This is a genomic window from Streptomyces sp. NPDC047981, from assembly GCF_040653315.1.
Classification (GTDB): domain Bacteria; phylum Actinomycetota; class Actinomycetes; order Streptomycetales; family Streptomycetaceae; genus Streptomyces.
On the sequence record NZ_JBEZNQ010000035.1, the window covers coordinates 222 to 90483 of the forward strand.

Consider the following 90262-nt stretch of genomic DNA (forward strand, 5'->3'; position numbering starts at 1 on the left):
ATCGACCGCTTCGTCGTCACCATGGGCAACCGCATCATCGTCATCACCCACGACGGCCGCGTCTTCGGCCACGACATCAACGGCAACACCGTCGGCCAAGGCTTCGCCTTCGCCGGATCCAAAGTCGCCTTCAACGGACCCATCGACCGCTTCGTCGTCACCATGGGCAACCGCATCATCGTCATCACCCACGACGGCCGCGTCTTCGGCCACGACATCAACGGCAACACCGTCGGACCCGGCTTCGCCTTCAGCGGATCCAAAGTCGCCTTCAACGGGGCGTTCGACCGCTTCGTCGTCACCGCGGGCAACCGCATCATCGTGACGACCCAGGACGGTGGCGTCTGGGCCCACGACATCAACGGCACCACGGTGGGGCCGGGGTTCCCGATGAACTTCTCCCTCGGGCACTTCACCTTCGCCGGGGACATCTCCGCGGCGAACCGGCAGCGCACCCTCGACCGGCACAGGTTCGCGCTGACGCGCATCGCGGCGTGCGGCAACCTGTCGGCGGACGAGCGGACGAGGCTCCACCAGGCCTACGACCGGGCCATTCACCACACGACCCTCAACCAGGCCGGCGTGAACGCGAGCGCGACGGTCGGCGGCTCACAACTGAACGTCAACTTCGGGGTCCTCTTCCCGCAGGGCGACGAGGAGATCTCCCAGACCCTCATCCACGAGATGGTGCACTGCGCGGGGTTCACCCACCCCAAGCGACGAGACCCTCCGGCCGGCAGCAGCTGCGCCGCACCCAACCCGGCCGTCTTCGACTGCCCGGGCGACAACGGCGTCTACTTCGGCACGGCCCCGCTGCGGGCGGAGTTCTGCATCGCGGGCGACCAGAGCGACGTCCGCTCCCGACTCAGGGCGAAGGCGGCCTCGGAGAGCTGCGTCATCGACGAACACGGAGAGGCCGTCCTGCACACCGAGGCGGCACGCCAGCCGCTCGGTGCGCCGTAGGACCGCACACGGGTGAGTTCAGGTCCGGCGGTAGAGGTCGACCGTCCCCTCTCTCCCGACGGCGATGAGCCGCCCGTCGGGACTGAGGGCGACCGTGTCGGCTCTGGCGGACTCCGTGATCGTCTGCCGCTCGGTCCGGGTCGTGGGGTCCCACAGCTGGAGCCGGTCGCCGGCCGTGACGACGGTCTTCCCGTCCTTGCCGAAGGCGACGTCCCTGGCGCCCAGGGCGAAGCCCGTGAAGGCGGTGCGCCTGCGCGTGGTGACGTCCCACTCCTCGAGGTCTTCGGCGAGAGTGTGAAGCTTCGTGCCGTCAGGGCTGAACGCCAGCCCGTACATCCATCCGTTCCTGTCCTCCGGGGCATCGCGCAGGACGACAGGGGGCTTGCCCGGCGTCAGGTCGGACAGCATCACGCCTTCGTCGTGCGTGCCGACGGCCAGCGTCCTGCCGTCGCGGGAGAAGGCCAGCGCCGAGGGGGTGGCGACGAACCGGTCGAGGGTCGCGACGAGCCTTCGGGTACGGACGTCCCAGAGCCACACGGTGCCCGTGGCGCCTCCGCCCACGGCGAGCAGCTTTCCGTCGGGGCTGAACGCGAGGGTGGACACATACTGATCGATGTCCTTCGTGTTCGGCTTCGCCGGCGGGCAGGTGAGCGTCGCGCGCGCCTGCCGGACGGCCGTGTCCCAGAGCCGGACGGTGCGGCCGTTGCCGGCGGTGGCGAGGAGCGCCCCATCGGGGCTGAAGGCGATCTCCTGTGCGCCGAACTCGTCCGTGGTGATCTCCTGCGGGACCGGAGCGATCGCGAAGTCCGCGCTGGTCCAGAAATGGACGGAACTCTCCCTCGTCCCGGCCGCGATCGTCCTGCCATCGGGGCTGAACTCCAGCGAGGTGACCTCTTCCGCGGAGCTCGGCAGGTACAAGGCCCGTTCCGTCGGGAAAGGCCCCGGGCCGTCCTCGCCGTTCCGCCCGGAACCGTCCCCCGTCCTCCGGCCGCCGAGTCGGACGGCCGCGATCGACGCCCCGCCGGCACCGAGGACCGCCGCGGCGCCGCCGATCAGCAGCTTCCGACGGCTCGGGCCGGGCACCGGGCCGGCGGGTGCGGGGGCCGCCGTCACCGTCTCCTGGGCTTCCACCGGCAGGTCGAGCACGGTCGGCACCCGGGGGACACGCGGGACACCCGGATCCCTGGGGGTCCGGTCCTCCGTGGGCAGACTCGCCAGCCACTCCCCCGTCGCCGCCGCGTCCGGCCGGTCCGCCGCCGCCTTCGACATCAGCGCCGACAGCAGTTCGGCCAGCGGCCCGGCATGCCGGGGCTCCGGGAGGGGACGGGTGAGGACGGCCACGATGATCGCGGTCAGCGACGGGCCGTCGAAGGGCGGACGGCCCTCCAGCGCCGCGTACAACGTGGCGCCCAGTGCCCACATGTCCGCCGCCGCGTCGACCGGCCGGCCCTCCAGCTGCTCCGGGGGCATGAACTGCGGGGTGCCGATGACCGTGTTCGTACGGGTCAGCTGCTGCGTGGAGTCCAGGACCCGGGCGATCCCGAAGTCCGTGACGACCGGCCGCCCGTCGTCGGCCAGCAGCACGTTGTCCGGCTTCAGGTCCCGGTGGACCACGCCCGCCGCGTGCGCGTGTGCGAGGGCGGCGGCAAGGGCGGCGGCGATCGCGGCCGTACGCTCCCACGACAGCCGGCCCTCACGGGCCACGAGCGCCCCCAGCGACGGGCCCTCGACGAACTCCATGACGATCCAGGGCGCGCCCTCGAACTCCGTCACGTCGTGCACGGTCACGATCCCCGGATGCCGCAGCCGCGCCGCGGTCCGGGCCTCCCGCTCCGTACGGGCGATCAACTCCGCGCGCAGCTCCGGCGGTACGGCCTCGAAGAGCACCTCCTTGACCGCCACCACGCGGTCGAGCACCTCGTCATGGGCCCGCCACACGCGCCCCATGCCCCCGCGCCCGACCGCCTCGACCAGTCGATAGCGCCCGCCGACCAGCTGCCCGACAGCCCCCGCCACGCCAACTCCCCCGTCCCTACAAGGATATGGAAGCTATCCTGTCAGGGATCCGGTCAGCTCACGAGGTGCACCGCGAGGACCGTGATCAGGGCGCTCGACACCAGGGCCGTCGCGAGGCGTCCCCTCGGGCCCGTCAGGCCGCGGCCGAGGAGCGCGCCGCCGGAGGCCAGGAAGAGCTGCCAGCTGGCCGACGCCGCCAGGGCCGCGAGGACGAAGACCGTGCGGTCCAGCGGCGTCGAGGGGCCGTCCGGTCCGGTCGCGAGGACCAGGGCCGCGAAGTAGATCACGGTCATCGGGTTGAGGATCGTGATGCCCAGGAAGGTGGCGTACGCCCGCGGAGGAGTCAGGCGCCGCTCCTGGGCGTCGGCCCGCGCGGGCCGCTCCCGCGCACGGTACGCGCGGATCGCCGTCCAGGCCGCGTGCGTCGCCAGGGCGACCAGGACCACCGCCGAGGCCCAGCGCAGCGGGGTCGTCACCGGGGCGAGCAGCGGGACGAGGGCCGAGCCGCCGAGGACGGCCACCAGGGCGTACACCCCGTCCGCCGTCGCGACCCCGAGGGCCGCGCCCGCACCCGTACGCCAGCCCGCTCGGGCGGTGACCGCCACCAGATAGGCGCCCACCGCGCCGACCGGGATCGCGATGCCGTAACCGGCCAGCAGGCCAGCCACCAGCGCCGCGCTCACGCGACGGCGGGGATCGCGCCTCCGGGGGAGCCGGGCTGCTGCTGGTGGGCGGTACGGGCACGTCGGTAGGCGGCGCCGTCCCGCGTACGGGAGAGTTCGCCGCCGGTCACGAGGTAGCGGCGCAGCGCCGGGAAGTCCTCGTGGACGGTGAGCAGCGCTTCGTTCACCTCGCGCTCGCTGTACGAGCGCGACGGCTCGAAGAGGGTCTCGGCCAGGTGCGCGAGGAGCTGCGCCCGGCGCGGGGCCCTGCGGGGGATCGCCTTCAGGCGGCCTTCGGCGGAGAACAGGTCCGCGACCGGGTGCGTCGGGGAGAGAGGATGGGAAGTCATGCGCCGAGGGTGGCCTCCGGCGTGTCGCCCCGGCAACGCATTTTCCCGGGCGCGGTGGCCTACCGGGTGATGACGTTCACCGCGTCCTGGACCTTCGGGATCATCGACGGCATCCCGCTCGACTGGAAGATCGACGCCGCCTTCTCGGTGAACGCGACGAACGCCTCCCGGGACTCCCAGAAGTCCACGACCCGCCAGCCACCGCTCCCGTCGGGCCCCGCGGCATGGGCGATGAACCCCTCGGGCGGCCACCAGGGCGCGGCGTTGATCTGGTCGTTGACCCGCTCGTACATCTCCTGTGTGGCGCCCGGAATCTCGACGGTGACGATGACCGGCATGCTGTTGCTCCCGTACGTAGGGGATGGCATCCCCACCAGCTCACCAGCCGCCCGCCCCGCCCGCACGACGGGACGGCCGAACGGGCGCCCGCGCCGGGTCAGCGGTAGATGAGGAGGTCCTGCTCCGTCGCGCCCGTCAGCTCGTAGCGCGTCCCCACCAGGGGGCGACCCGAGTAGAGGCGGACCAGCGTCGCCGCGGCACCGGTGTAGTGGGCCGGTGGCCTGCCGTCCGTCTCGTTGCCGAGGGACAGCGGACGGCCGCCGCCCTCCGGGAAGACGGCGAGGAGCTCCGGGGTGTCCCTGCGGCGGCTCGTGGCCGCCAGGAGCGGGAGGGCCAGGGCGAGGGAGTCCGTGCCGCCGTACGCGCCCGGCTCCCCGAACGCCTCCCGTACGTCGCCGGCGTGCACCCACTCCCCCAGCGCGACGGCGTCGAGCGTGCCGTCGTCCGTCGCCGCGATCACCGGGCCCGCCTCCGTGAAGCCGCGCTCCAGTTCGTCGAGGATCCGGGCGAGCGGCCACGGCTCCCGCTCGGCGACGTCGGCCGCGTTGGCCGCCGGGAGGAAGACGCCCTCCTCCAGGCGGCCTTCGACGATCCGGACCAGGGCCGCCGCGCAGTGCGCGAGCACCTGCCGGACGGTCCAGCCCGGGCAGGCGGTGCGCAGCGCGAACCGGTCCTCAGGCGTCCGTCGCAGCAGCGGCATCAGCGCGTCCCGTTCCGTCCGCAGCAGCCGGTCGGGGAGCCAGGGGTCGCGCCCGTGCGTACGGCCGGCCATCAGTAGCGGTAGTGGTCGGGCTTGTACGGGCCCTCGGCCTGGACGCCGAGGTAGGCGGCCTGCTCCGGGCGCAGCTCGGTCAGCTTCACGCCGAGCGCGTCCAGGTGGAGGCGGGCGACCTTCTCGTCCAGATGCTTGGGGAGCACGTACACGCCGGTCGGATACTGCTCCGGCTTCGTGAACAGCTCGATCTGGGCCAGCGTCTGGTCCGCGAACGAGTTCGACATCACGAAGGAGGGGTGACCTGTCGCGTTGCCCAGGTTCAGCAGGCGCCCCTCGGAGAGGACGATGACGACCTTGCCGTCCGGGAAGGTCCAGGTGTGGACCTGCGGCTTGACCTCGTCCTTGACGATCCCGGGGATCCGCGCGAGCCCCGCCATGTCGATCTCGTTGTCGAAGTGACCGATGTTGCCGACGATCGCCTGGTGCTTCATGCGGGCGATGTCGGACGCCATCACCACGTCCTTATTTCCCGTGGTCGTGACGAAGATGTCGGCCGTCTCCACCACCTCCTCCAGGGTGGTCACCTGATAGCCGTCCATCGCCGCCTGCAGCGCGCAGATCGGGTCGATCTCCGTGACGATCACCCGGGCGCCCTGGCCGCGCAGCGACTCGGCGCAGCCCTTGCCGACGTCGCCGTAACCGCAGACGACGGCGGTCTTGCCGCCGATCAGGACGTCGGTGGCGCGGTTGATGCCGTCGATGAGGGAGTGGCGGCAGCCGTACTTGTTGTCGAACTTCGACTTCGTCACCGCGTCGTTCACGTTGATCGCCGGGAAGAGCAGCGCGCCCTCCCGGTGCATCTCGTACAGCCGGTGGACACCCGTCGTGGTCTCCTCGGTGACTCCGCGGATGCCGGCCGCCAGGGCCGTCCAGTCCAGCTCCGAGTTCCCCAACAGCTCCAGCACGACCCGCAGTTCGTCGTTCTCGGCCGTCGACGGGTCCGGGACCTCGCCCGCCTTCTGGTACTCCACACCCTTGTGGACGAGGAGCGTCGCGTCACCGCCGTCGTCCAGGATCGTGTTCGGGCCGCCGGTCGGCGAGTCGGCCCAGGTCAGGGCCTGCTCCGTGCACCACCAGTACTCCTGGAGGGTCTCGCCCTTCCAGGCGAAGACCGGGATGCCGGCCGCGGCGATCGCGGCCGCCGCGTGGTCCTGGGTCGAGTAGATGTTGCAGGACACCCAGCGGACCCGGGCCCCGAGCGCGACCAGCGTCTCGATCAGGACGGCCGTCTGCACGGTCATGTGCAGCGAGCCCGTGATCCGCGCCCCGGCCAGCGGCTGCGCTGCGGCGAACTCCCGGCGGATCGCCATCAGACCGGGCATCTCGTGCTCGGCGAGGGTGATCTCCTTGCGGCCGAACTCCGCGAGCGACAGATCGGCGACCTTGAAATCGGGCATGGGCAGGACTCCTTGACGTGAGAAGGAAGAAGGGTGGGAGGTACGGGGGGCGGCGGGCTCGTCAGCGCCGTCCGCCCGCGTTGAAGTAGCTCGCCTCCGGGTGGTGCACCACGAACGCGTCCGTCGACTGCTCGGGGTGCAGCTGGTACTCCTCCGAGAGGTGGACGCCGATCCGCTCCGGCCGGAGCAGGTCGGCGATCTTCGCCCGGTCCTCCAGGTCGGGGCAGGCGGGGTAGCCGAGGGAGTAGCGGCACCCCTGGTACTCCGTACGGAACATGCCGGCCATCGCTTTCGGGTCCGCGCCCCCGATGCCCCACTCGGCGCGCACCCGCGCGTGCCAGTGCTCGGCCAGGGCCTCCGCCAACTGCACGGACAGGCCGTGCAGTTCGAGGTAGTCGCGGTAGGCGTCGGCCTCGAACAGCCCGGCCGTCGCCGCGCCGATCCGGGAGCCGACGGTGACGAGCTGGAGCGCGACCACGTCCACCTCCCCGGAGTCCTCGGCGCGGAAGAAGTCGGCCAGGCAGAGGCGGCGGCCCCGCTGCTGGCGGGGGAAGGAGAAGCGGGTCCGCTCGCCTCCGTCCTCGTCCAGGACGATCAGGTCGTCGCCCTTGGACACACAGGGGAAGTAGCCGTACACGACGGCCGCCTCGGTCAGGTCCTCCCGCTCGACCCGGTCCAGCCAGCCGCGCAGCCGCGCCCGGCCCTCCGACTCGATCGTCGCGGGATCCTTCAGCCCCCACTGGCCCTTGAACAGGGCGCCCTCGTCCAGCCAGGGCGCGTACGCGGCGAGCGGGATGCCGGTGACGACCCGGGTGCCGAGGAACGGCGGCTCCGGTACGGGGTTGTCCGCGGCGATGTCCGAGCGGCCGGCGGGCTCGGGCTCACCGACCCCGACGACCGGCACCCCGACCGACGGCACCCCGGCAGGCGTGGTGACCTCCCGCTTCGGCACCCGGCGCTGCTTCAGGGCCGGCAGGACGGCCCCGGGCACACCCCGCTTGACCGCCATCAGCGCGTCCATCAGCCGCAGGCCCTCGAAGGCGTCCCGGGCGTAGCGCACCTCGCCCTCGTACAGCTCGTGCAGGTCCTGCTCGACGTACGCCCTGGTCAGCGCCGCGCCACCCAGGATCACGGGGTACGTGCCCGCGAGCCCGCGGCCGTTCAACTCCTCCAGGTTCTCCTTCATGATCACCGTGGACTTCACCAGCAGGCCGGACATGCCGATGACGTCGGCGGAGTGCTCCTCCGCGGCCTCCAGGATCGCCGAGACCGGCTGCTTGATGCCGAGGTTGACGACCTCGTAGCCGTTGTTGGACAGGATGATGTCGACCAGGTTCTTCCCGATGTCGTGGACGTCGCCGCGCACGGTCGCGAGGACGATGGTGCCCTTGCCCGCCGCGTCCGAGCGCTCCATGTGCGGTTCGAGATACGCCACCGCCGTCTTCATGACCTCCGCCGACTGGAGGACGAACGGCAGCTGCATCTGACCCGAGCCGAAGAGCTCGCCGACCGTCCGCATCCCGTCGAGCAGCACCTCGTTGACGATCTCCAGGGCCGACCGGCGCGCGAGGGCGGCGTCGAGATCGGCCTCCAGGCCCTTCTTCTCGCCGTCCACGATCCGGCGCTTCAGGCGCTCCTCCAGCGGCAGGGCGAGCAGTTCCTCGGCCTTCCCGGCCTTCAGGGACTGCGCCGTCGCGCCCTCGAAGAGTTCGAGGAAGCGCTGCAGCGGGTCGTAGCCCTCGCGCCGCCGGTCGTGGATCAGATCGAGCGCCACCTCCACCTGCTCGGGTTCCAGGCGGGCGATCGGCAGGATCTTCGAGGCGTGCACGATCGCCGAGTCGAGGCCCGCCTTCACGCACTCGTCGAGGAAGACCGAGTTGAGCACGATCCGGGCCGCCGGGTTGAGGCCGAAGGAGATGTTGGAGAGCCCCAGGGTCGTCTGGACGTCCGGGTGGCGGCGCTTGAGTTCGCGGATCGCCTCGATGGTGGCGACACCGTCGCGCCGGGACTCCTCCTGGCCGGTGCAGATCGTGAACGTCAGACAGTCGATGAGCAGGTCCGACTCCCGGAACCCCCACGTCCGCGTCAGGTCCGTGATGATCCGCTCGGCGATCGCGACCTTCGCCCCGGCCGTCCTCGCCTGCCCCGTCTCGTCGATGGTCAGCGCCATCAGCGCCGCCCCGTGCTCCGTGGCGAGCGCCGCGACCTTCGCGAACCGCGACTCGGGCCCGTCGCCGTCCTCGTAGTTGACCGAGTTGATGACGGCCCGGCCGCCGAGCTTCTCAAGGCCCGCGCGCAGGACGTCGACCTCGGTGGAGTCGAGCACGATCGGCAAGGTGGAGGCGGTGGCGAAGCGGCCGGCCAGCTCGGCCATGTCGGCCACGCCGTCCCGGCCTACGTAGTCCACGCACAGATCGAGCATGTGCGCGCCCTCGCGGACCTGGTCGCGGGCCATCTCCACGCAGTCGTCCCAACGGCCGTCCAGCATCGCCTCACGGAACTTCTTCGACCCGTTGGCGTTGGTCCGCTCCCCGATCGCCAGGTACGCGGTGTCCTGGCGGAACGGGACATGGCCGTAGAGCGAGGAGGCGCCCGGATCCGCGACCGGGGTACGGGCCGGGACGGCCGCGCCCCGGACCCGCTCCACGATCGCGCGCAGGTGCTCCGGGGTCGTACCGCAGCAGCCGCCGACGAGCACGGCGCCGTACTCCCGCACGAACCGCTCCTGCGCTTCGGCCAGTTCGGCGGGCGAGAGCGGATAGTGGGCGCCGTCGGAGGTGAGGACGGGCAGCCCCGCGTTCGGCATCACCGAGACGGGGACGCCCGCGTGCCGGGCCAGATACCGCAGGTGCTCGGTCATCTCGGCGGGCCCGGTGGCGCAGTTGAGGCCGATCATGTCGATGCCGAGCGGTTCCAGGGCGGTCAGCGCCGCCCCGATCTCGGAGCCGAGCAGCATCGTCCCGGTGGTCTCCACCGTGACCTGCACGATCAGCGGCAGGTCGAGCGCGCACCAGTCCAGGGCCCGGCGGGCGCCGACGACAGCCGCCTTCGTCTGGAGCAGGTCCTGGGAGGTCTCGATCAGCAGGGCGTCGGCGCCGCCCCTGATCAGCCCCTCGGCGTTCTGCTGGTACGCCTCGCGCAGCGGCTCGTACGCGATGTGGCCCAGCGTCGGCAGCTTCGTCCCCGGCCCCATGGAACCGAGCACCCAGCGCGGCCGGCCGTCGGCCGCCGTGTGGGCGTCGGCGGCGGTACGGGCGATCCTGGCGCCGGCCTCGGACAGTTCGTAGACCCGCTCCTCGACGCCGTACTCCGCGAGCGCCGCCAGGTTCGCCCCGAAGGTGTTGGTCTCCACGCAGTCGACGCCGACGGCGAAGTACGCGTCGTGGACGGCGGCGACGATGTCGGGCCTTGTCACGTTCAGGACCTCGTTGCAGCCCTCAAGGCCCGTGAAGTCGTCCAGTGTCGGATCGGCGGCCTGGAGCATGGTGCCCATCGCGCCGTCGGCGACGACGACGCGGCGCCCGAACTCCTCCCGCAGGGCCGGTCTCATGACAACCCCCGCAGATGGCCGAGGAGTTCGGCCGTGCAGCCGAGCCCGTACGTCGTCCTGATCCGGTCGAGGAGCGGCTCCCGGTGCAGCCGGTACTCCTGCGTCCCCACGTAGTCGAGGACGGTCGCGGCCACCGCGCAGCCCAGCTGCGCCGCGCACCGCTCGGGCACGCCCCAGGCCGTCCCGGCGAGGAACCCGGCCCGGAAGGCGTCGCCGACCCCCGTCGGGTCGACCACCCCGGGCACCTGGACCGCCGGTACGGACAGGGTGTCCCCGTCCGCGCGGCGGATCCGGACGCCGGAGGCGCCGTGGGTGGTGACCCAGGCCCCGACCCGGCGCAGGATCTCCCGCTCCGACCAGCCCGACCGCTCACCGAGCAGGGCCGACTCGTACTCGTTGCTGAAGAGCCACCGCGCGCCCTCCACCAGGCCCCGCACCTCCTCCCGGCCCAGCCGCGCCAGCTGCTGCGACGGGTCGGCGGCGAACGGGATGCCCAGCTCCCGGCAGGTCCGGGTGTGCCGGAGCATGGCCTCGGGGTCGTCCGGGGAGACCAGGACAAGATCGAGCCGTCCGGTCCTGGCGACGACCTCCCGCAGCTCGATCTCGCGGGCCTCGGCCATCGCACCGGCGTAGAAGGTGGCGATCTGGTTCTGCGCCCGGTCGGTCGTGCAGACGAAGCGCGCGGTGTGCAGCGAGGAGCTGACCCGCACCGAGTCGGTGTCGACCCCGTGCTCCTTCAGCCACACCCGGTACGGCTCGAAGTCCGCGCCGACCGCGCCCACCAGGACCGGGCGGAGCCCCAGGACCCCGAGCCCGAAGGCGATGTTCGCTGCCACACCGCCGCGTCTGACCTCCAGGTTGTCGGCGAGGAACGACAGGGAGACCCGGTCGAGCCGGTCGGCGAGCAGCTGCTCGCTGAACCAGCCGGGGAAGGTCATCAGATGGTCGGTCGCGATGGACCCCGTGACAGCGATCCGCATGTCCTACACCCCTTCGCCCGTGAGCCCCGCGGCCTTCTTCAGCGCGTCCACCCGGTCGGTGCGCTCCCAGGTGAACTCGGGGAGCTCACGGCCGAAGTGGCCGTACGCCGACGTCGTCGCGTAGATCGGGCGCTTCAGCTCCAGGTCGCGGATGATCGCGGCCGGCCGCAGGTCGAAGACCTCGCCGATCGCGTCCTGGATCGCCGCGTCCGGGAGGGTTCCCGTGCCGAAGGTCTCCACGAAGAGGCCGACCGGCTCCGCCCGGCCGATGGCGTACGCGACCTGCACCTCGCAGCGGCGCGCGAGTCCGGCCGCCACGACGTTCTTGGCGACCCAGCGCATCGCGTACGCGGCGCTGCGGTCCACCTTCGACGGGTCCTTGCCGGAGAACGCGCCACCGCCGTGCCGGGCCATCCCGCCGTACGTGTCGATGATGATCTTGCGCCCGGTGAGTCCCGCGTCGCCCATCGGGCCGCCGACCTCGAACCGGCCGGTCGGGTTCACCAGCAGCCGGTAGCCGTCGGACTCCAGGTTGACGCCCTCCTCGGCGAGCGCCTTCAGCTCGGCCTCGACGACGAACTCCCGGACGTCCGGGGTCAGCAGCCCCTCCACGCTGATGTCGGCCGCGTGCTGGGAGGAGACGACGACGGTGTCGAGCCGGACCGGCCGGTCCCCGTCGTACTCGATGGTGACCTGCGTCTTGCCGTCCGGCCGCAGGTACGGCACGGTCCCGTCCTTGCGGACCGCCGTCAGCCGGCGCGCGAGGCGGTGCGCGAGGGCGATCGGCAGCGGCATCAGCTCCGCCGTGTCGTCGCAGGCGTAGCCGAACATCAGGCCCTGGTCGCCGGCGCCGCCGGTGTCCACGCCCTGCGCGATGTCCGGGGACTGGGCGCCGATGGAGACCGAGACCCCGCAGGAGGCGCCGTCGAAGCCCTTCATCGAGGAGTCGTAGCCGATGTCGAGGATCGCCTCGCGCACCAGCTTCGCGATGGGGGCGTACGCGGTGGTCGTCACCTCGCCCGCGACGTGCACGAGACCTGTCGTGAGCAGGGTCTCCACGGCGACCCGGGCGTCCGGGTCGTCGGTGAGGAGCGCGTCGAGGATCGTGTCGCTGATCCGGTCGGCGATCTTGTCCGGGTGGCCCTCGGTCACCGACTCCGAGGTGAACAGCCGCCGGCTGCTCACGCTTCCACCTGGGCCTTGAAGAAGTGCGCGTCGATCGCGGCGAGGGTGCGGATGGAGTCGACCTCCAGGGTCTCCATCTCGATCGCCCGCCCGCACTGCTGCTCCAGGAGGAAGACGAACTCGACGAAGGACAGCGAGTCGATGAGCCGGTTCTCGATCAGGTCGAGGTCGTCGGCGATGTCGGACCGCTCGGGGTGCCGGTCCAGGATCCAGTTCTTCACCTGCTGCAGGCCGTCGGCCATGGTGCTTCTCCTTCTAAGAGGTAGGGGGAACGGTGATGATCGGGGCGGCGACCGCCACCGCGTAGTCGACGTCGTGGCTGATGGACACCGTGATCTCGGTGATGCCGGTCGCGGCGGCCATCTCGGCGGCACTCCGCCGCAGCTCCACCAGCGGCCAGCCGCCTTCGGAGCGCCGCACGACGATGTCCGTCCAGGGCAGGAACCTGCCCCGGACCCGGAGGGTCTTGAAGGCCGCCTCCTTGGCCGCGATCCGCCCGCACAGGCTCAGCAGATCGAGACCGGTGGAGGTGCGGCAGTCGGCGAGTTCGCCGGGGGTGAGCATCCGCTCGAAGAACGTCTCGCCGTACTCGGCGAGCAGCCGGCGGACCCGGGTGACGGACACGATGTCCATGCCGAGGCCGGGCAGGGTCGGGCCGCCCGCCGGCGGGGCGACGGGACGGGCCGGCACGTCAGCTCACCGGCCCGACCGCGGTACGTGCCTCCGTCACGGCCCGGGTGGCCGTGGCCCAGTCGCCGTGGCGGCGGGTCAGCGCGGACAGCCAGCGTTCGAGGCCGAAGGCGACGCAGCTGGTGAACGCCGGGCCTCCGGTCGACTCCAGGGTGATGGCGCACCGGTCGCCGAAGAAGTTGCGGTGCGTGTTGACGGAGGCGATCGCCAGGTCCTCGTACAGGAACTCGTGCTTCACGGGGGTGAGGCGCTGGAGCACCGCCTTGGAGCCGCCCTTGTCGAAGAACGGGTCGCAGGCTGCCTCCTTGCGCAGCGGCAGGTCGAGCGCCGCCGCGAAGGACTGGATGCGCGCGGTGAAGTCGCACAGGTGCGCCTCGGCGTGCTCGCGGCTGCCGATGGCGACGATCTCCCGCATCCGGAAGCCGAGTTGGCGCCGCATGCCCTCGTAGTGGGTCTCCTTGCGGAAGCACCAGGAGCAGACGGTCACCAGCGTGTCGTCGGCGACCTGCCGGCCCTGGTGGTCGAGGTAGACGGCGTAACAGGAGGCCGAGGGCAGGCCGAGCGCGGCGGGCTGGAGCGCGTCGCACGGGAAGCAGCCGTTGTCGTCGCAGTGGAACCCCGCGCTCTCGCGGCGCTCCAGGGAGAGGGGGGCGGCGACGACGGCCTGGTGGGGGAAGTTGTCGTAGTAGTCGAGCCGGGCCAGGTCGGCGACCGGCAGCAGCGGGGGCATGGTCATCGGGCGGGCGCCCGCGGTCACACCCCAGCTCTCGAAGGTGTCGTCGAGGAGCCGCAGCAGCGCGGTCGCCTCGGGGCCGAGGGAGGGGAGTCCCCTGGTCTCCCCGGCGGTCGCGGGGGTGGTCACGGTCATGGTCGGTGCACCTCTCGGGTGGGAGGGCCTGGGGTCGGGAAGGCTGGGATCGGGAAGGCCTCGGGCGGGAGGGCCCGGGATCGGGCAGGCCTCGGGCGGGAGGGCCCGGGATCGGGCAGGCCTCGGGCGGAAGGGCCCGGGATCGGGAGGGCCCGGGACCGCCTCAGACGACGGGCAGGGTGTCGTCGGAGAAGATCCCGGTCTTCAGGAAGAAGGCGAGCGGCTTGCGGATGGCCTTGCGCTCGTAGGGGCGGCGGCGCTCGTCGGCGACCAGCGCGTTGCGCAGGGCGAGCGGGTCGGCGATGCCGGCGTCGCGGTAGACGTGCGGGTTGTAGAGGGAGTTGACGCTGTAGACGACGTACCGCTTGAGGTACGCCTCGACCTCCGCGACCCGCGCCGCCGGGACCGCCTCGCACATCCGGGTGAAGAGCAGCGAGACGAGCTCGCGGCCGAAGGCGATGTGGCGGGACTCGTCCTGGTGGTGGATGCGGTTGACCTCGCGGATGGTGTGGCAGAGGGACTCGTCCTGCGCCATCCGGGTGTTGTAGTGGTCGACCAGCTCCTCGAAGAACAGGATGCGGGCGAAAACGAGGAAGTTCTCGACCTCCGGCTCCCACGCGGAGTCGGCGCGCATGGCGGTGGAGCCGTAGATCTTGTGTCCGTAGCGCCGGCAGAACTCGGCGAAGAACCACATGTGCTCGTTCTCCTCACCGATGAAGTGGTGGAAGAAGTCCGAGGGAACCTCGAAACCGGGCATGTGGATCCGGCCGACGACCTCGATGAGCAGCTCACGGATGCCGTGCACGTTGAGGCTGTAGAAGTTGATCGACTCCCACTTCGACAGCCGCCGGATCGTCTCCTCGCCGAGCGCGTCGAAGTGCGGGGTGCCGTGGACGGTGAGCAGCTCGGGGGTCATCCACAGCTGGTCGTCGGCCAGCCGGTCCGGCCAGTCGAACTGCTGGTAGGGGTTGTAGTACTCCTCGATGGAGCGGGAGCTGAGCCGCTCCAGGACGTCGATGAACCGGTCGGTGACGGGCAGGGGGGCACTGACGCCCATGGCGACTCCTTGGCAGGGGGTGGGAGCGGTTACGGCCGGACCTCGTAGACCGCGTTGACCGGGGTCTCCGTGGCGCGCCGCCAGCGGGTGAAGCCCGCCTCCTCGGCGATGGCGCGGAAGGCCGGCTCGCCCGAGTGGTTGCCGAGCGCGTGCGGGCCGCGCTGGGCGACGGCCACGGGCAGGCACATCACGGCGGACAGGGCCATGAACATGCGCGCGGCCGGGGTGCGGGTGTCGATGTCGGCGGGCGAGACGTTCGACTCGACGAGCATCCAGGTGCCGTCCGGGTCCAGGGACTTGTGGACGTGCTGCGCGGCGGCGACCGGGTCCCCCATGTCGTGCAGGGCGTTGAAGAAGGTCACCAGGTCGTAGCCGGAGCCCGGGTAGTCGTCGGCGGCGGCCACCTCGAAGACGACCCGGTCGGAGAGGCCCGCCTCCTCGGCGAGCTGCCGGGCGATCGAGACGGCCTCCTCGGAGTAGTCGAAGCCGTGGACGGTCGCCGCGGGGAACGCCCTGGCGATGAGGAGGGTGGTGTGGCCGACGCCGCAGCCCACGTCGGCGACGGTCCCGCCGCCCGCGAGCTTCTCGGTGACCCCGTGCAGCGCGGGCAGCCAGTCGGCGACGAGCTTGTGCTCGTACGTGGGCTGGAAGAAGGAGCCCATGCCGGTGTCGAGGGCCGCGTCGTGCTCGGCCCAGCCGACGCCGTCGCCGGTGCGGTACGCGTCGACGAGGAGGTCCTCGGTGGCGTACAGCGCCTTGAGGGCGGTGAAGAACCCGGCGGCGAAGGTGGCAGCCTCCGGGTCGGCGAGCACGGCGACGTGGTCGGCGGGGAGGGTGTACGTACCGGCGCTCGGGTGGCGCTCGACGTAGCCGGCGGAGAGCTGGGCGTGCAGCCACTCCTCGACGTAGCGCTCGTTCGTGCCGGTCCTGGCCGCGAGCTCGGCGGCGGTCGTCGGGCCGTGCGCGGCCAGCGCCTTGTAGAGGCCGAGGCGTTCGCCGAGGGCGACGGTCAGCCCGCGGACGGCGGCGCCGGCGTCGGTGATGACCTGCTGGTGGAAGTCGTGGACGCTCATCCGGCCCGCTCCTCGGTGTGGGTGGGGAGGTCACAGGTGAAGAGGAACGAGCGGGGCACGCGCGGGATGTCGCGCGCCGGGACCCGGTAGGGCCAGCGGCCGAAGTCGGCGCCCTCCTCGCCGGGCTGCCTGACCTCCCGTACGTCCCAGCCGCAGTCGGTGAGCAGCGCCTCGGGCTCCTCGGTGCCGAAGAGCCACGGATTGCCGTCCTCCTTCAGGGCGTTGAGGAAGGGGCGGGAGAGCGGGTTGTCCAGGGCGGCCCGCGAGATGACGTCGCCGAGCAGCACGGAGCCGTGCGCGGAGTGCGCGGAGAGCGTCGAGATGAGGGTCCGTACGGCCTGCTCGGGCAGGAAGAACAGCAGCCCCTCGACCACCCACAGGACGGGTTCGTCGCTGCGCCAGCCGGCCTCCTTCAGTGGCCCCGTCCAGTCCTGGGTCAGGTCGACGGGGACGGTGACGCGGGTGCGTCCGGCCGGCAGCGGCTCGTCGGCGAGCATGGCCGCCTTGGCGTCGAGGAGGGCGGGTCGGTCGAGTTCGTAGACGGTGACGCCGTCCGGCCAGGGCAGCCGGAAGAAGCGGGTGTCCATGCCGGCGGCGAGGAAGACGACCTGGCGGATGCCGCGCTCCTCGACCGCCTTGACGACGGCCCGGTCGAGGTAGGTGGTGCGGATGGCGAGGAACGGCACGGTGCCCGCTCCGGCGTAACGTTCCAGCAGCTCGAAGCCGATCCGGTCGGCGACGGTGCGCGCGTAGGGATCGGCGAAGAGCCGGTCCTCGCGTTCGGTCTCCAGGGCGCGCGCTGCGGCGGTCCACTGGGCGGTGCGGGATACGGCCTCCACAGGAGGTCCCCCTTCACTGGGCGGTTGGGAGAGTTGCGGACGGCCGTGCTCAGGCGGTGATCCGGGCACAGGCGACGGGGTCCTCGGCCGCGGGCAACGACGACGGACGCGCGGCCCGGGCACCCGCACCGGATCCGGCGGGACGGCGCCGGAAGATGCTGTGCAGGATCATGCTGAACACGGCCGTCCCGTCGGCGGCCACGAGCGTGCACCGCGGCTTGACGGTGCCGGTGGCGGGGTTGAACGGCGACGGGGTGGAGCCAAGGATCTCCACGCGGGCGGTGAGCACGTCGCCCGGGCGGACGGGCCGCAGATAGCGGACCTCGTCGATGCCGGGCGAGCCCAGGCAGTCGCTGTAGGCGAGCAGTCCGTCCACGTAGCGGCGCATGAAGAGCGCCTGGGTGTGGAAGCCGCTGGCGATCAGCCCGCCGAACGAGGAGCGCGCGGCGAGCTCCTCGTCGGTGTGGAAGGGCTGCGGGTCGAAGCGCCGCCCGAACTCCAGCACCTCGTCCGTCGTGACGGTGACGGTCCCCAGTTCGTGGATGTCGCCGGGCCGGAAGTCCTCGAAGTAGCGCATCGCGCTTCCCCCTTGACCTAGGAGAGATCATTCCCTGGCAACACCCAATTTACGAATCACTCGTTCTTTTTGTCAACCCAAAAGAACTACCCGAGAGCGTCGGCGAAGTCCCCCCACAGGTCGTCGACGTCCTCGATCCCCACGGAGAGCCGTACGAGCCCCGGCGCTATCCCGGCCGCCGCCAACGCCCCTGCGTCCAGCTCGCGATGGGAGGTGGAGGCCGGGTGGGCGACGAGGCTCTCGACACCGCCCAGGGAGAGCGCGAGCCGGGCGATGCGCACCCCCTCGATGAAGGCCCGGCCCGCCTCCCGCCCGCCGGCCAGCTCGACGGACAGCAGCCCGCCCCCGCCCCCGGAGAGCACCTTCCGGGCGGTGTCGTACGAGGGACGGCCGGGCAGCCACGGATAGTGGACGGCCGCGACCGACGGATGCGCGGCGAACCGCTCGGCGAGCACGGCCGCGCTGGCGCAGGTCTCGCGCATCCGCAGCGGCAGCGTCTGGATCCCGCGCAGGGTCAGCCAGGCGGCGAACGGGTCGGCGCACGCGCCGAGTTCGACGGTCCGGGGCCAGATCCGGCGCCGCAGCCCGTCGTCGGCGAAGACGGCGGCGCCACCGAGCACGTCGGAGTGCCCGGCCAGGTACTTGGTCGTCGAGTGGACGACGACGTCGGCGCCGAGCTCCAGGGGCCGGCACAGGACCGGCGAGGCGAGGGAGTTGTCGACGACGGAGATGATCCCGAGCCGGCGCGCGACGGCGAGGAGGGCGGGCAGGTCGGGGACCTGCCCGGTCGGGTTGGCGATGGTCTCCAGGAGGAGGAGCGCGGGCCGCTCACCGGCGGCCGTGGCGGCGGCCTCGACGTCCGCCGGTTCCGGGTCGACGTACGTGACCTCGATCCCGTACCGCGCGGAGAGGTCGGCGAGAACGGCGTACGTACCCCCGTACAGGCACCGCTGCGCGAGCACCCGGTCGCCGGTCCGCAGCAGGCCGAGGAGCACCCCGCTGACGGCCCCCATCCCGGACGCGAAGGCGAGGGCTCCCGCCCCGCCCTCGAGCCCGGCGAGGGTCTGCTCCAGGGCCCGTACGGTCGGATTGCCACGCCTGCTGTACGCGTAGGGCCCGTCGGGCCCGGCCATGGCCTCGGCGAGCGCGTCGGCGGAGTCGAAGGCGAAGGCCGAGGACTGGACGAGCGGCACGGACAGCGGCCGACTCCCGGGCGGGGGCGGGTCGTTGACGACATGGACGGCGCGGGTGCTGATGTGGTGGGGCACGGCGACTGCTTCCTTCCGGTACGGGAAAGGGGCCGCCCGACGAGTCGGACGGCCCCTGGGATTGGCGTACGGGGGGACGATCAGGCGGAGACCTTGTCGCCCGCGGGGGCGGACTCGGCGGGCGCACCGGCGGCGAGCGCCTTGTCGCTCTTCATGACGAGGAGGGTCACGACACCGCCGACGGCGGCGATGACGGCAGCCCCGATGAAGGCGGCCGAGAAGCCCTCGGTCAGCGCGGGGAGGTCGCCGAGCCGGTCGGCGCCCTGGGACATGGCGAGCGCGGTGAGCGCGGCGAGGCCGAGGGCGGAGCCCACGTTGTAGGTGGTGTTGACGATGCCGGAGGCGAGACCGGCCTGCTCCTGCGGGGCGCCGGACATCGCGGCGATCATTGCCGGGATGTAGGCGAGGGACATGCCGAGCGCGGCGACCAGCGAGGCGGGCAGCACGTCGACGAGGAAGGTGCCGGTCGGCGGGACGGCGGCGAGCCAGACGAGCCCGGCCGCGAGGACCAGCAGACCGCCGGCGATCAGCGGCTTGGCGCCGTAACGGCCCATGAGGCGGGCGGTGATGGCCGTCATGAAGATCATCAGCAGCACGGTCATGGGGAGCAGGGCGGCGCCGGAGGCGAAGGCGCCGTAGCCGAGGACCTGCTGGAGGTAGAGGTTGAGGAAGTACCACATCGGGATCCACGCGGCGCCGAGCAGCGTCATGGCCAGGTTGGCGGAGCCCAGGCGCGGCACGCGCCACACGGAGAGCGGCATGAGCGGCTCGCGCACGCCCTTCTGGACGAGGAAGAACAGCACGAGCAGGGCGGCGGCGCCGACGAGCTGCAGCACGGTCCCGGTGGAGCCCCAGCCGACCTCGGGGGCGCGGACGACGGCGAAGACGGCGAGGGCGAGCCCGGCGGTGACGGCGACGGCGCCGAGGATGTCGACGGAGCCGCGGCGGGACCGGACGTCCGGCAGGAGCTTGGTGGCGGCGAGGGTGGCGAGGCCGATCGGGATGTAGATGATGAAGACCCACTGCCAGCTCATCCACTCGGTGAAGACACCGCCGAGGAACACTCCGGCGGTACCGCCGGCCGGGGCGGCCGCGCCGTAGAGCGCCATGGCCTTGCCGAGTTCCTTCGGGTCGTGCATGAAGAGCATCATCAGCAGGGTCATGGCGGAGGGCGCGATGAGCGCACCGCCGACGCCCTGGACGGCGCGGCCGACGATCTCGACCCAGGCGGTCTGCGCGGCCGCGGCGACGACGGATCCGGCGATCATCACGGCCCAGCCGGTGACGAAGATCTTCCGTGCCCCGACGAGGTCGGAGAGGCGCCCGCCGAGCAGCAGCAGCCCGCCGAACACGATGACGTAGGCGTTGAAGATCCACGAGAGCTCGCTCTGCGTGAAGCCGAGATCCTTCTGCATCTCGGGCAGCGCGACGCCGATGATCGAGGTGTCCATGATCACCATGAACTGGGCGGCAGCGAGCACGACAAGTGCCCACCAGCGCCGGGGATTGACGGTTGACATTGCCCTGCTCCTTCGCTCGACGTATACCCCTAGGGGGTACCTTCGCGGAGCACCGTAGCATACCCATGGGGGGTATGTAAGGCTGAGTGGACGGCCAGGATCCGAGGGAAGATGGCGGGCATGACCGCAGACGTGGACCAGGCCGCACACGACGCACTGCTCGCCCGCTGGACGTCGACCCTGCTGACCGCGAGGGCGGGCGGCGAGGGCCCGCCCCCGGAGCCGTACGGGAGGAACCTGCTGGCGCGCTGGTCGGAACCGCAGCGCCGCTACCACACGGTGGACCACCTGAAAGCGGTCCTGGACCGCATCGACGAACTGCCGCACGAGGGCGGCGACATGGAGCTGATCAGGCTGGCGGCCTGGTTCCACGACGCGGTCTACCGCCCGGACCGCTCCGAGAACGAGGAACGCTCGGCGGTCCTGGCCGAGAAGGCTCTGACGGAGGCCGGCCTGACACCGCGCCGGGTGACGGAGGTGGCCCGCCTGGTCCGCCTGACGGTGACGCACGACCCGGCGGACGGCGACACCGACGGCGAGATCCTGTGCGACGCGGACCTGGCGATCCTGGCGACGGACGAGGAGACGTACGGGGGGTATGTGCGCACGGTCCGCGAGGAGTTCGGCTTCGTCCCGGACGACGCGTTCCGCCAGGGCCGCGCGGCGGTCCTGCGCCAACTCCTCGCCCTGCCACGCCTGTTCCGCACCCCGTACGGCGCGGCGCACTGGGAGGCGCGGGCGCGGGCGAACATGGAGAGGGAGCTGGCGGGCCTGGAGGGCTGACGAGAACGCTGCCGATCTTCGTACAACTTTCCGCCGTTTCGTGAGTCTCCTCAGGTGGCGCCCGGTGCGCCCGCACACTTCTGTTTCACCTGAGGGGGAACCTCACGTGCCTCACGCACGCTCGACCCGGCGTCGGCTCCTGGCCGCCGCCACCACCGTCCTGGCCGTCACGCTCGGGGCGGGCACCCTGACCACCCTGCCCGCGAGCGCCGCGACCGCCGCCGACCCGGCGACCGGCGGGACGGCTTCACGGACGGACGCCACGGACGCCACGAACGCCGCGGCGCCGATCCCGTTCCCGAAGGACGCCAAGCTGACGGAGGCCGGGCTGACCGGCTTCCTCTCGCGCGCCAAGGGGACGTCCGACCAGCTCTGGACGCGCTACGCGGACGGTTCCTCGCGAGCCCTCGGATGGTGGGACCACCTGCGCTCCTCGCGGACCACGGACTACCTGGTCTCCGACGAGCAGAGGATGCTCACGCTCAAGAACCTGAGCACCGACGCCACGCTCAGGATCCGCGTGGGGCTCGAAGCCGACGGCATCATGTACGCCGGCTCGGCCGGGCACGCGGCCTTCACCAAGTCCGCGAAGGGCACGGACCTCCGGATGCACCGGTTCGACACGGAGGGCGGCGCGGTGGACGTGACCGGCCTCCCGGCCGGCGCGACCAGCATCTACGTCGCCCCCGGTACGCCCGAGGACGCCCTCGTCACCTTCACCGACGGCACGGCGAAGAAGTGGGGCCTGCTCGACCTCGCCACCGGCGCCGTCGACGAGATCCACGACCGCACGGAGGGCTCGGCGGGCGGCGACATCGCCGTCTCCGAGACGCACGTCGCCTGGACCGAGGGCGACAACAGCGGGCAGCCCATGCTGCTCCTCCTCGACCGGGCCACGGACAAGGTCAAGGTGATCCCGACCGACACCGGCTGGACGAGCGACCTCCAGATCGGCCTGGTCGGCGGCTGGGTGGTGTACGGCGAGGCGGGCGGAATCTCCCACGGCGACGTCAACCCGCTGTACGCCCTGACCGCGTACGACCCGGCGACCGGCACGAAGGTCAAGCTCCTCGACCACCTCACCTCCTCGGCCGCCGCCCCCGACGCCCTGTACGTCCGCGGTGGCACCCTCGCCCAGGGCGAGGGCCTGTACAAGCTCGCGCCCGGCGCGAACGGCGCGGCCCCGGTCGTCACCCTGGTCGCGACCACCGGCGAGCCCACGCACGTCGTCATCGGCGCGAACGACGTCCCGGCCGCGGTCGACCTCGACCAGAACGCCGGAAAGGCGAGCTTCACCTGGCAGCTCTCCCGGCACAGCGTGGACGTCACCCTGACCCTGCGGCACGTCCGTACCGGGCTGGCCCGCGAGTTCTCCGTGTCCTACCCGGAATCCTCTGCGGTGACGTTCACCTGGGACGGCACCATCGGCGGGGACTTCACCAACGCCTACAACGGCGACTACACCTGGCAGATGACGGCGGAGCCGACCAACGGCATCGGCCCGGCCACCTCCGCCTCCGGCACCTTCAAGGTCGTCCGCAAGACCGCGCCGCACGACTTCGACGACAACGGCAGCGCCGATGTCCTCGACCGCGACCCCTCCGGCCGGCTGTGGACGAGCGACACCGCCTACTACAAGCAGTGGGGCCAGCTCACGGCCCAGTCGCGCCGGCTGATCGGCGGCGGCTGGAACGCCTACGACCGGATCGAGGCCACGGGCAACCTCGGCGGCTCGGCCGTCGGCGACCTCGTGGCGCGGGACAAGGCCGGCGTGCTCTGGCTCTACCAGGGCAACGGCCGCGGCGGCTTCGCCCCCCGCGTGAAGGTCGGCGCGGGCTGGCAGACCTACGACAAGATCGCGGCCGGAAGCGACCTGACCGGGGACGGCCGGCCCGACCTGGTCGCCACGGACAAGGCGGGCGCGCTCTGGCTCTACAAGGGCACGGGCTCCGCGACCACCCCGTTCTCCGGGCGGACGAAGATCGGCAGCGGCTGGGGGGTCTACAACGACCTCGTGGCCGTCGGCGACATCGCGGGCGGGGCGGCGGGCGACCTGCTCGCCCGCGACAAGACCGGTGTCCTGTGGCTGTACACGGGCCGGGGTGACGGCACGTTCACGCCGCGTACGAAGGTCGGCGCCGGCTGGAACACGTACCAGCAGCTCGTCGCCATCGGTGACGGCGACCGGGACGGCCGCCCGGACCTCGTGGCGACCAGCCCGACGGGCGGCCAGTACTTCTACGGCGGCACCGGCAGCTGGAAGGCTCCGCTGCGCGGCAAGCAGCCGGCCTCCCTGCCGTACGTCGGCGCCGCGGGCGACCACATCGCCTGACGGCACCGGACGCCGGCCCGCCCCTGCCTCCGGGTGGGGCGGGCCGACGTCGCTTCCTGGCGGGGCGGCCGGCGTCCGTATGGCGAGACACTCCGGCACCGGGGAATGACAGGGGTGACTCGCGGGTTGACGCATGTCATGCCGTCAACCCCCGCCGAGACCGCTCCCCCGTCCGCCCCCAGCCCCACCCCCGCCTCCACCCGCATGCCGCTGGCCGTCTACATCCTCGGCCTCTCGGTCTTCGCGCTCGGTACGAGCGAGTTCATGCTGTCCGGGCTCCTGGAGTCCATCGCCGACGACATGAACGTCTCCATACCCCGGGCGGGCCTCCTCATCTCGGCCTTCGCGATCGGCATGGTCGTCGGCGCCCCGCTGCTCGCGGTCGCGACCCTCCGCCTCCCCCGCAAGACGACCCTGGTCACCCTGATCACCGTCTTCGGCCTCGGCCAGATCGCGGGCGCGCTCGCCCCGAACTACGCGGTCCTCTTCGCCTCCCGCGTCCTGAGCGCGCTCGCGTGCGCCGGCTTCTGGGCGGTCGGGGCGGCCGTCGCCATCGCGATGGTGCCGGTGAGCTCGCGGGCCCGCGCGATGGCGGTCATGATCGGCGGCCTCTCGATCGCCAACGTCCTCGGTGTCCCGGCGGGCGCCTTCCTCGGCGAGCACCTCGGCTGGCGCGCCGCGTTCTGGGCGGTCGGCGCCGCCTCCGCGATCGCGCTGGTCGGCGTGGTCACCCGGATCCCGCACATCCCGCTCCCTGAGACGAAGCCGCGCCTGAAGGGCGAGCTGGCGATCTACGGGGACCGCCAGGTGCTGCTGTCGATCGTGATCACGGCGCTCGCGGCGGGCGGCGTCTTCTGCGCGTTCTCCTACCTCTCGCCGGTCATCACGAGCGTGGCCGGGATCGACGCGCGCTGGGTCTCGGCGATCCTCGGCCTCTTCGGCATCGGCGCCCTGATCGGTACGACGATCGGCGGCCGGGTCGCGGACGGCCGCCTCTTCGGGGTCCTGCTCAGCGGCATCACGGCCTCGACGGTCTTCCTGGTCGCCCTGGCCCTCTTCGCCTCCAGCCCGGTCGCCGTGATCGCCCTCTCGTTCCTCCTCGGCGTCTCGGCCTTCTACACGGCCCCCGCCCTCAACGCCCGGATGTTCAACGTGGCCGGCGCCGCCCCGACCCTCGCGGGCGCCACGACGACGGCCGCCTTCAACCTGGGCAACACAGCGGGCCCCTGGCTCGGCGGCACCACGATCGACGCGGGCCTCGGCTTCGCCTCGACGGCCTGGGCGGGCGCGGCGATGACGGTGGTGGCCCTGGGCACGGTCGGGCTTTCGCTCCACCTGCACAAGTCGCGCTCGCGGGTGGTGGCCGGATCCGACACCGTTCGGGAGCCTTCGCGGAGCCGCGTACCGGCGCCCTGACGTACCCCGGCACGGAGCGGCCCGTCCCGGCGACTCCCCGTCACGCCGAGGTCGTGTCCTTGAGGAGACGGGTCATGAGCGGAGAGGGCTCGACCTCCAATTCCCTTCGCAGCAAACGGCGGTACTCCCGATAGCGTTTGACCGCGCACGCCCTGTTGCCCTCCGCGAGATGGATCTCGACGAGGATGCGCTGGGCCGTCTCCCGTATCGGATCGATCTGGGTGGCGGTCAACGCGGTCTGGTAGGCGTCCAGATATGCCCCCTCGGCCCGGAGCCGCTCCGCGAGACCCTCGAGGGCGTGCAGGCGCAGCTGGTCCCAGCGTTCGCGCTCCACGACCAGCCACTCGTCGGGCCAGCGAGGCAGTAGTTCCTCCTGGAGCCGGCCGACCAGCGCGTCGCGCTCCACGGGCGACACGCCGTCCGTGGCCGTGCGCTGGGCCAGTTCCCGCACGGTCTGCAGATCCACTTCGACGACAGGCGCGAGCCGCAGTCGCTGGTCCACACACTCGACCGTGGCGACCGGGCCGGCGCGGCGTCCGTGGCACAACGCGGTCCTGAGGTTCGCGGAAGCCCTCCGCGGGATGCAGTCGGGCCAGAGCAGCTCGGCTGCCGCACCCCGGTACACGCCTGCCGTGTGCAGGGCGAGCAGCGCCAACAGGCGCTGTGCCCCTAGGGGGAGGGGGATGCGGCATCCGGCGTACGAGAGCTCGAAGGCACCGAGCAGTTCGAGGAATACGCCGTTCGATGACACATCCCTCACTGTGCAACCGGCCGGTGGATCACGCATCCGCGCCCGGGCGCCGTCCTTCCGGTCCGATCCCCCGTTCCACGCCCTCCCCACCGCCGCCCCGACTTTTTCGGCACACGATCCCGCTCTCCCGCACAGCGGTCTGACCGGCGGCCAAATGCCCCGGCAACGGTCCGGAAACGCCTTCGAGCACGCGGTGCGCACGCCGCTTGGACATTACGGGTGACGGACGGCGAACGGGGCTCCCCGACGCTCATTCCGAAACCACGTCCGCACGCGGTGCCCATGGGCACGGAAGGCAGGCTCAGATGAAGCCTCGGGCGATCCTCGAAGGGCTCCGCGCCAGGCCCGGTGAACCGTTCGGCGATCCGCGCGTATGCGTGGCGCTGCTCGACGGCCCCGTCGACCTCTCGCACCCCTGTTTCGCGGGCGCGGATCTCACCCGCCTGGACACCCTCGTGCAGGAGCCGGCGGGCCGTGGGCCCATGTCCGTCCACGGCACCCATGTCGCCGGCATCCTCTTCGGCGGTCCGGGCACTCCCGCGCCCGGACTCGCCCCGCGCTGCCGCGGGCTGATCCTGCCGGTCTTCCGGGACGACGGCGACGGGCGGGTGCCCCAGTTGGACCTGGCCCGCGCGATCGAGCAGGCGGTCGAGGCAGGCGCCCATGTCATCAACATCAGCGGCGGCGAACGAGCCGCCGACGGGCAGGCCGACCCCTTGCTCGACCGTGCCCTGAGGCTCTGCGCGGAGCGCGGCGTCCTGGTCGTGTCCGCGGTCGGGAACGACGGAGCCGACACCCTCCAGGTGCCGGCCGCCGTCCCCTCCGTCCTGGCCGTGGGCGCCGCCGCGGCCGACGGCAGGCCGCTCGACATCAGCAACTGGGGCGCCGCCTACCGCACCCACGGGATCCTCGCCCCCGGGCAGGACATCGAAAGCGCCGCACCCGGTGGGGGGCTCGTCTCCCTGACGGGAAGCAGTTTCGCCACCCCTCTCGTGGCCGGGACCGCGGCGCTCCTCGTCGCTGCCCAGCTGGCCGCGGGCGCGGCCGCGGACCCCGAGGCCGCCGGGCAGGCGCTGCTCACGACGGCCACCACACCCGACTGCACCGACCCGGACGCCCCCGGCTGCCGCCGCGGGCTCGGCGGCAGCCTGGACGCCGTCCGGGCGCTCGCCCTCATCACCACCAGGAAAGAGGAGACAGCCGTGACCACTCCCGCAGCCGCCCCCACGCCGTCCGAGGCCCCGGCGCCGAACGGGTACGTGCAATCCGCAGCGCACGCGACGCCCGCGCCGGCACAGCCCGTAGAGCCGGTACAGGCCGCACAGCCGGTACAGGCCGCAGAGCCGGCCCAGCCCGCACCCGTGGACCCTCCCTTGCCGACGGCCCCGCAGACACCCGTGGGCGTCACCGCCGACGGAGGGACGCCTCCCCCGCAGCCCACGCCCCCGGCGCACCCCGCGCCGGCACAGATCCAGGCGCCCGGGCCGACGCCCGTACAAGATCCGGCCCCGGCGCCTGTCCACGCACCGGCCGTGACCGCGGCTCCCGCACCGGCCCCGGTCGCAGCACCGGCCGCAGCACCGGCCCCCACCGCTCTCGCGGCACAGGCGGCAGCCCCGGTTCAGGCCGCTCCGGCCCAACCGGCCCCCTCCGCGCCCCCTGTTCACACCGCGTACGCCACCACAAGCACCGGCGTACGCCCCTCCTGCGGCTGCGGCGGCGATCCGGCCGCGTGCAGCTGTGGCGGCGGATCGAACGCGACCCCACGTCAGCTGATCTACGCCATCGGCACGATCGGCTTCGACTACCCCACGGAGGCACGCCGGGACAGCTTCCGGCAGCAGATGCCCTTCTTCGTCACGGAGGTGGACGGCAAGGAGGTCGAGCAGACGCCCGACCCGTACAGCCCTCGCCAGCTCCGCGACTACCTCGCGAGCGCCCCCTGGGTCTCCGACAAGGTCACCTGGACCCTCACCATGGACGGTGCCACGGTGTACGCGCTGGAGGCCGAGCCCTCCGCCGGCATGGACTGGAGCGAGCCGCTCGTTCCGCCGGTGGAGGTGCAGCGCAAGGGGAAGACACCCGCCCGGATCGCCACCGAGCAGGGCAGGACGGACGCCGACCTGTTCAGGATGTTCGCCAACCCTCCGGTGTCCACGGTCTACCGGGTGTTCCGCGACGCCATCGCGGGCCAGGCCCTCGACCCGGAGAAGTCGGGTGAACGCGACGGGTACATCTCCCGTGTCTCCGTGCCCGGCGTCCTCACCAACCGCACGACACGTCTCTACTCCGGCCAGATCGTGCCGGTCGTCGAGGTGAAGAGCCGAGGGCTGTACACGTGGAACGAGTCGGCGCTCGTCGACTTCGTCTTCGACCAGGTCCAGAAGGACACCAAGGTCCAGAAGCCGGGCGGCAAGAAGGAGCTCCAGGTCGACGTCCGCAGCGACGAGGAACTGAAGCTCACGATCCGTGCCTTCCTCGACAAGATCTACTACCAGTTCCGCAACCTCGGCCAGACCTCCGCCGACCGCGCGCTCAACTACATGGGCACCAACGCCTTCCTGTTCGGCGACAAGATCGCGGAAGGCCTGCTCTCCGCGAGCAAGGTGCCCGGCTCCACCAGGAACCTGTACGCGCTCGACACGATCACCGTCGCCAAGAGCCCCTACTGCCGCATCGGTTCGGACTGCCAGGACGTGACCGTGACCTTCTACGACCCGGAGGACGAACGCAGGTCCCGGCTCTCGTACCTGTTCACCATCGACGTGAGCGACGAGCTGCCGGTCACCCTCGCCCCGGTCCACACCTTCCTCGGCTCCTTCTGAAACCCCCGTCGACCACCGAGAGGAGAGCCGTCATGCACACCCGCCGCGACCACCCCGGCGGCCTGCCGATCCAGGCCCGCCCCGTCCGCCGCGACGTCCCCGACGCCGGCGCCAGGGACACCCGTACCGGCGTCGAGGCCTCCCTGTCCTCCTGCGCCACCATGACCGGCCCCGCGCGGCAGATGTGCTACGCGAGCCACGGCGTGCGCATCTGACCCGCGACACCCAGGAGAGGAAAGGAAACCGTCATGTTCGACGAGACCCACGCCACGAGCACCGGAACCCCCCGCCGGTCCGCTCCCGGACAGCTCCGGCTCCAACTGCCTCACCAGTCCGAGCCCGTGCGACGCGACCACCGGCCCGAGGGGTACGACGCCACCGCCGGCGGTGCCCGGGCCAACGGGCTCTTCAACATCATCGGCAACCTGGCCGACAGCGTCCTGCCGTTCTGAGGGCACAAGGCCCGAAGGCAGGAAGAAAAGGGAAAGGAGACCGCAATGTTCGACGAGACCCACGAGACGAGCACCGACACGGGAACCCCCCGCCGGTCCGCTCCCGGACAGCTCCGACTGCAGCTGCCCCACCAGTCCGAACCCGTCCGGCGCGGCCGGCACGTCGAAGGATCCGGAGCCACCGAAGGCGGCGCCGGGGCCAGCGGACTGCTGAGCATGCTGGGCCAGGGCATCGACGACCTGTTCCCGTTCTGACGCACCCGGCCGGGCCGTCGCCGGGCATCAGCCCGGTGCCGGCCCGGCACCCGATCTGAGGAAGCGTCATGCGACTCGATCTGCCGATCCAGGCACCGGCGGTGAACCGGCGGGAGCAGTACGTTCCGTACCGCGTCGTCGTCCGGTTCCTGGACTCCGAGGGGCAGGAGCAATTCGTGCACCAGCAGCCGAGGGGCGACTACGGGACGCTGCCGGCGGACCCCGCCCCCCTGCTGCACGCCTACGGCCGCGGCTGGCACTGCGCGCCGCCGACGGGATGCCGGTGGACCGGCGTCCTGTGAGGGAAAAGGGAAGGGAAGGAGGCGGACCGAGCGACCGGCGGCCCGCCTCCGCAGACTAAGGAGCCGACACCATGGCCGGCCTCAGAGCGGCCGTCTCCTGGCCGAACGACAAGACGTACCTCTTCTTCGACGACGACACCTACACCCGCTACGACTCCGTCTCCGGAGCCCGTGAGGACTCCGGGTTGCCGCTGTCCAACTGGCCCCGGCTGCCCCGCTCCCCGGACGCCTTCGTCTGGTGGGGCGCGGGCAAGGCCTACGCCTTCACGGGGCACACCTACGTGCGGTACGACGACCCCTCCGACGGGGTCGAGGTGCTGTATCTGCCGCCGAACCCGCCGTTCACGGTCGAGGCCGGCTGGCCCGGTCTGCCCACCGGACCGGGCGGCGGGGCCGACTGGCGCACCGGCATCGACGCGGCCGTGAACTGGGGCAACGGCAAGCTCTACCTCTTCAAGGGCGACTCCTACGTGCGGTACGACATCACCGCCGACCGGGTCGATCCCGGCTATCCCCGCACCATCGCGGGCAACTGGACCGGGGTGTTCAGCACGGGCCTGGACGCCGTGGCGTATCCGGGCGGACGGTTCGCCTACTTCTTCCGCGGAGGGGAGTTCCAGCGCTTCGACGTGGACACCGACAGGGTCGACTCCAGCGGCACGCTGGACGCATCCTTCCGCCTCGCTCCCACCCCTCCCGGGGCGGTGACCGCGGCGCGGCTGCTCACCCTCGCCCAGGCGAACCAGCTGATGGCCGACCTCATCAGGCGCGGCAGACTCACCCTCAAGAGCCCGCCGTTCGTGGACGGCCCCGCCGGAATCGTGGCACCGACACCGGCACAGCGGGTCGCCGTCGGCCCGCCCACGCTCGACGGCATCCGCTTCACCAACCAGATCAACCCGGCGGCGGGCTTCTTCGACAACGTCGACCAGCGCATGCTCATAGCCCTCCACCGGCTGACCCGCTGGATCAACGCATCGGCTCCCGACGTCACCGAACTGCTCCACCTGGGCATCGGGCACGGCGGGCCGGATCCGAAGGACTGCCACAACCAGGGTCGGGCGATCGACCTCTCGGGCATCGTCGGCGAACTGAACGGGGTCGCGTTCACACGGTCGGTGCAGAAGCACTGGGGCGACCTGCCGCCCGTGCCGGGGACGAAGGTCCGCATCAGCCCGACGGCCGACGCGCTCGGGTGGGGCCTGTTCACGACAGCCTTCCGGTTCGGCACCTACGAGTGCGAAGGGAACGCCATCGGAGCCCAGAACAAGTGGCCCATGCCTGATCTCGGCGGAGGCGGTTTCGTGGTCTACCCGGACCACAAGGACCCGGGGCTGGCAGCGCAGCACCAGAACCACTTCCACCTGCAGCTCGGGGTCACCCGGCTGCCCTGACGGGCGGACGACCCGGCTGCCCTGACGGCGGGGAGACGGCTCAGGCCTCCGGCGGCCACTCCCCCGGGCGTCCCTTGGGCCGCCGTAGCCCCGCATCCGTGATGAGCCGGACCAGCTCCTTCGAGCCGACCTCGACCGCGCCCGCCGCCACCGCGTCCGCGTAGCGGTCGGAGGGGATGTCGTAGTGGTCGCGCTCGAAGGCGCGGGGCGGGGCGCCGATCGTCGCGGCGAAGGCGTGGAGCTCGTCGTGGGAGACGTCGCTGACCAGGTGGGACCACATGCGGCCGTGGCCGGGCCAGGTCGGCGGGTCGATGTAGAGGGTCACGTCAGGCCGCCCACGGGGGCGACGACCACGCCCGCCTTGCCGCAGACCCAGTGCGGGTCGGGGCCGAGTTCGGGTTCGACGTCCAGGGCGTGCGGGTCGCCCGTGGAGCAGACCGGGCAGAGGGGCCAGCGGCCGTACCGTTCGAGGAGGGCGTCCTGGACGTCCTGGGCGACGAGACCGGAGACGTACGCGATGCCGTCGGGCCACTGCTCGACCCACCAGCGCCGGTGCGTGACGGCGTCCTCGACCATCGACACCACCTCCGCCGCGGCCACGTCGCGCGCCGCGAGATCGGCGAGGACCAGGGCGCGAGCGGCGTGCAGGGCCTGCTCCAGGGGGTCGATGTCGTCCATGCGCACATTGTCACCCGACAAGCCTCGGGGGCGAAGGTCCCTTCCGCATCCGGGACCGTGCCGGGACTTCACGGGACGCTTCACGGGACTTCACGGGACTCATGGGGTCTTGACGCTTCCCGTCGCCGAAAATATCTTTCAGGTGTGACCAATGACGTGAAGGAAAGTTTCAGCGGCCAGGTCGGGTCCGTGCCCTCGCCCGGCACCCCGCCCTCCGCCGCGTCCCCCTCCACTCCCGCCCCGGCGCCTGCCGCCACCCCCGGGACCGGGCAGGAAGCCGCGCCGCCCGCGCCCGCCGCGCTCGCGGCCAAGGTGCGGACGCTCGCGCCGTCCATGACCCGGTCCATGCAGCGCGTGGCCGAGGCCGTCGCGGGCGACCCGGCCGGCTGCGCCGCCCTCACCGTCACCGGCCTCGCCGAGCTCACCGGCACCAGCGAGGCGACCGTCGTCCGCACCGCCCGCCTCCTCGGCTACCCCGGCTACCGCGACCTGCGCCTCGCCCTCGCCGGCCTCGCCGCCCAGCAGCAGTCCGGCCGGGCGCCCGCCGTCACCGCCGACATCGCCGTGGACGACCCCGTCGCCGACGTCGTCGCCAAGCTCGCCTACGACGAGCAGCAGACCCTCGCCGACACCGCCGCCGGCCTGGACACCGTCCAGCTCGGCGCCGCCGTCGCCGCCCTCGCCGGAGCCCGTCGCATCGACGTCTACGGCGTCGGCGCCTCCGGCCTCGTCGCCCAGGACCTCGTCCAGAAACTGCTGCGCATCGGCCTCCTCGCGCACGCGCACAGCGACCCGCACCTCGCCGTGACCAACGCCGTGCAGCTCCGCTCAGGCGACGTCGCCATCGCGATCACCCACTCCGGCTCGACCGGCGACGTCATAGAGCCGCTGCGCGTCGCCTTCGACCACGGCGCGACGACCGTCGCGATCACCGGCCGCCCGGACGGGCCCGTGTCGCAGTACGCCGACCACATCCTCACCACCTCCACCGCCCGCGAGAGCGAACTGCGCCCCGCGGCCATGTCGTCCCGGACCAGCCAACTCCTGGTCGTGGACTGTCTGTTCACCTGCGTCACCCAACGTACGTACGAGACGGCGGCCCCTGCCCTCGCGGCCTCGTACGAAGCCCTGGCCCACCGCCACTCACCCCGCACCCGGTAACCCTGAACCCGGAAACGCGAAAGAGCCGCACGTGTCTTCTGCTTCTTCCACCTCCTCCTCCGCCTCCTCCGCTGCCTCGGCTCCCTCCGCCACGTACTCGGAACTCCGCGCCCAGCTGGCCACCCTCACCACCGAGGCGTTCCGTCCCGACCTCGCGGAGATCGACCAGCTCCCGACCCTCACCATCGCCCGGACGATGAACAAGGAGGACCAGACCGTCCCGGCGGCCGTCGCCGAGCAGCTGCCGCTGATCGCGGCCGCGATCGACGCCACCGCCGCCCGCATGGCGCGCGGCGGCCGGCTGATCTACGCGGGCGCGGGCACCGCGGGCCGACTCGGCGTCCTCGACGCCAGCGAGTGCCCGCCCACCTTCAACACCGACCCCTCGGAGGTCGTCGGCCTGATCGCGGGCGGCCCGTCGGCGATGGTGAAGGCGGTGGAGGGCGCGGAGGACTCCAAGGACCTCGCTGCGGCCGACCTGGACGCGCTCGACCTCACCGCGGACGACACGGTGGTCGGTATCTCCGCCTCCGGCCGCACCCCCTACGCCATCGGCGCGGTCGAACACGCCCGCGCGAAGGGCGCGTTGACGATCGGCCTGTCCTGCAACGCGGACAGCGGACTCGCCGCGGCCGCCGAGCACGGCATCGAGGTCGTCACGGGCCCCGAACTCCTCACCGGCTCCACCCGGTTGAAGGCGGGCACGGCCCAGAAGCTGGTCCTCAACATGATCTCGACGATCACCATGATCCGGCTGGGCAAGACCTACGGAAACCTGATGGTCGACGTCCGCGCCTCCAACGACAAGCTGCAGGCCCGCTCGCGCCGGATCGTCTCCCTCGCCACGGGCGCGCCGGACGAGCAGATCGAGACCGCGCTCGCCGAGGCGGACGGCGAGGTGAAGACCGCGATCCTGATGATCCTGGCCGACATCGATGCCAAGACCGCCGACCAGCGACTGCGCGACACCCAGGGCCACCTCCGCGCCGCCCTGACCGCGCCCTGACCCCCGGCTCCCCCTGAAGCTCCCCTCCTCCGAACGTCCCCACCCCTGAACGTCCCCACCCCCCGCACAGCAAGGCACCACCGCACATGAGCACAGACGACAAGAACCGCGCCATCGCCGCCGCGATCCTCCCGCTCGTCGGCGGCCCCGAGAACATCGACTCGGTGGCTCACTGCATGACCCGGCTCCGGCTGGGTCTGCGGGACCGCTCCCTGGTCCAGGACGAGGCCCTCAAGGCCCTGCCGTCCGTGATGGGTGTGGTGGAGGACGACACGTACCAGATCGTGCTCGGCCCCGGCACGGTCGCCCGCGTGACACCGGAGTTCGAGGCGCTGGTGGCGGCGGCCCCGAAGCCGTCGGCGGACGACCTGGCGGCGCAGGGTGCGGCGATCAAGGCGGCGCAGAAGGCGAAGAACCAGACCCCCTTCAAGCTCTTCCTCCGCAAGATCGCGAACATCTTCGTCCCGCTGATCCCGGCGCTCATCGGCTGCGGCATCATCGCGGGCCTGAACGGCCTCCTGATCAACCTGGGCTGGCTACCGTCCGTGACTCCCGCTCTCGCGGCCATGGCGAGCGGCTTCATGGCCCTGATCGCGGTGTTCGTGGGCTTCAACACGGCGAAGGAGTTCGGCGGTACGCCGATCCTGGGCGGTGCGGTGGCGGCGATCATCGTCTTCCCTGGCGTCGCCAAGATCGACGCGTTCGGCCAGACGCTCTCGCCGGGCCAGGGCGGTGTGCTGGGCGCGCTCGGCGCGGCGGTCCTCGCGGTGTACGTGGAGAAGTGGTGCCGCCGCTGGGTCCCGGAGTCCCTGGACGTCCTGGTGACGCCGACCCTGACGGTCCTGGTCTCGGGCCTGGTCACCATCTTCGGCCTGATGTTCGTGGCCGGTGAGATCTCGACCGCGATCGGCGACTTCGCCAACTGGCTGCTGGCCAACGCGGGCGCGGGCGCCGGCTTCGTGCTCGGTGGCCTGTTCCTCCCGCTCGTGATGCTGGGCCTGCACCAGGCGCTGATCCCGATCCACACGACCCTGATCGAGCAGCAGGGCTTCACGGTCCTGCTCCCGATCCTGGCGATGGCGGGCGCGGGCCAGGTCGGCGCGGCGATGGCGGTCTACCTCAAGCTCCCGCGCAACGGCTCCATCCGCCGCACCATCAAGTCCGCCCTCCCGGCCGGCTTCCTGGGCGTGGGCGAGCCCCTGATCTACGGCGTCTCCCTCCCCCTGGGCCGCCCGTTCGTCACGGCCTGCGTGGGCGGCGCCTTCGGCGGCGGCTTCATCGGCCTCTTCAACATGCTGGGCGACAAGGTCGGCTCCACCGCCATCGGCCCCTCGGGCTGGGCCCTCTTCCCGCTCCTCGACGGCAACAAGGGCCTCGGCGAGACGATCGCGATCTACGCGGGCGGCCTCCTGGTCGGCTACGCGGTGGGCTTCGTGGCGACGTACGTCTGGGGCTTCAGCGCCCGCCTCCTGGAGGAGTTCAACGTCGACACGGACCCGGTCGAGGTCCCGGTCGCCTCGGGCGGCCCGACGCCCACGACCCCGGCCCAGGAACCGGCGAAGGTCTGACGTCCGACGCCACGAGGTCGACACGAAGGACGACACCAAGGCTGAGGGCCGCCCCGGCACGAACCGGAGGCGGCCCTCTGCCGTTCCCCAACGCCAACCCCAACCCCACAAGAACTCCGTGGCGCCCCACCCAGGACGCCCCTACGCTGCCCCCATGGGTTACTGCAAGACCTCCTACGTCTGCCTGCCGTGCCGCGCCTCGTACAAGCAGCCGTACGACGAGGCGCGTGAGCGCCGGTGTCCGCGCTGCGCGCGCGTGATGATCCACGCCGGCTCCGCCTTCGCCCCTCCGCCCCGCCGCGACAAGGCGGCCTGGCGGACGCTCACCCTGCTCCTGAACGCCGGCGTCGGCTTCCACAAGTCCTGCTGCGGCGGCCCCGGCTACCGGCCCCGCGAACTGCGCGAGGCCCGCACCTGGCTGGCGGAGCGCCGCCCGTCCTACTCCCTCTGACGTCCTACCCGCAGTACGCGTCCTCCGCAGGCCGCTCCCCCGTCTTCAGGAACGTCGTCACCGCAGCGTTGCCGCAGGCGTTGCCGTTGCCCAGGTACATGCCGTGGCCGCCCTGGTCGACGGTGACCAGGCGGGCGCGGGAGCCCAGGGCCTCGCGCATCTTCAGGCCGCTCGCGTACGGGGTCGACGGGTCGCGGAGGCTCTGGATCATGAGGATGTTGGAGGGGCCCCGGTCGGTGATCCGGGTGGGCTTCTCGGCCGGAGGCTGCCAGAAGGAGCAGGGCGTGATGTTGACCGGCATGCCCGCCGTCAGCGGGTGGCGGGCGCGGTCGGCGGCCACGGCGCGCTCATGGACGCGGACCGACGCCGGCCACTTCACGTCGTTGCAGATCACGGCGACGCTGAGCGCCGCGTCCGAGTCCGGCATGGCGGCGGAGGACTGGGCGGGCAGGACGGGCGTGACCTTCGGGTCCTGGGCCGCCTTGACGAGCTGAGCGAAGGACGCGAACGCGCCGTCCGAGTAGAGCGCGTTCTGCAGCGCCTGACGGAGGATGTTCCCCGTCAGCGGGACACCCGGCGTGGTCGACTCCTTCGGCTCGCGGTCCAGACGGGCCGCCAGATCCAGGATCGACGGCCGTACGTCCCCGGCCCGCTCGGCGAGCCGCAGCTCCCCCCGCGCCGGGTCCGCCGCCCAGTTCGCGAAGTCCGGGAAACGGTCCTCCGCACCCTTCGCCATGTCCGCGAGCCAGCCCCGTGCGACCCGCCGCGAGTCGGGGTCGGCGCTGCTGTCCAGGACCCAACGGTCCGTACGGTGCGGGAACTTCGTCGCGTACACCGCCCCCACGTACGTCCCGTACGACACCCCCCACGCGGAGAGCTTCTCCTCCCCGAGCGCCTGCCGGAACCGGTCCAGGTCCCGGGCCTGGTTCACCGTGGTGAAGCTGCGCAGCCGCTCGCCTCCGTTGGCCAGACAGGCCTCGGCGGTCCGCCGGGACCGCGCGACGTTCTCGTCGATCGACCCGTCGGCGGCCGGCCACGACCGCAGGGTCACCATCCGCCGATCCTCCGGATCGAGCCCGCAGTTCGCCGTCGAACTCCCGCCGACCCCGCGCGGGTCGAACGCCACCAGGTCGTACGCCCCGCCCAGCTCCGCCTTCAGCGCCGCCCCCTTCTGCGAGAGCCGCTGCACCCCCGAACTGCCCGGCCCGCCCGGGATGACGACCAGCGTCCCGCGCCGCGCCTCGGGCCGCTCGCTGCAGATCCGCGAGACCGCGAGGGAGAGCCGCGGCCCGTCCGGTTCGGCGTAGTCCTGCGGCACGGAGAGCGTGGCGCACTCCTGCCCGAGACCGACGGGCCCGCACGGCGACCAGTCGAGCCCGGGCGCGGCGGACGCCGAGGCGGTAGCGCCGGGTGCGGCGATGAGGGTGGCCGCGACGGTGGCGGCGGAGAGGGCGAGAACCAGGCTGGTGCGTCCGTAAGTCGTCATGGATGCAGCCTCTTCGATCAGCCGCCTACGCCCCATCCGGCCGGCAGGCGGATCGCGGGTGGGGTCAACCCCACCTGCCGACTGGGGACTTCAGGGCAGTCTCCCGTCACGGTTGACCGCCCGCACCCGGGCCCGGAGCACGTCCCCGTGCGGTGCGGGACTGAGCATCTCGGCCGGACAGTCCCACTCCCGCCCACCACCGGGCGGCCTCAGCTGCACACAGGGCCCCACGAACCCCATGACCCGACCGATCCGCCCGTCACGGGCATCCACGACGTACGCCCCGGCGTTCACCTCGGCGTTCACCGGCGGACCTCGTTCAGGACGGCCGCGAGCCGCAACGCGGTGTCGAGATTGCACCGCCCCAGCTCGACCAGCGGATACGCCTCCCCCGTCCCAGCCATCGTGAGCGGGTCGACCCCGAGGGAGGGCAGGGCGACGCCGAGGGCGTCGAACTCACCCTTGAGCTGACGGACGACTTCCTGAACGGCGTGGAGACGCTCAAGCGAAGTGGGCATCTTACGGGCCTTTCCACTCTGTGTATCGGTTTCGACTACACCGAGTGTCCGGATGGAGAAGACTGGGGAACAGTGGTGCAGCCCCAACAACCCCATATGTGCAAGCGGGAGTTGATGACCATGGCCATGGCCGGACCGAGGAAGCCAGACCCGTCGACCTCACCCAGAGCGATAATCGGCGCGGAACTGCGCCACGCGCGGGACCGAAAGGGCCTGAGCCAGGAAACACTGGGCGAGGCGCTCTTCGTGAGCGGCTCGTACATCGGCCAGATGGAGGCGGGTACGAGACGGATCCGCCCGGAGATCGCGTCCCAACTGGACGAGGTGTTGGGAACGGGAGGCTTCTTCACGCGGAACTGCGGGGCGGCGAACAAGTCGAAGTACCCGGACCACTTCGCGGAGGCGGCGGAGGCGGAAGCGGTGGCGGAGACGATCAAGGAGTTCGCACCCTTGCTGATCCCGGGCCTGATGCAGACACCGGCGTACGCGAGGGAGGTCTTCCGCGCGTATCAGCCGACGGCCCTCGACGAGACGATCGACGAGTTGGTCGCGGCAAGGCTCGACCGTGGCCGCCTACTGGGCGACCCAACAAAGCCGTTGTTGTGGGTGGTGCTGGGAGAGGCGGTACTGAGACAGGAGGTGGGCGGCCCGGCGGTGATGGCGGAGGCGTTACGGCACGTGGTGGGCCTGGCGAGGAAGCACAGGGTGATCGTGCAGGTGCTGCCGTTCGGGGCGGGGGCGTATGGGTCGATGGGCGGCGGGCTGAAGCTGATGTCCTTCGAGGACGCCCCACCACTGGTCTACCTGGAGGGCCATGGAACAGGCCAGTTGGAGGACGACCCGGCCACGGTCACGCGCCACACACTCACCTACGATCTGCTCGGGGCCGCAGCGCTACCACCTCGCGAATCCCTGGCCCTGATCGAGTCCGTGGCGGAGGATTACGCCCATGAAGATCGACATCTCTGACTACGACCTGAGTGCGGCGGTCTGGTTCAAGTCCAGCTTTAGCGGGGGCAGCGGAGGAGACTGTGTCGAGGTCGCCACCTGGCGCAAGTCCTCGTACAGCGACGGCAGCGGCGGCAACTGCCTAGAGGTCTCCGATGACCACCCCGGCATCGTCCCCGTACGTGACTCCAAGAACCCCGACGGCCCGAAGCTCGCGTTTCGGGCCGCCGCGTGGGCCACGTTCATCGAGGGCGTCACGGGATCCTGCTGACTGAGCCGAGTCGGGGACCAGCCGGTCGGGCGCTCGCACAGCCACTACCGCGCCCACCAGCTGGTCTCCACCGGCCCCGAGCTGACCGCCCCCGCGAGCCTCTGGTGGGGCCGCCCTCTCTCCGAGTGTGGCGGGTTCCACCGGCGCCTCAAGGGCGCTCCCTACGGTCGCGTCGCTCCGCGATGGCCTACGGCCACCCTTGACCCACCGCCTCCACCCGCCCTTTCACACTCGGAGGGCGGCCCGGGGGCGTGGCCACGCGAGCAGGCCGGGTATCGCTCCGGCGCCAGGGCGGCCTGCGGCCCGGTGGGGTGGGGGCCGGGCATCGCTCCGGCAAGGGGACTCCTCGCCTCGGTGGGTGGGGGCTAGGTTCGCGGCCGAGGCGAGGAAGCACGTACCGGTCGGCTCGGGGTGCGCGGCAGTGGAATGGGGCGGTGGCGGCACCGGCTCAGCGGCGGACGGTCGGAGTCGGGCCGGGACTCATGCCCCGCTGACAGCCGCCCGGTGGGGGTGCGCCACACTCACGTGACCCGACCGCCCCATCAGCAAGGATCACAGTGGAAACGACGGCACAGCGCCCCCGGAAGCGAGCACGCAACCTCGTGCTGGCGGCGGTACTCGTCTGCTTCGCCGAGTTGGCCGGCTGGTGGTGCAGCCAGGACGGCGGACTGGTTGTGGTGGCGAAGCTGTTCCACCACCCGTTGCTGTTCGGCGTGCTGGTCGTGGGATTGCTGACGGCGGCCGTGTTCGTCGGGGTGCGCAACCTGGCCGTCCGCATCCTCACCGGCATCGCGGCCGCGCTCGCGGCGTTCGCGGCGGTGCCCTTCTTCCTCCTCGCTTCCATCCCTTCGGAGACGTCGGACAGAACGGCCCCCGGTAGGCCGGACCGACACCTCGTGATCGAGGAGGGATCGGCGATGATCGACCCGCTCTGGTGGGTCTACGTCGACGAGGGCTGGGGCCCGACCCAACGCCGCTGGAAGGTCGGGTACTTCAACGGCGACGACTTCACCAACGGCCTGCACGAGGCGTCCTGGGTAGGCCCCGACCGGATACGCATCGTCACCGGCGACCCGACAGAAGAGGCTCAGGTCCACCTCATCGACCTCGACCCCGAGACCGGCAAACCTCTACGCACTCTGACGCTGGGATAGCCGCCGGACGCCCCTAACCGCACCCAACTCCCGCCCCAGGCACCGAATCAGCCCTCCGTGCCCGGCATATCCAGAGCGTCACCGCGAATACGTTGCACTTAGGGCCACGAGACGAGCCCAGGCGACCCCACCACCCACCGGACAGTCACCGGCGGGGCATGAGTCCCGGCCCGGCACCGACTGTCCGCCGCCGAGCCGGTGCCGCCACCGCCCCATCCCACTGCCGCGCACCACACCCAACCCCACACCGACTCCCCCACCCCGGCCGCGAACCGAGCCCCCACCCACCGGCCGCAATCCGCACCCCGGCCGGAGCGATACCCGGCCCCCACCCCACCGGCCCACAGCCCGGCCCCGCCACCGCAGCGATCCCCGCCCTCCCCCGTGGCCACGCCCCCCGGCCGCCCCCCGAGTAGAAACCGGCGACCGGAGGTGGTGGGTCAAGGGTGTAATCGGCGCAGCCGACGCGACCGCAGGGAGCGCCCTTGACGCACCGCCGGAGGTCGCCACACTCAGGACGAGGGCGGCCGGCGCCAGAGGCTCGCGAAGACCCCTGGCCACGAGCCCCTCAGAGACCCGAAGCTCAAGCTCCGAGCTTCGAGCCCTGTTCTACGGAAGGGGTACGGGACAGGGGTTCAACCCACCCACCCACCCCCGAAGTTGACTCTCCGCGAGCAACTTGCCACTGACTGTCATATGCCTCTACGGTGAGCGAAGACGCCCATAAGACATAAGAACGGCCCCCGCCGGTGCTACCAACACCTGCGAGGGCCTCACCAACCAGATCGAAAGCGACGTTCGATCCATGGCTGACGCCGAGCTTAGTGCTGAGCCCCACCCCCTCGCCAACCCCGGCTATGGCAAGCGTTGCGCGCCGTACGAACAACCCCGCACCGACGCCGACTTTGCGCACCTCCGACCCCGCGAAGCCGCCATCGCCGCCTACATCGACCGACTGGCCGACGGCAGCGACATCTCGGTGAAGACGCTGGCCAAGCACCTCCCCTACGGCCAGTGCGCGATGCGCACCGCCCTCACCCGCATCACTCGCGCCGGCCACCTTCGCCGTGGACGCGAGTGCCTCGACGGCCTCTGGATCACCCGAACGTGGTGGTCCCGTACGGCCCGTGACGACGCGTGGTGGTCGGCCTTCCAACGCGGCGACGTCCCGAAGCAGCAGCCCACCCGCTCCCGCGCCTACATCCTCCTCGCCGCCCTCGGCCGTACGAACTCCGCGATGTCGCTCTCCCACGCCGAGTGTCAGGCCCTCGCGCCCCTGGTCAACGACTGGTTCGCCCGGGACGCCACCGAGGACGACGTCACGCGCGCGCTCACCACCGGCCTCCCGACCCCTGTCCACCACCCGGCGGCCCTCGCCAGCACCCGCCTGACGTCGAAACTCCCACCGGAACCGATCCGCCGCCGCGACCACCGCGACCGACCACCCCTCCGCCTCCTGGAGTGCGCCAAGTGCGGTGCGCCGGCCTACGCCGACCTCCTCAGGGACGGCGAATGCGGCCCCTGCCGCGGGGAACCCGCGCCCGCCCGCCGCACCGCCCTCCTCCCCGCCGCCCGCGTCCGCGCCCACGCGGCCGCCATCCGCGCCCGCGAAGGGACTCACACATGACGGTTCAGCTCGTCCGCACCGACAACGGGGCACGATGGAGGGGAGGAGGCGACGCCATGACCCCCAGCCCCGCCGATGACCGCCCGGACGACATGTCGATCGAGGACTTCGAGGAGTTCGCCAGCAGGGCATACAAGACCGCCAAGCTCGAATTCATCAACGGCCGGCTCGTCGTCAAGGAGGGACCGCCCAACGTCGAGGACTTCGAGGAACTCGCCCTCCTGGCGCCGGAGGGCGTGAAGCTCGAATTCATCAAGGGGAAGCTGAAGGTCAAGCCGTTGCCGGACCAGTACCACAAGGCCATCGTCATGTGGCTCCTGCGGGTGTGTATGCAGCAGCGGCCCGAGCTCGTCTTCTATCCGGAGCAAGAGCTGAGGGTGGACACCTACCGCAAAGGCAGGGCCATCGCTGACGGCGCTCTCGCTCCGCTCGACCACTTCGTCGCGAAGCCCGAGATGTGGGGAGACCCCGAAGGCGTTCTCATGGTTGTCGAAGTCACGTCCCACGGGCCCAACGCACTGTCCCGCGACCGTATCGAGAAGCGCGACGGCTATGCCGCCGCCGAGATCCCCGTCTATCTCCTCGTCGACCGCGACGCCGGCTCCGTCGTCGTCTTCAGCGAACCCCGCCACGGCGTCTACCAGCACCGCGCCGCCCACCCCTTCGGCGCCGGCGTCCCACTCCCCAGCCCTGTCGACATCACCCTCGACACCGAGAAGCTCAAGGACTACACCCCCTGAGGCGCCTCGTCCCCAGTCCGCTCAGCCCAACTCCGCCCCCGACGCCACCACCACCCCGTACAGATCGCCGATCGTCGCCAGCGCGCTGTCGTGGAGCTGCTCGGCGGCGACCGTGGGGGCGGCCCCTGCGACCCCCGTACGCAGGGGCCGGGTCGCGCAGGCGGCCGCGACGACGGTGGGGCGGTTTCCGCGCAGGAACGCCCCTTCGGCGGTGAACGTCACGCACATGTGGGTCATGAACCCGGCGATGACGACGTCCTTGTAACCGGCCGCGTCGACGTGCGTGCCCAGGTCGGTGTTCACGAAGGCGTTCGGGACCTGCTTCACGACGACCGCCTCGCCCTCGACGGGCGCCACGCTCGGGTGGATCGCGCCGATCTCGGCCCGGATGTCGTACGGGGTGCCCTCGCCGCCGTCGTTGACGACATGGATCACCGTCGCGCCCGCCTCGCGCGCCCCCCCGAGCAGCTCGGCGGCGGCTTCGAGCGCGGGCTGCCAGCCGTGCAACTCCATCACGCCGCGCGTGTAGGTGTTCTGGTAGTCGACGAGGATCAGCGTCGCGTCGGCCAGCGACGCGGGCGAGTCGTCGAAGCCGTTCAGCTCACGCAGCGTCGTGGACGCAGCTGCGGCCGTGGTCGTACTCATCGAAGTAGCCCCTCTTTCAGCGGTGTTCGCTCCGTCTGAAACGCTATGGCCGACCGCGACACGTCGGCAATGTCAACCAACTTGCAGATACGGACATTGCCCCAGGGCATCGAGAAGGAGCCCGATGGAACGCCTGATCGTCATCGTCCTCTTCGACGGCGTCGACCTCCTCGACGTCACCGGACCCCCCGAGGTCTTCGCGCTGCTGCGCCGCGAGACGGACGACGCGGCCGGCTACCGCGTGCTCCTGGCCGCCGAGACCATGGACCCGGTCACGACGTCCGCCGGCGTGCGGATCCTTCCGGACGTCACCTTCGACGAGGCGGCCACCCGCCCTGCGGACACGATCCTCGTCCCCGGTTCGGTCGAGGTCCGGACCGACGCGGACGGGCAGCGCCGCGTCCACGCCCTCGCCGACCCGGCCGTGGTCGACCGGGTCCGCGCCCTCGCCGCCCGGGCCCGCCGGGTCACCTCCGTCTGCGTCGGGGCGCACATCCTCGCCGCCGCCGGGCTGCTCGACGGCAAGCGCGCCACCACCCACTGGTCCACCGCCCGGCAGCTCGCGGCCGAGCACCCGCTGGTCGAGGTCGACGCCGACCCGATCTTCATCCGCGAGGGCGACGTCTGGACCGGCGCCGGGATCAGCGCCTGCCTCGACCTGTCCCTCGCCCTCGTCGCCGAGGACTTCGGCGAGAACGTCGCCCTGCGCGTCGCCCGCCAGCTGGTCATGTACCTCAAGCGCCCCAGCGGTCAGAGCCAGTTCAGCGTCCCGCTCGAACCGGTGTCGACGACCCGGCGCGTGGAGGACCTGCGCCACCACATCACCCGCCACCTCACCGACCCGCTCACGGTCGACGACCTCGCCGCGTACGCGAACGTCAGCAGCCGCCAGCTCACCCGGATCTTCAAGGACGAACTCGGCATGACCCCGGGCGTCTACGTCGAGGCCGCCCGCGTCGAACGCGCCCGCGCCACCCTCGAAACGACGGACGACACCCTCGAACGGATCGCGTCCACCTGCGGTTTCGGCACGACCGACACCCTGATCCGGGCCTTCCGCCGCCGCCTCGACACCACCCCGACCGAATACCGCCACCGCTTCCGCACAGCGGCTACGGGTGCATCCGGGCGCCCTTGAGCGCCTTGTCGACCGCGTTGCGCGGGCCGTACACGGCGAGGCCGACGACGTCGAGGGTGGCCGTCGGGACCGCTCGTACCGCGGCCCGGTTGTCGCGGTCGTTGCCGGTGGCGAAGAGGTCGGCGGTGAAGACCGCGCGGGGCAGGGCGCGCGCCAGGACGCGGCCGTGCGCGGCGGTCAGGGTCTCCTTGGACCCCTCGAAGACGAGGACCGGCTGCCGGAACATCGGCAGGTACGGGACGCCGTCGGCGTCGGCGTACGGCTCGCCGATCACCTCGGGGAGCTCCGCGCCGAGGCCGCTGACCAGGAAGGCCGTGACGTTCAGCCGCTGCCAGGTCTCCAGGTCCTCCCGCAGCAGCACGGCGATCTTGGTGTCGAACCGGACGGGCGCGTCGAGGTCGTTGTTCACGGGCTGAGAGTTCATGGACCGAGACTGCCGCGCACCGCCCTGCCCGTTCTTGTACGTTCCTGGCATGGTGGCGCGTGAATCGGTGGCGGCGTGGCGCCCGCGGATCCCGGGCGTCGTCGAGGTCTTCCATGCCCACTTCACCGAGCACGCGTACCCGATGCACGTCCACGACGCGTGGACGCTCCTGATCGTCGACGACGGCGCCGTCCGCTACGACCTCGACCGGCGCGAGCACGGCACCCCGCACGACACGGTGTCGCTGCTGCCGCCCCAGGTCCCGCACAACGGCTCCCCCGCCACCGACCACGGCTTCCACAAGCGGGTCGTCTACCTGGACCTGACCCAGCTGGACGAGAGCTTCATCGGCCCGGCCGTGGACGGCCCCGACCTCGCCGACCCGCTGCTGCGCGCCCGGGTCGGGCGGCTGCACACGGCGCTGGCCCACCCGGGCGACGCCCTGGAGGCGGAGAGCCGGCTGGCCCTGATCGCCGAGCGCCTCCGCGGCCATCTGCGGCCCCGCCTCGCCCGCCCGGACGCGCCCCGGCCGCCGGCCCGGGGCGTGGCGCACACCCTGCGGGAGCTGCTCGACGCCCGGCTCGACGACGGCGTGACCCTGGAGGAGGCCGCGCGGCTCCTGCACGCCCACCCCACCCATCTGGTACGGGCCTTCACCGCGGCCTTCGGCATCGCCCCGCACCAGTACGTGACGTCCCGCCGCGTCGCCCGGGCGCGCCGGCTCCTCCTCGCCGGCCGTCCCGTCGCCGAGGTGGCCACGGCGACGGGCTTCTACGACCAGTCGCACCTGACCCGCCACTTCAAGCGCCACGTCGGCACGACCCCGGGGCGCTTCGCTCAGAACCCGCCCACGCAGCTGAAGCCGCTGTAGCCGCTGCCGTAGCCGCCCGAGCCGCTCGTCCCGCTGCCGCCCGTGCTCCCGCGCGAGGGGGAAGAGGGCGGGGGCTGCGTGAGCGTGCGGTAGTTCTCGTGGAACAGCTCCTGCCACCAGACGGCGAACGCCGTGCCCGTCTCCCGTTCCGACTCCCGGAGCGCGGCGCGGTCCCACACCACGTCCGGCAGGTGCAGTTTCACCAGCGACTGCCGGAGGGCCGCCAGGCCGAGTCGCGGGATCCGCTCCGACAGCGCCGGGGCCGCCGGCACGTCCTCCCCGGGGACGTCGTGACGGAAGACGTACACCGTGCGCCCGGGCGTCCCGGGCTCGCCCAGCACGCGCCGGCCCCACACCGCCCGTTCCGCGAGCCGCGCCCGCCGCTCGCGCTCCTGCGCCCGCAGCCGGTCCTGCTCGCGGATCGCGGCCGCCGCCCTCTCCTGCTCGGCCCGGACCGCCGCGCGGATCTCCTCGCCGACCGGCGCGTACGCCGCGAAGGCCTCCCGGAGCGCCCGCTCGTACCGCACGCGGGTCTCCTCCCAGGTCCTCAGGGCGCGCCGCAGGGCCAGGTGCCTCCACAGCGGGAGAAGCACGGCCCGGGCGTGGGCGGCGCGGAGTTCGGCGCTGATCCGGTCCACGGTGCGGACGTGGGCGACCGCGGCGTTCACCCAGCGGTGGCACTCCTGCGGAGTGCACGGCACGAGCGCCCCGGTGGCGTCATGGAGGCCCGGGGTGCGCACGGAGAAGAAGGGGCCCTCGTACCGCGCGGCCAGCAGGTAGTCGGGGAAATGCTCGAAGACCCGGACCTTCCCCTCGACCCGTGCGACCTGCTCCTCGCCGCCCTGGCGGCCTGACAGCTCCCAGTAGTGGGAGAGGTGCGGTAATTCCGAGCGACGCATCGGCTCCACCCCCGCGGGTCGGGTCCCGGTCCCCTACCCCTTACCCCGCAGCAGCCCGCCCGCACCACCGACACGGACGGCCCGACCACCCGGACCCGCCCGCCCGCACCCGCCGAGCGGACTACCCGGACCCGCCCGCCCGCACCCGCCCGTACATCCACATGTCCCGCCGCTCGCCGCCCACTTCCTGCCAGGAGCGCAGCAGGCCCTCCCGTACGAAGCCGGCCCGTTCGGCCGTCTTCGCCGAGGCCTCGTTCCAGGGTTCGACCAGCAACTGCAGCCGGGGGATGCCCAGTTCGCCGAGTGCCCAGGCGCTCACCGCCGTCAGCGCGGCCGTGGCCGCGCCCTCGCCCCGGCAGGCGGGGACGATCCAGTAGCCGAGGGTGGCGCGGCCCTCGGGGAGGTCGCGGAGCCAGAGGCCGATCATGCCCGCCGGGCGGATGTCACGGCGGCGGACGACCACGAAGGAGTAGCCGGCGCCCGTCTCCGCGCGGCTCCACTGGCGGCGGACGAACGCCTCGCCCTCGCCTTCCGAGTACACCGGCGGGACCGTGTTCGTCAGCGGGATGTACGGGTCGGCCGACGCCTCCTCCACGAGCGGCAGGTCCGCCCGCTCCCAGGCCCGCAGCTCGTACGGTCCCGCGGCGAGCCGCGGCACGTCGAGGCTCACATCATCTCCAGGTATACCGCGAGCCGGTCGTACTCCTCCTTGACCCCGGCCTCCATGCCCGTCGCGAGGGCCTGGTCGCGGATCTCCGTCGACGGCCAGATCGACATGCTCGTGAGCGCCGTGCCGCCGTCGGGGGTGTCGTCGAAGGTGAGGGTGACGTGGACCGGCGGGCCCGGCATGAGCTCGAAGACCTCGGTGTAGACGAGGCGCTCGTTCGGCAGGATCTCCTCGTACGTGCCGGAGAAGACGATCTCGCGCCCGTCGGGCGCCTTCTGGCCCCAGCGCCACGCGCCGCCGGGCCTGAGGTCGATCTCGCAGACGGTCGTGGGCATGGCGGCCACGCCGTACCACTGACGGACGTGCTCGGGCCTGGTCCAGGCCTCCCAGACGCGGGCGGGCGGGGCGTCGAAGGTGCGGGTGATGACCAGCTCGCGGTCGGTCGGTGTCGTCAGCAGCGTGATCATGGCTCGCTCCCGCCTTCCCTGGCCCGTGGCCGTGCCACCCCTCCCCACCAGCATCACCCCGAACGCCCGAGGGCGGCACCCCCAGCAGGGAGTGCCGCCCTCGGTCGCGTACAGCTGTACAGCGAGGAGCTACCGAGCCGAGGCTCAGAAGTCCATGTCACCGCCCGGCATGCCGCCCGGAGCGGCCGCAGCGGCCTTCTCCGGCTTGTCGGCGATGACGGCCTCGGTGGTCAGGAACAGCGCGGCGATGGAGGCCGCGTTCTGCAGCGCGGAACGCGTCACCTTCGCCGGGTCGATGATGCCCTCGGCGATGAGGTCCACGTACTCGTTGGTCGCGGCGTTCAGGCCGTGGCCGACGGGCAGGTTGCGGACCTTCTCCGCCACGACGCCGCCCTCGAGGCCGGCGTTGACGGCGATCTGCTTCAGCGGGGCCTCCAGGGCCAGCTTCACGATCGCGGCACCGGTGGCCTCGTCGCCGGACAGGTCCGCCTCGAGCTTCTCGAAGACGTTGGAGGCCTGCAGCAGGGCCACGCCGCCACCGGCGACGATGCCCTCCTCGACGGCCGCCTTCGCGTTGCGAACGGCGTCCTCGATGCGGTGCTTGCGCTCCTTGAGCTCGACCTCGGTCGCGGCACCGGCCTTGATGACCGCCACGCCACCGGCGAGCTTCGCCAGGCGCTCCTGGAGCTTCTCGCGGTCGTAGTCCGAGTCGGAGTTCTCGATCTCGGCGCGGATCTGGTTGACGCGACCGGCGACCTGGTCGCTGTCACCGGCACCGTCGACGATCGTGGTCTCGTCCTTGGTGATGACGACCTTGCGGGCGCGGCCGAGCAGGTCCAGGCCCGCGTTCTCGAGCTTGAGGCCGACCTCCTCGGAGATGACCGTGCCGCCCGTGAGGATGGCGATGTCGTTCAGCATGGCCTTGCGGCGGTCGCCGAAGCCCGGGGCCTTGACCGCGACGGACTTGAAGGTGCCGCGGATCTTGTTGACGACCAGGGTCGACAGGGCCTCGCCCTCGACGTCCTCGGCGATGATCAGCAGGGGCTTGCCCGACTGCATGACCTTCTCCAGGAGCGGGAGCAGGTCCTTGACCGAGGAGATCTTGGAGTTGACGATCAGGAGGTACGGGTCGTCCAGGGACGCCTCCATACGCTCCATGTCGGTGGCGAAGTACGCCGAGATGTAGCCCTTGTCGAAGCGCATACCCTCGGTGAGCTCCAGCTCCAGACCGAAGGTCTGGGACTCCTCGACGGTGATGACGCCTTCCTTGCCGACCTTGTCCATCGCCTCGGCGATGAGCTCGCCGATCTGGGTGTCGGCGGCGGAGATGGAGGCCGTGGAAGCGATCTGCTCCTTGGTCTCGACATCCTTCGCCTGCTCGAGCAGGGCGCCGGAGACGGCCTCGACGGCCTTCTCGATGCCGCGCTTGAGGGCCATCGGGTTGGCGCCGGCCGCCACGTTGCGCAGGCCCTCGCGGACGAGCGCCTGGGCGAGGACGGTCGCGGTGGTCGTACCGTCACCGGCGACGTCGTCCGTCTTCTTGGCGACTTCCTTGACCAGCTCGGCGCCGATCTTCTCGTACGGGTCCTCGAGCTCGATCTCCTTGGCGATGGAGACACCATCGTTGGTGATCGTGGGGGCGCCCCACTTCTTCTCGAGGACGACGTTCCGGCCCTTGGGGCCAAGGGTGACCTTGACGGCGTCGGCGAGCTGGTTCATCCCGCGCTCGAGACCGCGCCGTGCCTCCTCGTCGAACGCGATGATCTTGGCCATGTGAAGTGGTCCTCCCGGACATGGGGTGGATAACGCTCCAGGACCGCGCCGACGCCCGCGACGGACGGCCTGCGTGCCCGGTGGTTCCTTGCCCCACCTGGCCGCGGACCTCGCCTGCCCGATCCTCGTAAGCACTCTCACCTTCAGAGTGCTAACGCCAATGATTAGCACTCGCCCCATGCGAGTGCAAGCGACTCCCATAGATCGGGCGACGGTCCTGACACCGACCGGGCGACGCCCCCGGGACACCGCGGCGCGGGCCGCGCACGCACGAGGGGTCCGCATCCTGGTCAGGATGCGGACCCCTCGGCGTGAGAACGCGTGAGATCGCCTGCGAAAGCGTGGCGACGCGTGCGTGCGTACGTGGTGGCCGATCGCGCCGTGCTCAGACGGCGAGCTTGACCATGTCCGCCTGCGGACCCTTCTGGCCCTGCGAGATCTCGAACTCGACCCGCTGACCCTCTTCAAGGGTGCGGTAACCGTCCATCTGGATCGCGCTGTAGTGGACGAATACATCCGCACCACCGTCGACCGCGATGAAGCCGTAGCCCTTCTCCGCGTTGAACCACTTGACGGTGCCCTGAGCCATGCCTAACTCCCCTATTACTGGCCCTTGCGCGGGGCCGCACTTCACGGACCCGGGTCAGACCCTGCGCCGGAACGCGTCGACCGCGGCTGAATGTATCTGCCCAACTGCCCTCTGCAACAGGTCATTCGGGCGAGAATTCTGGGCACGCCGTAAAGGAGAATTCCGGAGGATTTATTGAATTCCGGGGCAAGTCGGGCCCGGCAAAGTGCGCAGAAGGTACAGATCGCGCGCGCACTTTGGCTGCTTCTTGTCACGTGGGGACGCATTCTCATATGCGCCTGGCACGGAGCAGCGGGGTGAAGCCGGGGGGACTTCCCCAACTCTACCGCGCTCAACCATGCAGAATTGCCCCCTCCGCTTCTCTCGCGGAGGGGGCAATTCGGTTACGCCGGGTAACTACACGGCGATCGGTGGTCGGCGATCAGCAGCCGCCGGCGACCGCCGGGATGATCGAGACGCCCGCGCCGTCCGGCGTCGCCGTCTCCAGGCCCTGCTCGAAGCGCACGTCGTCGTCGTTCACGTAGACGTTCACGAAGCGGCGCAGCTTGCCCTGGTCGTCCAGGACGCGCGCGGCGATGCCCGCGTGGTTCTTCTCCAGGTCCGAGATGACCTCGGACAGGGTCGCGCCCTCCGCCGGAACCTCGGCCTGGCCGCCCGTGTAGGTACGGAGGATGGTGGGGATACGGACCTTGACGCTCATGTGCTGCTGCCTTCCGTGAACGGACGAGTGGGGGTCAGTGGGCCAGGCCGGCGGCGCGGAACGCGTCCAGGCTCGGCTTGATGGTGGCGGTCGCCTGGGAGGTGTCGGCCACCGCGTCCAGGGTCTTGAGGCCGTCACCCGTGTTGAGCACGACCGTGGTGAGGGTCGGGTCGATGAGGCCGGCCTCGACCAGCTTCTTCGTCACGCCGACCGTCACGCCGCCCGCCGTCTCGGCGAAGATGCCCTCGGTCCTGGCCAGGATCTTGATGGCGTCGACGACCTGCTCGTCGTTCACGTCCTCCACGGCGCCGCCGGTGCGGCGGGCGATGTCGAGGACGTACGGGCCGTCGGCCGGGTTGCCGATGGCCAGCGACTTGGCGATGGTGTTCGGCTTCTGGGGGCGTACGACGTCGTGACCGGCCTTGAAGGCGGCGGACACCGGCGAGCAGCCCTCGGCCTGGGCGCCGAAGATCTTGTACGGCTTGTCCTCGACCAGGCCCAGCTTGATGAGCTCCTGGAGGCCCTTGTCGATCTTGGTGAGCTGCGAGCCGGAGGCGATCGGGATGACGAGCTGGTCCGGGATGACCCAGCCGAGCTGCTCGCAGATCTCGTACGCGAGCGTCTTGGAGCCCTCGCCGTAGTACGGACGCAGGTTGACGTTGACGAAGCCCCAGCCCTCGCCCAGCGGGTCGCCGATGAGCTCGGAGCAGAAGCGGTTGACGTCGTCGTAGTTGCCCTCGATGCCGACCAGCTCGCCGCCGTAGACGGCGGCCATGACGACCTTGCCCTGCTCCAGGTCGTGCGGGATGAACACGCAGGAGCGGAAGCCGGCGCGGGCGGCGGCGGCGCCGACGGCGCCGGCCAGGTTGCCGGTGGAGGAGCAGGAGAGCGTGGTGAAACCGAAGGCGCGGGCGGCCTCCAGGGCCTGGGCGACGACGCGGTCCTTGAAGGAGTGCGTCGGGTTGCCGGAGTCGTCCTTGACGAAGAGCTTGCCGGGCTCGACGCCCAGCTCGGCGGCGAGGTTGTCGGCCTGGACGAGCTTGGTCCAGCCCGGGTTCAGGTTCGGCTTCTCGGCGACGTCGGCGGGGACGGGCAGCAGCGGGGCGTAGCGCCAGATGTTGGCGGGGCCGGCCTCGATCTGCTTGCGCAGCGCCTCGGGGTCACCGACGGGCAGGTCGTACGCGACTTCGAGGGGGCCGAAACACAGCTCACAGGCGAAGATCGGGCCGAGTGCGAATACTTCACCGCATTCCCGGCAGGAAAGGCCGGAAGCGGGACCGAGATCGACGGTCTGAGCGGTGTCGGGGGTAGCAGTCTGTACAGCCATGGAGGCGAGGCCCTTTCTCCTCATCTTTCTCATGGCGAACGTCGCCATGAGACGGATTTGGCACCTTCCCTAGCCGGGAGCCTCGCGGGCGCAGTGGCGACGACTGGCGTCGACTGCGGACGAGTGACCGACTGGAGGGTTGCCGGGGCTTCAACGGGCCGTTTCCCTCTGCCCCTCTGGATGAGCGGTATTCGATTGTGAGACGCGGGCGGCACCCCGACATGCATCGGGGATCCGCGTTGTTCAAGACTGTAACCGAAGGCCCGGAGGGTTGAACCTGCCGTCCGAACCGCGAGATGGAGATCACGTGCTGGAGGAAGTGGAGCGCTGGCTGGGCCGGCGGTCCTGGTCCGTGGCGGACCGTTCGCTCGACCGCGTCCTGGCGGCGAAGCACGGGACGACGGTCAGCGTCGTGCTGCCCGCGCTGAACGAGGAGGCGACGGTCGGCGAGATCGTCGCCGTCATCCGGCGCGAGCTGATGACCGAGGCGGTTCCGCTGGTGGACGAGCTGGTGGTGATCGACTCCGGCTCCACCGACCGAACGGCGGAGGTGGCGGCGGCGGCCGGGGCGCGGGTGGTGGCCCGGGACGCGATCCTGCCCCGGATACCGGCCGTGCCCGGGAAGGGCGAGGTGCTGTGGCGGTCACTGATGGTGACCGAGGGGGACATCGTCTGCTTCGTCGACGCGGACCTGCGGGACTTCTCCGCGGACTTCGTCACCGGCATCGTCGGCCCGCTGCTCACCGACCCGGACGTCGCCTTCGTGAAGGCGATGTACGACCGCCCGCTCGGCGACACCCCAGGTCAGGGCGGTCGGGTGACGGAGCTGGTGGCGCGGCCGCTGCTCAATCTGCACTGGCCGCAGCTGGCCGGTTTCGTCCAGCCGCTGGGCGGCGAGTACGCGGCGCGGCGCTCGCTGCTCGAACGGCTGCCGTTCCCGGTCGGTTACGGAGTGGAGCTGGGCCTGCTCGTGGACGCGCTGCACACGGTCGGCCTGGACGCGCTCGCCCAGGTGGACGTCGGGGTCCGCAAGCACCGGCACCAGGACGGGCGGGCGCTCGGCCGGATGGCGGCGGCGATCTACCGGACGGCGCAGCTGCGGCTCTCCCGGGGCCATCTGGTGCGGCCGCTGCTGACCCAGTTCGAGCGCGGCGAGGAGGGCTTCACCCCGCGCACGTACCCGGTGGACACGGAGGAGCGGCCGCCGATGGTCGAGATCGCGGAGTACGCGCACCGCCGCGTGGCGTAACGCCGGATGATTGTGTTTTTTGCCTACATTTCCGTTTTATGCGGTTCGACAATCGAATGACCATGTCGCTGGCGGCCCTCGCCCTGGCCGCCGGCTCCCTCGGCTCGCTCCCGCTCACGCTCGCCGCGGCCGGTCCTGCCGCGGCGGACGTGGTGGAGCCCTTCGGCAAGCGCTACGACGCCTCGCTGTACGGCGACTTCACGACCATCGGCAACACGGTCATGGGCTGCCCCACGGCCCCCGCCGACCTGGCCGCGCGCTGCGCCACCGCCGCCTCCGGGCAGGGCGGCGACAACAACAACACCTTCGTCATGCGGCGGATCAACGCCGCCTCCATGGAGGCCGGTTACGGCTCGAGCACCGGCCACGTCGTCGTCCCGGCGGGGGCGAGGGTCGCGTACGCCCGGCTGTTCTGGGGCGGCAACGACGGTACGTACAAGGGGCCGAGCGGGGCGCAGGTGAAGCGCTGCGACATCTCCGGCGCCGATGTGGCGGCCTCGCCGGGCGACCACGCCACCACCGCGCCGCACATCAAGGTCGGGGCGGGTGCCGCGACGCCGGTCTCGATCGACAGCCTGGTCACCGACCCGGCCGACACCAGCGGCCCGCACTACTACACCGGCGAGTCGGACGTGACGGCCGCGTTCGCGGGCGTGACCGGGACGGACGCGCAGGTGGCGGTCGGCAACATCTGGGCGCCGGAGGGCAAGGGCTGCGTCGCGGGCTGGTCCCTGACGGTGGTGTACGCGTTCCCCGGCCCCGAGCCGACCCACGCGCCGGACCGCCGCAACGTGTACGTCTACGGCGGGCACGTCCTCCAGCGGTCCTCCTCCCCCGCGACCACGGTCACCGTCGACGGCTTCCACCGGACGACGGGCAAGGCACGGGCGAGCGTGACGGCGTACGAGGGCGACTGGAACACCCCGGGTGACAGGTTCCTCGTCGACGGCAGGAACGTCACCGAGGCCCACACGGGCAACACCGGCAACTTCTTCGTCAGCGAGGACGACGGCGCCGTATCGCCGAAGCTCCGGAACAACCTGTCCATCGACGCCAAGGCCTTCGACATCCCGGAGGGCGCGATCCCGGTGGGCGCGCGGTCGGCGGAGCTGACGTTCACGACGACGGGTGACACGTACGTGCCCTCCGCGCTGGCCTTCTCCGTCCCGGTGCCGGACCTGGAGATCACCAAGACGGCGAAACCGGAGAAGGTGGAGCCGGGCGACACGGTGACGTACACGGTCACCGCGAAGAACACCGGCCGGCTCGACCACCCGAACGCCACGTTCGGCGACGACCTGACCGACAACCTCGACGACGCCGACTACCTGGGCGACGCGAAGGCGACCCTCGGCAAGGTCACGTACGACGCACCGAGGATCGGCTGGGTCGGTGACATCCCGGCCGGGGAGACGGCGACGGTCACGTACTCGGTGAAGGTCCACGACCCGGTGCGCGGCGACGGCAAGCTCCTCAACAGCGTCGTGGTCGAGTCGCCCCGCTCGAACTGCGGCAGGGGCAGCGAGGACCCGGCCTGCGCGGTGGCCCCGGTCGTCGAGCCGCCGAAGCCCGAGCCGAGCCCGAGCCCGTCCCCCACGGAGCCGAAGCCGAAGCCCACGCCGTCGGACCCGGTGGACCCCTCGCCGTCCCCGTCGCCTTCCTCCAGAGAGTCGGAGACGACCCCGGCCCCCGCCCCCACCACCCACCAGCCCCGCCCGAAGCCGCACGAGCCCGCCGGCCCGCACGGCCCCGGCGGCTCGATGGCCGAGACGGGCTCCAGCGGTGAGCGGCTCTGGCTGCTCGGCGGACTGGCGCTCGCCCTGGCCGCGACCGGCCTGGTGGCCAAGGCCGCCCTGCGGGGACGCCGCGACCACTGAGCCGCGACGACTGACCCGTTACCACTGAGCCGCGACGGCGGCGAGGATTCGCCAGAGTCGTATACGTACGTTTGAGCGTTTACGTCACGGGCTAGGTTCGCCACATGGCTTCTGTGCTCGTGGCGTCCAACCGGGGTCCCGTCTCGTACGCCCTCGCCGCCGACGGCACCCTCAGTGCCCGGCGCGGCGGGGGCGGACTCGTCTCGGGCCTGAGCGCGATCTCGTCCGGCTCCTCCCAGGAGAGCGTGTGGGTGTGCGCGGCCCTCGGCGAGGGCGACCGGGAGGCGGTCCGGCGCGGGGAGTCCGAACCGGGCGTACGGATGCTGGACATCGCCCCCGAGATCTACGCCGACGCGTACAACGGCATCGCGAACTCGGTCTTGTGGTTCCTCCACCACCACCTGTACGAGATCCCCCGCGAACCGGTCTTCGACGCGGAGTTCCGGCGCCGCTGGGACTCGTACCGCAGCTACAACCGCGCCTTCGCCGAGGAGCTGGCGGCGAGCGCCGACGAGGGCGCGGCGGTCCTGGTCCAGGACTACCACCTGGCCCTGGTGCCGGGGCAGCTCCGCGAACTCCGCCCCGACCTGCGGATCGGCCACTTCACGCACACGCCGTGGGCGCTGCCGGAGTACATGCGGATGCTCCCGGAGGACGTCCGCGAGGAGCTGCTCTGGGGCATGCTCGGCGCGGACGAGCTGGGTTTCCACACCTGGGGATGGGCGCAGGCCTTCATCACCGGCGCCCACATCCGCGGCCCGCACGGCGAGGCCGACGGCTTCTGGCGCAGCGACGACCCCTGGCGCGGGGTGGAGCACCGCAGGGCGGGCGGCGAGCCGCGCCGCACCCGGGTGCACGTCTTCCCCCTGGGGGTGGACGGCGACGACCTCCGCTCGCTCGCCCACACCCCCGAGGTCGACGACCGGCTGGCCGCGCTGCGGGCCGAGATCGGCGACCGGCGGACGATCGTGCGGGTGGACCGCACGGAGCTGTCGAAGAACATCGTCCGCGGCCTGCTGGCCTACCGGGAGCTGCTCCGGGACCACCCGGAGTGGCACGGCGGGGTCGTCCACCTGGCCTCGGCGTACCCCTCCCGCCAGGACCTGGAGGTCTACCGCGCGTACACGGCGTCGGTCGCCGACCTCGCGGCGGAGATCAACACGGAGTTCGGCACGGACGACTGGCAGCCGGTCCTGCTCTCGGTACGGGACGACTTCCCCCGCTCGCTCGCCGCGTACCGCCTCGCGGACGTGGCCCTGATCAACCCGGTCCGCGACGGCATGAACCTGGTCGCCAAGGAGATCCCGGTGGTCTCGGAGGCAGGCTGCGCCCTGGTCCTCTCCACGGGCGCGGGTGCCTACGAGGAACTGGGCGAGGACGCCCTGACGGTGAACCCGTACGACGTCTCGGAGACCGCCCGCGCCCTGTACCGCGCCCTGACGATGCCCCCCACCGAACGCACGGACCGCACCAAGCGCCTGGCGGCCGCCGCGACGGCGATGCCGCCGCAGCGCTGGTTCCTGGAGCAGCTGGAGGCCCTGCGGGGGGACACCCCCGAGGGCCGTTCCGGCAGCTAGGGAGCGTCTTCTCCGATCGCGCGGGCCAGTTCCGTCAGGAACGCCACCACCCCCGCGGGCCCCGGCACCGACAGGTCGGCGCGGTCGGACAGTTCCTGGACCTCCGTGGAGCCGCTGCAGACCAGGAGGCCGGGGGTGCCGTCCGAGCGGAGTTTCTCCACCGCCGCGAAGGCGGGCAGGTCGCCCAGGTCGTCGCCCGCGTACAGGACGGACCCGGCGCCGATCTCGCGTACGTACTCGGCGAGCGCCACGCCCTTGTCCATGCCCGGTGGGCGCAGTTCGAGGACCATGCGGCCGGGTTCGAGGACCAGGCCGTGGCGGGCGGCGAGGTCGGCGAGCGGGGCCTTGAGGGCTTCGAAGGCCGCCTGGGGGTCGGTGGAGCGGCGGGTGTGGACCGCGACCGCGCGGCCCTTCTCCTCGATCCAGGTGCCCGGCCAGGCGCCGACACCGTCGAGGAAGCCGGGCAGCTCGGCCCTGACGGCGGCCACTCCCGGATGCACCGCGGCGGCCTGGACGGTGCCGGTGACCGCGTCCCAGCGCTCGGCGCCGTAGTGCCCGAGGACGACGAGGTGTTCCAGGCCGGGGACGCCGGCGAAGCCGCCGTAGCGGACCGCGACGCCCGCGGGGCGGCCGGTCACCACGGCGACCGAGGCGATCCTGGGTGCCAGGGCGGAGAGCGCGGGGACGGCGCCGGGGTGCGCGCGGGCCTGTTCGGGGTCGGGGACGATCTCGGCGAGCGTCCCGTCGAAGTCGAGGGCGACGACGGCTTTCTCCGGCCGGTCGAGAAGCGCGGCCAGGCCGTCGCGGCCTGTGGAATGGGGTGTCCCCTGCTCGAACAGAGCCGAGAGCTGGGGGAAGGTCGGGTGCGGAAGGCTGCTGACCATACGACGACCCTACCGACGCGGCCTCAGCGGCGCTGCTCCTTCTCCGCACGGACCCGGCGCAGTCGGTTGACGGTCACCGGGTCGTGCGCGAGGGCCCGCGGATCGTCGAGGAGGGCGTTGAGGAGCTGGTAGTAGCGGGTCGCGGAGAGGCCGAGCCGCTCGCGGACGGCCCGCTCCTTGGCGCCGGGGCCCGGCCAGGAGCGGCGCTCGAAGGCGAGCACGGCCCGCTCCCGCTCCCCGAGCCCGGTGTCGTCGCCCGGAGCGTCGTCGGCTCCGGGGGCGCTCGCGTCGGTCGTACCAGTCATACGACCAACCTATTACCCCCGCGGCCCTGCCCGGCTACTCCGCGCTCTCGGCCGCCGTCGCCTTGCGGGCTATCCCGCCCAGCACGTCGGCCGGCTTCGCGCCCGGGGTGACGGCCTTGCCGATGTTCTGCTTGATCAGGTCGCTGACCTGGGCCCAGGAGGTCTTGCCGACCGGCGGGAGCTGCGAGTTCGGCAGCTCGGAGAGGAACTCGTGGAGGTCCTTGTGCTCCGGGTCGTTCTCCATCCGGGAGTACGCGCTGACGGTCGGCGGCAGCAGGTCGTTGCCGCCGGCGAACTTCAGGACGTTCTCGTCGCTGAAGACGAAGTCGAGGAAGTCGCCGATCTGCGTGCGGTGGCCGTTCTGCTTGAAGCCCATGATCCAGTCGGCGACGCCCATGGACGCCTTCGACGTGCCGTCCGCGCCGGGCAGCGCGACCTTGCCGACCTTGACGCCCTTCTTCTCGGCCTCCTGCATCAGCGAGGGGTGGCCGTTGAGCATGCCGACCTCGCCGCGCGAGAAGGCGGCGAAGGCGTCCTTGCGGTTGAGCTTGCCGGGGGCGACGGGGCCGGTGAGCTCCTTCTGGACCAGCTCGGTCTTCAGCCAGTCGAAGGTCTTGATGTTCTGCTCGGAGTCGATCCGGTAGCGGTCGGAGCCGTCGGTGTAGCCGTCGCCGCCGGCGAGCAGCCACATCAGGGTCTCGGCCTGCGCCTCCTCGGGGCCGAGCGGCAGCGCGAAGGGGTACTTCACGTCCTTGGCCTTCAGCTTCTTCGCCGCCGCTGCCAGCTCGTCCCAGCTGGTCGGCGGCTTGCTGATGCCGGCCTCGTCGAAGAGGTCCTGGTTGAAGAAGAGCAGCCGGGTGGAGGCGGCGAAGGGCAGTCCGTACTGGGTCCGCTTGTGCTCGCCCGCGGCGACGAGCGGGGCGAGGAAGTTGGCCTGGACGGGGACGGAGAGCAGTTCGTCGGCGGAGTAGAGCTCGCCCGCTGCGGCGTAGTCGGCGTAGGCGCCGATCTGGGCGATGTCGGGGGCCTGGCCGGCCTTGACCATCTCGGCGACCTTGCGGTCGACGTCGTTCCAGGACTCGATCTGGACCTCGACCTGGACGCCGGGGTTCTCGGCCTCGTAGGCGGCGGTCAGCTCGTCCCAGTACTTCTTGGTGGTGTCGCCGCCGTTCAGGTCGTAGTCGGCGGCGACGAGCTTGAGGGTGACGTCCGAGGCGGCGCTCTCGGTGAGGCCGCAGCCGGAGAGACCCGCGGTCAGCCCCAGCGCGGCGATCGTCGCGGTCAGTCCAATGAATCGCCGCTGCACAGCGTTGCCCCACCCTCTGCTCGTCCTTGAGCTGTGATTTTCACAGGAGAGGAAGCATAAGGTCTACACCACTTGGGTAGGTCCCCGGTCTGGAGTGAAGACCTTGTGAAGCCCTTCACGCCTGGTCACGCCTACCGCTCTCGAATTTGTATCCGAGCGCAACAATATCGGCCAGTGGACTAGACCTTTCGGGCAGGAACGGGCGAGACTGTTCCCGTGAGACACGTCATCGCCCTCGATGTGGGCGGCACCGGCATGAAGGCCGCCCTCGTCGGGGCGGACGGCACCCTGCTCCACGAGGCACGGCGCGCCACCGGGCGCGAGCGCGGCCCGGACGCCGTGGTCGAGACGATCCTCGACTTCGCCGCCGAGCTGCACGCCCACGGCCTCGACCGGTACGGCGAGCCCGCCGCGGCCGCCGGGGTCGCCGTCCCCGGCATCGTCGACGCCGCCCGCGGCATCGCCGTCTACGCCGCCAACCTCGGCTGGCGCGACGTGCCCATGCGCGCCCTGCTCAGCGAGCGCCTCGACGGCATCCCCGTCGCCCTCGGCCACGACGTGCGCACCGGCGGCCTCGCCGAGGGCCGGATCGGCGCGGGCAACGGCGCCGACCGCTTCCTCTTCGTGCCGCTCGGCACCGGCATCGCCGGCGCCATCGGCATCGGCGGGGTCATCGAGGCCGGCGCCCACGGCTACGCCGGCGAGATCGGCCACATCGTGGTCCGCCCCGGCGGTACGGAGTGCGGCTGCGGCCAGCGCGGCTGCCTGGAGCGGTACGCCTCCGCCTCCGCCGTCTCCCAGGCCTGGGCCGCCGCCTCCGGCGACCCCGACGCGGACGCCGCCGACTGCGCCAAGGCGGTCGCGGACGGCGACCCGCGGGCCGTCCAGGTCTGGCAGGAGGCCGTCGACGCCCTCGCGGACGGCCTGGTCACCGCGCTCACCCTGCTGGACCCCCGCACACTCATCATCGGTGGCGGTCTCGCCGAGGCCGGGGAAACCTTGTTCACACCACTGAGGGCCGCCGTCGAGGAACGCGTCACGTTCCAGAAGCTGCCCGCCGTCGTACCGGCAGCCCTCGGGGACACCGCCGGATGCCTGGGCGCGGGCCTCCTCGCCTGGGACCTTCTCTCCCTCGACTCGGAGGTATCCGCCTGATGGCCGTTTCCACAGTTCTCGCCGGAGCCCGCGTGGTGCTGCCGACCGGCATCGTCGAGAACGGACGGGTGATCGTCGACGGCGGTCGCATCGCGGGCGCCGCGCCCGCCGACGCGGCGACGCTCGACCTCACGGGCCACTGGGTCGTCCCCGGCTTCGTCGACATGCACAACCACGGCGGCGGCGGAGCCTCCTTCACCTCCGGCACCGTCGAGGACATCCTCACCGGCGTCCACACCCACCGGCTGCACGGCACCACCACCGTCGTCGCCTCCTTCGTGACCGGCGAGATGGACTTCCTCACCCAGCGCGCCGGGCTGCTCTCCGAGCTCGCCGAGCAGGGCGAGATCGCGGGCATCCACTTCGAGGGCCCGTTCATCGCCCCCTGCCGCAAGGGCGCGCACGACGAGACGCTGCTGCGCGACCCCGACCCGGCCGACGTCCGCAAGCTGATCGACGCCGCGCGCGGCCAGGCCAAGATGGTCACCCTCGCCACCGAACTCCCCGGCGGCATCGACTCCGTACGCCTGCTCGCCGAGCACGGCGTGGTCGCCGCGATCGGCCACACCGACGCGACGTACGAGCAGACCGTCGAGGCCATCGACGCGGGCGCAACCGTCGCCACCCACCTCTACAACGCGATGCCCGCGCTCGGCCACCGCACGCCCGGCCCGATCGCCGCGCTCCTGGAGGACGAGCGGATCACCGTCGAGCTCATCAACGACGGCACCCATCTCCACCCGGCCGCCCTGGAACTGGCGTTCCATCACGCCGGGCCCCGGCGCGTCGCGTTCATCACGGACGCCATGGACGCGGCCGGCTTCGGCGACGGCCTCTACTCGCTCGGCCCGCTGGCCGTCGAGGTGAAGGACGGCGTCGCCCGGCTCGTCGAGGGCGGCTCCATCGCCGGCTCGACCCTCACCCTGGACCGCGCGTTCAAGCGCGCGGCCACGATCGACAAGCTCCCCGTGGAGTCCGTCGTCCAGGCCATCTCGGCCAACCCGGCGCGGGTGCTCGGCATCGACGACCGCGTCGGCTCCCTGGAGCCCGGCAAGGACGCCGACCTGGTCGTCCTCGACGCGGACTTCGACGTCAAGGGCGTGATGCGCAAGGGCAGCTGGGTGGTTGAACCCGACCTGGCGTGATATCGCCCCATCGGACGTACGGCGGTTGGCCCGGGGACTGGGCCAACCGCCTTCTCTTTGGCATGATCGGGGCGCGTTCCACGGCTGTTCCCACAGCTGTTGCCACGGCTGTGTTCAACGGCTGTTCCGAGAACATTCGACGAGGTACGGGGGTACGGCAGGTGATTCTCACGGTCACCCTCAACACGGCGCTCGACCTCACCTATCGCGTACCGGCCCTCGTCCCGCACGCCTCCCACCGCGTCACCCAGGTCATCGAACGCCCCGGCGGCAAGGGCCTCAACGTCGCCCGCGTGCTGGCCGCCCTCGGCCACGAGACGGTCGCCACGGGCTTCGCCGGCGGCTCGACGGGCGAGGTCCTCCGCGCCCATCTGGCGGGCGGCCCCGTCGTCGACGCGCTGGTCCCGACCGCCGGCACCACGCGCCGCACGGTCGCGGTCGTCGACGCCGCGACCGGCGACACCACCCAGCTCAACGAACCCGGCCCGGCCATCACCCCCGCCGAGTGGACCGCCCTCACCACCCACTACACCGCCCTTCTCGCGGACGCCTCCGCGGTGGCCCTGTGCGGCAGCCTCCCGCCCGGCATCCATGTCGGCGCGTACGCGGAGCTGATCCGGCTCGCCCGCGCCGCCGGCGTCCCGGTCCTCCTCGACACCAGCGGCGAACCCCTGCGGCGCGGCATCGCGGCCCGCCCCGACGTCGTCAAGCCCAACGCCGACGAACTCGCCCAGCTCACCGGCTCCCGCGAACCCCACCGCGCCACCCGCGACGCCCGCCGCCGCGGCGCGCACGCCGTGGTCTCCTCCCTCGGCCCCGACGGCCTGCTGGCCGCCACCCCGGACGGCCTCTGGCGCGCGGCCCCGCCGTCCCCGGTCAAGGGCAACCCGACCGGCGCGGGCGACTCGGCCGTCGCGGGCCTGCTGTCGGCCCTGGTCGAGAAGCTCGACTGGCCGGACCGCCTCACCCGCGCGGTCGCCCTCTCGGCGGCGACGGTCCTCGCCCCGGTGGCGGGCGAGTTCGACCGCCCGGCGTACGAGGACCTGCTCCCGCGTGTGACGGTGACGGAGCAGCCGGCGGCGGCGTGACGCGACGAAAAGCCCCCGGGGACCGAAGTCCCAGGGGGCTTTTCACCGTCTGTCGCTCAGAGGCTGCGGCGCAGATGCCGCTCCGAGGCTGCCTCAGAGGTTGCTGATCTTCACCCAGTCGAGGATCACGTCGCACTGGTTCCCCTGCTCGCAGGAGAGCATGATCGTGTTCTTCCCCTTCTCGAGCGAGACCTGGGACCACGTGGTCTGCCAGTTCTTCTCCAGGTTGGGGTCCGAGGAACCGATGAAGTTCTTCAGGTTCATCGGGTTCGTGTTCGCCTTGCCGTTGACGGTCACGGTGGCGTTCGCGTCCTTCGCGGGGACCGCGTAGCGCACGGACATCTTGTAGGTGCCGGCCTCCGGCACCTCGGTCTGCCACGTGGCGGACGCGCCGACCGCGTTGAAGCCGGTCACGTACGCGCCGCCCGCGCTCTCCGCGCCCTTGATGTCCTTGGCGAGGGACGCCGGGCCACCCAGCTTGAGCGTGGCCGCGTCCTGCTGCGGCAGCGGGGCCTCGGACGGCTCCGTGCTGGGCGACTGGGACGGGTCCTCCTGGACCTGCGTGGACCCGTCGGTCGGCTTGCCGCCCGCGGTGCCGCCGTTGGTGTCGTCGCCGCCCGAGTTGGTGATCACGGCGGCCGTGATACCGATCACGACGACGGCGACGACCGCGATCGCGCCGATCAGCAGCCCCTTGGTGTTCGGGCCGCGACCGCCGCCGGCGCCACCGCGCTGGTGCGGGATCTGCCGGGTCTGCGAGCCGCCCGGGTACGTCTCGGGGGCGGCGTACTGCGGGTGCGGCTGGCCGTACGCGGGCTGCTGCGGGACCTGCTGGCCGGGCTGCTGCGGGTAGCCGCCGGGGCCGCCCTGGGGCCCCTGGCCGTAACCCTGCGCACCGCCGTACTGGCGCTCGCCGACCGTTCTGACCTGGTTGTACGAGGTCCGGGGCACGCCCGGCTGCGCGGCCGGTCCGGGGTAGCCGTAGCCACCGCCCTGACCCGGCGGCTGGGCGCCTGCCGCCTGGCCGTCCGCGTACAGGTAGCCGAACGGATCGTCGTCCTCGGGCTTGTTCGCGCCGTCGTTACCGGCAGCCATCCCTGGTCACTCCTATCCATGCTCGCCAGCCGTCGCCGACCGGCCGAGCCTACCCCGAACGGGGAACCCGGCGATCCGGACCTTGACAGGCACGGGGTCCGCGCACCCCTATCCGGCGCGGCGGTGGACCTTCGCGCGGGACCGCTTCTCGATGTACATCCGCTGGTCGGCGGAGTTCAGGACCTCTTCGACGGTCATCCCGCACTCTGCCCAGCCGATGCCGAAACTCGCTCCGACGCGGACCGCCCGCCCGTCGACCCGGATCGGCGGAATGATCGCGTTGCGCAGCCGCACGGCCAGGTCGGCGGCGTCGGCCGCGCCGAGGCCGTCGGCGAGGACGACGAACTCGTCACCGCCGAGGCGCGCGACGGTGTCCCCGTCGCGAACGCCGGTGGTCAGGCGCCGGGCGACCTCGATGAGGACGGCGTCGCCGGTGTGGTGCCCGAACCGGTCGTTGATCGACTTGAAGCCGTCGAGGTCGCAGAAGAGGACCGCGAGCCCCTTCGTCCCGTCGTCGATGTCCCCGCCGGCCGGGGCGACGGTGTGGACGTGGTGGTCGTACGGCCCGCCGGCGCCGGCACCGGGCCCGGCGTCGAAGCCGAAGCCGTGCTCGTGGCCGTAGGGGGCGTCGTAGTCGGCCTCCGGCGTCGCGTGCGGGCGCTCGCAGAGCCGGGCGCTGAGCCGGGAGCGCAGCTCGGCGCTGTTGGGCAGGCCGGTGAGGGCGTCGTGCGAGGCGCGGTGGGCGAGCTGGAGCTCGTGGCGCTTGCGCTCCTCGATGTCCTCGACGTGGGTGAGCAGGAAGCGCGGGCCGTCGGCGGTGTCGGCGACGACGGAGTTGCGCAGGGAGACCCAGACGTACGTGCCGTCGCGGCGGCCGAGGCGCAGCTCGGCGCGGCCGCCCTCGGCGGAGGTGCGCAGCAGGGTCCCTATGTCCTCGGGGTGGACGAGGTCGGCGAAGGAGTAGCGGCGCATCACGGAGGCGGGCCGGCCGAGGAGGCGGCACAGGGCGTCGTTGGTGCGCAGCAGGCGGCCGTGCTGGTCGCCGCCCATCTCCGCGATGGCCATGCCGGAGGGGGCGTACTCGAAGGCCTGCCGGAACGACTCTTCACTGGCGCGCAGCGCCTGCTGCTCGCGCTCCAGGCGGACGAGGGCGCGCTGCATGTTGGCCCGCAGCCGGGCGTTGCTGATCGCGATCGCCGACTGGGAGGCGTACATCTGCAGGGCCTCCTGGCCCCAGGGGCCGGGGTGCCGGCCGTTGCGCGGCCGGTCGACGGAGATGACGCCGAGCAGCTCACGGCCGGAGCCGGAGGCGTACATGGGGGCGTAGAGGCGGTCGTGCGGGTGCCACTCGTCCTCGAAGCGGGGCGCGGGGCCGTCGGTGTGCCACTGCGGGACGTCGTCCTCGATGAGGACCCAGCCCTCGGTGTGCGGGATGAACCGCAGGTCGCCCCAGGCGACACCCATGGAGAGGCGGCGTTCCCAGGAGGCGCGGGAGCCGACCCGGCCGGTGATCAGCGCTTCGGCGGCGGGGCTGCCGGCGAACGCGGCGACGACCAGGTCACCGTCGGGGCGGACGAGGTTGACGCAGGCCAGCTCGTAGTTGAGACCGGCGACGATGCCGTCGGCAACGGTCTGCAGGGTGTCCGCCAGGCTGCGGGCTGTATTGAGGTCGGCCACGACCTGATGCAGCTGCCGCAGGGTCGCAAGACGGACGTACGGCTCCGACTCGGTCTCCATCGCTCGCTCTCCCCGAGACCTCGACAGCAACTCCAGGGGTTCTCATCGGCTCTCGTGCTGCATTGTCTCCGCCACTGAATCACAGCGAGCTGTGCACCCGGTACACAGGGTCAACAAATACTGCACTCTGTGACTCAAGTCACAAGGGGCGGAAGGGGGTGGGAGGGGGTGGGAGGGGGTCTCGGCGGCCCGTCTGAACGCGCTCCCGCACCTCGCCGCGCGCCCCCGTGAACACGGGATGAACAACACCGTACGGTCCTGTGGACGATGGTCCTAGGACCCGCGGGGGTGCTTGGCCTGGTCCCGGGGTCCGATGTAAAGGGGCGCGGGCCGGGGCTAGCGTGCGGGTGTGCTGACGACGACGCCTTCCCCGCCCCCCACCTCGGATCTGGCGATCCCTCATGCTGAGGGGGTGAGCAACGACGAGTTCCGGGCGGCGATGTCCCGCCTGGCGGCGGGCGTGGTCCTGGTGACGGCCCACGACCCGGACGACGGCCCGCGCGGCGAGGACGTCGGGATGACGGCGACCGCGTTCATGTCGGTCTCCCTGGACCCGCCGCTGGTCCTGGTGAGCCTGCGCAACGGCTCCCGCATGGACGACCTGCTCGCCGAGGTGCCCGTGTGGGCGGTCTCGGTCCTCTCGGAGCGACAGCGCCACATCGCGGGCCGCTTCGCGATGAAGGGCCGGGTGAGCGACCGCCTGCTCTTCGCGGACGTGCCGTCCGTCCGGGGCGAGGAGAGCGGCGCACCGCTGCTCTCGGGCGCGCTGGCGACGCTCGAATGCCGTACGGAGAACCGGGTGGTGGCGGGCGACCACACGCTGGTCGTGGGCCGCGTCCTGACGGCGAAGGTCCCGACGGCGACGGAGGACGACCCGCTGACGTACTTCCGGGGCAAGTACCGCCGCCTGGGCTGAACGCGGCCGCGCGGCGCTCGGGGGCGCGGGTGCTCGGGGTGATCCGGAGCGCGGGGACCTCCGGGGTGCGCAGCCCTCCGGGACACAGGGCCCTCCAGCACGCGGGTGTCTCGGGGCGCGGGCCTTCGGGGCGCCGGGCGCTCCGAGCTTCGGGATCGTGGGGTCAGCCCCAGTCGCGGCCCTGGCGGCCGCGCTTCGTCTCCGAGCGCTGTTTCTTCACCCGCAGCCGGCGCTCGTTGATGCCGCGCGGAATCTTCGTCGCCCGCCGGGGCTTCGGCGGCGGGGCCGTCGCCTCCGCGAGCAGCGCGGCCAGCCGGACGGCCGCCGTCTCCCGGTTGCGCCACTGCGAGCGGTGCTCCGACGCGCGGACCGTCACCACCCCGCCGACGAGCCGCGAGGCGAGCCGTTCGAGCGCGCGCGCCTTCCAGACCTCGGGCAGTGCCTCCGTCGACGCCAGGTCGAAGCGGAGCTCCACCTGCGAGTCGCTGGTGTTGACGTGCTGCCCACCCGGCCCCGACGACCGCGAGAAACGCCACATGAGCTCGGCCTCGGGAAGCGAGACGGAGCCGCGGATCAGATACGGACCGGACATGCGTCCATGTTCCCCGGACGTGCTCCCGCACGTCATCCTGTTTTCGTACACGTTCCGCACCGTGGAACCGGCGGGGCACCGTCCGCGTTATCCCCGGTGACGAACGCAGAACCTGATGCAGGGCCTGACGCAGGACCTCACCAAGGCACGAAGAAAGGGACTTCCCATGGCTGTAAGCCTGTCCAAGGGCGGCAACGTCTCCCTGACCAAGGAGGCCCCGGGCCTGACCGCCGTCACCGTGGGCCTCGGCTGGGACGTCCGTACCACCACCGGCACCGACTTCGACCTCGACGCCTCCGCGATCGGTGTCGACGGCGCCGGCAAGGTCGCCTCCGACGCGCACTTCGTCTTCTTCAACAACAAGGCGACGCCGGACCAGACCATCGTCCACACCGGCGACAACCGCACGGGCGAGGGCGGCGGCGACGACGAGCAGATCAACGTCAACCTCGCGGCCCTCCCGCCGACCGTCGACAAGATCGTCTTCCCGGTCTCCATCTACGACGCGGTCAACCGCTCGCAGAACTTCGGCCAGGTGCGGAACGCCTACATCCGCATCATCAACCAGGCCGGCGGCGCCGAGATCGCCCGCTACGACCTCTCCGAGGACGCCGCCGTCGAGACCGCGATGGTCTTCGGCGAGCTGTACCGCAACGGCCAGGAGTGGAAGTTCCGCGCGGTCGGCCAGGGTTACGCCTCCGGCCTGGAGGGCATCGCCCGCGACTTCGGCGTCAACCTCTGACGTACCTGACGTACGCACGGGCCATGGCCCAGGGAGCCCCGGCGCGCTCGGCGCACCGGGGCTCTCCCCTGTCCGCACCCCGCGCCGCCACGCCCCCGGCTCCGGATCCGGCGGAATGTCGACCTCCCGTCCGGACTGCGTAACGGTCCCCCGGGCCACGGATGTCCACGCTCCCGCCAGGGCACATTCGAACGGTCACGCACACGTTTCGAGCCAAGCGAAGGTACACGGGGGCTACCATGCGCACTTCCCGATCAGCCAGATGGAAGACCTGCACGCTCGGGTTCGCGGCGGCCGCCGCGCTCCTGACGACGACGGCCTGTCAGTCCGACGACGGTCCGGGCGACGCCAAGAAGCCCACGCCGCCCGCCACGACGGCATCGGCGACTCCCTCGACGGCCGCCCCGTCGTCCGCTCCACCGACCAGCGCGCCGCCCACCGCACCCCCCACGACCACCGCTCCCGAACCGGGCAGGAGCACGGGCACGGGGGACGGCGGCACGTCGACCGCCGTGGCCTGCAACGACAACGACCTGTCGATCGCGACCTCGGCCTGGCGGATGGACTCGGGCCAGCACCTGCTCATCACGGCCACCAACTTCACCGACACGCCCTGCACGCTCTACCACCACCCGCGCATCGGCTTCGGCGCCACGATCGACGGCCCGATCCCGGCCATGGGGTCCAAGCCGAAGGCGATCGTCACGATCGGGCCGAAGCAGAAGGCGTACGCGGGCCTGTTCCTGTTCCGGGGCGGGCAGCGGACGGTCGCCGTGGAAGCGGTCTCCATCGGCTACCAGGACCGCGCACCGGGCAGCAACGCCGACGTGGCCATGCTCGATGTCTCGTTCCCGAGGGAGATGGGCTCGGGGAACGTCGGCCCCGACCCCAGGACCACGTACTGGCACCGCGACCAGCGCACGGTCGAGGACATCCTGTTCAGGTCGGGCGCGAGCAGGTCCTAGCGCTCACGGCCCGACGCGCCCACGACCCGTCGCGGCGATCCGTCGCGGCGATCCGTCGTGCTCACGACCCGTCCGGCCGCGCCGGCTTCCCGTCCCCGTACAGCCACACGTCCCACACGTCGTCCAGGTCTTCGCCCGCCACGTCCTCGACATAGGCGGTGAAGTCGGCGGTGGAGGCGTTGCCGTGACGGTGGGTCGCCGGCCAGCCGGCCAGGATCTCGAAGAACGTCTCGTCGCCGACCCGCTCCCGGATCTTGTGGACGACCATCGCGCCCCGCTGGTACACGGGCGGGTCGAAGAGGTTCTCCGCCGAGGGCGGTTCGGCGGGCGGGAAGGCCCAGTTGGCGTCGCTCGCGAACGCCGCGTCGAAGCTGCGGCGCGCGGGCACGCCCTCGAACTCCTCCGCGTACAGCCACTCCGCGTACACGGCGAAACCCTCGCTCAGCCAGATGTCCTGCCAGGTCTCGGGCGTGACCGAGTTGCCGAACCACTGGTGCGCCAGCTCGTGCGCGAGGATCTCCGGCGTGAACGCGTCCAGCGGGAAGACCGGCCGGGTCTGGGTCTCCAGCGCGTAGCCCGCGTCACCGGTCCGCTCGACGACGGCCCCGGCGGCGGCGAACGGGTACGGGCCGAACGTTTCCTCCTGCCAGGCGAGCAGCTCGGGGATACGGTCCAGCAGCTTCGCGCTCCGCTCGGCGACCGTCGGGTCGGCGGCGGTCAGCACGGGCAGCCCCGACGGGGTCGCCGACACCTTCGTCGTGTACTTCCCGATCCCGACCGTCGCGAGGTAGCTCGCCATCGGCTCGGCGACCTCCCAGACGGTCGTGGTCCGGCCGTTCGCGGTCCGCTCGGAGGTGCGGACGCCGTTGGAAACGCCCTGCGTCCCGGCGGGGACGGTCAGCGTGATGTCGTACGTCGCCTTGTCGGAGGGGTGGTGGTTGCCGGGGAACCAGGCCATGGAGCCGGTCGGCTGCCCCAGCGCGAGGGCCCCGTCCGCCGTCCGCAGCCAGCCCTCCTGCGAGCCGTCCGGATCGGTGATCGTCTCGGGGACACCGGCGTACGTGACCTTCGTACGGAACTCCTCGCCCTTGTCGATGTCCTCGCGCGGCCGGAGCGTCAGCTCGTTCCCGGCGCGGTTGACGGCGGCCGGGGCGTCGTCGACGGAGGCGGAGTCGACGGTGAGACCGGTCAGGTCGAGGTTGAAGGCGCTGAGGTCCTGGGTCGCGCGGGCCGTGATCATGGCCGTCGCGTCGAGCCGGCCGCTCCGCGGGTCGTAGCGGAGGTCGAGCGCGTAGTGGCTGACGTCGTAGCCGCCGTTGCCGAGCTTGGGGAAGTACGGGTCGCGGAGCCCGGCCGCACCGGGGGTGCCGTGCACCCCGCCGATGTCCACGCCTCCGCTCCCGCCCGCACCGCCCGCGCCGGCGGTGCAGCCGGTCAGCGCGAGCAGCCCGGCGAGGGCGGTCGCCAGGGCGGTTCGACTGCGTATGTCCACGAATCGATCTTAGGCGGGGGTACGGCGAAGGTGCCGCCCGGCGGGGGTCCGGGCGGCACCTGTCGTACGACTCGCACGGGCGAGCCGGGCCTTACCTGGCGGGCTCGCAGCGAGCCTGCGGGCCGTGCCCTACTTGCCGAGCGCCGCGACGCCCGCCTGCGCGAACTTCTCGTCCAGGTCGCCGCTCGGGGCACCGGCGACACCGATACCGGCGATCGGGGCGCCCTTGACGGTCACCGGGGCGCCACCGGCGAGGAACAGCGTGCCGGGGATGTCCTTCAGGTTCGGGGCCTGGGCGAGGCGGCCGGCGAGCACCGAGGTCGGGGCGTTCCAGGAGACGGCGGTGAACGCCTTGCGCTCGGCCGACTCGTAGGACTGCGGGCCGGCGCCGTCGCCGCGGAGGGTCACGATGGTGTTGCCGTTGCGGTCGACGACGGCGACCGAGACGCGCTGGTTCTCGTCCTCGGCGGCGTCGAGGGTGGCCTGCGCGGCCTTGGTGGCGGCCTCGATCGTCAGGTGCGTGGTCTGCTGCAGGTTCTGGTTCGACGCGTCGGCCTTGGCGGCGACGGCGGGCGCGGCGGCCGGGGCGGAGGCGTTCGCGGAGACGGCGCCGAAGGTACCGGCGGCGACGACGGCGGCGGTGGCGGCACCGAAGACGATCTTCTTGTTCATGGCGTTCTCCTTGAGGCAGCGGCGGTGTGGGCCGGGGCGGTGGTCGAGACGCGACAGCCGTCGAGTGGTGACAGTCGTCGAGACGTGGTCGAGGCGGTCGGCTCCGTCCGGGGCGGGCGGCTCCTTCGCTCTGCCATCGATCCTCCGGCCGAATCCGGGCCCGTTCGGTCCACGGACCGGATGCCGCCGTCGCGCATGATGGACGACGGGGGTGTCAGCCGATCGGCTGATGCCCCTCTGGTCCTCCTGGGCCAGGATGGATACGTATCCCCAGGTCAGAGGAGTGCAGGCGTGCCAGTGACGGGCAGGAACGCGGACGACGACCCGGACGGGCGCTGGCTCGCGCGGGTCATGCACGTCGCCTTCTTCCTCCTCCTCGGCGCGTCCCTGGTCCGCTTCCTGCTGCGGCACCCCTGGGAGGACCGCAGCCCCTGGATCGTCGCTCTCTCCGGAGCCCTCGCCGCGCTCTACGTCCTCGGCCCCGCACTCGGCAGCCGCGCCACCCCGCGCCGGATCGCCTGGCTGGTCACCGTGGTCGCCGTCTGGATGCTCCTGGTGGTGCTCGCGCCGAGCTTCGCCTGGTGCGCGGTGCCGCTCTTCTACACCGGCATGCGCACCCTCCCGCCCCGCGCCGCCCTCGTCCTCGTCACCCTCCTCACCGTCTTCGTGGTCACCGCGCAGGTGCAGCTCTCGGACGACGGCTTCGACCCCAACCTGATCGTCGCCCCGCCTGCCGTGGCCGCCATCGCCACCGCCGTCTTCGTCCACGCGCAGCGCCAGGCGGACCGGCAGCGGGCGCTCATCGACGACCTGATCCGCACCCGGCGCGAGCTGGCCGCCACCGAGCGCCGCGAGGGCACCCTCGCCGAGCGCCAGCGGCTCTCGATGGAGATCCACGACACCCTCGCGCAGGGCCTGTCCAGCCAGCAGATGCTGCTCCAGGCCGCCGAGCGGACCTGGGACAGCGATCCGTCGACCGCCCGCAGACACGTCCGTACGGCCGGTTCCATCGCCGAGCGCAACCTCGCCGAGGCCCGCCGCTTCGTCCACGACCTCGCCCCCGCCGACCTCGCCGAGGGCGGCGGCCTCGAAGCGGCGCTGGCCACGGTCGCGGGGCGCGAGTCGGCCGCCTTCCGGGTCGACGGCGCACCGGTCCGGCTGCCCGAGCGCGTCCAGTCGGCGCTGCTCCGGATCGCGCAGGGCGCCCTCGCCAACGTCCGCGAGCACGCCGACGCCGGCTCCGCCGCCGTGACCCTGACCTACCTCGACGACCAGGTCGTCCTCGACATCGCCGACGACGGGCGCGGCTTCGAGCCGGCCCAGGGGCGCGGGGACGGGAGCGGCGGCGTGCGCGGGCACGGGCTGCCCGCGATGCGGGTGCGGGCCCAGCAGCTCGGCGGCACGCTGACCGTGGAGTCCACCCCCGGCGAGGGCACGGTGCTCTCCGTCGCCATCCCCCTGTCCACGACCCTGGAGGCCGGTGCATGACGGTACGGATCCTGCTCTGCGACGACCACGCCGTCGTCCGCGCCGGGCTGCTCGCGCTGCTCGGCAGCGCCGAGGACATCGAGGTCGTCGGCGAGGCGGGCAGCGGCGAGGAGGCCGTCGCGATGGCCGCCAAGCTGCGCCCGGACGTCGTCCTGATGGACCTCCAGCTCGGCCCCGGGATCGACGGCGTGGAGGCGACGCGCCGGATCGCGGGCGCCGGCTCGGGCGTGCACGTCCTGGTCCTCACGACGTACGACACGGACGCCGACGTCACCCGCGCCATCGAGGCGGGCGCGACCGGGTACCTGCTGAAGGCGGAGCGCCCGGAGGAGCTGTTCGCCGCGATCCACTCCGCCGCCCAGGGCCGGACGACCCTGTCGCCGCCGGTCGCCAGCCGGGTCATGGACCGGATGCGCGGCGCGGCGGGCCCCACGCTCACCGACCGCGAGCGGGACATCCTGGGCCAGCTCGCGCACGGCCTCGGCAACCGCGAGATCGCCCGCGCGCTCTTCATCAGCGAGGCGACCGTGAAGACCCACCTGGGGCGGATCTACGCGAAGCTCGGCGTGGACACACGTGCGGGTGCCGTCGCCGTGGCGAAGGAACAGCGACTGCTCCCCTGAGGCTGCTACCCTGCGTAGCCGTTCCACAGCAGGGTGTCAGTCCCCCGAGTGTCACGGAGTGGGAGCGCGCGTGAAGATCGCCTGCGTCGGCGGTGGGCCCGCCGGCCTGTACTTCTCGATCCTGATGAAGCGGCAGGACCCGTCCCACGAGATCACCGTCTACGAACGGAACCCGGCCGGCTCCACGTACGGCTGGGGCGTGACCTACTGGGCCGGCCTCCTCGACAAGCTGCGGGCGGGCGACCCGGAGTCGGCCGACGCGATCGACGCGGCCTCGGTCACCTGGACGGACGGCATGGCCATCGTCCGCGACGAGCGGACCGTCCACCGGGGCGACGCGGGCTTCGGCATCGGCCGCCGCCGGATGCTCGCCCTCCTCGCGGAGCGCGCGCGGGCCCTGGGCGTACGGGTCGAGTTCGAGCACGGGATCACCGGCCCGGACGCCCCGGAGCTGGCGGACGCGGACCTCGTCGTCGCGGCGGACGGCGTCAACAGCGCGCTGCGCGAGGCGTACGCGGGGCACTTCGGCGCCGAGATCGCCACGGGCCGCAACCACTACATCTGGCTCGGCACGACGAAGGTCTTCGACTCCTTCAGCTTCGCCTTCAAGGAGACGGAGCACGGCTGGATCTGGTGCTACGCCTACGGGTTCAGCGGCGAGCAGTCGACATGCGTGGTGGAGTGCTCCCCCGAGACATGGACCGGCCTCGGGCTCGACCGGATGGGCGAGGCCGACAGCCTGAACCTGCTGGAGAAGCTGTTCCACGACCTCCTGGACGGGCAGCAACTCATCGGCCGCGCGCAGGACGACGACGCGGCCCAGTGGCTGAACTTCCGCACCCTGACGACCCGCACCTGGCACCGCGGCAACCTGGTCCTCATGGGCGACGCGGCCCACACCACCCACTACTCGATCGGCGCGGGGACGACCCTGGCCCTGGAGGACGCCCTCGCCCTCGCGGCCGCCCTGCGCGGCGCGGGCGGCAACGGGGTCCCGGATCTCGACGCGGCGCTCACCCGCTACGGCAGGCGGCGGCGCGCCGAGCTGCTCTCGGCGCAGAGCGCGGCCCGCTACAGCGCGCGGTGGTACGAGAACCTGCCGCGCTACATGCGACTGCCCCCGGGCCAGATGTTCGCGCTCCTCGGCCAGCGCCACTCGCCGCTGCTCCCCCACATCCCACCGCAGCTCTACTACCGCATCGACCGCGCGGCCGACGGCCTGGAACCCCTCCGCCGCCTGAAGCGCTGGCTGGGCCCCCGCCTAGCCCGAACCCTCCACGCCCGCTCCCGGGGCTGAGGCTCGTCCCGGGCGGGGGAGCCAGTTCCGGGAGTCGGGGTCGTCACGGTCGCGGCAGTCGGGGCCCCGCCCGAAAGGCGCGGTCGTCCCGGGCAGCGGACCCGTCCCGAGGCGGCCGCGCGTCCCGAGCAGACGGCAATCGTCCCGGGCAGCGGACCCGCCCGGAGGCGGCCGCACGTCCCGAGCAGACGCCAAACGTCCCGGGCAGCGGCCCCGTCCCGAGGCAGCCGCACGTCCCGAGCAGACGGCAAGCGTCCCCGACAGCGGGCCCCGTCCCGAGGCGGCCGCACGTCCCGAGCAGACGCCAAACGTCCCCGGCAGCGGGCCCCGTCCCGAGGCGGCTGTGCGTCCCGGGCGGGCGCGCCCGGGACGCGGCAGGCGCGCTCGGCCGCGCTCGTGGGACCATCGTCGGCGTGCTCGACATCGGCTACTCCCTCTCGCGTCGCTTCCCCGACCCCCCGCAGACCGACTACCGGCGCGCGGACGTCCACGCGCTCCGCCACGACCTGTTCTGCGGTGACGTCTACCTGGCCGACCCCAAGTCCGACCGCGAGGTGTCCACAGCCTGGGGATGGGTGCCGGTACTCGACTTCGCGTGGGCGCTGTGCGACATCGTCGAGCGGCTGGACCGCGACCCGCGCGGCAGCCGCTCCTCGAAGCCCCAGCACGCGGAACTCGACTTCACCGAGTCCTCGGACCTGATGCTCTTCGAGCGCCGCTTCGGCTGGGTGGACGTGGAGGCCGACTGGATGCCGGGTGACGAGCCCCCGCTCACCTTCAGCCACCGCGAGCTGCGCCGCGAGGCCCGCGACTTCCTGCACGACCTGGTCGCCGACCTCACGGACATGCACGAGGGCCTGGCCGACAACCCCGTGATCTGGGACCTCCAGGCCCGCTTCCCCCGCGTCGCGTAGAGCCCACGGCGGCCCCGCGTCCCGTAGAGCCCACGGGCCCTGCATCCCGTAGCCCGGTAGCCCTTACAGCCCGCCCGGCCCGCCCGGCCCGCCCAGCCCGCGCGGCCGCGCGCGGCCGTTGCCCCGTGGAGCCGGCGCCGCCCCGCCCGGCAGGCGACCGGCGGGCAGCCCGGTCAGTCCTCCACCCGCACCCCCAACTGGGCGGCGAACAGCGGCGCGAAGTCCAGCAGCTGGCCCGTCCCGATCACGGCCCCCGCCAGCGCGTCCACGCCGCGGGCGATCTCGATCCGCTCCACCGTCCGCAGGTCGACGTCCGTCATCCGGGCCCCACTGAAGTCCACCCCCTTCACCACGCAGTCCCGGAACTCCACCCGCTCCAGCACCGCACCCCCGAGATCGGGCTCGGCGAGCACACAGCCCTCGAAGACGACGTCCTTCAGCTTCGCCATGCGCAGGTTCAGATAGTCGATCTTCCCTCCCCGCACCACGACCCGCTCCAGGACCGCCCCGTGCAGTTGCGTCCCCCCGAGCCGCGCGTCCACGACCTCCACGTCCCGCAGCGTCGCCCCCGCCAGGTCCGTACCGACACCGCGGATCCCGCTCAGGACCGAGTCCAGGAAGCGCGCACTGCGCAGCCGCGTCTCGTCCAGCGCGCAGTCCCGCACCGCGCAGTCCAGGAACCGCGCCCCGGCCGCGGCCTGCCTCGTCAGGTCGAGCCCCCGGAACTCCACCCCGTCGTAGTCCCCGTCCGGCTCGAGTTCGCCCCCTTCGTACGCCCGCAGGGGCGGGAGCCGCACCTCCGCCCGCCGCGCCGCCGCGACCCTCTTCCTGCCGTTCTTCCTGCCCGTCGTACCCATGCGTCCATGGTGACGTGCACCACTGACAACGCCCCGATGTCACATCCGGCGCCCCGCCGCCGTCCCGTTCGTACGACCCTCACGAAGGAGCGGACATGCACCGGAACACGCACCGGAACACGCAGCGGAACATCACGATCATCGGCGGCGGATTCGCCGGTCTCACGGCGGCGATCACGGCCGCCGAGGCCGGCGCGGGCGTCACCCTCCACGAGGCTCACCACACCCTCGGCGGGCGGGCCAGGACCGCCGAGGGCCCCTACCGCACCAACGAGGGGCCGCACGCGCTCTACCGCGGCGGGCCGCACTGGACCTGGCTCAAGCAGCGCAGCCTCCTCGGTCAGCTCGCGCCCCTGCCGCCGCTCGAAGCCGCCCGTTTCCGCTTCCACCGGGCGGGCGCCCTGCGCCGCACCCCGCCCCTCGGCTTCCTGCGCCACACGCTCCGGTCGGCCGAACAGGCCCCCGTCGACACCGACTTCCTGACCTGGGCCACGCGGCTGGCGGGCCCCGAGGCGGCCCGGCAGGCCGCCGCGTACAGCGGGGTCGCGCTCTTCCACCACGACCCCGGCGCGCTCTCGGCCCGCTTCGTCCAGGAGCGGCTGCACCGGGCCGCCGCGCTGCCGCCGGAGGCGACGTACCTCAAGGGCGGCTGGGGCGGCCTCGTGGAGCGGATGGCGGCGCGCGCCCGGAAGCTGGGCGTACGGATCGAGACGAAGTCCCGCCTCACCGAACTGCCGCTCGCCGAAGGGCCGGTCGTCGTGGCGACCTCGCTCGCGGCGGCGTCGAAGCTGCTTGACGACGCGACGCTCCGGTGGGACAGCGGCCGCACGGTCCTTCTCGACCTGGCCCTGCGCACCCGGAAGGGCGACCCGTTCATCATCTCGGACCTGGACGCGCCCGGGTGGATAGAACGCTTCACCGCGCAGGACCCGTCCCTCGCCCCGGCGGGCGAGCAGTTGATCCAGGCACAGCTCCCGATCGCCCTGGAGGCCTCCAAGGCGGACGGCGTTGCCCACGCCGAACGCCTCCTGGACCTCGGCTTCCCGGGCTGGCGCGAGCGCCAGGTCTGGCGCCGCGAGGCCGTCTCCGGGGGGCGTACGGGCGCCGTGGACCGCCCGGGTACGACCTGGCGCGACCGCCCGGCGATCGACCGGGGCGACGGGGTGTACCTGGCGGGGGACGAGGTGGCGGCGCCCGGCGTGCTGTCGGAGGTGTCGTTCACCAGCGCCGTGGAGGCGGTGTCGCTGGCGCTGCGGACCAAGAGGCTTGACCTCAAGTCCGCTTGAGGTAGGAGTCTGGATCCGTCAGCACGCACGGACAGGCACCGACCACCCACCGGGGAGTTCACCATGCACGCGATCCGCCTCCACGCCTTCGGCCCGGCCGAGAACCTCACGTACGAGGAGGTCGAGGCCCCGGTCCCCGGCCCCGGTCAGGTACGGATCGCGGTCGCCGCGGCGGGCGTCCACCTCCTGGACGCGGCCCTGCGCATGGGCCACACCGGCCCCTTCCCCGCCCCGGCCGAACTGCCCACCGTCCCCGGCCGTGAGGTCGCCGGCACCGTCGACGCGCTCGGCGAGGGCACGGACGCGTCCTGGCTGGGGCGGCGCGTCGTGGCCCACCTGGGCATGGCGCCCGGCGGGTACGCGGAGAAGGCCGTCGTGGACGCGACGAAACTCCACGCCCTCGCGGACCACGTGGGCGAGGCGGAGGCCGTCGCGATGATCGGCACGGGCCGCACGACGCTCGGGATCCTCCAGTTCGCGGAACTCGGCCCGGAGTCGGTCGCCGTCGTCCCGGCGGCGGCAGGCGGCATCGGCACCCTCCTCGTCCAGTACGCGAAGAACGCCGGCGCCACCGTCATCGGCCTCGCGGGTGGCCCGGAGAAGGTGGCCCGCGTCGCCGAGAACGGCGCCGACCTGGCCGTCGACTACAAGCTCCCGGACTGGCCGGACCAGGTCCGCGCCTTCCTCGGCTCGCGCACCGCCACCGTCGTCTTCGACTCGGTCGGCGGCGACACCGCCCGCGCGGCGGTCGACCTCCTCGGCAAGGGCGGTCTGCACCTGGTCTTCGGCTGGTCCAGCGGCGGCATCGCGGACGGCGAGCCCCTCACGTTCACGGAGGAGGAGCTCGCGGCCAAGGGCATCACCTCGGAGTCCGTCCTCGGCCCGGTGATGCTCCAGAAGGCGGGCGGCGACGTCCGCAACCTCGAACTGGCCGCCCTCGCCGCCGCCACCGCCGGCACCCTCCGCCCGGCCGTCCACCCCTTCCCCCTCCGGAACGCCGCGGAGGCCCACCGGGCCCTGGAGTCCCGGGGCACGATCGGCAAGGTGGTGCTGATCCCGTAGCGCAATCGTTCCGTGGCCCTTTAACGCCGTGGCCCCGCAGCCCGTACGTACGGAAGACAGAACAGCCGGCCCTCGGTAAGGGGTTCCGAGGGCCGGCCGGATGGGCACTGCTCAGGCGTCGTCGCGGAGAGCCAGCCTCATGATCGCGGCCCACAGCGCTTTGACTGCCAGCGCGACTGCGAACCGAGAGGCCAGTTCCTTGATCCAGGACTCCTTATCCTTTGCGGCCATCTTGCAACCTCCTCGTCCGGGCCTACGGCGGGCTGACGCCCACCGCCGAGACGGCAAGGGGCACCGCCTCGTACGAGGAGGGAGCGCCGGCCCCGGCGAGAGCCCCTTTTCTCTTCGCCGGGGCCGGCTCCCCTATGCGCCCGGATCAATGAGGTGCATGGATCCAGGTTAGCCGCCGAGGCCACGTAACTCAGGTCATTCACAAGCCACTTGGAGTCGAGCCCAACCGTTGCAGCGCGTCGTCCGTCAGCCGGTTCACGGTCCACTCGTCCATCGACACCGCCCCGAGCGACCTGTAGAACTCCACGGCGGGCTCGTTCCAGTCGAGGACGGACCACTCCAGGCGCTCGTACCCGCGCTCGACGCAGATCCGGGCCAACTCGGCCAGCAGGGCCTTCCCGTGGCCGCCGCCGCGGCTCGTCGGGCGGACGTACAGGTCCTCCAGGTAGATGCCGTGGACGCCACGCCAGGTCGAGAAGTTCAGGAACCACAGGGCGAAGCCCACCGGTTCGCCCTCGGGGGACTCCGCGAGGTGCGCGTAGGCGGCCGGCTGGGGGCCGAAGAGCGCCTCGTGGAGCTGTTCGGGAGTCGCGCGGACCTCGTCCAGGGCCTTCTCGTACGCGGCGAGTTCGCGGACCATCGCGTGGATCACGGGCACGTCGGCAGGTGTGGCGGTACGAATCATGCCCCCAGCGTGCACCGCGCCCGAGTGCCGGGACCACCCGTCATCGCGCGCGCATCAGGCTCCGGGCGATGACGACCTGATCGGGGTCGAGGGCCGGCTCACCGTCCTCCACGTCCCACAACCCGTTCTGCAGCACCCGGCCCAGCGTCCACGCGAGCGCCCGGTCCCGGTCGAGACCGAGCCGCTCCGTCAGCAGGTCGAACCGCCACCGCGTCACGACCGCAGGATCGGCACTCCCAGGCTCACCCCCGCCCCCGCCCCCGCTCCCGTCCCCGTCCTCGCCCCACAGGTCCGTCAGCGCCGGGAGCAGGTCGAACCCCGGGTCGCCGACCAGCGGCTTCGGGTCGATCGCCAGCCACGGCTCGCGCTCTGCCGCCAGGATGTTGTCGTAGTGCAGGTCCCAGTGGAGCAGCCGGTCGCCCGGCTCGCCCATGACCTCCCGTACCGCCGCCGCGCAGTCCCGCAGCAGGGCCGCGTCCTCGGCCCCCAGCCGGGCCGCCGCGTCCGGGGTGTCCGCCACCATCCGCGCGGCGATCTCCCCGAGCCCCCGCAGTCCTTCCGGCGCCGGTACGGCCGACAGCCGGGCCAGCAGCTCCCCGAGGATCCGCACCGCCTGCCGCGCGTCCGTCGCGCCCAGCACCGACAGGTGCCGGCCCTCGTCCAGCCGCTCGAGGAGCATCGTGCCGGTCTCCGCGTCCTCCGCGAGCAGCCGCACGGCCCCGGCGCCGTCCCAGACCCGCAGCGCCACCGCCTCGCCCGCGCTCTCCTCGTCGAGGAGCTGCATCTTCAGCGCCGCGCGCGTCCCGTCGGCGCTCCGCACCACCGGCAGCACCAGCGAGGCCACCCCGTACATCGACGGCCCGGTCACCCGCAGCCCCCACCGGTCCAGGAACTCCCGCGCCCGCCCCGGCAGCGCCGCGACGAAAGCCCGGCCCGCCTCTCCGTTGTACTTCGCCTGCGAGGCCGCCAGTTCCGCCGGAATCTCGATCACACGACGACGCTACACACGCGCGCGCCGAGCCACACCCGAGTAAAAGCCGACCTCACACCTCCGGCGCCTCACACCTCCGGCGCCTCACACTTCCGGCGCTTCACACTTCCGGCTTCTCACACTTCCGGCGCCTCACAGCCCCGCGTCGCGCAGCACCCGCGCGAACGCGTCCTGGTCGTACAGCGCGTCGCCCACCCCCACCGACTGCCCGTCGACGACCACCGTCGGCGTCCCGCCGACACCCGAGTCCTCGAACGCCTTCTCCGCCGAGACGACCCAGTCGTGGTACGCGTCCTCCCGCACCGCCCGGTCGAACTCCGCGCCCCGCAGCCCCTCCACCCGGTCCGCGACCTTCAGCGGGTCCTCCGCACCGCCGCCCGCGAACAGCGCCGCCTGGAACTCCGCGAACCTCCCGGCCTCCGCCGCCGCCCGCATCGCGTTCGCCGCGCGCGCCGAGTCCGTACCGCCCGTGCGCGCGTCGAGGAAGGACGCGACGACGTACTCGATCCGCACCTTCCCGTCGGCCGCGGCCTGCGCGAGCGGCACGGCGCCGCCCTCCTCGAACTTGGCGCAGTAGCTGCAGCGCGGGTCCACGTACACGGTCGCCGTGTGCGGCGCCTTGGCGTCACCGACGACGATCTTCGGCCCTTCGACGACGGTCGTGAGCCCGGCTCCCGGCACGCCGGCGGGCTCGTACACCGCGCCGGACGCCGCCGCGGACGAGGACGAGGACGAGGCCGAACACCCCGCCCCGGCCGACGCGACGGCCCCGGCGGCGGCCAGCGCGACCGCCACGCGAACAGTCCTGCGCAGAGGCATGAAAGGGTCCTTTCGACACGGCGGAACGACAACGAAATCCGCAGCGAAACCGCACCCTCGAACCTAAGGGCCACCCCCACCCGGACCACCCCGCCGAAAGACCCGTATCCGAGGGTCGAAGGCCCCCGGCCCATCCAGTACCCTCCCGCCCATGGCCAGCAGGAGCAGCAGGAACAGCGGCAGCACCGTCAACGGCGGCATCTCGTTCTGGTACGCCCAGGACGGCACCCCCGCCCCGCGCGAGCCCCTGCCCGGGGACGCCACGGCGGACGTCTGCATCGTCGGCGGCGGCTACACCGGCCTGTGGACCGCGTACTACCTGAAGAAGGCCGTCCCCTTCCTCAACATCACCGTCCTCGAAGCCAAGTTCTGCGGCTACGGCGCCTCCGGCCGCAACGGCGGGTGGCTCTACAACGGCATCGCGGGCCGCGACCGCTACGCCAGACTGCACGGCCACGAGGCGGCGGTGCGCCTGCAGCAGGCCATGAACGACACGGTCACGGAGGTCATCGAGACCTGCGCGACGGAAGGCATCGACGCCGACATCCACCGCGGCGGCGTCCTGGAGGTCGCGCACTCCCCCGCGCAGCTCGCCCGCCTCAAGGCCTTCCACGCGGTGGAGATCGCCTTCGGCGAGAAGGAGCGGGAGCTGTACGGCGCCCGCGAGACCGCCGACCGGATCCGGGTCTCCGGCGCGGTCGGCTCGTCCTGGACCCCGCACGGCGCCCGCCTCAACCCGGTGAAACTGGTCAAGGGCCTCGCGGCGGCGGTCGAGGCCCTCGGCGTGACGATCCACGAGTCGACCCCGGTCACCGAGATCAAGCCGAAGCACGCGATCACCCCGTACGGCACGGTCCGCGCCCCCTACGTCCTGCGCTGCACGGAGGGCTTCACGGCCTCCCTCACGGGCCAGCGCCGCACCTGGCTCCCGATGAACTCGTCGATGATCGCGACGGAGCCCCTCACCGACGCCCAGTGGGCGGAGATCGGCTGGCAGGGCGGCGAGACCCTGGGCGACATGGCGCACGCGTACATGTACGCCCAGCGCACCGCCGACGGCCGCATCGCACTGGGCGGCCGGGGCGTCCCGTACCGCTACGGCTCCCGCACGGACAACGACGGCCGCACCCAGCCCGAGACGATCGAGGCCCTGCGCGAGATCCTGACCCGCTTCTTCCCGTCCCTGGCCGGCGTGGGCATCGACCACGCCTGGTCAGGCGTCCTGGGCGTCCCCCGCGACTGGTGCGCGACGGTCACCCTCGACCGCTCGACGGGCCTGGGCTGGGCGGGCGGCTACGTGGGCTCGGGCGTAGCCACCACCAACCTGGCGGCCCGCACCCTGCGCGACCTCATCCAGCAGGACTCGGGCCAGCAGGGCCCCACCGACCTGACGGCCCTCCCCTGGGTCAACCACAAGGTCCGCAAATGGGAACCGGAACCCCTCCGCTGGCTGGGCGTCCAGACCATGTACGCGGCCTACCGCCACGCGGACCACACCGAATCCACCACCCACACGGCCACGACCTCCCGCATCGCCACCCTGGCCAACAAAATCGCAGGCCGCTGACGCCCCCACCGACTCGACACCACAGAACGCGACGCCACCGGAACCCCTCACCCACCGGACCTCCTGCTCGCCCTGATGAGCCTCCGAAGCTCGTCGGGCGTGGGCCAGGGCGCCCGGCGATGGATCATCCGGTGGCAGTTGGCGCAGATCAGAGCGAGATCGCTGAGCTTCGTCCGCCCTTCGCCCTGGTCATGGGCGATCCGGGCGGGCGGCCGGAAGCTCCGGGGCCGTCTCGCCCCGACGGGGATCACGTCGCGGTACCGACGACGAACGACCCGGCAGCTCTGTCGTAGGTGCCTGACAGGATCACGCCGTGACAGCCATCGAAGATCTCGTCCCGCGCGTGGCGACGAAGGCCAGGGCCACGTCGGAGACGTTGCCGCCCACCGCCTCCGCCGAGGAGGTGGCCTCGGCTGAGGCCGCCCTCGGTTTCGCGCTCCCGCCCCTGCTGGCACGTCTGTACCGAGAAGTGGCCAACGGTGGCTTCGGCCCCGAGTACCAGCTTCTTCCCCTGGTCGGGGCGGGACGCACGGTGCTGAGCGAGTACCGGTCCGAGCGATCCGCCTCGGCCGAGGGAGAGACACCGTACTGGCCGGCGGGCGTGCTGCCCATCCTCGACTGGGGCTGCGGCATGTACGCCGCGGTGGACTGCCGCAGCGAGACCGCCGCGGTCCTCCTCTTCGAGCCGAACATCATGGCGGACGACGGAGCCGCCGCCTGGTTCGTCGACGCCGAAAGCCTGGCCGGGTGGCTCGAGACCTGGCTCGCCGGAACAGGCTGGTACCGGGAAGACGCCGATGAGGCCGACGACGTGGCGACACCGGTTCCATGGAAACGCGCCACCGCCCGAATCGCAGAGTGACCGAACCCCGCTGCTACGAAGACCCGGAAGGACGGTGTCGGACGGGGTCGGTTGCCGTGGTTTCGGTACGGCGCCGCTGCGCTGCTTGCTTCGCTGCCGCGTTTCGGGCGTGAGCCTCGCGCCGGAGGCGACGCTCATGGTCCGCGATCTGGCGGGCGACTGGCACGTTGGTCGCGGTGCGGATCAGCCGTTCGTTCTCACGGTCCACCAGGAAGGGGCCGTTTCCTCCGAGCCGAGGCCGCTGCCCGCTCCGCCCATCGCCGACGGATCCCCAGTAGAAGATCCATCCGAATGGCAGTTCCTGCACGCGGAGAATCCCCAACTCGTACTCGTGGCCGGGGCAGTTCCGCACCTGCGCGATCTCGGCGAGTACCAATCGGCGAGCATCTTCCTTCGTCAGCATGGCTGAATGATGGCGTGTGCCTCAGGGAGCACCAGTTCGGAGGAACCCGTATGCGGATTCCGCCTGGCCTGCACGTTCGCTGACCTGCGGGAAAGCAGCGGGGATGCCGTCGATCCCGGTGGTTCCCCGCTCGTCCCCCCGTGATCGGGCACGCATGGGGCACGCCCGGGATTACTCCGGGGCATCCACCACGGTGACCCCCGCCGCGAGCATCCTCGCGATCACCAGGTCCGCCAGTTCGTCATCACAGATCAGCGATGCCATCGGTGGATCTCCCTTCGCGATCGGCAGGTAGGTGTCGTCGAAGCGATGCAGTTCCCACCGATCGCGTTCTGTGGTCCACATCGATGCGTATGCCGAAAGGTCCTGCTCGCTCATGACCACTCCCTCGGCGGTCACCGTACAGCGGCTTCGGGCCGGAGCCGTCATGGGTCACCGGCCCGCCGGCCTTGCCCACGCCTAGCCCTGGCTCCCATCCCGTCTGCCGTCTCGACCGCCCGCTGCACGTGGCGCCCCGCCGTAAAGGCGGTGCGCTCCCGCGCCGTGCGCGGGTGGTTGGTCCGACTCGACGGCGGCGAGCTGTATGTGCACGACGAAGAACCATGCCAAGAGTACGGACGCTTGATGACCTGCGAAGAATCTCCGGCGGAGTCGGTCTCGGGGGGGCCTGCGGCTCCCCTGTCGACCGTCGTCACCGGCATGACTGACACGTAGTGGCGCGAGCCGTTCGGTCCCTGGCGTCAGCCGAGGTCCTTCCAGAACGTGTAATCGTGGTCCCTGAGGAACTCCGTGCGCTTCCACGGCCCCGAGGTCAGAGACTGCACATAACCCCTGCCACGGAAGGCCGGCCAGTCCGTCTTCCCGGACTCGGCGAAGTTCACCCAGGTGCCCGTCATGCGCTTGCCGAGGGCCCTCTGCTTCTCCGTCATTTCCTCGAAGAGGGGGATCCTGAAGTCGAAGAGGTAGGGCAGTTCCGCCATGTGCTGGGCCCGAGGCTGGAAGCTGGGGGCCTTGGATCCCGCCCACCACGGGGTGTCGCGCTCACTGAACTCGAACATCCGAGTCGGCGTCCACCGCGACAGAAGCTTGGCAGTGTCCATTGTCGGAACGGACCAGGCGTGGTCGGTCCGCACGGTCGCCAGGGCCTCGCCGGCCGAGCCGAAACGGCTCAGTGGGTAGCGGGCCAGCACCGCGTCCGCCCGGGAGCCGAACTCCTCGCGGATCGCGGGCTCGTACGCCTCGGCCGCCATGGGCCCGGCCGCCAGCTCCTGGCCCAGGATCATGCCGCGCTCCTCGTCGTGGTTGACCCCGATGAGGACGGGGACGCGGTTGAACCTTCCGGTCCGGAGGGCTTCGGCGGGGGCGAGCGGCAGCAGGTCCGTGCCTGCGACCGGGCGGGGCTCCTTCCACGTCCCGTACGCCTCCATGAGCGTGGCCGCGTCCGCGCCACGCAGACAAGACTCCGCGTGCTCGTCCTCCGTGCACGCCCCCATCGTCCGGAGGTTCTTGACGGTGGCCTCGGCCTCGGCCTCGGCTGCCTCCCGCGTGCGGGAGCCGCCCGTGGCGCACGGCGCGCTCTGGACGATGGCACGGTCGAAGAGCCCGGCCGACTTCGGTGAGGCGAGGTGACCGCAGACGCTGTAGCCGCCGCCGGACTCGCCCATGACCGTCACATTGGCGGGGTCGCCGCCGAAGGCGCCCGCGTTGGCACGGACCCAACGCAGCGCCGCCTGCTGGTCCTCCAGGCCGAGACCGCCGGAGGTCCTGAGCGCCGGGTCGGCCAGGAAGCCCATGACGCCGAGCCGGTAGTTCACCGACACGACGACGGCGCCCTCGGCGGCCAGCCGCTTGGGACCGTAGAGGTCGCCGCTGCCGAACATCAGGCTGCCACCGTGGATCCACACGATCACCGGCCGCTTCCCGGCCCGCTGCGCGGGGGTGGTGACGTTCAGGTAGAGGCAGTCCTCGGCCTCGCTGGGGATTCCGATGGGCAGCCCCTTGGGCTGCGCGCAGGGGGAGCCCGGTGCCGTCGCCTCGCGTACTCCGGTCCAGGGTGCAGCGGGCCGCGGCGGCGACCATCGCAGCCCGCCCACCGGCGGGGCGGCGTACGGGATGCCCTGGAAGCTGCGCACGCCGTCACCGTCGACGGTGCCACGCACGGCCCCGTCAGTGGTGCCGACGATCGAGCCGGCCCCGTTGCCCGCTGCCGCCTGAGCCGGGCCGGCCAGGCCGAGCCCGAAGCCCGTGCCCAGCGCCAGCACCACGGCGGTGAACCCCTTGGAAGCGCTCCTCATGTGTCTCATGGCCCAAACGCTACGCAGATTTGCACGATCGCGCAATACATTTGTATAGCGCGATCGAGTGAGGCGTTCGTGCCATGTCGGGCGCTAGGCTCCCGGCCATGGGAAACCGAGAAGCCTTGCTCATCGGCGCCAAGGCGTGCCTGAGGGAAAAGGGCTACGACCGCACGGCCGTGCGTGACATCGCCGCAGCCGCCGGCGTGAGCACGGCCGCCATCGGCTACCACTACGGCTCGCGGGAGGCGCTGCTCAATCAGGCGCTGTTCGAGATCCTCGACGAGTGGGGCGATGCGATGGGCCGGGCACTGGTGCCCGATGCCGACGGGTCCTCCCGGGCGCACTTCGAGCGCATTTGGGAGAGCCTGATCGACGACTTCGGTGCGCACCCCGACCTCTGGCTGGCCTCGGTGGAGCTGTTCATGCAGGCCCAACGGCAGCCGGAGCTGCGGGCCGCGCTGGCCGCGGGCACCGCTCAGGGGCGGCGCGGCATGGCGGCGATCCTGGATGGCGTCCGCGAGGAGGAAGTGTCGGACGCCTCTGTCCGCACCCTGGGCACCGTGCAGTTGGCGCTGGTGTCGGGCGTGATGCTCCAGTGCCTCAGCGATCCCTCCAGTGCTCCCACTGCCGCCGAAGTACTCGAAGGCGTCCGGGCCCTGGGCGAGTTGGCGCGCTGACCACGACAGGCAACGCAGAAGGACCAGGCCGCTGACCTGGCCCTTCTGCGGAAGAAGACCTGCGCGGTGATGTTCCTGCCGGGGGTGGGCGGCCAAAAGCGGAGGAAGGCATCGTCGCCGACGCCGATCAGGTCTCCCTGGGCGTCCTTCTCCCAGCCCAGTTCGCCGACGGTGTGCTGCTCGCGCATGTTCTCGGAGAGGCCGAGTGCGACGCCAAGCGCCGCGAACGCCTCAAGCTCTCGACACACGCACACCTCTACCTGAGCCCCATGCTCGACACGAAGCGGCTGGAGACCCTGAGCTCCCCCGACGTCCAGCGCTTCCTCCTCCAGCTGGAGAACCAGACAACGGCGGCCACCGCCAAGGAACCCACCGCGCGCTCCGCACGGCGCTCTCCGCCGCCCAGGGGCTACGTCTTCGCCACCCGTACCGGCCGCCCCATCGAGCCCCGCAACGTCCACGACTGCTTCGTCCGCGGCAGCGAGATCGCCGGCCTCCGGCTCATCCGCCTCCACGACGCCCCGCACGGCTGCACGACGCTCCTCACCGCCGCCGACATCGCGCCTCGCGTCGTCATGGAGATCCTCGGGCACAGCCAGATCAGCCTGCCCATGGACGAGTAGACGCACGTCGTCCAGCACACGCAGCGTGAGGCCATCAGCCACATGAACCGGCTCCTCAGACGCATGCCAAGCCCGGGCCCCGGCATCCACATTTCGCTCCGCGCGCTGTGAACCGTGCCCGACAGACCGCCGCCGTCGATGTCATCCGTAGATGCCGAAGACCCCCAACCATGATCGGTCGGGGGTCTTCGACGTTTCCTGCCTGGAGCCCCCTGTCGGGTTCGAACCGACGACCCCCGCTTTACAAGAGCGGTGCTCTGGCCAGCTGAGCTAAGGAGGCAGCGAGTGCAGTGTAACCAAACGGCGGGGTCGTACGGTCGGGAATCTCACCTCGGCCGGAGTGCTGACAGATCCCGTTCCGCCAGGTACCGTCGCCCTCAGTTCACTCCGGTGGACTAGACCTCAATCCTTCCTTTACTCGGATCGTCCGGCACGTTCCTGCCGGTGAAGGGACACATCACCATGGCTTCTGTCACGTTCGACAAGGCGACCCGGCTCTACCCGGGTTCCGACAAGCCCGCCGTCGACCAGCTCGAGATCGAGATCGAGGACGGCGAGTTCCTCGTCCTCGTCGGGCCCTCCGGCTGCGGCAAGTCCACCTCCCTGCGCATGCTCGCCGGGCTCGAGGACGTCAACGGCGGCTCCATCCGTATCGGGGACCGCGACGTCACGCACCTGCCGCCGAAGGACCGGGACATCGCCATGGTGTTCCAGAACTACGCGCTCTACCCGCACATGACCGTCGCCGACAACATGGGCTTCGCCCTCAAGATCGCCGGCGTCAACAAGAGCGAGATCCGCGCCAAGGTCGAAGAGGCCGCCAAGATCCTCGACCTCACCCCGTACCTGGACCGCAAGCCCAAGGCGCTCTCCGGCGGTCAGCGTCAGCGTGTCGCGATGGGGCGTGCCATCGTGCGCGAGCCCCAGGTCTTCCTCATGGACGAGCCGCTGTCGAACCTCGACGCCAAGCTCCGCGTCTCGACCCGTACGCAGATCGCGAGCCTGCAGCGCCGGCTCGGCATCACGACCGTGTACGTCACGCACGACCAGGTCGAGGCCCTCACCATGGGCGACCGCGTCGCCGTCCTCAAGGACGGTCTGCTCCAGCAGGTCGACTCGCCGCGCAACATGTACGACCGTCCCGCGAACCTCTTCGTGGCCGGCTTCATCGGCTCCCCCGCCATGAACCTGGTCGAGGTCCCGATCACCGACGGCGGCGTGAAGTTCGGCAACAGCGTCGTCCCGGTCTCCCGCGACGCGCTCTCCGCCGCCTCCGCCAAGGGCGACACGACCGTCACGGTCGGCATCCGCCCCGAGCACTTCGACGTGTCGGGTGCCACCAGCAAGGAGGGCCTGGCCGTCTCCGTGAACGTCGTCGAGGAGCTCGGCGCCGACGGTTACGTCTACGGCACCGCCCGCGTCGGCGGCGAGGACAAGGACCTGGTCGTCCGCGTCGGCGGCCGCGCCGTCCCGGAGAAGGGCTCCACGCTCCACGTCGTGCCGCGCCCCGACGAGCTGCACGTCTTCTCGACCTCCACCGGTGAGCGGCTCTGACCCACCGGAAGGCATGAAGCGAACGGCCTCGTATCTGTTGCGGATACGGGGCCGTTCGGCTGTCCACGACCCTGTCGACAAATACCCCGGCAGGACTGGCAATTCGGACAGCCGCGTCAACACGCGAATCGAAAAGCCGCCTCGAACCATCCCCCGCGAGAGTGACTAAATGTCGCCATATCTTCACTGGCCGCTACGCTCGCCTGCGTGACGCACACTGCCCGCCGTATCGGCCGCTCTCTCGCCCTCGTCCTGCCCGTCGTCCTGGTGCTCTCCGGGACGCTCGCGGTCTCCGCCGTCCCGTGGGCCGGCAAGGGCTCCGACACCCAGATGCTCACCGCATCCTCGGAGGACGTCTCCGTCCCCGCCAAGTCCCGTGCCCCGCAGGATATTCTGCGCGACCGCCTGCTCGCAGAGCTTCAGGAGAAGGACCCCGGCACCGCGTTGACGCACCTCCAGCGCGAGGTCGAGAACAGCCCCTCGCTCGCCAAGCACTGCATGTCCATCGCCCGCGCCCTCGGCAAGGCCGCCGTACGCCACTACGGCCCCACGCGCGCCCAGTCCTACTCGCGCCCGGTCTGCGACACCTCGTTCGCGACCGGCGTGATGTACGCGAGCTGACGACGCCTCGACGCTGAACGGCTGCCTCACCCGGTGCGCATATCGTTCGCGGTATGGATACCTTCCCGACGCAGGCCGTGGTCCTGGCGGGCGGCCAGGGCTCGCGCCTGCGCCCGTACACCGACGACCGCCCCAAGCCGATGGTCGAGATCCCCGGCACCGGGACCCCGATCATCGGCCATCAGCTGTCCTGGCTCGCCGCCGAGGGCGTGACCGACGCCGTCGTGTCCTGCGGCCATCTCGCCGAGGTCCTCCAGGACTGGCTCGCCTCCGCCGATCTTCCGCTGCGCGTGAAGACCGTCGTCGAACCCGAGCCGCTCGGCCGTGGCGGCGGCCTCAAGTACGCCGCCGCGCACCTGCCCGAGCCCGCACAGCCCTGGTACGCCACCAACGGCGACATCTGGACCCGTTTCTCCCTGCGTGAGATGGCCGCCTTCCACGCCGAACGCGACGCGACCGCCACCCTCGCCCTGGCCCGCCCCCGCATCCCCTGGGGCGCCGTCGAGACCGACACCTTCGGGCACATCACCGACTTCATCGAGGCGCCGCCGTCGCCGTTCCTCATCAACGCGGGCGTGTACGTCTTCTCCGCCGCGTTCACCGAGCTGCTCCCGGACCGGGGCGACCACGAGCGCACCACCTTCCCCCGGCTGGCCCGCGAACGCCGTCTTGCCGGCTTCCCGCTGCCCCAGGGGGCGTACTGGCGGGCCATCGACACCGCCAAGGACCTCACCGAGGCCGCGAAGGAGCTGGCCTCCCAGGGAGCCTCCTGAAGAGCCTCCTGAGGGGTACGTCGAAGGGGGGGGGCCGCCCGGGGGGCCGGGGGGGCCCGCCGGCGAACCCCTGGGAGCGGCCCACCGCCCCGCCGCGAGGGGGGGGTG

89 protein-coding genes, 1 tRNA gene, 2 pseudogenes and 1 riboswitch are annotated in these 90262 nt (G+C 71.8%); of the genes and pseudogenes, 43 read left to right on the top strand and 49 right to left on the bottom strand.

Going from position 1 to position 90262, the window contains the following annotated elements; translation table 11 throughout:
- The coding region (locus AB0E14_RS21475; protein ID WP_362420215.1) for a hypothetical protein at positions 1–963 on the top strand (963 nt) is incomplete at its 5' end.
- A gap of 18 nt (positions 964–981) precedes the next feature.
- Here AB0E14_RS21475 and AB0E14_RS21480 read toward each other — a convergent pair.
- The 18 genes from AB0E14_RS21480 to AB0E14_RS21565 form a co-directional block, all read right to left on the bottom strand.
- Positions 982–2979, bottom strand: a complete 1998-nt coding sequence (locus tag AB0E14_RS21480) for a serine/threonine-protein kinase (protein WP_362420218.1) — start codon at positions 2977–2979, stop codon at positions 982–984.
- Between the two features lie 53 nt (positions 2980–3032).
- Entirely contained in the window at positions 3033–3662 is a 630-nt protein-coding gene (locus AB0E14_RS21485) for a LysE family transporter (protein WP_362420221.1), read from the bottom strand.
- The gene (locus AB0E14_RS21490; protein ID WP_362420224.1) at positions 3659–3991 is read right to left on the bottom strand and encodes a DUF2087 domain-containing protein; all 333 of its coding nucleotides are present in this window, start codon (positions 3989–3991) and stop codon (positions 3659–3661) included. The genes AB0E14_RS21485 and AB0E14_RS21490 overlap by 4 nt, the downstream gene beginning before the upstream one ends.
- Before the next feature lie 59 nt (positions 3992–4050).
- The gene (locus AB0E14_RS21495) at positions 4051–4329 is read right to left on the bottom strand and encodes a hypothetical protein (protein ID WP_362420227.1); all 279 of its coding nucleotides are present in this window, start codon (positions 4327–4329) and stop codon (positions 4051–4053) included.
- 98 nt (positions 4330–4427) lie between these two features.
- Positions 4428–5102 carry a maleylpyruvate isomerase family mycothiol-dependent enzyme gene (locus tag AB0E14_RS21500; protein WP_362420230.1) on the bottom strand — a complete coding sequence of 225 codons (675 nt, stop codon included), beginning with the start codon at positions 5100–5102 and terminating at the stop codon, positions 4428–4430.
- Positions 5102–6502 (bottom strand): adenosylhomocysteinase, encoded by a 1401-nt coding sequence (ahcY, locus tag AB0E14_RS21505; RefSeq protein ID WP_362420233.1) that lies wholly within the window; start codon positions 6500–6502, stop codon positions 5102–5104. Before ahcY ends, AB0E14_RS21500 begins: the two co-directional genes overlap by 1 nt.
- Positions 6503–6563: 61 nt before the next feature.
- Positions 6564–10052, bottom strand: a complete 3489-nt coding sequence (gene metH, locus AB0E14_RS21510) for a methionine synthase (RefSeq protein WP_362420236.1) — start codon at positions 10050–10052, stop codon at positions 6564–6566.
- Entirely contained in the window at positions 10049–11032 is a 984-nt protein-coding gene (locus AB0E14_RS21515; protein WP_362420239.1) for a carbohydrate kinase family protein, read from the bottom strand. Before AB0E14_RS21515 ends, metH begins: the two co-directional genes overlap by 4 nt.
- A gap of 3 nt (positions 11033–11035) precedes the next feature.
- Entirely contained in the window at positions 11036–12217 is a 1182-nt protein-coding gene (metK, locus tag AB0E14_RS21520; protein ID WP_362420242.1) for a methionine adenosyltransferase, read from the bottom strand.
- A complete protein-coding gene (locus AB0E14_RS21525) occupies positions 12214–12459 on the bottom strand; it encodes a phosphopantetheine-binding protein (RefSeq protein ID WP_362420245.1) in 246 nt (81 codons plus the stop codon). Before AB0E14_RS21525 ends, metK begins: the two co-directional genes overlap by 4 nt.
- 13 nt (positions 12460–12472) lie before the next feature.
- Complete coding sequence (acpS, locus tag AB0E14_RS21530) at positions 12473–12907, bottom strand: holo-ACP synthase (RefSeq protein WP_362420248.1); 435 nt, start codon at positions 12905–12907, stop codon at positions 12473–12475.
- 1 nt (position 12908) lies between these two features.
- Positions 12909–13775 (bottom strand): hypothetical protein, encoded by an 867-nt coding sequence (locus AB0E14_RS21535; RefSeq protein WP_362420251.1) that lies wholly within the window; start codon positions 13773–13775, stop codon positions 12909–12911.
- 163 nt (positions 13776–13938) lie between these two features.
- The gene (locus tag AB0E14_RS21540) at positions 13939–14832 is read right to left on the bottom strand and encodes a diiron oxygenase (protein ID WP_362420254.1); all 894 of its coding nucleotides are present in this window, start codon (positions 14830–14832) and stop codon (positions 13939–13941) included.
- A 29-nt stretch (positions 14833–14861) separates the two neighbouring features.
- Positions 14862–15905 (bottom strand): class I SAM-dependent methyltransferase, encoded by a 1044-nt coding sequence (locus AB0E14_RS21545; protein WP_362420258.1) that lies wholly within the window; start codon positions 15903–15905, stop codon positions 14862–14864.
- Entirely contained in the window at positions 15902–16744 is an 843-nt protein-coding gene (locus AB0E14_RS21550) for an SAM-dependent methyltransferase (protein ID WP_362420261.1), read from the bottom strand. The genes AB0E14_RS21545 and AB0E14_RS21550 overlap by 4 nt, the downstream gene beginning before the upstream one ends.
- 49 nt (positions 16745–16793) lie before the next feature.
- Entirely contained in the window at positions 16794–17321 is a 528-nt protein-coding gene (locus AB0E14_RS21555) for a MaoC family dehydratase (protein WP_362420264.1), read from the bottom strand.
- A gap of 86 nt (positions 17322–17407) precedes the next feature.
- Entirely contained in the window at positions 17408–18589 is a 1182-nt protein-coding gene (locus AB0E14_RS21560; RefSeq protein WP_362420267.1) for an aminotransferase class I/II-fold pyridoxal phosphate-dependent enzyme, read from the bottom strand.
- 80 nt (positions 18590–18669) lie between these two features.
- The gene (locus AB0E14_RS21565) at positions 18670–20109 is read right to left on the bottom strand and encodes an MFS transporter (protein ID WP_362420270.1); all 1440 of its coding nucleotides are present in this window, start codon (positions 20107–20109) and stop codon (positions 18670–18672) included.
- 120 nt (positions 20110–20229) lie between these two features.
- Between AB0E14_RS21565 and AB0E14_RS21570 the strand changes: the two genes are divergently transcribed.
- From AB0E14_RS21570 to AB0E14_RS21580, 3 genes are all read left to right on the top strand, one after another.
- Positions 20230–20892 carry a hypothetical protein gene (locus tag AB0E14_RS21570; protein WP_362420273.1) on the top strand — a complete coding sequence of 221 codons (663 nt, stop codon included), beginning with the start codon at positions 20230–20232 and terminating at the stop codon, positions 20890–20892.
- Positions 20893–20998: 106 nt separating this feature from the next.
- Positions 20999–23224, top strand: coding sequence for a VCBS repeat-containing protein (locus AB0E14_RS21575; RefSeq protein WP_362420276.1), 2226 nt, complete (start codon positions 20999–21001; stop codon positions 23222–23224).
- A gap of 204 nt (positions 23225–23428) precedes the next feature.
- Positions 23429–24640 carry a Cmx/CmrA family chloramphenicol efflux MFS transporter gene (locus AB0E14_RS21580; RefSeq protein ID WP_362420460.1) on the top strand — a complete coding sequence of 404 codons (1212 nt, stop codon included), beginning with the start codon at positions 23429–23431 and terminating at the stop codon, positions 24638–24640.
- 40 nt (positions 24641–24680) lie between these two features.
- Here AB0E14_RS21580 and AB0E14_RS21585 read toward each other — a convergent pair whose 3' ends face one another.
- Positions 24681–25391: a BTAD domain-containing putative transcriptional regulator gene (locus AB0E14_RS21585; protein ID WP_362420279.1), complete on the bottom strand. Its 711-nt coding sequence runs from the start codon at positions 25389–25391 to the stop codon at positions 24681–24683.
- A 305-nt stretch (positions 25392–25696) separates the two neighbouring features.
- Here AB0E14_RS21585 and AB0E14_RS21590 point away from each other — a divergent pair, with 305 nt between their 5' ends.
- The 6 genes from AB0E14_RS21590 (at position 25697) to AB0E14_RS21615 (ending at position 30619) form a co-directional block, all read left to right on the top strand.
- Positions 25697–28216 (top strand): S8 family serine peptidase, encoded by a 2520-nt coding sequence (locus AB0E14_RS21590; RefSeq protein WP_362420282.1) that lies wholly within the window; start codon positions 25697–25699, stop codon positions 28214–28216.
- Between the two features lie 32 nt (positions 28217–28248).
- A complete protein-coding gene (locus tag AB0E14_RS21595) occupies positions 28249–28431 on the top strand; it encodes a hypothetical protein (RefSeq protein ID WP_362420285.1) in 183 nt (60 codons plus the stop codon).
- A gap of 33 nt (positions 28432–28464) precedes the next feature.
- Positions 28465–28668, top strand: coding sequence for a hypothetical protein (locus tag AB0E14_RS21600; RefSeq protein WP_362420287.1), 204 nt, complete (start codon positions 28465–28467; stop codon positions 28666–28668).
- 45 nt (positions 28669–28713) lie between these two features.
- Positions 28714–28923 carry a hypothetical protein gene (locus AB0E14_RS21605; protein ID WP_362420290.1) on the top strand — a complete coding sequence of 70 codons (210 nt, stop codon included), beginning with the start codon at positions 28714–28716 and terminating at the stop codon, positions 28921–28923.
- A gap of 68 nt (positions 28924–28991) precedes the next feature.
- The gene (locus AB0E14_RS21610) at positions 28992–29225 is read left to right on the top strand and encodes a hypothetical protein (protein WP_362420293.1); all 234 of its coding nucleotides are present in this window, start codon (positions 28992–28994) and stop codon (positions 29223–29225) included.
- Positions 29226–29296: 71 nt separating this feature from the next.
- Entirely contained in the window at positions 29297–30619 is a 1323-nt protein-coding gene (locus tag AB0E14_RS21615) for a hemopexin repeat-containing protein (RefSeq protein WP_362420296.1), read from the top strand.
- A gap of 40 nt (positions 30620–30659) precedes the next feature.
- Here the strand turns inward: AB0E14_RS21615 and AB0E14_RS21620 are convergent, their stop codons facing one another.
- Positions 30660–30944 (bottom strand): DUF4031 domain-containing protein, encoded by a 285-nt coding sequence (locus tag AB0E14_RS21620; RefSeq protein ID WP_362420299.1) that lies wholly within the window; start codon positions 30942–30944, stop codon positions 30660–30662.
- On the bottom strand, positions 30941–31297 hold the full coding sequence (locus AB0E14_RS21625; RefSeq protein ID WP_362420302.1) for a hypothetical protein: 357 nt from the start codon (positions 31295–31297) through the stop codon (positions 30941–30943). The genes AB0E14_RS21620 and AB0E14_RS21625 overlap by 4 nt, the downstream gene beginning before the upstream one ends.
- A gap of 312 nt (positions 31298–31609) precedes the next feature.
- Here AB0E14_RS21625 and AB0E14_RS21630 point away from each other — a divergent pair, with 312 nt between their 5' ends.
- The 4 genes from AB0E14_RS21630 (at position 31610) to AB0E14_RS21645 (ending at position 35483) form a co-directional block, all read left to right on the top strand.
- The gene (locus AB0E14_RS21630) at positions 31610–32458 is read left to right on the top strand and encodes a MurR/RpiR family transcriptional regulator (protein WP_362420463.1); all 849 of its coding nucleotides are present in this window, start codon (positions 31610–31612) and stop codon (positions 32456–32458) included.
- Positions 32459–32489: 31 nt separating this feature from the next.
- Positions 32490–33464, top strand: a complete 975-nt coding sequence (murQ, locus tag AB0E14_RS21635) for an N-acetylmuramic acid 6-phosphate etherase (protein ID WP_362420305.1) — start codon at positions 32490–32492, stop codon at positions 33462–33464.
- 86 nt (positions 33465–33550) lie between these two features.
- On the top strand, positions 33551–35032 hold the full coding sequence (locus tag AB0E14_RS21640; protein ID WP_362420308.1) for a PTS transporter subunit EIIC: 1482 nt from the start codon (positions 33551–33553) through the stop codon (positions 35030–35032).
- A gap of 154 nt (positions 35033–35186) precedes the next feature.
- The gene (locus tag AB0E14_RS21645; RefSeq protein WP_362420311.1) at positions 35187–35483 is read left to right on the top strand and encodes a deoxyxylulose-5-phosphate synthase; all 297 of its coding nucleotides are present in this window, start codon (positions 35187–35189) and stop codon (positions 35481–35483) included.
- 4 nt (positions 35484–35487) lie between these two features.
- Here AB0E14_RS21645 and AB0E14_RS21650 read toward each other — a convergent pair whose 3' ends face one another.
- Entirely contained in the window at positions 35488–36969 is a 1482-nt protein-coding gene (locus AB0E14_RS21650; RefSeq protein WP_362420314.1) for an alpha/beta hydrolase, read from the bottom strand.
- A gap of 302 nt (positions 36970–37271) precedes the next feature.
- The gene (locus tag AB0E14_RS21655; protein ID WP_362420317.1) at positions 37272–37487 is read right to left on the bottom strand and encodes a hypothetical protein; all 216 of its coding nucleotides are present in this window, start codon (positions 37485–37487) and stop codon (positions 37272–37274) included.
- A gap of 126 nt (positions 37488–37613) precedes the next feature.
- On the opposite strand from AB0E14_RS21655, the gene AB0E14_RS21660 reads away from it, so the two are divergent.
- From AB0E14_RS21660 to AB0E14_RS21680, 5 genes are all read left to right on the top strand, one after another.
- Complete coding sequence (locus AB0E14_RS21660; protein ID WP_362420466.1) at positions 37614–38456, top strand: helix-turn-helix transcriptional regulator; 843 nt, start codon at positions 37614–37616, stop codon at positions 38454–38456.
- Positions 38437–38706 carry a DUF397 domain-containing protein gene (locus AB0E14_RS21665; RefSeq protein ID WP_362420320.1) on the top strand — a complete coding sequence of 90 codons (270 nt, stop codon included), beginning with the start codon at positions 38437–38439 and terminating at the stop codon, positions 38704–38706. Before AB0E14_RS21660 ends, AB0E14_RS21665 begins: the two co-directional genes overlap by 20 nt.
- 557 nt (positions 38707–39263) lie before the next feature.
- Positions 39264–39860 (top strand): hypothetical protein, encoded by a 597-nt coding sequence (locus tag AB0E14_RS21670; protein ID WP_362420324.1) that lies wholly within the window; start codon positions 39264–39266, stop codon positions 39858–39860.
- 805 nt (positions 39861–40665) lie between these two features.
- On the top strand, positions 40666–41487 hold the full coding sequence (locus tag AB0E14_RS21675; RefSeq protein ID WP_362420327.1) for a hypothetical protein: 822 nt from the start codon (positions 40666–40668) through the stop codon (positions 41485–41487).
- 56 nt (positions 41488–41543) lie between these two features.
- Positions 41544–42227 (top strand): Uma2 family endonuclease, encoded by a 684-nt coding sequence (locus AB0E14_RS21680; RefSeq protein ID WP_362420330.1) that lies wholly within the window; start codon positions 41544–41546, stop codon positions 42225–42227.
- A 21-nt stretch (positions 42228–42248) separates the two neighbouring features.
- On the opposite strand, the gene AB0E14_RS21685 is transcribed toward AB0E14_RS21680, so the two are convergent.
- Positions 42249–42872 (bottom strand): cysteine hydrolase family protein, encoded by a 624-nt coding sequence (locus AB0E14_RS21685; protein WP_362420333.1) that lies wholly within the window; start codon positions 42870–42872, stop codon positions 42249–42251.
- A 124-nt stretch (positions 42873–42996) separates the two neighbouring features.
- Between AB0E14_RS21685 and AB0E14_RS21690 the strand changes: the two genes are divergently transcribed.
- Positions 42997–44010, top strand: a complete 1014-nt coding sequence (locus AB0E14_RS21690; protein WP_362420336.1) for a DJ-1/PfpI family protein — start codon at positions 42997–42999, stop codon at positions 44008–44010.
- On the opposite strand, the gene AB0E14_RS21695 is transcribed toward AB0E14_RS21690, so the two are convergent.
- Positions 43985–44434, bottom strand: coding sequence for a DUF2000 domain-containing protein (locus tag AB0E14_RS21695; protein WP_362420339.1), 450 nt, complete (start codon positions 44432–44434; stop codon positions 43985–43987). The genes AB0E14_RS21690 and AB0E14_RS21695 overlap by 26 nt on opposite strands.
- A gap of 49 nt (positions 44435–44483) precedes the next feature.
- Here AB0E14_RS21695 and AB0E14_RS21700 point away from each other — a divergent pair, with 49 nt between their 5' ends.
- Positions 44484–45305, top strand: coding sequence for an AraC family transcriptional regulator (locus tag AB0E14_RS21700; protein WP_362420341.1), 822 nt, complete (start codon positions 44484–44486; stop codon positions 45303–45305).
- Here the strand turns inward: AB0E14_RS21700 and AB0E14_RS21705 are convergent.
- The 7 genes from AB0E14_RS21705 to thrC all read right to left on the bottom strand — a co-directional run bounded on the left by AB0E14_RS21705 (position 45272) and on the right by thrC (position 51751).
- Positions 45272–46204: a hypothetical protein gene (locus AB0E14_RS21705; protein ID WP_362420343.1), complete on the bottom strand. Its 933-nt coding sequence runs from the start codon at positions 46202–46204 to the stop codon at positions 45272–45274. The two genes, AB0E14_RS21700 and AB0E14_RS21705, sit on opposite strands and share 34 nt — an antisense overlap.
- Before the next feature lie 121 nt (positions 46205–46325).
- A complete protein-coding gene (locus tag AB0E14_RS21710; RefSeq protein ID WP_362420346.1) occupies positions 46326–46874 on the bottom strand; it encodes a GNAT family N-acetyltransferase in 549 nt (182 codons plus the stop codon).
- Complete coding sequence (locus AB0E14_RS21715; protein ID WP_362420349.1) at positions 46871–47338, bottom strand: SRPBCC family protein; 468 nt, start codon at positions 47336–47338, stop codon at positions 46871–46873. The genes AB0E14_RS21710 and AB0E14_RS21715 overlap by 4 nt, the downstream gene beginning before the upstream one ends.
- A gap of 144 nt (positions 47339–47482) precedes the next feature.
- Positions 47483–49111, bottom strand: a complete 1629-nt coding sequence (gene groL / locus AB0E14_RS21720; RefSeq protein ID WP_362420352.1) for a chaperonin GroEL — start codon at positions 49109–49111, stop codon at positions 47483–47485.
- 385 nt (positions 49112–49496) lie between these two features.
- The gene (locus AB0E14_RS21725) at positions 49497–49700 is read right to left on the bottom strand and encodes a cold-shock protein (protein WP_005315736.1); all 204 of its coding nucleotides are present in this window, start codon (positions 49698–49700) and stop codon (positions 49497–49499) included.
- Positions 49701–50121: 421 nt separating this feature from the next.
- The gene (locus tag AB0E14_RS21730) at positions 50122–50400 is read right to left on the bottom strand and encodes a MoaD/ThiS family protein (RefSeq protein WP_361960523.1); all 279 of its coding nucleotides are present in this window, start codon (positions 50398–50400) and stop codon (positions 50122–50124) included.
- 34 nt (positions 50401–50434) lie between these two features.
- Positions 50435–51751: a threonine synthase gene (thrC, locus tag AB0E14_RS21735; RefSeq protein WP_362420355.1), complete on the bottom strand. Its 1317-nt coding sequence runs from the start codon at positions 51749–51751 to the stop codon at positions 50435–50437.
- A riboswitch (SAM riboswitch) is annotated at positions 51745–51914 on the bottom strand. It overlaps the preceding gene by 7 nt.
- A 120-nt stretch (positions 51915–52034) precedes the next feature.
- On the opposite strand from thrC, the gene AB0E14_RS21740 reads away from it, so the two are divergent.
- From AB0E14_RS21740 to AB0E14_RS21750, 3 genes are all read left to right on the top strand, one after another.
- The gene (locus AB0E14_RS21740; protein WP_362420359.1) at positions 52035–52976 is read left to right on the top strand and encodes a glucosyl-3-phosphoglycerate synthase; all 942 of its coding nucleotides are present in this window, start codon (positions 52035–52037) and stop codon (positions 52974–52976) included.
- A 38-nt stretch (positions 52977–53014) separates the two neighbouring features.
- Complete coding sequence (locus AB0E14_RS21745; RefSeq protein ID WP_362420362.1) at positions 53015–54853, top strand: DUF11 domain-containing protein; 1839 nt, start codon at positions 53015–53017, stop codon at positions 54851–54853.
- A gap of 104 nt (positions 54854–54957) precedes the next feature.
- Positions 54958–56430, top strand: coding sequence for a trehalose-6-phosphate synthase (locus tag AB0E14_RS21750; RefSeq protein WP_362420365.1), 1473 nt, complete (start codon positions 54958–54960; stop codon positions 56428–56430).
- On the opposite strand, the gene otsB is transcribed toward AB0E14_RS21750, so the two are convergent.
- The 3 genes from otsB to AB0E14_RS21765 are packed head-to-tail and all read right to left on the bottom strand — an operon-like array spanning position 56427 to position 58925.
- A complete protein-coding gene (gene otsB, locus AB0E14_RS21755) occupies positions 56427–57314 on the bottom strand; it encodes a trehalose-phosphatase (protein WP_362420368.1) in 888 nt (295 codons plus the stop codon). The two genes, AB0E14_RS21750 and otsB, sit on opposite strands and share 4 nt — an antisense overlap.
- Positions 57315–57337: 23 nt before the next feature.
- Positions 57338–57619, bottom strand: coding sequence for a DUF3263 domain-containing protein (locus tag AB0E14_RS21760; RefSeq protein WP_362420372.1), 282 nt, complete (start codon positions 57617–57619; stop codon positions 57338–57340).
- 34 nt (positions 57620–57653) lie between these two features.
- Positions 57654–58925 (bottom strand): extracellular solute-binding protein, encoded by a 1272-nt coding sequence (locus tag AB0E14_RS21765; RefSeq protein WP_362420375.1) that lies wholly within the window; start codon positions 58923–58925, stop codon positions 57654–57656.
- Positions 58926–59141: 216 nt separating this feature from the next.
- Between AB0E14_RS21765 and AB0E14_RS21770 the strand changes: the two genes are divergently transcribed.
- The 3 genes from AB0E14_RS21770 (at position 59142) to AB0E14_RS21780 (ending at position 62313) form a co-directional block, all read left to right on the top strand.
- On the top strand, positions 59142–60080 hold the full coding sequence (locus tag AB0E14_RS21770; protein ID WP_362420378.1) for an ROK family protein: 939 nt from the start codon (positions 59142–59144) through the stop codon (positions 60078–60080).
- Complete coding sequence (nagA, locus tag AB0E14_RS21775; RefSeq protein ID WP_362420381.1) at positions 60080–61225, top strand: N-acetylglucosamine-6-phosphate deacetylase; 1146 nt, start codon at positions 60080–60082, stop codon at positions 61223–61225. The genes AB0E14_RS21770 and nagA overlap by 1 nt, the downstream gene beginning before the upstream one ends.
- 161 nt (positions 61226–61386) lie before the next feature.
- A complete protein-coding gene (locus AB0E14_RS21780) occupies positions 61387–62313 on the top strand; it encodes a 1-phosphofructokinase family hexose kinase (RefSeq protein ID WP_362420384.1) in 927 nt (308 codons plus the stop codon).
- A gap of 93 nt (positions 62314–62406) precedes the next feature.
- On the opposite strand, the gene AB0E14_RS21785 is transcribed toward AB0E14_RS21780, so the two are convergent.
- Entirely contained in the window at positions 62407–63408 is a 1002-nt protein-coding gene (locus tag AB0E14_RS21785; protein ID WP_362420387.1) for a CBM35 domain-containing protein, read from the bottom strand.
- Between the two features lie 108 nt (positions 63409–63516).
- Positions 63517–65145 (bottom strand): diguanylate cyclase CdgB, encoded by a 1629-nt coding sequence (gene cdgB, locus AB0E14_RS21790; protein ID WP_362420390.1) that lies wholly within the window; start codon positions 65143–65145, stop codon positions 63517–63519.
- A gap of 349 nt (positions 65146–65494) precedes the next feature.
- Here cdgB and AB0E14_RS21795 point away from each other — a divergent pair, with 349 nt between their 5' ends.
- A complete protein-coding gene (locus tag AB0E14_RS21795; RefSeq protein WP_362420393.1) occupies positions 65495–66061 on the top strand; it encodes a flavin reductase family protein in 567 nt (188 codons plus the stop codon).
- Positions 66062–66224: 163 nt separating this feature from the next.
- Here AB0E14_RS21795 and arfB read toward each other — a convergent pair whose 3' ends face one another.
- Entirely contained in the window at positions 66225–66653 is a 429-nt protein-coding gene (gene arfB / locus AB0E14_RS21800) for an alternative ribosome rescue aminoacyl-tRNA hydrolase ArfB (RefSeq protein WP_362420396.1), read from the bottom strand.
- A 166-nt stretch (positions 66654–66819) separates the two neighbouring features.
- On the opposite strand from arfB, the gene AB0E14_RS21805 reads away from it, so the two are divergent.
- Together AB0E14_RS21805 and AB0E14_RS21810 are read left to right on the top strand one after the other, a co-directional pair.
- Complete coding sequence (locus AB0E14_RS21805) at positions 66820–67395, top strand: TerD family protein (RefSeq protein ID WP_362420399.1); 576 nt, start codon at positions 66820–66822, stop codon at positions 67393–67395.
- Between the two features lie 239 nt (positions 67396–67634).
- Positions 67635–68360, top strand: coding sequence for a DUF4232 domain-containing protein (locus tag AB0E14_RS21810; RefSeq protein ID WP_362420402.1), 726 nt, complete (start codon positions 67635–67637; stop codon positions 68358–68360).
- Between the two features lie 61 nt (positions 68361–68421).
- Here the strand turns inward: AB0E14_RS21810 and AB0E14_RS21815 are convergent, their stop codons facing one another.
- Together AB0E14_RS21815 and AB0E14_RS21820 are read right to left on the bottom strand one after the other, a co-directional pair.
- The gene (locus tag AB0E14_RS21815) at positions 68422–69798 is read right to left on the bottom strand and encodes a M1 family metallopeptidase (protein ID WP_362420469.1); all 1377 of its coding nucleotides are present in this window, start codon (positions 69796–69798) and stop codon (positions 68422–68424) included.
- A gap of 183 nt (positions 69799–69981) precedes the next feature.
- The gene (locus AB0E14_RS21820) at positions 69982–70524 is read right to left on the bottom strand and encodes a heme-binding protein (protein WP_362420405.1); all 543 of its coding nucleotides are present in this window, start codon (positions 70522–70524) and stop codon (positions 69982–69984) included.
- A 351-nt stretch (positions 70525–70875) separates the two neighbouring features.
- Between AB0E14_RS21820 and AB0E14_RS21825 the strand changes: the two genes are divergently transcribed.
- The 4 genes from AB0E14_RS21825 to AB0E14_RS21840 all read left to right on the top strand — a co-directional run bounded on the left by AB0E14_RS21825 (position 70876) and on the right by AB0E14_RS21840 (position 74846).
- Positions 70876–72012 carry a sensor histidine kinase gene (locus tag AB0E14_RS21825; RefSeq protein ID WP_362420472.1) on the top strand — a complete coding sequence of 379 codons (1137 nt, stop codon included), beginning with the start codon at positions 70876–70878 and terminating at the stop codon, positions 72010–72012.
- Positions 72009–72635 (top strand): response regulator transcription factor, encoded by a 627-nt coding sequence (locus tag AB0E14_RS21830; protein ID WP_362420408.1) that lies wholly within the window; start codon positions 72009–72011, stop codon positions 72633–72635. Before AB0E14_RS21825 ends, AB0E14_RS21830 begins: the two co-directional genes overlap by 4 nt.
- Positions 72636–72705: 70 nt before the next feature.
- Positions 72706–73932 (top strand): FAD-dependent monooxygenase, encoded by a 1227-nt coding sequence (locus AB0E14_RS21835; protein ID WP_362420411.1) that lies wholly within the window; start codon positions 72706–72708, stop codon positions 73930–73932.
- A gap of 413 nt (positions 73933–74345) precedes the next feature.
- A complete protein-coding gene (locus tag AB0E14_RS21840) occupies positions 74346–74846 on the top strand; it encodes a hypothetical protein (protein WP_362420414.1) in 501 nt (166 codons plus the stop codon).
- A gap of 173 nt (positions 74847–75019) precedes the next feature.
- Here AB0E14_RS21840 and AB0E14_RS21845 read toward each other — a convergent pair whose 3' ends face one another.
- Complete coding sequence (locus AB0E14_RS21845) at positions 75020–75703, bottom strand: pentapeptide repeat-containing protein (protein ID WP_362420417.1); 684 nt, start codon at positions 75701–75703, stop codon at positions 75020–75022.
- Between the two features lie 95 nt (positions 75704–75798).
- Between AB0E14_RS21845 and AB0E14_RS21850 the strand changes: the two genes are divergently transcribed.
- Together AB0E14_RS21850 and AB0E14_RS21855 are read left to right on the top strand one after the other, a co-directional pair.
- Positions 75799–76989, top strand: coding sequence for an FAD-dependent oxidoreductase (locus AB0E14_RS21850; RefSeq protein ID WP_362420420.1), 1191 nt, complete (start codon positions 75799–75801; stop codon positions 76987–76989).
- A 63-nt stretch (positions 76990–77052) separates the two neighbouring features.
- Positions 77053–78051 (top strand): zinc-binding dehydrogenase, encoded by a 999-nt coding sequence (locus tag AB0E14_RS21855; protein WP_362420423.1) that lies wholly within the window; start codon positions 77053–77055, stop codon positions 78049–78051.
- 430 nt (positions 78052–78481) lie between these two features.
- Here AB0E14_RS21855 and AB0E14_RS21860 read toward each other — a convergent pair whose 3' ends face one another.
- The 3 genes from AB0E14_RS21860 to AB0E14_RS21870 all read right to left on the bottom strand — a co-directional run bounded on the left by AB0E14_RS21860 (position 78482) and on the right by AB0E14_RS21870 (position 80777).
- A complete protein-coding gene (locus tag AB0E14_RS21860; protein WP_362420426.1) occupies positions 78482–78967 on the bottom strand; it encodes a GNAT family N-acetyltransferase in 486 nt (161 codons plus the stop codon).
- Positions 78968–79007: 40 nt separating this feature from the next.
- Positions 79008–79958: an aminoglycoside phosphotransferase family protein gene (locus tag AB0E14_RS21865; protein WP_362420429.1), complete on the bottom strand. Its 951-nt coding sequence runs from the start codon at positions 79956–79958 to the stop codon at positions 79008–79010.
- Between the two features lie 132 nt (positions 79959–80090).
- Positions 80091–80777: a thioredoxin domain-containing protein gene (locus tag AB0E14_RS21870; RefSeq protein ID WP_362420432.1), complete on the bottom strand. Its 687-nt coding sequence runs from the start codon at positions 80775–80777 to the stop codon at positions 80091–80093.
- A gap of 151 nt (positions 80778–80928) precedes the next feature.
- On the opposite strand from AB0E14_RS21870, the gene AB0E14_RS21875 reads away from it, so the two are divergent.
- Positions 80929–82344, top strand: coding sequence for an FAD-dependent oxidoreductase (locus tag AB0E14_RS21875; protein WP_362420435.1), 1416 nt, complete (start codon positions 80929–80931; stop codon positions 82342–82344).
- A gap of 47 nt (positions 82345–82391) precedes the next feature.
- Here AB0E14_RS21875 and AB0E14_RS21880 read toward each other — a convergent pair.
- Positions 82392–82538, bottom strand: a pseudogene (locus AB0E14_RS21880) (HNH endonuclease); the annotation flags it as partial.
- A gap of 119 nt (positions 82539–82657) precedes the next feature.
- Here AB0E14_RS21880 and AB0E14_RS21885 point away from each other — a divergent pair.
- Positions 82658–83206, top strand: coding sequence for an SMI1/KNR4 family protein (locus AB0E14_RS21885; RefSeq protein ID WP_362420438.1), 549 nt, complete (start codon positions 82658–82660; stop codon positions 83204–83206).
- Positions 83207–83219: 13 nt separating this feature from the next.
- On the opposite strand, the gene AB0E14_RS21890 is transcribed toward AB0E14_RS21885, so the two are convergent.
- From AB0E14_RS21890 to AB0E14_RS21900, 3 genes are all read right to left on the bottom strand, one after another.
- Complete coding sequence (locus AB0E14_RS21890) at positions 83220–83609, bottom strand: hypothetical protein (RefSeq protein ID WP_362420441.1); 390 nt, start codon at positions 83607–83609, stop codon at positions 83220–83222.
- Positions 83610–83780: 171 nt separating this feature from the next.
- The gene (locus AB0E14_RS21895; RefSeq protein ID WP_362420443.1) at positions 83781–83987 is read right to left on the bottom strand and encodes a hypothetical protein; all 207 of its coding nucleotides are present in this window, start codon (positions 83985–83987) and stop codon (positions 83781–83783) included.
- Positions 83988–84349: 362 nt separating this feature from the next.
- Entirely contained in the window at positions 84350–85912 is a 1563-nt protein-coding gene (locus AB0E14_RS21900) for a carboxylesterase family protein (protein ID WP_362420445.1), read from the bottom strand.
- A 98-nt stretch (positions 85913–86010) separates the two neighbouring features.
- On the opposite strand from AB0E14_RS21900, the gene AB0E14_RS21905 reads away from it, so the two are divergent.
- Together AB0E14_RS21905 and AB0E14_RS21910 are read left to right on the top strand one after the other, a co-directional pair.
- Positions 86011–86583, top strand: a complete 573-nt coding sequence (locus AB0E14_RS21905; protein WP_362420448.1) for a TetR family transcriptional regulator — start codon at positions 86011–86013, stop codon at positions 86581–86583.
- 254 nt (positions 86584–86837) lie between these two features.
- Positions 86838–87317, top strand: a pseudogene (locus AB0E14_RS21910) (tyrosine-type recombinase/integrase); the annotation flags it as partial.
- A gap of 92 nt (positions 87318–87409) precedes the next feature.
- Here AB0E14_RS21910 and AB0E14_RS21915 read toward each other — a convergent pair.
- Positions 87410–87486: transfer RNA gene (locus AB0E14_RS21915), tRNA-Thr, on the bottom strand.
- Between the two features lie 182 nt (positions 87487–87668).
- Here AB0E14_RS21915 and ugpC point away from each other — a divergent pair.
- From ugpC to AB0E14_RS21930, 3 genes are all read left to right on the top strand, one after another.
- Complete coding sequence (gene ugpC, locus AB0E14_RS21920; RefSeq protein ID WP_362420451.1) at positions 87669–88760, top strand: sn-glycerol-3-phosphate ABC transporter ATP-binding protein UgpC; 1092 nt, start codon at positions 87669–87671, stop codon at positions 88758–88760.
- Positions 88761–88967: 207 nt separating this feature from the next.
- Complete coding sequence (locus tag AB0E14_RS21925) at positions 88968–89381, top strand: hypothetical protein (protein ID WP_362420454.1); 414 nt, start codon at positions 88968–88970, stop codon at positions 89379–89381.
- 53 nt (positions 89382–89434) lie between these two features.
- Complete coding sequence (locus tag AB0E14_RS21930) at positions 89435–90154, top strand: nucleotidyltransferase family protein (protein ID WP_362420457.1); 720 nt, start codon at positions 89435–89437, stop codon at positions 90152–90154.
- Positions 90155–90262 lie beyond the last annotated feature (108 nt).

Bases quoted from the DNA above. Each gene is read 5' to 3' on its own strand.
- otsB (WP_362420368.1), bottom strand. From the start codon at position 57,314: ATGGTCAGCAGCCTTCCGCACCCGACCTTCCCCCAGCTCTCGGCTCTG.
- AB0E14_RS21555 (WP_362420264.1), bottom strand. From the start codon at position 17,321: ATGCGCTACTTCGAGGACTTCCGGCCCGGCGACATCCACGAACTGGGG.
- groL (WP_362420352.1), bottom strand. From the start codon at position 49,111: ATGGCCAAGATCATCGCGTTCGACGAGGAGGCACGGCGCGGTCTCGAG.
- AB0E14_RS21890 (WP_362420441.1), bottom strand. From the start codon at position 83,609: ATGCTGACGAAGGAAGATGCTCGCCGATTGGTACTCGCCGAGATCGCG.
- AB0E14_RS21675 (WP_362420327.1), top strand. From the start codon at position 40,666: ATGGCTGACGCCGAGCTTAGTGCTGAGCCCCACCCCCTCGCCAACCCC.
- AB0E14_RS21805 (WP_362420399.1), top strand. From the start codon at position 66,820: ATGGCTGTAAGCCTGTCCAAGGGCGGCAACGTCTCCCTGACCAAGGAG.
- AB0E14_RS21595 (WP_362420285.1), top strand. From the start codon at position 28,249: ATGCACACCCGCCGCGACCACCCCGGCGGCCTGCCGATCCAGGCCCGC.
- thrC (WP_362420355.1), bottom strand. From the start codon at position 51,751: ATGAGGAGAAAGGGCCTCGCCTCCATGGCTGTACAGACTGCTACCCCC.
- AB0E14_RS21845 (WP_362420417.1), bottom strand. From the start codon at position 75,703: ATGGGTACGACGGGCAGGAAGAACGGCAGGAAGAGGGTCGCGGCGGCG.
- AB0E14_RS21615 (WP_362420296.1), top strand. From the start codon at position 29,297: ATGGCCGGCCTCAGAGCGGCCGTCTCCTGGCCGAACGACAAGACGTAC.
- ahcY (WP_362420233.1), bottom strand. From the start codon at position 6,502: ATGCCCGATTTCAAGGTCGCCGATCTGTCGCTCGCGGAGTTCGGCCGC.
- AB0E14_RS21930 (WP_362420457.1), top strand. From the start codon at position 89,435: ATGGATACCTTCCCGACGCAGGCCGTGGTCCTGGCGGGCGGCCAGGGC.
- AB0E14_RS21540 (WP_362420254.1), bottom strand. From the start codon at position 14,832: ATGGGCGTCAGTGCCCCCCTGCCCGTCACCGACCGGTTCATCGACGTC.
- AB0E14_RS21565 (WP_362420270.1), bottom strand. From the start codon at position 20,109: ATGTCAACCGTCAATCCCCGGCGCTGGTGGGCACTTGTCGTGCTCGCT.
- nagA (WP_362420381.1), top strand. From the start codon at position 60,080: ATGGCCGTTTCCACAGTTCTCGCCGGAGCCCGCGTGGTGCTGCCGACC.
- AB0E14_RS21785 (WP_362420387.1), bottom strand. From the start codon at position 63,408: ATGGCTGCCGGTAACGACGGCGCGAACAAGCCCGAGGACGACGATCCG.
- AB0E14_RS21750 (WP_362420365.1), top strand. From the start codon at position 54,958: ATGGCTTCTGTGCTCGTGGCGTCCAACCGGGGTCCCGTCTCGTACGCC.
- AB0E14_RS21655 (WP_362420317.1), bottom strand. From the start codon at position 37,487: ATGCCCACTTCGCTTGAGCGTCTCCACGCCGTTCAGGAAGTCGTCCGT.
- AB0E14_RS21545 (WP_362420258.1), bottom strand. From the start codon at position 15,905: ATGAGCGTCCACGACTTCCACCAGCAGGTCATCACCGACGCCGGCGCC.
- AB0E14_RS21665 (WP_362420320.1), top strand. From the start codon at position 38,437: ATGAAGATCGACATCTCTGACTACGACCTGAGTGCGGCGGTCTGGTTC.
- AB0E14_RS21825 (WP_362420472.1), top strand. From the start codon at position 70,876: ATGCACGTCGCCTTCTTCCTCCTCCTCGGCGCGTCCCTGGTCCGCTTC.
- AB0E14_RS21690 (WP_362420336.1), top strand. From the start codon at position 42,997: ATGGAACGCCTGATCGTCATCGTCCTCTTCGACGGCGTCGACCTCCTC.
- AB0E14_RS21625 (WP_362420302.1), bottom strand. From the start codon at position 31,297: ATGGACGACATCGACCCCCTGGAGCAGGCCCTGCACGCCGCTCGCGCC.
- AB0E14_RS21660 (WP_362420466.1), top strand. From the start codon at position 37,614: ATGGCCGGACCGAGGAAGCCAGACCCGTCGACCTCACCCAGAGCGATA.
- AB0E14_RS21580 (WP_362420460.1), top strand. From the start codon at position 23,429: ATGCCGCTGGCCGTCTACATCCTCGGCCTCTCGGTCTTCGCGCTCGGT.
- AB0E14_RS21850 (WP_362420420.1), top strand. From the start codon at position 75,799: ATGCACCGGAACACGCACCGGAACACGCAGCGGAACATCACGATCATC.
- AB0E14_RS21695 (WP_362420339.1), bottom strand. From the start codon at position 44,434: ATGAACTCTCAGCCCGTGAACAACGACCTCGACGCGCCCGTCCGGTTC.
- AB0E14_RS21605 (WP_362420290.1), top strand. From the start codon at position 28,714: ATGTTCGACGAGACCCACGAGACGAGCACCGACACGGGAACCCCCCGC.
- AB0E14_RS21570 (WP_362420273.1), top strand. From the start codon at position 20,230: ATGACCGCAGACGTGGACCAGGCCGCACACGACGCACTGCTCGCCCGC.
- AB0E14_RS21745 (WP_362420362.1), top strand. From the start codon at position 53,015: ATGCGGTTCGACAATCGAATGACCATGTCGCTGGCGGCCCTCGCCCTG.
- AB0E14_RS21590 (WP_362420282.1), top strand. From the start codon at position 25,697: ATGAAGCCTCGGGCGATCCTCGAAGGGCTCCGCGCCAGGCCCGGTGAA.
- AB0E14_RS21895 (WP_362420443.1), bottom strand. From the start codon at position 83,987: ATGAGCGAGCAGGACCTTTCGGCATACGCATCGATGTGGACCACAGAA.
- AB0E14_RS21830 (WP_362420408.1), top strand. From the start codon at position 72,009: ATGACGGTACGGATCCTGCTCTGCGACGACCACGCCGTCGTCCGCGCC.
- AB0E14_RS21725 (WP_005315736.1), bottom strand. From the start codon at position 49,700: ATGGCTCAGGGCACCGTCAAGTGGTTCAACGCGGAGAAGGGCTACGGC.
- AB0E14_RS21715 (WP_362420349.1), bottom strand. From the start codon at position 47,338: ATGATCACGCTGCTGACGACACCGACCGACCGCGAGCTGGTCATCACC.
- AB0E14_RS21820 (WP_362420405.1), bottom strand. From the start codon at position 70,524: ATGAACAAGAAGATCGTCTTCGGTGCCGCCACCGCCGCCGTCGTCGCC.
- AB0E14_RS21905 (WP_362420448.1), top strand. From the start codon at position 86,011: ATGGGAAACCGAGAAGCCTTGCTCATCGGCGCCAAGGCGTGCCTGAGG.
- AB0E14_RS21870 (WP_362420432.1), bottom strand. From the start codon at position 80,777: ATGCCTCTGCGCAGGACTGTTCGCGTGGCGGTCGCGCTGGCCGCCGCC.
- AB0E14_RS21640 (WP_362420308.1), top strand. From the start codon at position 33,551: ATGAGCACAGACGACAAGAACCGCGCCATCGCCGCCGCGATCCTCCCG.
- AB0E14_RS21810 (WP_362420402.1), top strand. From the start codon at position 67,635: ATGCGCACTTCCCGATCAGCCAGATGGAAGACCTGCACGCTCGGGTTC.
- AB0E14_RS21700 (WP_362420341.1), top strand. From the start codon at position 44,484: ATGGTGGCGCGTGAATCGGTGGCGGCGTGGCGCCCGCGGATCCCGGGC.
- AB0E14_RS21515 (WP_362420239.1), bottom strand. From the start codon at position 11,032: ATGCGGATCGCTGTCACGGGGTCCATCGCGACCGACCATCTGATGACC.
- AB0E14_RS21760 (WP_362420372.1), bottom strand. From the start codon at position 57,619: ATGACTGGTACGACCGACGCGAGCGCCCCCGGAGCCGACGACGCTCCG.
- AB0E14_RS21855 (WP_362420423.1), top strand. From the start codon at position 77,053: ATGCACGCGATCCGCCTCCACGCCTTCGGCCCGGCCGAGAACCTCACG.
- AB0E14_RS21650 (WP_362420314.1), bottom strand. From the start codon at position 36,969: ATGACGACTTACGGACGCACCAGCCTGGTTCTCGCCCTCTCCGCCGCC.
- AB0E14_RS21610 (WP_362420293.1), top strand. From the start codon at position 28,992: ATGCGACTCGATCTGCCGATCCAGGCACCGGCGGTGAACCGGCGGGAG.
- AB0E14_RS21525 (WP_362420245.1), bottom strand. From the start codon at position 12,459: ATGGCCGACGGCCTGCAGCAGGTGAAGAACTGGATCCTGGACCGGCAC.
- AB0E14_RS21535 (WP_362420251.1), bottom strand. From the start codon at position 13,775: ATGACCGTGACCACCCCCGCGACCGCCGGGGAGACCAGGGGACTCCCC.
- cdgB (WP_362420390.1), bottom strand. From the start codon at position 65,145: ATGGAGACCGAGTCGGAGCCGTACGTCCGTCTTGCGACCCTGCGGCAG.
- AB0E14_RS21730 (WP_361960523.1), bottom strand. From the start codon at position 50,400: ATGAGCGTCAAGGTCCGTATCCCCACCATCCTCCGTACCTACACGGGC.
- AB0E14_RS21680 (WP_362420330.1), top strand. From the start codon at position 41,544: ATGACCCCCAGCCCCGCCGATGACCGCCCGGACGACATGTCGATCGAG.
- AB0E14_RS21645 (WP_362420311.1), top strand. From the start codon at position 35,187: ATGGGTTACTGCAAGACCTCCTACGTCTGCCTGCCGTGCCGCGCCTCG.
- AB0E14_RS21685 (WP_362420333.1), bottom strand. From the start codon at position 42,872: ATGAGTACGACCACGGCCGCAGCTGCGTCCACGACGCTGCGTGAGCTG.
- ugpC (WP_362420451.1), top strand. From the start codon at position 87,669: ATGGCTTCTGTCACGTTCGACAAGGCGACCCGGCTCTACCCGGGTTCC.
- AB0E14_RS21600 (WP_362420287.1), top strand. From the start codon at position 28,465: ATGTTCGACGAGACCCACGCCACGAGCACCGGAACCCCCCGCCGGTCC.
- AB0E14_RS21495 (WP_362420227.1), bottom strand. From the start codon at position 4,329: ATGCCGGTCATCGTCACCGTCGAGATTCCGGGCGCCACACAGGAGATG.
- AB0E14_RS21860 (WP_362420426.1), bottom strand. From the start codon at position 78,967: ATGATTCGTACCGCCACACCTGCCGACGTGCCCGTGATCCACGCGATG.
- AB0E14_RS21705 (WP_362420343.1), bottom strand. From the start codon at position 46,204: ATGCGTCGCTCGGAATTACCGCACCTCTCCCACTACTGGGAGCTGTCA.
- AB0E14_RS21900 (WP_362420445.1), bottom strand. From the start codon at position 85,912: ATGAGACACATGAGGAGCGCTTCCAAGGGGTTCACCGCCGTGGTGCTG.
- metH (WP_362420236.1), bottom strand. From the start codon at position 10,052: ATGAGACCGGCCCTGCGGGAGGAGTTCGGGCGCCGCGTCGTCGTCGCC.
- AB0E14_RS21875 (WP_362420435.1), top strand. From the start codon at position 80,929: ATGGCCAGCAGGAGCAGCAGGAACAGCGGCAGCACCGTCAACGGCGGC.
- AB0E14_RS21500 (WP_362420230.1), bottom strand. From the start codon at position 5,102: ATGGCCGGCCGTACGCACGGGCGCGACCCCTGGCTCCCCGACCGGCTG.
- arfB (WP_362420396.1), bottom strand. From the start codon at position 66,653: ATGTCCGGTCCGTATCTGATCCGCGGCTCCGTCTCGCTTCCCGAGGCC.
- AB0E14_RS21490 (WP_362420224.1), bottom strand. From the start codon at position 3,991: ATGACTTCCCATCCTCTCTCCCCGACGCACCCGGTCGCGGACCTGTTC.